This window comes from Paraconexibacter sp. (assembly GCF_059438195.1).
In genome coordinates, this window is the sequence record NZ_JBLKKY010000001.1 from 55,539 (window position 1) to 155,840 (window position 100,302).

Genomic DNA, 100,302 nt, shown 5'->3' on the forward strand with positions numbered 1-100,302 from the left:
GGCTCGCGCTACCCGGCGCGCCGTTCGTCCACCCTCCCGGCGGGTCCTCGCGACGGCCGCCGGGATCGGGCGTTCGCAGAGACGCGCGCCGCGACGAGGTAGGCTCGCTCGACATGTCAGCGCGCGTGGAGTTCGTCCGTCGGCTCTTCGAGATCTTCGAACGCGACGGGGTCGACGCGGTCCTCGCGCTCGTCCCCGAGGACGTCGTGTGGATGCCGTCCTCCGGTGACGGCCGGCGGTTCGCCGGCGCCGAGGTCGCCGAGCATCTCCGAGGGCGCGCGAGCGACGGGGTCGCGCAGAACCAGCGGCTCCTCGACGTCGAGGAGCACGGCGAGGACGTCGTCGTCCAGGGCTCCCTGCACGTGAGCACCGCGAGCGGGCACGTCGACGAGCAGCTCTACTGGGTGTACCGCTTCGAGGGCGACCGGCTCCGCGAGGCCCTCGCCTTCCCGACGCGGCGAGCGGCGATGCGGGCGGTCGCCGAGCGAGACCCGGCCTGAGGGAGGCGACCGGCGAGGCCCGCCGTCGCGGGCTCGAGGTGTGAGCCCGGGCCCGGCGGGTACACGCGACGGGATGCGCGACACCGCCCCGATGCCGGAGGAGCGCGGGGACGGAGAGCGCCTCCAGGCCGCGCGCGAGGTGCGGCGAGCCGACGGGAACGGACCGCCGGCGCCGGACCCGATCTACGACGCCTCGCCGGTGGGCCTCGCCCTGCTCGACGCGGACCTCCGCTTCGCCAGGGTCAACCGCGCGTTCGCCGGGCTCTCCGGCGCGCCATCAGCCGCGCACGTCGGTCGGCGCATCACGGAGGTCCTCGATCTCGAGGCGTCGGTCCTCGAGTCTCTCGAGCGGTGCCTCGTGTCGGGCACCGAGGTCCGCGACGTCGAGCTGAGCCTCCGGCACGCCGGCGGCGGCGGCCGGGACCTCGCCCTCTCGGCGGCCGCGACGGGCGCGAACGGACACGCCGGCATCGCGGTCGCGGTCCACGACGTCACCGGGCGCAAGTGGATGGAGCGGTACCGCAGCCGCCAGCTCCGCGACGCGCGCGTGCTCGCCGCTCTCGGCGAGCTCCTCGACGGTCGCCTCGAGGTCGACGCGATCGCCCGGGGGGCGACGAGGATCGTCGTCGAGCACCTCGCCGACTGGTGCGGCATCTCGATGCCGTCCGCCGACGGCGGTCTGCGGACGCCTGCGAGCGCGGCGCGCGAGCCGGAGCTCGCGAGGAGGGTCGCCCATCTCGAGAGGCGCTTCATCGGACCGGACGACCCTCGCGGAGCCTCGCACGAGGTCCTCCAGACCGGCGAGCCCGTCCTCATCGAGGAGGTCACCGAGGCGATGCTCGACGAGGCTGCCGCGACGCCGGAGGAACGCGACCTCGTCCGCGAGCTCGACCTCGCCTCGGGGCTCGTCGTGCCGCTCGTCGCGCGCGGCGAGATCCTCGGCGTCCTGCGGATGGCGACGATCGCGGGCTCGCGGCCTCTCGACGATCACGACCGCGACGTCGCCCGTGACATCGGGCGCCGCGTCGCGGCCGCGATCGACGCCGCGAGGCTCTACGAGGAGGCGACGGAGGAGCGCCGCCGCGCCGAGCGGGCGCTCGAGCGCGAGAGCGCCGCCCGGCGCGATCTCGTGCGGTCCCACGCCCGGACGCGGCTCCTCGCCGACGTCAGCGGTCTCCTCGAATCGTCGTTCGACGTCCGCCCCGTCCTGGACGAGGTCGGCGCGATGCTCTCGGAGCGCTTCGTGGCGGACGCGCGCATCGAGCTCGCCGCAGAGCGGTCCTCCGCGACCGCGCTCGCGACCGGCGAGGGCGAGTCCCGCTACCGGCTCGCGGTCGCCGGGCGCACGCTCGGCTCGCTCGTCGTCGACTGGGGAGGCCGCTCCCCCGACGCCGACGACGCCGCCCTCGTCCGCGAGATCGCTCGACGCGTCGCCTTCAACGTCGACGCGTCGCTGCGCCACTCGGAGCGGGCCGCTGCCGCGAGGACGCTCCAGGCGAGCCTCCTGCCCGAGGGCCTCCCGTGGGTCCCGGGCCTGCTCCTCGCCGTCCGGTACACGCCCGCGGTCGGCGGGGCAGAGGTCGGCGGCGACTTCTACGACGTGTTCGCGCTCGACGACGGAACCTGGATGATCGCCGTCGGCGACGTCTGCGGGAAGGGCGTCGAGGCCGCCTCGCTCACGTCGCAGCTCCGCTACACGCTCCGGGCGCTCGCGCCCCGGCACGCGGAGCCGTCCGCGCTCCTCGGCGAGCTCAACGCGTCCCTCGACGAGCGCTGGCAGCACCGGTTCGCCTCGCTCGTCCTCTTCCACGTCGATCCCTCGCGCGCTGCCGACGGCGAGGCGACCGTCGACGTCGCCAGCGCGGGCCATCCGGCCCCGTTCCTCCTGCGGCCCGACGGCGTGGAGATCGTGTCCGGCCACGGGCCGGTCGTGGGCCTCGCCGACGACGCCGCGTTCCCGGCGGAGCGGGTGACGCTCACGGCGGGGACGGTCGCCGTCGCGTACACCGACGGCATCAGCGAGGCGCGACACGACGACATCCGCGACCCCGCAGAGCTCGGTCGTGAGGTCGCCGGATCGCGCGAGCGCGGGCCGTCGGGCGTCGCGCGCGACGTCGAGGCGCGGGCGCGCGCCCGCGCCGGCGGGCCCCTCCGCGACGACGCGGTCGTCCTCACCATCGCACTCGACGTCGACTGACGGGAGGCCCGTGGGTCGTCCGGCGTCGCGACGGGTAGGGAGCAGGGCCCATGGCCACGACAGAGACCGTCATCGACGTCCCTCCCGCGCGCGTGTTCGCGACCCTGCGGCGGGCGGAGGCCTACGGCGACTGGGTCGTCGGCTCGCGGAGCATCCGCGACGTCGACGAGCACTTCCCCGGCGTCGGCAGCCGCTTCCACCACACGGTCGGGTGGGGCCCGCTCCACCTCGCCGATCACACCGAGGTCCTCGCGGTCGAGGAGCCGACGCTGCTCGTCCTGCGCGCGAAGACGCGGCCGCTCGGCAGCGCGCGCGTCGCCCTCGAGCTTCGCGATCTCGAGGACGGCAGGACGCGCGTCGTCATGCACGAGGGTCCGGGGGACGCCCTCAGCCGGCTGGCCTTCAACCCGATCGCCGACCGGCTGCTGCACCGTCGCAACGTCGAGGGGCTGCGGCGGCTCAAGCGCATCTGCGAGGACGGCGACGTCCGCCCGTGAGGAGGCGCGGCGCGGTGCGGCGACCGCGGCCGCCGCACCGCGAGCACGGAGGGTCAGCCGAGGTCGCCGACGACGATCCCCATGAGGATCATGAAGATCGCGACCCCGGCGAGGACCGTCAGGCCGAGGGCAGTGAGACGCCGGGCGCCGTGCGTGTCGGGTGCCGTCCCCGCCCGCGTCCGCGGTGGGTCGGCGGCGAGCATGCGGACCTCCAGCGCGAGCCACCCGGCGGCGACGACCGCGAAGAGGGCCGGCACGACCCACGCCGGCCCGGAGAGGACGAAGGCCGCCACGATCGTCACCGCCACGAGGCCGGCGACGACGAGCCAGGACATCGCGTCGAGGATCGACCGCTCACCGGAGGGGCCGTGCGTCGCCTCGGTCGGGGTGAGGGCCGTGCGCTGCTGCGCCGTCGCGTGCGCGCGGTCCGAGCGGGGACCGTCGGTGCGGTTGCGCCCGCCCGCGACGACCGCGGGCGTCGGGTGGTCCCCGAGCGTCCCGGCGACCTCGTCGACGAGATCGGAGAGGAGGCGGTCCGGGTCGCCGATGCCCTCCTGCTGGAGTCGGGCCGCGGTGTGGGGGTCGACGTGCTCGACCTCGGTCGTGAACTGGATCGCGCCGCCGGCGATCGCGAGCGTGCCGAAGGCGTGGACGACCGAGGCGGCGACGAGCGCCCACCACTCTCCGGTGGTGATCGCGATGACGCCTCCGACGGCGAGCAGGGCGAAGAACGCGATCCCGACGACCGCGCGGTTGTCGGCGAGCGCGGCGACCATCGGCGAGTGGCCGGCACCGGCGTCGGTCGCACGGGCCGAGCGCTCGCCGGGCACGGCCCGCACGTCGTCCCGGCCGGTCGCGTCGCGGAGCTCGTCGGTGAGCAGGTCGCCGGCGTGCTCCGAGATGTCGCCGCCGCGGACGCGCACCTCGTCGCGCTCGGCTGTGGTTCCTCTGTCGCGTCGCATCTGAACCCTCCTCGTTCAGACGTGGGCGGGCCGGACGTCCGCTGCCCGGGGAGCGGGCCGGGAAACGACCATGGACGACGTCGGCGCGCCCGCTCGCGGAGGGCCGGAACGACGACGGCCCGCGCATTCGCGCGGGCCGTCGGCGGGGGGAGAGAGGTCGGCGGCCGCTGCGTCCGGTGGTCGCCGGTGTCGCCGATCCTGGGGGGAGGAGCGCCCGAGCCGCAGACGCTCACGGCACCGGTCCCCCGCAGGCGCGGCGTTCAAACGCACGTTCAGGAAGATGTGGCGCCGTCCCGCTCGGCGGGCTCGGTGAACCGGCTCGCCGCGCCGTTCGCGCAGACGCCGCTCACGCCGCGGCGAGGAGCTCGCGGACCTCGTCGTCGGAGACCTGGCCGAAGTCGTCGTACCAGAGCCCGACGGCTCGGAACGGCTCGGGGGTGTGCGCGCAGACGACTCCGTCCGCCTCGGCCTCGAGCTCGGCGCAGGTCTGGGGCGGGGCGACCGGGACCGCGACGACGATCGCCTCCGCGCCCCGGTCGGCGAGCGCGCGGATCGCAGCCCGCATCGAGGCGCCGGTCGCGAGGCCGTCGTCGACGACGATGACCGTGCGCCCGGCGATCCGCGCGGGCGGTCGACCGCCGCGGTAGGCGCGCTCGCGGCGCTCGAGCTCCTCGCGCTCGGCCGCGGCCACCGACTCGACGGACTCCGTGGAGAGCCCGAGATCGCGCACGACGTCGTCGTTCATGACGCGCACGCCGCCGGAGGCGATCGCGCCCATCGCGAGCTCGGCGTGCCCGGGGACCCCGAGCTTGCGTACGAGGAACACGTCGAAGGGGAGATCGAGGAGCTTCGCGGTCTCCGCGGCGACCGGGACGCCGCCGCGCGCGAGCCCGAGGATCGTCACGTCGTCGCGCCGCCCGTACTCGGCGAGGCGCTCGGCGAGCGCGCGGCCTGCGTGCGTCCGGTCGGCGAACCGGCTCATCGCCTCGGTCTACCCGGACGTCCTGGCCCGACACGTCCACCTCCCGAGGCGTCAGTCGGGCCAGATCTCGCCGACGATGATCTCCACCGAGTTGCCGGCGGGGTCCCGCAGGTAGACCGAGCGTCCGCCGCGCGGCCAGGTGAGCTCGCGCTCGACCTCGACGCCGTGTTCCGCGCTGCGGCCGAGGATCGCGGCGAGCACGGCCTCGTCGGCGGAGAACGCGACGTGACCCGGCCCGCGCGCCCCGTGGCTCGGGACGTCGCGGCCGCCGACGATCGACTCGTCCGGCGCGAAGAGGAGGAGCACGCTGCGCGGATCGACGCGCAGAGCGGCGAGCACGCGGTTCGGTCCGACGATGAGACGGAGGCCGATGACGTCGCGGTAGAACGCGGCCGTCCGCTCGAGGTCGTCGGCGTAGAGGACCGTCTCGTGGATCCCGGTGGGGGCGGCGTCGCGTGGGGTCATCGCGCTGCTCCGGCGACCGGGAGGAAGCGCAGGCGCCGGCGGTGGGCGGCGAGCACGGCTCCGAGCCGCTCGGCCGTCGCGACGTCGTCGCCCCACGCGCGGGCGGCGAGCGCGGCGGGCCCCTCGACGTCGACGGGTCGGCCGGCCTCCGTCAGGGAGAGGACGCCGAGGCCGACGTGCCACCGCTCGTCCCCCTGGACGCGCGCGACGCCCTCACGCATGCCGGGAAGCGTCCCCGCGGTCTCGCACTCGGCGAGGAGGGCGTCCTGCCCGACGGCGAAGACGATCCCCTCGAGGACGAGGTGGTAGAGCCCGACGGCGTCGGCGAGCGCGCAGTCGCCGCCCGCGAGGGCCGTCGCCCGGCGGGGGAGCTCCTCCTCGAAGAGCGCCACGATGGGCTCGCCCGCGAGCGCGCGCGCCTCGTCATCGGGGTCGATGCCGACGACCTCCGTCGCCAGTCGCGCGAAGAACCGCGCGTGGCGCTCCTCGTCGCCCTGCTGCACCGCGAAGCAGTCGCGGGCCTCGCCCGGCGGCGCGGCGGCGACGAACGGCGCCAGCTCCGAGGCGACGGCGGCCTCGGCGACGCAGAACCCCGCGACGAGCCCGCGGATCCGCTCGGCGCGAGGCGCCGACAGGCGGGCGAGCCCCTCGGCGTCCGCGGTGAGGTCGATCGCGTCGGCGTCCCACTGGAGGCGCCGCGCGGCGGCGAGCAGGTGGCCGTAGCCGGCGAGCATCCGTCCGATGCTAGAGGGACGGCGCCGCGCCCCGGGTCCCGCTCGGGGACGGAGCGCCGACCGGGCCCGTCGGCGGCGCCCCCCATCCACGGAAGGCCGCCTTCCGAGCGGCCGTCTCGTTCCAGGGGTGGTTCTCAGCCCGGTGTCAGCACGTCGCCGAGCTGCGTCCGCGAGCGGATGCCGAGCTTCCCGTAGGCGTTCGAGAGGTGCAGCTCGACGGTCTTGCGGGTCACCCACAGCGCCTCGGCGATCTCGCGGTTGCTGAGCCCCTCGGCGGCGAGGTCCGCGACGCGGCGCTCGCTCGGCGTGAGGGACTCCGGGCCGCTCAGCGCGCTGCGGCGCGGTCGCGCGCCGGACGCCGCGAGCTCGTCGCGGACCCGACGCGCGAGGAGCCGCGCCTCGCAGCGCTCCGCGAGATCGAGCGCCTCGCGGAGGGGATCGCGCGCGTCGGCGCGCCGGCCGTCGCGCCGCAGCCGCGCCCCGAGATCGTGGAGCGCCCACCCGCGCTCGAGGCGCATGGGCGGCGAGAGGTCGACGCCGGCGACGGCCTCCGCGGCCTCGTCGACGCGGTCCTGCTCGACGAGCAGCTCGACGAGGAGGGCGCGGAGGCTGACGATGGAGAGCGGGAGCCCGGCCTCGCTCGCGACGGCGAGACCGGTGCGGGCGTGCGCCTCGCCCGTCGCGAGCGAGCCGAACATGAGGTGCCAGTAGCCGCGCGCGTGGTCGAGGTAGAAGGCGCCGAACCGCGAGCCGACACGACGGGCCTCCGCCTCTCCGCGATCGAGGAGGCCGAGCGCGCGCTCCGCCTCCTCGGCGTGGCGCATCGTGAGGACGAGGAGGTTGACCGTCCCGCTCTCGGGCAGCGGGTCCGCGCCCGGTGGGATCCCGACCGCGTCCTCGTGGCGGTGGGGGGCTGACCGCGCGCGGGACCGGGTACTCCACGCGTGTGTTCGCGATCGCCTCGCTCCTCGCCGTCGTCGCCGTCTCGCTCGTCGTCACGCGCGTCGCGACGGTCGTCCTCGTCGCGTCGGGGATGTCGCGCGAGAGCGCGCGCTTCCAGGCGCGGTCGGCGTTCACGGGCGCGGGGTTCACGACGGACGAGTCGGAGTCCGTCGTCAACCATCCCGTCCGCCGGCGCGTCGTCATGCTCCTCATGCTCCTCGGCAACGCGGGCATCGTCGCGGCGGCGAGCGGCCTCATCCTCGGCTTCCGGGGCGGGGCGAGCGGACCCGAGCTGCTCCGCGTGCTGCTCCTCGTCGGCGGGCTCATCGCGCTCGTGCGCCTGTCGCGCAGCCGCTGGGTCGACGAGCGGCTCACCGCCGGCATCGCCTGGGTGCTCGAGCGCTACACCGACCTCCCGGAGAAGGACTCGGGAGAGCTCCTCGAGCTTCCCGAGAACCGCGTCGTCGCCGAGCTCGCCGTGCGGGAGGGCGATGCGATCGCCGGTCGGCGTCTCGGGGAGCTCGGCCTGCGTGAGCGGGGAGCGACGGTCCTCGGCGTCTCCCTTCCGGACGGCAGCTACTGGGCCGACGTCGACGCCGCGACGACGGTCGCACCGGGCGCGACGCTCGTCGTCCACGCCGAGCGGTCGGTCGTCGAGGAGCTCGACCGCGGACGCGCCGTCGTCCACGCCGACGGGTGAGGCCCGTGCGCACCGGGTAGTCCGAAGGCATGCGCGACACTCCCTCACCGCTGCTGTTCCCGTTCCGAATGTGGGGCGTCATGCTCGCCGCGGCCGGGACGAGCACGCTCCTCTACTTCCTGCTTCCGGACGGCCCCGTGACGACGGCGCTCCTCTTCGTCGTCATGATCACCCTCGTCTTCGGCGGCGTCGGCTTCGCGCTGCACCAGCGCGGCATCCGCGAGCCCCCGCCCCGGCGCGAGGTGACGCCTCCGTCCGCGCGCTGACCCCCTCGCGGCCACGAGCCGCAGCATCGTGACGCCTGACGACACGTTCCTGCGCCTCGCAGGGCAGAGGGCCGGTTGACGGCCACCTCACCGGCCCTGCATACTAGTGTCCGAATGAGGCTCGATCTCACGGAGCGCTCCGGTCCCGCACGTGAGCTCGCCTACGCGAAGCTGCGTGAGGCGATCCTCAGCGCCCGCCTCGAGCCGGGTCGCAAGCTCTCCGAGAACGAGCTGGCCGGCGAGCTCGGCGTGAGCCGCACGCCCGTCCGCGAGGCGCTCGCCGCCCTGCGGGAGGAGCGCCTCGTCGCGATCGTCCCCCAGCTCGGGACCTACGTCACGCAGATCAGCGACGAGGGCATCGCCGACGCCCAGTTCGTCCGCGAGGCGCTCGAGTGCGCCGCCGTGCGGCTCGCGAGCGAGCGGATCGACGACGTCGGCGTCCGCGCGCTCGAGTCGATCCTCGACGCGCAGGCCCGCGCCGTCGAAGCCGCCGACCCCGAGACCTTCGACCGGCTCGACGAGGAGCTCCACCGGACGATCTGCGAGCTGAGCGGGCGCGCGATCGCGTGGGACCTCAGCCGCCGGGCGAACGGCCATCTCGACCGCGTCCGCCGGCTCAGCCTCCCCGAGCCGGGCTTCCTCGGGGAGATGGTGAGCGAGCACCGCGAGATCGTCGAGGCGCTCGCGGCCCACGACGCCGAGCGCGCCGAGCGCGCGATGCGTCACCACCTGAGCATGGTGCTGTCGAGCATCCCGGCTCTCCGCGCCGAGCACCCCGAGTACTTCGCCTCGGGAGGGCCCGGGACCCAGTCCACGACGTCCACCACACCGATCCCCGAGGCCGACGAATGAGCACGCAGGACACGCACGAGGACATCGATCCCGTCGAGACCCGCGAGTGGCTCGAGGCCCTCGACGCGGTGATGGAGGTCGACGGCCGCGACCGCGCGCGACAGCTCCTCACCGCCGTCCTCTCCCGCGCGCGCGTGAACGGCGTGCAGACCGGCGCCGAGCTCTCGACGCCCTACGTCAACACGATCCCCGCCGACACCGAGCCCGACATGCCAGGGGACCCCGCGCTCGAGCGGGTCGTCCGCTCGCTCGTGCGCTGGAACGCGACGGCGATGGTCCTCCAGGCCAACGCGAAGGCCTCCGGCATCGGCGGGCACATCTCGAGCTACCAGTCCGCCGCCACGCTCTACGAGGTCGGGTTCAACCACTTCTGGCGCGCGCCGACCGAGGAGAACCGCGGCGACCTCGTCTACATCCAGGGCCACTCGTCGCCCGGCATCTACGCGCGAGCCTTCCTCGAGGGGCGGCTCTCCGAGGACGACCTCGCGGGATTCCGGCGGGAGGCGGAGCCGGGGGTCCCCGGCGTGTCCTCCTACCCGCACCCGTGGCTCATGCCCGACTTCTGGCAGTTCCCGACCGTCTCGATGGGCCTCGGCCCGATCATGGCGATCTACCAGGCGCGGTTCATGAAGTACCTCGCCGGCCGGCGCATCTCGGAGACGGCCGGCCGGAAGGTGTGGGCGTTCATGGGCGACGGCGAGATGGACGAGCCCGAGTCGATGGGCGCGATCTCGCTCGCAGGGCGCGAGCACCTCGACAACCTCGTCTTCGTCGTCAACTGCAACCTGCAGCGCCTCGACGGGCCGGTCCGCGGCAACGGCAAGATCATCCAGGAGCTCGAGATGGAGTTCCGCGGGGCGGGCTGGAACGTCATCAAGGTCATCTGGGGCTCGCGCTGGGACCCCCTCCTCGCCGCCGACGAGGACGGCCTCCTCGTCCGCCGCATGGAGGAGGCGGTCGACGGCGACTACCAGGCCTACAAGGCGCGGGACGGCGCGTTCGTCCGCGAGCACTTCTTCGGCACCTATCCCGAGCTCGCCGAGCGGGTGAAGGGCATGTCCGACGCCGAGATCTGGGCGCTCGACCGCGGCGGGCACGATCCGAAGAAGGTCCACGCCGCCTACGCCGCCGCGATGGCCCACACCGGTCAGCCGACGGTCATCCTCGCGAAGACCGTGAAGGGCTACGGGATGGGGACGGCCGGCGAGGGCCAGAACATCACCCATCAGCAGAAGAAGATGGATGAGAACGCGCGCTTCGCCTTCCGCGAGCGCTTCGACCTCGACCTCAGCGACGACGAGGTGCGCGAGGCGGCTCTCCACAAGCCGGACGGGGAGTCGCCGGAGATGCGGTACCTGCGCGAGCGGCGCGAGGAGCTCGGCGGGTCGCTGCCGCAGCGGGTGGCCGAGGCGCCGGCGCTCCCCATCCCCGACCTCGACGCCTTCCAGGTCCAGCTCGACGGCTCCGGCGACCGCGAGATCTCGACGACGATGGCGTTCGTGCGGATCCTCGCGACGATCATCCGCCACAAGGGCCTCGGCCCCCACGTCGTCCCCATCGTCCCCGACGAGTCGCGGACCTTCGGGATGGAGGGGATGTTCCGCCAGCTCGGGATCTTCAGCCAGGTGGGCCAGCTCTACCAGCCCGAGGACCGCGACCAGCTCATGTTCTACCGCGAGGACAAGAGCGGGCAGATCCTCCAGGAGGGGATCAACGAGGCGGGCGCGTTCAGCTCGTGGATCGCCGCGGCGACGTCCTACGCGAACCACGGGGCGACGATGGTGCCCTTCTACGTCTTCTACTCGATGTTCGGCTTCCAGCGGATCGGCGACCTCGCGTGGGCGGCGGGGGACAGCCGGTCGCGCGGCTTCCTCATCGGCGGCACCGCGGGGCGCACGACGCTCAACGGCGAGGGGCTCCAGCACGAGGACGGGCACAGCCACCTCCAGGCGGCGCTCATCCCCAACTGCGTGTCCTACGACCCCGCCTACGCCTACGAGCTCGCGGTCATCGTCCAGGACGGCCTGCGGCGCATGGTCGCCGAGCAGGAGGACGTCTTCTACTACCTCACCGTGATGAACGAGAACTACGTGCATCCCCCGATGCCCGAGGGCTCCGCGGAGGGGATCCTCAAGGGGATGCACCGCATCGCGGAGGCGCCCGAGGGCGACGGGCCGGTCGTCCGCCTGCTCGGGTCGGGGACGATCCTCGGCGAGGTCCTCGCCGCCGCCGACCTGCTCCGCGACGAGCACGGGGTGCGCGCGGAGGTGTGGAGCGTCACGTCGTTCACCGAGCTGCGGCGGGAGGGCATGGCCGCCGATCGCTGGAACCGGCTGCATCCGGGCGACGAGAGACGCACCTCGTACGTCGGCGAGCAGCTGCCCGGAGGGGGCGGGCCGGTCGTCGCGGCCAGCGACTACATGCGCGCCCTCCCGGACGGCATCCGCCCGTGGATCGAGGACCGCTACGTCGTCCTCGGCACGGACGGCTACGGCCGCAGCGACACCCGCGAGACGCTGCGGCGCTTCTTCGAGGTCGACCGCCAGCACGTCGCCGTCGCGGCGCTGGACGCGCTCGCGCGAGACGGCGCCGTCGAGCCCTCCGCGGTCGCGGGGGCCATCGAGTCCTACGGCATCGACCCTGACGTGGAGGCCCCGTGGCGGAGGTAGTCGTCCCGGACATCGGTGACTTCACCGACGTCCCGATCATCGAGATCCTCGTGAGCGTCGGCGACGAGGTCGCCCCCGAGGATCCGCTCGTCGTCCTCGAGAGCGACAAGGCGACGATGGAGGTCCCGGCCCCGCAGGCCGGGACCGTCGAGGAGATCCTCGTGAAGGTCGGGGACCTGGTGAGCGAGGGCGATCCGCTCCTCCGCCTCGCTCCCGCCGAGTCCGGCGGCGGTGAGGAGTCCGGCGGTGGTGAGGAGCCCGGCGGGGACGAGGCGTCCGGCGAGCCGCAGGTCGAGGAGACCGCGGACGCGGAGGAGCCCGCGGCGGCACCGGCCCAGGAGCCCGCGGCGGAGGCGGCCCAGGAGCCCGCGGCGCCGGCACGGGCGGACGGGGGTCCCGTCCACGCGAGTCCCGTCGTCCGGCGCCTCGCCCGCGAGCGCGGCGTCGACCTCTCGACGGTGAGCGGGTCGGGCCGCAAGGGCCGCATCACGCGCGAGGACGTGGAGGCCGCCGCCTCCGGCGGCGCCGCGGCCGCGGCGGCTCCGGAGAAGCCCCGGGGCGCCGGCCCGCGCGAGGCCGAGGGCGACGAGCGCGTGCCGCTCACGCGGATCCAGCAGATCAGCGCGCGCAACCTCACGGCGGCCTGGCAGGAGGTGCCTCAGGTCACCCACCACGAGGACGCCGACGTCACCGAGCTCGAGGCGTTCCGCAAGCAGCTCAACGCCGAGCAGGAGGACGTGAAGATCACGATGGTCTCGCTGCTCCTCAAGGCGACGGCGGCCTCGCTGCGGGCGTTCCCGCGCTTCGCGAGCCAGCTCGACGGCGACGAGGTCATCGTCAAGCGCGACCTCCACCTCGGCTTCGCCGCGGACACGCCGAACGGCCTCGTCGTGCCGGTCGTGCGGGACGTCGACCGCAAGGGGCTCTTCGAGATCGCGGCGGACCTCACGGAGCTCAGCGGCAAGGCCCGCGCCGGCAAGCTCTCGCCGCAGGAGATGAGCGGCGCCGTCTTCACGATCAGCTCGCTCGGCGGCATCGGCGGCACGGGCTTCTCACCGATCATCTACCCGCCGCAGGTCGCCCTCCTCGGGGTCGTCCGCCAGCAGATGCGGCCGGTGTGGGACGGCGAGCAGTTCGTCCCCCGGCTCATGCTCCCGCTCTCGCTCACCTACGACCACCGGGTCATCGACGGCGCGGCGGCGGCGCGCTTCTGCGTCCACCTCGCCGGCGTCCTCGGCGACCTGCGGAGGGTCCTGCTGTGAGCGCGACGACACGGGTGGCCGTCCCCGACATCGGCGACTTCGACGACGTCCCGGTCATCGAGATCCTCGTGAGCGTCGGCGACGAGGTCGCGCCCGAGGACCCGCTCGTCGTGCTCGAGAGCGAGAAGGCGACCGTCGAGATCCCCGCGCCCCAGGCCGGTGTCGTGCGCGAGATCCTCGTCGCGGTGGGGGACTCCGTCTCCGAGGGCACCGAGATCGTCGTGCTCGAGACGACGGAGGACGGTGACGGCTCAGAGCCCGATTCCCACGGCTCCGACGCGTCATCACCTGAACCTCAGGTCGAGGTCGAGGGTGACGATAAGCCGAGCGGAGACGCGCCAGAACGACCTGACGCCGACCTCTCCGCGGACGTGCTCGTCCTCGGCTCCGGCCCCGGCGGCTACACCGCGGCCTTCCGGGCCGCGGACCTCGGGCGGGACGTCGTCCTCGTCGAGCGTCACAGCGCCCTCGGCGGCGTCTGCCTCAACGTCGGGTGCATCCCCTCGAAGGCGCTCCTCCACGCGGCGGCGACGATCACCGAGGCGCGCCACGCCGCGACGAACGGGATCGCGTTCGGGGAGCCCGAGATCGACCTCGAGCGGCTGCGCGGGTGGAAGGACGACGTCGTCGGCCGTCTCACCGGCGGCGTGCAGGGCATGGCCGACCGCCGGGGGGTGCGCGTCGAGCGCGGGGAGGGCCGCTTCACCGGCCCGCGGACGCTCGAGGTGACCGCCCCCGACGGCGGGACGCGGACGATCGCCTTCGACCACGCGATCGTCGCGGCGGGGTCGGACCCGATCGAGCTGCCCGGCATCCCGTACGACGACCCGCGGGTCATGGACTCCACCGGGGCGCTCGAGCTCCCCGAGATCCCCGGCCGGCTCCTCGTCGTGGGCGGCGGCATCATCGGCCTCGAGATGGCGACCGTGTACTCGGCGCTCGGCTCGGAGATCACGATCGTCGAGATCGCCGATCAGCTCATCCCCGGCGCCGACACCGACCTCGTGAAGCCTCTCGCGAAGGCGCTGCAGGAGCGCGGCGCCGACGTGCGGCTGAAGACGAAGGTCGAGTCGGTCGAGGCACGCGACGACGGTCTCCACGCGACCTTCTCCGGCGACGGGGAGGGCGAGAGGGACTTCGACCGCGTCCTCGTCGCCGTCGGTCGGCGAGCCAACGGCGACCGGCTCGGCCTCGACGCGGCCGGCGTCCGCGTCGACGATCGCGGCGTCGTCGAGGTCGACGAGAAGCTGCGGACCTCGGTCCCGCACATCCACGCGATCGGCGACGTCATCGGCGGGCCGATGCTCGCGCACAAGGCCTCGCACGAGGCGAAGGTCGCCGCAGAGGTCGTCTCCGGAGAGGACGTCGCGTTCGACGCCCGAGCGATCCCGTCGGTCGCCTACACCGATCCGGAGGTCGCCTGGGTCGGCCTCACCGAGACCGAGGCGAAGGAGCAGGGCGTCGAGTACGAGAAGGCGGCGTTCCCGTGGTCGGCGAGCGGTCGCGCGCTCTCGATGGACGCCGGCACGGGACTCACGAAGCTCCTCGTGGACCCGGCCAGCCGCCGTGTCCTGGGCGGCGGCGCGGTCGGGCCGAGCGCGGGAGAGCTGATGGCCGAGATCGGCCTCGCGATCGAGATGGGCGCCGAGGCGGGCGACGTCGCGCTCACCGTCCACGCCCATCCGACGCTGGTCGAGACGGTCGGCCTCGCCGCGGAGGTCGCCGAGGGCGTCGCGACCGACCTGCCTCCGAAGCGCCGTCGCTGAGGACGAGCGGCCCCTCCCGCCGGCGGGTCGGCGCCGCCCGGGCCGCACCGGCGCGGCGGCGATCGATCGCTAGGGTCCGCGCCATGTTCACGACGAGGTTCACGGAGACGTTCGGCATCGAGCACCCGATCGTCCAGGGAGGCATGCAGTGGGTCGGCCGCGCGGAGCTCATCGCCGCGGTCGCGAACGCCGGCGCGCTCGGGTGCCTCACCGCGCTCACCCAGCCGACCCCCGAGGACCTGTCGAAGGAGATCGACCGGGTCAAGCAGCTCACCGACAAGCCGTTCGGCGTCAACCTCACGATCCTCCCCGCGATCAAGCCGCCGCCGTACATGGAGTACGCGCAGGCGATCGTCGAGTCCGGCGTGAAGATCGTCGAGACCGCCGGCAACAACCCGACCGAGTTCCTCGAGGTCTTCAAGCCGGCCGGCATCAAGGTCATCCACAAGGCGACGACCGTCCGGCACGCGCTCAAGGCGGAGTCGATCGGCGTCGACGCCGTCTCCGTCGACGGCTTCGACTGCGCGGGTCACCCCGGCGAGGACGACGTGCCGAACCTCGTGCTCATCCCGGCCGCGGCCGACAAGCTGCAGATCCCGATCATCGCCTCGGGCGGGATCGCGGACGCCCGCGGCGTCGTCGCCGCGCTCGCGCTCGGCGCCGACGCGGTGAACATGGGCACGCGCTTCATGTGCACGGTCGAGTCGCCGATCCACGAGAACATCAAGCAGCACATCGTCCAGGCCGACGAGCGTCAGACCGAGCACATCTTCCGCCCGTTCCGCAACACCGCCCGGGTCGCGAGGAACAAGGTCTCGCAGGAGGTCCGGGAGATCGAGAAGGCGGGCGGCGGCTTCGAGGACATCAAGGACCTCGTGTCCGGCCAGCGGGGCCGCAAGGTCTACGAGGACGGCGACCCGGACGCCGGCATCTGGACGGCCGGGCTCTGCCAGGGGCTCATCCACGACGTCCCGACCTGCCAGGAGCTCGTCGAGCGCATGGTCACGGAGGCCGAGGCGATCATCACCGACCGCCTCCAGGGCGTCCTCCGCGGCGAGGCCGCCGCGGTCTGAGGGCTCAGAACAGGATCCCGATCAGCACGATCAGGAGGACGAACCCGACGAGCGCCGCGATCGTCGCCCCGAGGCGGATCGCGACGAGGTCGGACTCGGAGAGCCGGCTGCGGAGGGGAGGGGCGGGCATGCGCTCGAGGTCGTCGCCGGGGAGGACCGTGCGCGGCTTGGACCGCATGCCGATCGCCTCCTCGTCCTCGTCGTCCCACTCCGCGTGACGCTCGCGCGGCGGCGGTCGCCGCTGCACCTCCTCCTGCGCGGCGTGGAGCTGGTGCCGGAGCTTGTCGGCGGCCTCCACCGCGGTGTCGCGCTCCTCGCGCAGCGCGTCGAGCTCGCCCTCGAGCCGGCGGATCCGCCGGCGCAGCTGGGCGCTGCTCGCCTCCTCGGGGACCGCGGAGATCGCCGTGCTCTTCGTGCTTTCGGCGCTCTTCTTCGCGGTGGGCGTCCGCTTCGGCCCGCCGTCCGCCGGCGGCGTCGTGCCGGCGCCGCTCTTCGCCGCGCCCTTCTTCGCCGCGGGCTTCTTCTTCGGCGCGGTCGAGCTCGCCGCCTCGCTCTCCTCGTCCGCGGGCTCGCGCACCGGGACCGGGTCGTCGTCGCCGAGGATCGGGACCACGATGCCCGCGCCGACGGAGATGCGGGCGCCTCGCAGGCCCTCGGGGTCGTCCTCCCACAGGAACTTCACCGTCCACCGCTGAGCGCCCCGCGGCGTCCACGGACGGTGGGCGGCGACCGCCCGCGTGCGATCGCCGTCGCCGGTGAGGAGCTCCGGGCGCGTGAACCGGACCTCCCGCACGTCCGCCCACCGCCCGCTCACGACGAGGATGTCCCCCTTCAGCTCGAGCCGGTCGAGGGTGAAGGTCGCACCCGTCCGGGGGTCGGTGCTCTCGGACACGATCGCCATGATGACGGTCTACCCGGAATCGGAGCGTCGTCAAGCGTCCAGGCGCCCGCCGACGCGCCCGGCGGACGCATGTCGAGGGGTCGGCGCAGGGTCAGGCGGGCGCGCCGCGGCGCATCGGCATCCGGTTGATGCCGTTGATGAAGTTGCCGACGAGGAGGTTGGGCTCGGCCACCTCGAGGTCGGGATAGCGGCCGAGCAGCTCGCCGAACAGCGTCTTGAGCTGGAGCCGCGCGAGCGCCGCGCCCATGCAGTAGTGCGGGCCGCCGCCGCCGAAGCCGAGGTGACGGTTCGGGTCCCGCGTGATGTCGAAGCGGAACGGATCGTCGATCGCGCGCTCGTCGCGGTTGCCGGACGGGTAGAAGAGCACGAGCTTCTCGCCGGCCGACAGCTTCTCCCCGCGCACGACGACGTCCTCGGTCACCGTGCGGCGCATCGTCATGACCGGGCTGGCCCAGCGGATGAACTCCTCCACCGCGGCGTCGATCCGGCCCTCGAAGCCCTCGAGGAGCAGAGCGCGCTGGTCGCGCTGCTCGGTGAGGGCGAGCATCGCGTGGGACGTCGTGTGCCGCGTCGTGTCGTTGCCCGCGACGCAGAGGAGCACGAAGAACGCCGCGATCTCGTGGTCGGTGAGCCGCTCGCCCTCCACCTCGGCGTGGACGATCGCGCTGAGGAGGTCGTCGCCGGGCGTCTCACGCCGCTCGGCGATGTAGCGGCCGCACGCCTCGTGGATCTTGAAGAGGGCGGTCGCGATGACCTCGAGCGGCTCGCGGCCCTGGAGGTAGTCCGGGTCGTTCCACGACACCATGGCGTCGGCCTCGTGCACGATCGTCTCGCGCTCCTCCTCCGGCACGCCGAGCATGCGCATGATCGTCATGAGCGGAAGGCGCTTCGCCACGATCTCGACGAAGTCGCCCTCCTCGTGCCCCTCGAGGTCGTCGGCGATGGTGCGCGCGTCGGCGCGCACGCCGTCCTCGAGGTGGCGCACCTGGCGCGGCGTGAAGCCCGCCGAGACGAGCCCGCGGATGCGCCGGTGCCGCTCGCCGTCCATCGCGATGAACGACTGCGCGGCGTCGAGGAACTCCTGGGGGACGTCCTCGAGCATGATGCCCTTGCCCGAGCAGAAGCGCTCGGGGTCGCGCGAGATCGCCTTGATGTCGTCGTAGCGGGTGATCGCCCAGAACCCGCCCGTGCCGAGCTCGCCGACGTCGATCGCCTGGGACTCCGGCTGGTCGTGCCACGAGACCGGCGCCTCGTCGCGGAGCCGGCGGAAGTCGGCCTCGCGCGCGTCGCGCGGCTGCGTCCAGAAGGCGAGCTTCGAGAGGTCGGGGATCGTGCGTGACGACATGCGGAGGTCCTCCTGCGGTCCGGGACAGACTGTCGGACACTATGTCCGGCTCGCGATGGCGTGTCAAGGCGGCGGTCGCAGGCGCAGGCGCAGCCCCGGGTCCGGTCCGCGCGCCGGCGGCGTCCCGGGCGCCGTGGCGTCAGTCGGGGGCGTAGATCGCGGCCCAGATCGCGCGGGCGGCCGTCCGCGCGAGCTGCGCGTCCCCTGCGCCGTCGTCCTCGGCGACGTGGGCGGCGACCGTGCGCTCGACGCCCCACGCGATCCAGCGGGCGGTCGTCGCGGGGTCGACGCTCGCCGGCGCCCGGCCGGTGCCGACCTCGTCGGCGATCCGCGTCGCGAGGCGGGTCGCGAACCGGCCGATGCGCTCGCGCCAGAACGCCGCGACGGTCCCGTCGTAGGCGGCGAGCTCGTCGAGCGCGGCGAGGATCGGCGCGTGGGCCCGGCGCTGGGCGATGATCGCCGCGATCGTCTCCGTCAGCGCCTCGCGCTCGTGCTCGCCCGAGACCCAGTCCTCGGCGATCGCGAAGAGGTCGTGCGTCGCCACGTCGGTCGCGCGCATGAGGAGGTCGGTCTTGTCCGCGAAATGCACGTAGAACGTGCTGCGAGCGATCCCGGCCTCGTCCGCGATCCGCTGGACGCCGAGGCCGGTGAAGCTCTCACCCTCGCGGAGCAGTCTCTCGACGGCCGCGATGACGTTCTCCTCGACTGCCTGACGCCGCTCGCGTCCGCCGCCCGACTGGCGCGTCACCGATGGCACGGCCGCCATCGTAGTCCCCGCTCCCGCCGGTCGTGCGTCCGCTACCGGCGCCGTCCGCCCGGCGATGGAGTAGCTTTCCGTCCCGCCAGTCCCACCCCCTGGCATGCGGTGAGTCAGGTCACCGCGTGGTCCCGTGCTGGGTGGGTCCCGGATGGCAGTCGTCGTCAGGCGCATCTCATCGGCAAGGGAAGAGAGAGCACTCACGTGATCGGGAGGGTCGTCGCGCTCGCAGCGCTCGTCGTGGCCGTCGTCGCGGCGGGCGCCCTCCTGCTCTCCGGCGGCGACGACTACGAGTTGACGATGCGGTTCGAGAACGCGAGCCAGCTCGTGAACGGCAACCAGGTGAAGGTCGGGGGCCTCGCGGTCGGCACCGTCGACGCGATCGAGCTCGGCGACGACAACGTCGCCGAGGTGAAGGTGACGATCACCGACGACGACCTCACCCCGCTGCACGAGGGCACGACCGCCGAGATCCGCGTCCCCTCGCTCTCGAGCGTCGCGGCGCGCTTCATCCAGCTCCACCCGGGGCCGAACTCGAACGACACGCTCCCCGAGGGCGCGACGATCGAGGCGGAGAACACGCAGGCGGTCGTCGAGATCGACAGCGTCCTCTCCGCCCTCGACGCGCAGACGCGGGAGGCCACCCAGGACCTCCTGCGCAACCAGCGCGCGATCTTCGAGGGCCGGTCCGCCGCGGCGAACAAGGGGCTCGTCGCCCTCAACCCGGCGCTCTCGCAGCTCGGCCTCCTCGTCCGCGACATCGGCCGTGACTCGACCGCCCTGCGCGGCTTCCTCGTCCAGACCTCCTCCGTCGTGAGCGCGGTCGCGAGCCGCAGCTCCGACCTCGACGCCGCGCTCGGCGGCGCCGCGGCGACGGCCCGCGAGATCTCCGACGAGCGCGCGGCGCTCACCGGCATCCTCGCCCGTGCGCCGGAGACGCTCTCCGACGCGACGCGCACGCTCCGCGATCTCGACGGCACGTTCACGACGCTCGTCCCGACGGCGCGTGAGCTGCGACCGGTCGCACCGAAGGCGGCGACGCTCGTCGAGGACCTCCAGCCCCTCCTGCGCCGGTCCGGTCCCGCGATCGACGCGGTCCAGGGCATCCTGCCGGACCTCGGCGGGCTCCTCGGCCAGACGCCCGGCCTGCGCGACAGCGCCCTGCCGGCGTTCTCCGCTGCCGCGCAGGCGATCGCGGACAGCGACCACATCGTCCGCGGCACCCGTCCCTACGTGCCGGACATCTTCCACGGCATCATCACCGGCTTCGGCGGCACGCAGGCGAACTCCTACGACGCGAACGGGCACTACGCGCGCATCGGGCCGATCGCGTCCGAGCTCTCGCTCACCGGCCTCCTCGCGCCGCTCGGCGACGCCGTCGCGCTGCCGTTCCAGGGCGGAAACAACCTCCGCTGCCCCGGCGGCGGCTACCGCCAGGTCGAGAGCTCGAAGAACAACACGCCGGCCGAGAACGTCCCCTGCCGGCCGGAGGACGCGCCATGAGGCGCCTCGTCGCCGCCCTCGCAGGGATGGCCGCCGTCCTCGGCCTCGGCTTCGCGCTCGCCGGCGCGGGCGACGGGGACGGCGACGGCTACCGCGTCGACGCCATCTTCAAGAACGCGGCCTTCCTCATCCCCGGCCAGGACGTGAAGATCGCCGGGGCGAAGGTCGGGAGCGTCGAGGACGTCACGCTCACCGGCGACAAGCAGGCGCGCATCGAGATGCTCGTCGACGAGCGCTTCGGGCCCTTCGGCTCCGACGCGACGTGCACGATCCAGCCGCAGTCGCTCATCGGCGAGAAGTTCGTGCAGTGCGACCCCGGCCGTCCCGGTGACGAGCCCCTCGTCGCGACGGGCGACTCGGTGCCGACGATCCCTGTCGAGAACACCGTCACGCCGGTCGACCTCGATCTCGTCCTCGCGACGTTCCGCGACCCGGTGCCGACCCAGGCCGCGCTCCTCCTGAGCGCGCTCGGCGGCGGCCTCACGGGCCGCGCCGACGACCTCGCCGAGACGATCCGCCGCTCCGACCCCGCGTTCGACGAGGTGAACCGCCTCCTCGGCCTCGTCAACGAGGACCGAGACACGATCCGCGCGCTGATCGCCGAGTCCGACGAGATCGTCGGTGATCTCGACACGCGTCGCGAGGACGTCGCCGACTTCATCTCGGCCGCCCGCGCGGCGAGCGCGCCGACCGCGCGCCGTCAGGCCGAGCTGCGCGCGACGATCCGCGAGCTGCCGGGCTTCCTGTCCGCTGCGCGCCCCGCCCTGCGCGAGCTGCGCGAGCTCGGCGAGGACGGCGCGCCGATCGTCGACGAGCTCGGCGACGCCGCGCCCGCCGGGACGCGGCTCGTGCGCGAGCTCAGCCCGTTCGCGGAGGCGGCCGAGCCCGCTCTCGAGGCGCTCGGCGAGGCAGCCGCCGACGGCCGCTCCGCGGTCGGGCCCGCCGCCCCGCAGGTCCGCCGCCTGCGCCGCTTCGCCGAGGCCGCGCAGCCGACCGGCGTGCTGCTCCGCGACTTCCTCGTCAGCGTGAAGGACCAGGGCGCGTTCGAGGGCCTCCTCCGCTTCCTGTACTGGGGCACGGCCGCGCTCTCGCGCTTCGACAGCGTGTCGCACATCCTGCCCGCCTACGCGATGGTCCACGACACCTGCAACCTCTACGCGACCGTCACGGTCGAGTCGTGCTCCACGCACTACGCCGCGAGCAAGGGGACGACAGCAGGCCGCCGGGCGCCGGAGAAGGAGGAGGCTCCCGCCGAGAAGACCCCCGCGCGCACGGCTCCGACGCCCGCGCCGGCGCCGTCCGGCCCGCAGGGGAACGCGCCCGGTGAGACGGCGCCGACCCCGGTCGTGCCGGACCTCGGCGACGTCGTGGGCAACCTGCCGAAGGCGCTCGGCGACACCGTCGAGGGCCTCCTCGCCCCGAACCGCGGCGGCACGCCCCCCAAGGCCCTCGAGCAGCTCCAGAAGGGCGTCGGCGGCCTGCTCGGCAGCGGCCGGCAGGGTCGCGGCGCCGCGGACACGTCCCTCCTCGACTTCCTTCTCGGGGGCTGACCGTGAACAACCGCCGCAGCCGCCAGAGCCTCGCCGCGAACCCCGTCCTCATCGGGGCGGTGACGACCCTCATCGTCGTCGTCGCGGTGTTCCTCGCGTACAACGCCAACAACGGCCTGCCCTTCGTCCCCGTCTACGAGATCGACGTCGTCGTCCCCGACGCCGCCGAGCTCGTCCCGGGCAACGACGTCCGCATCGGCGGCTCGCGCGTCGGCGTCATCACCGACATCGACGCCGACCTCGACGCCGCCGCGGGCGGCGGCGCGGCCGCGCGCATCTCGGTCTCCCTGGAGACCGCCTCGCAGCCGCTGCCCGCCGACACGCGCGCCACCGTGCGCCAGAGGTCGAACCTCGGCCTCAAGTACCTCGAGCTCATCCCGGGCGCCGCCGCGCAGGACATCCCCGAGGGCGGGGAGATCCCGCTCGCGCAGGCGAACGACATCGTGTCGTTCGACGAGGCGATCAGCGTCTTCGACGAGGACACCCGCGGCGACCTCCAGGACGTCGTGCAGGACTTCGGCTCGGGCCTCGCCGGCCGCGGGCCGGACATCAACCGGCTCCTCGACGACCTGCCGCCGGTGATGAGCGACCTCCGCAGCGTCGCCGCGAACCTCAGCGCGCCGTCGACGAACCTCCAGGGGTTCCTGCGCGGGGCGCGGTCCGCGACGGCGGCGATCAGTCCGGTGAGCGCCCAGCTCGGGAGCCTCTTCGAGGCCGGCGCGCGGACCTTCGAGGCGCTCGGCGCCGAGTCCGCCGCCATCGAGCGCACGCTCGAGGTCGCGCCGGAGAGCCAGCGCGCCGCGGCCGTCGCCTTCCGCGAGGCCCGCCCGCTCTTCTCCGAGACCGCGGCGCTCCTGCGCGACGCGCGTCCGGCCGTCGACGTCCTCGAGCCGACGGCGAACCGCCTCACCGCGGGTCTGCGCGCGGCGACGCCGATCCTCGAGCGCACGCCTCGCCTCGGCGAGGACCTCGGCGGGACGCTCGCCGAGCTCGAGGACCTCTCGCGCCGCCCGTCGCTCACGCCGGCGCTGCAGAACCTCACGACGACGGTCACCTCGCTCGAGAGCGCGCTGCGGGTCATCACGCCGTTCCAGACGCAGTGCAACTACCTCGGCCTCTGGGGTCGCAACGTGCCGCAGGTCATCAGCGAGGGCGACACGATGGGCACGTGGTTCCGGTTCATCCCGGTCGTCGGGAACGGCAACGAGATCCTCCAGAGCCCGGTCGCCGACGCGAACCTGCACGCGAACCCCGTCGCCGACACGGGCGCGGGCGGCGAGTGCGAGCCCGGCAACGAGACCTTCGTCCCCGGCCAGCAGATCGGGCCGGCTCCTGGTGAGCAGCCGCTCGCGACCGAGAAGACGTCGCCGCCGCCGTACGTCGGAGGGACCCGCTGATGCGCCGCGGCGGCAAGAGGAGCATCGACCCGTTCAAGGCCGGGGTCATCGCGATCATCGCGACCGTCCTGTTCACCTACGGCGGGTTCACGAAGTTCCAGAACCCCTTCGCGGGTCACTTCGAGGTCGAGGCGGTCTTCCCGTCCGCCGCGACGGCGCTGAAGGCGGGCGACCCCGTCCGCATCGCGGGCGTCGAGGTCGGCGAGGTCGCCGAGATGACGAAGGGGCCGGGGGGCACCGCGATCGCGACGCTCCACCTCGACGACGAGGGGCGTCCGCTCCACCGCGACGCCGAGATGAAGATCCGGCCTCGCCTCTTCCTCGAGGGGAACTTCTTCGTCGACGTCGAGCCGGGGACGCCCGCGGCCGGCGCGATCGACGACGGCGGGACGATCCCGCTCGCCCAGAACTCGGTCGCCGTCCAGCTCGACGAGGTGCTCGGGTCGCTCGAGAAGACGAACCGCCGCGACCTCCAGGAGACGGTCGAGAACCTCGCGACGGCCTTCGACGAGGGCGGCGCGGAAGCGGTCAACGAGGGCTTCAAGCACTGGGACGGCGCCTTCTCGTCGACCGCGATCGTCGCCGAGGCCGCCCGCGGCGAGCGTCCTGGCGACCTCACGCGCTTCATCCGCAACCAGGCCGTCATCTCGGGCGCGCTCGCCTCGCGCGAGCGCGAGCTCGCCGACCTCGTGACGAGCTTCTCCCGCACGGTGACGACGCTCGCCGCGAACCGCGACGACCTCGGGCGCTCCCTCCGCGCGCTCGACTCGACGCTCGCGACCGCTCGCCCCGCCCTCGCCGACATCCGCACGGCACTCCCGCCCCTCGAGGACTTCGCCTCCGCGCTGCGCCCGGCGCTCCGCGTCGCGCCCGGCGCGATCGACGACGCGCTCCCGTTCGTGCGGACGACGGCCGAGCTGCTCGACTCCGACGAGCTGCCCGCCCTCGTCAACGACCTGCGCCCGGCGGTCACCGGCCTGCGCGCGCTCGACCCCCGCCTGCGGGCGGTCTTCGGCATCACGCGCCGGATCTCGACGTGCGTGAGCCGCAACGTCGTGCCGACCGTCAACAAGAAGCTCGAGGACGGCGCGCTCTCCGTCGACCGCACGGTGTGGCAGGAGATCGCCGCGTTCCCGGTCGGCCTCACGTCCGCGGGCGGCAACTTCGACGCGAACGGCAGCCTCATCCGCTACCACGCGGGCGGCGGCGAGAACCTCGTCTCGACGGCCCTCCCGGGGGTCGGCGACCTCGTCTCCCTCACGCAGGAGCCCATCCTCGGCGCGCGCCCGCGCTACACGCCGAACAAGGTCCCGCCGTTCGCCCCCGAGGTGCCGTGCGAGACCCAGGACCTCCCGGACCTCCGCGCCGACGCCGCGCCGGCACCGGCCCAGCAGCGCTCGGTGAAGCTCTCCGACGCGCGTCGCGGCGAGCTCGTGAGCAAGGCGACGCAGCGGCTGAAGGGGCTCGACTCCCTGAAGGAGCTGCGGTCCGCCTTCCGCGCGGCGCGCGCGCGTGACCGGAAGGGGGCGACCAAGTGAGCCTCAAGACGCAGATCCGTCGCAACTTCACGACGCTGCTCGCGATCGTCGGCCTGCTCGCGATCGCCGCGGTGGTCGGGGGCTACATCCTCGTCAACCAGCGCCTCACCTTCCCGTGGGAGGACATCTACACGGTGAAGGTCGAGCTGCCGACCGCCCAGGCGATCACGCCGGGGCAGGGGCAGACGGTCACGGTCGCGGGCGTGAGGGTCGGTCTCATCTCCGACGTCTCGCTCGTCGACGGCCGTGCGGTCGCGTCGCTCGACATCGAGCGCGACCTGCTCGACGGCGTCCGCGCCGACGCGAAGGTCCTCGTCCGCCCGCGCACGGGGCTGCAGGACATGACGATCGACATGGACCCGGGCACTCCCGAGGCTCCGCTCCTCGACGAGGACGACGTGCTGCCGGTCTCGCGCGCGACGCCGAGCGTCAACGTCGACGAGGTGCTCGCCGGGCTCGACGCCGACGTCCGCGGCTACGTGCAGGGGCTCATCCAGGGCCTCGGCGACGGCCTCGACGGCGAGAACGCCGTCAACCTCCGCGAGCTGCTGAAGACGACGCGCCCGGTTCTCGCGCGCACGGAGGAGCTCCAGACCGCGATCGCCGGCCGGCGCCGCGAGCTGCGCCGGCTCGTCTCGAACCTCGCCTCGCTCTCCGAGCGCGTCGCGGGCCAGTCCGGCGACCTCCAGGCGCTCGTCTCGCAGGGGAACGCGACGTTCTCCGCGATCGCCGCCGAGGACGACGCGCTGAGCCGCGCTCTCGACGAGCTGCCCGGGACGCTCGAGGAGGCCGACGGCGCCCTGGCGGCCGCCCGCCCGCTCGCCCGCGAGCTCGTCCCGACGCTCGACGAGCTGGAGCCGACCGCCCGCGAGCTGCGCCCGGCGCTGGAGAACCTCGCATCGCTCTCCCGCACCGGCGTGCCCGCCGTCCGCGAGCTGCGCGGCCTGTCCAAGGAGGCGGGTGGCACCGCCCGTCAGGCGGCGGCCGCCGTCGAGCAGCTCCTCCCGCTCACCCGCGACCTCGTCCCGTCGCTCACCGTCCTGCGCGGCGCGACGAACGAGCTCGCGTACAACCCGCCTGGGACGGAGGAGGGCTACCTTTTCTGGCTCGCCTGGTTCGCCCACAACGGCAGCTCGATGCTCTCGACGCAGGACGCGAACGGGTCGGTGTGGCGCGGCCAGCTCATCGTGTCGTGCTCGAACGTCCAGGTCGGCGCGCTGCTCATCCCGCTGCTCGCCCCCCTCGCCGAAGCCGGAGTCTGCCCGGAGTGATCGCGTGAACCCGTCCGAGATGACACGTTCCCGGCTCGCCGTCATGGTCGGCTTCGCGCTGTCCTGCTTCGGGCTGCTCCTCTTCCTCTGGGTGAGCTTCGGCGGCCCGACGCCGCTGAAGCCGAAGGGCTACCGCGTCGACGTCCTCTTCCCCGAGGCGACGCAGCTCGCCGAGCAGGCCGACGTCCGCGTCTCGGGCGTGCCGATCGGCAAGGTCGTCGCGAAGGAGCGCGAGGGCCTCCGCACCCGGGCGACCCTCGAGCTCGAGCCGCGGTACAGCCCGATCCCGTCCGACGCGGAGGCGATCCTCCGCCAGAAGACGCTCCTCGGCGAGATCTACGTCGAGATGACGCCCGGGTCCCCGTCCGCGCCGCCGCTCGAGGAGGGGGCCACCCTCGCCGCCGACCAGGTCGAGCAGACCGTCGAGCTCGACGAGGTGCTCAAGGCCTTCGACGAGGAGTCGCGCGAGGACTTCAGCGCGTGGGTCGACGGCTTCGCGGCGACGGTCGACGGCCGGGCGCAGGACATCAACGACTCGATCGGCAACCTCACCCCGCTCGTCGCCGACGGCGGCGACGTCCTCGAGGTCTTCGACGCGCAGAGCCGCGCGGTGAGCCGCCTCGTCCGCGACGCCGGGACGGTCTTCTCGACGATCGGCCGCCGCGACGCCGCGACCCGCGAGCTCGTCGTCGCCGGCGACGAGGTGCTGCGCACGACCGCTGCACGCCGCGACGACCTCCGCGCGACGGTGCGTGCCCTGCCGGGCTTCCTCGAGGCCCTCGGCGACACCGCCTCGTCGACGCGGGCGCTCACCCGCGAGCTCCTCCCGGCGGTGCGGGACCTCCGTCCGGTCGCCCGCGACCTGCGGCCGACGCTCGTGCGCGGCGGCCGGCTCGGGGACGACCTCCGCGACCTGTCGGGCGACCTCGACCCGGTCCTCACGGCCGCGATCGAGGGCCTCCCCGCGACGACCGAGATCCTCGAGGCGGCGGGACCGCTCGTGGACCGGCTCTCGCCGCTGGCCCGGGACCTCGAGCCGATCGCGCAGTTCCTCGACGCGTACAAGGTCGACTTCACGCAGTCGTGGGCGAAGGCCGGGGCGGCGACGAACGTCACCGCTCCGAGCGCCTCCGGGCGGCCGGTCAACTACCTCCGGCTCACCGCCCCGGTCTGGAACGAGACGCTCGCCGCGTTCCCGCAGCGCGCCCCGACGAACCGCGCCAACCCGTACCCCGCGCCCCTCGCGTCCGCGAGGTTCGACGCGAACGGCGGCTTCCCCGCGTTCGACTGCTCGCACACGTCCAACCCGCAGACGATCCCCGCGATCGGGGCGCCGCCTCCGTGCCTCGAGCAGGAGCCCTTCCGCGCGGGTGGCGGGCTCAGCCGCTTCCCGCGGCTGGAGCGGTCGCCCGTCGAGGAGGGCTGAGAGGCCCCTCATCTCGTGAGGGGCCTCCGAGCGCCTGCGGGCGTCAGGCCCGCCGGTACAGCCGCGCCGTGAGCGGCGCGAACACCGCGGCGATGACGACCGCCTCGCCGAGGACGAGGGCGATGTCGGCGCCGTCCGCGGCGCCGTCCATCAGCCCGCGCATCGCCGTCACGAGATGCGAGATCGGGTTGACGTCGACGAACGCCTCGAGCCCCGCCGGGAGCGTCGACGGCTCGACGAAGATGTTGCTGAGGAAGAGCAGCGGGAAGACGCCCATGAAGCCTGCGTTCATCACCGCGTTCGGCGTCCGCATGACGAGTCCGATCGTCGTGAAGATCCACGAGAGCGCGAACGCGAAGGCGACGATGAGCAGGAGGGCGCCCGCGATGCCGGCGATGCCGCCCTCGGCCTCGTAGCCGAGGAGGAAGCCGACCGCGATCGAGATCGTCCCTGCGAGCAGGTAGCGCGCGGCGTCGCCGAGGACGGCGCCGACGAGCGGCGCCGGGGCCCACACGGGAAGCGACCGGATGCGGTCGACGACCCCCTTCGTCATGTCGGTGTTGAGGGTGACGCCCGAGTAGACGGCGGTGAAGAGGACCGACTGGGCGAGGATGCCCGGGAGGATGAACTGGAGGTACTCGTCGGTCGACCCGGCGACGGCCCCGCCGAAGAGGTACGTGAACATCACGAGGAAGAGCACCGGCGTCACGGTGACGTCGATGAGCTGCTCGGGGACGTGCTTGATCTTCAGGACGGCCCGCCATCCGAACGTGAGCGCGTTGGAGACCGCGCCGGGGCGCGGAGGACGCTCGCCGGAGACGAGCGCCGCGTGGACGGCTTCCTGGGTGACGCGGGCGGGAGCGTCACCGCTCGTGGGCGCCGTGCTCACGCGACCACCTCCTCGGCGTCTGCGACGTGCTCGCCGGTGAGGGCGAGGAAGACCTCGTCGAGGCTCGGCTGGCCGAGCGTGAAGCCGCTGACCTCCACGCCGGCGCGACCGAGCTCGGCGAGCGCCTCGGCCCCGCGTCCCGCGTCGGTGACCGGCACGGAGAGGGCGTGGGGATCGCTCTCGTGGTGGACCTCGGCGCCGGCGGCGCGCGCGAGCACCTCGCGAGCGGACTCGCGCTCGGCCGGGTCGGCCACGCGGACGAGCAGGGTGCTCCCGCCGACGGACGACTTCAGCTCGCCCGGCGTCCCCTCGGCGATGACGCGCCCGTGGTCGATGACGGCGATGCGGTCCGCGAGCTGGTCGGCCTCGTCGAGGTACTGGGTGCACAGCAGGACGGTGGTCCCCTGCCCGAGGAGCGCCCGGACGATGTCCCAGACGTCGCCGCGCGAGCGGGGGTCGAGCCCCGTCGTCGGCTCGTCGAGGAAGAGGAGATCGGGGCGCACGACGAGGCTCGCGGCGATGTCGAGCCGGCGCCGCATCCCGCCCGAGTAGTGCTTCGCCTGCTGGCCGGCGGCGTCGGCGAGGCCGAACGCGGCGAGGAGCTCGTCCGCGCGGGCGGTGGCCGCTCGCGGCCGGAAGCCGAGCAGCCGCCCGAGGAGCTGGAGGTTCTCGCGGCCGGTGAGGTCCTCGTCGACCGACGCGAGCTGGCCGGTGAGGCTGATGAGGCCGCGGACGGATGCGGCCTCGGCGACGATGTCGTGGCCGAGGACGCGCGCGTGCCCGCCGTCGGGGCGCATGAGCGTCGCGAGCATCCGGATCGTCGTCGTCTTGCCGGCGCCGTTGGGGCCGAGGACGCCGTAGACGGCGCCGCGGGGGACGGCGCGGTCGACGCCGTCGACCGCGCAGGTGTCACCGAAGGACTTCCGCAGGCCGACGGCCTCGATCGCGAGTGAGGTCATGAGGTGGGGCGGGGGGAGGGGGAGAGATCGATCACGATCCCAGAGACGCCCCGCCGCTCCCAGATTCATTGATACCTCTGGCAGATCACAGGGCCCGCATCTGATATTGGAGAAGCGTGCGTTCTCGTCCTACTCTCTACGAGCAACCTTCTTTCAGCGGCCGCCCTCATATCCCGGCGTCCGCCCGGTTGCAACCTCTCCTCCCTCGTCGTACGTCAGGGCCGTCCATCCGGGCGGCCCTTCGACGTTGCGGGGTGGTGACGCCGTGATCGACCCCGCCCCGTCCCGCATCGAGCTGCGCCATCTGCGCTCCTACGTCGCCGTCGCCGAGGAGCGCCACTTCCGTCGCGCCGCCGAGCGGCTCCACATCTCGCAGCCCCCGCTGAGCGCGCAGATCAAGACGCTCGAGGAGGCGCTCGGCGTCCGGCTCCTCGAGCGGGACCGGCGCAACGTCGTCGTCACCGCCGCGGGCGAGGCCTTCCTCGCGGGCGCGCGGCGCGTGCTCGAGCAGGTCGACCTCGCCGCCGACGCCGCCCGGCGCGCGGAGCGCGGCGAGATCGGGCGCCTCACCGTCGGCTTCGTCGGCTCGTCCCTCTACGGTCGCCTGCCGGAGCTCCTGCGCGCCTTCCGCACCACCCATCCCGACGTCGGGCTCGGGCTGCGCGAGCTGAGCACCGCCGCGCAGATCGAGGCGCTCGAGGCAGGAGCGATCGACGTCGGGTTCCTGCGCCCGCCGGTCGTCCCGGACGGGATCACGATCCTCCCGCTCCTCGAGGAGGACCTCGTCGCGCTCCTGCCGGAGGACCACGCGCTCGTCGACGCCGGCTTCGTGAGCCTCGGCTCCCTGCGCGACGAGCCCTTCGTCCTCCTCTCGCACGCCGCGGCCCCTGGCCTGCACGACGCGATCGTCGAGGGGATGAAGCAGGTGAGCGCGACGCCCCTCATCGTCCAGGAGGCCGAGGAGATGCAGACGGTCGTCGGTCTCGTCGCGGCCGGTCTCGGGGTGTCGGTCGTCCCGGAGTCCGTGCGCGCGCTCGACCGCCACGACGTCGTCTACCGGGACCTGTCCGGACCCGCGCCGCGCGTCGAGCTCGCGCTCGCCCACCGCGAGGGCGACGACTCGCCGACCCTCGCGGCCTTCCTCTCCGTCGTCCGCGACCTCGTCGCCGCGTCGTGACGGTGGAGGAGATCGAGACCCCGCAGGGCCTCGCGCGCGCGCACGTCGACGCGGTGCCCGGTGCGCGGGCGGCGGTCGTCCTCGGCCACGGCGCGGGCGGCTCGGTCCAGGCGCCGGACCTCCAGGCGGTCCGTGAGGCGCTCGTCGCCGACGGCGTCGCGGTCGCGCTCGTCGAGCAGCCCTACCGGGTCGCCGGGCGCCGGTCCGCCCCGCCGGCGGCGAGGCTCGACGAGGCGTGGGTCGCGGTCGTCGAGGCCCTCCGCGCCGGCCCGCTCGCCGGCCTCGCGCTCATCACCGGCGGACGCTCCTCCGGAGCGCGGGTCGCGTGTCGCACCGCGGCGCAGACCGGTGCGCTCGGGGTCCTCTGCCTCGCGTTCCCGCTGCAGCCGCCGGCGCGGCGCTCGGGGACGGTCCCGCCGTCTCGCGCCCCCGAGCTCGATGCCGTCCCGGTGCCGGTCCTCGTCGTCCAGGGCGCCCGGGACCGCTTCGGGATGCCGGCCTCCGCGCCCGGTGGTCCGCGGGGCGCGCCGGCCCGCACGGTCGTCGAGGTGCGCGGCGACCACGCCCTGCGGTCCGACCGAGCGGCCGTCGTCGCCGCCGTCCGCGAGTGGCTGGCGGCCGTGCTGGCGTAGCCTCGGGGTCATGCACGATCCGCTCGCGCCCGTGCGCGTCGACAAGTGGCTCTGGGCGGCGCGCCTCGTGAAGACGAGGGCGATCGGCGCGGAGGCCGCGCGCGGCGGTCACGTCGAGATCAACGGGACGAACGTCAAGCCGGGCCGGGAGGTGCGGCCCGGAGACGTCGTCGAGCTGACGGCCGGCCCGCAGCGGATCGAGGTCGTCGTCCGCGCGACCGCGGTGCGGCGCGGCCCGGCGAAGGAGGCCGAGCTCCTCTACGACGAGACCGAGCGCAGCCGCGAGGAGCGCGCGCGCCGGCGCGAGGAGCGCCGCCTGCAGGCGCCGCCGCCGGGCGCCGACCGGCCCGGCGGTCGCCCCACGAAGCGCGACCGCCGACGCCTCGACCGCGCGCGTCGCGGCTGACGGCCCTGCGCGGCGGGCCGGCCGGTCAGTCGCCCGTGCGGGCGACGACGTCGTGCATCTCGGGGATCCGCACGATCTTCACGCGCGGGCGGCCGTGCGGCTCGCCGGCGGTCGTCTCGTGGAGGTCGATCGACCGCCACCCCGACCACGTGACGACGGTCGAGACCTTCTCGCGGACCCAGGACTCGATCTCGTCGCCCGACATGGGGACCGCCGGCTCGTTGAGGGAGTCCGCCTCGACGTCCTCGACGACGCGGGCGACCGTGTCGTTCGCGTCCTTCTTGTTCGTCCCGATGACGCCGGACGGCCCGCGCTTGATCCAGCCGACCGCGTATTCGCCGGGGACGGGCGCGCCGTCGTCGCCGATGACGCGACCGCCCTCGTTGCGGATGAGTCCGCGATCCTCGTCGAAGGGGATCTCCGGGAGCGGCACGCCGCGGTAGCCGATCGACCGCAGCACGAGGCCGCAGGAGATCTCCTCCTCCTCGCCGGTCGGCACGGCGCTGAGGCGCCCGCCCCCGCGGTCCTCGATGCGGTTGACCGCGACGCGGACGCCCTCGACCTCCTCGTCGCCGAGGATCTGGACCGGCGAGCGCAGGAACTTGAGGATGATCCGGTGCGACTTGCCCGTCGGCTCGCGCTGCGCGTACTCGCGGAGGATCTCGACGTTCTTGCGCGCGGTGATGTCCGCGTCGTCGGAGGCGAGCCACGCCTCGCTGGCGGGGTCGAGCTCGAGGTCGGCCGGGTCCACGATGACGTCGGCGCGCTTGAGCTCCCCGAGCTCGAGGAGCTCCGGGTTCGTGAACGCCGCCTGGGCGGGGCCGCGCCGGCCGAGGAGGACGACCTCCTTCACGTTCGCGTCGGCGAAGGCATCGATCGCGTGGTCGGCGGTGTCCGTCGGGCGCAGCTCGTCCTCGTCGAGCATGAGCATCCGCGCGACGTCGATCGCGACGTTCCCGTTGCCGATGACGACGGCGCGCTCGCAGGAGAGATCGAACTCGCGCTCGGCGTGATGCGGGTGGGCGTTGTACCAGGCGACGAACTCGGTGGCGGGGTGCGAGCCGGGCAGGTCCTCGCCCTCGATCCCGAGCCGGTTGTCGGTGTTCGTGCCGACCGCGTACACGACGGCGTGGTAGCGCTCGAGGAGCTCGGTGCGCGTGATGTCCGCGCCGAGCTCGACGCCGCCGAAGAAGCGGAACGCGTCGTGGGAGGCCATCTTCTCGAACGCCCGCGTCACCGTCTTGATCTTCGGATGGTCCGGGGCGACGCCGGCGCGGACGAGGCCGAACGGGGTCGGGAGGATGTCGTACAGGTCGACCTCGAAGCCCTGCTTGAGCAGGAAGCCGACGGTGTAGAAGCCGGAGGGACCGGCTCCGACGACGGCGGCACGGCGAGTGGTGGTCGCGGACACGAATGCTCCTGTACGAGGGACGTCGGCACGGGCCGGCGGCGGGGGCCCCGCCAGTCCCCACACCGTACGCGAGATCGCCGCCGCGGCGTTCGCCCATGAGGGGGAATCGACCCACCGTGTCGGGGGAGCGCCGGCGCGCCGACGGGGAGGATTCGCCGCGGCGATCACCGGGCAGAGGAAGCGGTATCCCAGCGCTCCACGTCGACACCTCGCGCCTGCCCGCCCTCGCCGAGGCGATCTCCGCCCACCTCCGCGAGGAGGGCGTGACCTTCGGCGGCGGCGACGACGAGTTCGTCATCGACCCGCTCCCGCGGATCGTCGACGCGGACGAGTGGGAGCCTCTCGCCGCCGGGCTCGCCCAGCGCGTGCGCGCTCTCGACGCGTTCGTCGCCGACGCGCACCGCGACCGCCGGTGCGTGCGGGACGGCGTCCTTCCGGCCCGCGTCCTCGACACGGCCGACAACTCCGACCGAGCGGCCGGCGAGCTCGGCCCCCGCCGCGACGGCGTGCCCTGGATCGGCGTCGCCGGGCTCGACGTCGTCCGCGACGACGGCGGAGCGTTCCAGGTCCTCGAGGACAACTGCCGGGCGCCGAGCGGCCTCGCCTACGCGCTCGTCGCCCGCGACGCGCTGCGCCGCGCGCACGGGGCCGAGGCGCTCGAGAGGGTCCGCGGGCTCGACGCGGCTCCCGCCATGCTGGCGCGCGCGCTCGCGGCGGTCCGCCCCGACCCGGAGGGGGAGGCGCGGGCGGTCGTCCTCACCGACGGGCCGCACAACGCCGCCCACGACGAGCACCGCCGGCTCGCCGCCGCGCTCGGCGCCGATCTCCTCACGCCCCAGGACGTCGAGATCCGGGAGGACCGGCTCGTCGACGCGGGTGGGAGGACCGTCGACGTCGTCTACCGCCGCACGGACGACGACCTCTCCGACACGCCCGTCGGCCGGCTGCTCGCACCCGCGCTCCGCGCCGGGACGCTCGGCATGGTGAACGCCTTCGGCACCGGCATCGCCGACGACAAGCTCGTGCACGCCTACGTCGAGGACCTCGTCCGCTACTACACCGGCGAGGAGCCCGTCCTGCGCTCGGTCCGCAGCTACGACCTCGAGGTGGACGACACCCGCGAGGAGGCGCTCGACCGCCTCGGCGAGCTCGTCGTCAAGCCGCGCGGGGGGCAGGGAGGGGTCGGCGTCCGCATCGGCCCGGAGCTCGACGCCGCCGAGGTCGACGACCTGCGGCGGGAGATCGAGTCCTCACCCGAGCGCTACGTCGCCCAGGAGCTCGTGCACCTCTCGCAGGAGCCGACGGTCGTCGACGGCGAGGTCCGCCCGCGCCACGTCGACCTCCGGCCGTTCGTCCTCGTCGGATCCGGCGGCCCCGAGGTCGTCCCGGGCGGGCTCACGCGCGTCGCCTTGAAGGAGGGCTCGATGATGGTCAACTCGTCCCAGGACGGCGGAGCCAAGGACACGTGGGTGCTGGCATGACGATCGCTCCGATCATCGGCCTGCCGACCTCCGAGCTGCGCCGGTCGCGGGACGAGGTCCCCGACCCGAAGGCCTCGGCGCCGCCCTATCCGGAGGTCGCGCTCGCGATCCCGTACCTGCGCTCCGTCGAGGAGGCGGGCGGCATCCCGGTCATCCTGCCGCCGGCGGACCCGGCGTGCGCCGAGACGGTCGTCGGGCGCCTCGACGGGCTGTGCCTGCCAGGCGGCCCCGACGTCGACCCGGCGTCCTACGACGCCGAGCCCCACCCGCAGCTCGGCGAGACCTCGCCGGAGGCCGACCGCTGGGAGATCGCGCTCGTGCGCGCGGCGCTCGCCGCGCAGCTCCCGACCTTCGCGATCTGCCGCGGCATGCAGATCCTCAACGTCGCGCTCGGAGGCACGCTGCGCCAGCACCTCCCCGACGACGCGGCCGCGGTGGAGCACCGGCAGGACCATCCGGGGACCGAGGTCGCCCATCTGGTCGAGGTCGTCGACGGCACGCTCGCCGCCGCTCTCCTCGGCGGCACCGACTGCCAGGTCAACACGTTCCACCATCAGGCGGTCGACCGGCTCGGCAAGGGCCTCGTCGTCACGGCGTGGGCGGACGACGGCGTCGTCGAGGCCGTGGAGACGATCGACGACGCGCCCGTGCTCGGCGTCCAGTGGCACGCCGAGACGCTCACCCACTCGCCCGCGCACGCCCGGATGTTCGCGTGGCTCGTCGACGGCGCGGCGGACCGCGCGACGGTCCGCGCGACGGTGTTCACATGAGCAGGGAGGTCCCGGAGTGGGCGCGCTGGCCCGAGGACGCGCCCGAGCGCGCCTGGTGCGTCGGGATCGAGGAGGAGGTGATGCTCGTCGATGCGCGGGGCATGCTCGCCCCGCGGGCGGACGAGCTCCTCGCCAGGCTCCCGGAGTCCCTGCGCGAGAACGCATCGACGGAGACGAACGCCGCGTCGATCGAGCTGCAGACCTCGCCGCACGACTCGGTCGCCGGGGCGGCGGGCGAGCTCGCGCAGCACCGGTCCCGCCTCCTCGACGCGCTGGGCGGCGACGACGTCCGCATCGCGGCCGCGGGCACCCACCCGCTCGCGACGCCGTGGGACGCCGAGGTGAGCGACGACGCGCGCTACGCCGAGATCCACGAGGCGATGCGCGAGCTCGCGCGTCGCGAGCCGACGTTCGCTCTGCACGTCCACGTCGGGATGCCGGACCCCCACACGGCGATCAGGGTCGCCGACGGCCTCCGGGCGCAGGTCCCGCTCCTCCTCGCGCTCTCGGCGAGCTCGCCCTTCTGGCAGGGACGCGACTCGGGGCTCGCGTCCGCGCGCACGCCGATCTTCGGGGCCTTCCCACGCGTCGGCCTCCCGCGCCACTTCGGCGAGTACGCGACGTACGTGTCGGTCGTCGAGTCGCTGCTCGGCTGCGACGCGTTTCCCGACCCGTCCTTCCTCTGGTGGGACGTGCGGCTGCAGCCGCGCTACGGCACCGTCGAGGTCCGCGTCATGGACGCCCAGTCGCGCGTCGAGGACGTCGCGACGCTCACGGCGCTCGTCGCCTCGCTCGCCCATCACGAGGCGACCGCGACGCTGCGCTCGCGCGCCCCCGACGTCGTCGAGGTCCTCGAGGAGAACCGGTTCCTCGCGCTCCGCGACGGCGTGGAGGCCTCGCTCCTGGAGCCCGAGAACGCCTGTCAGAGGCCGGTCTCCGACGTGCTCGACGAGACGCTCGCCGACCTCGCGCCCCATGCGGACGCGCTCGGCTGCCGCGCCGAGCTCGGCCGCGTTCCCGCTCTCGCGGCGCAGACGGGCGCGACCCGGCAGCGTGCGGTCGCCGCGGAGGCCCGCCGCGAGGACTGTGACGGCCTCGACGAGCTCCTCGCGGTCGTCGACGCCCTCGTCGCGGACTTCGCCCCCGACGCCCTGAGCGCGGACGCGCCGGCCGCACGCGCGGCCTGAGCAGCGGTCAGACCCGGGAGGTCATCGCGGCATGCCGGCCGCGATGCCGTCGAGGACGGCGGCGAGGCCTTCCTCGAACTCCTCCTGCGGATCGAGCGTCGGACCCGGCAGCTCGAGCCGGCCGACGGCGATGGAGAGCACCGTGCCGATGACGAAGTTGAGGAGGGTGCGGGTCGCGATCAGCGCCTGGCGCTCGTCGAGGCCCGCGGCGACGAGGCGCTCGATGAGGCCGCCGACGGCGTGCGCGATGCGTGGGGTCTGCGTCGTGCCCGGGCGGGCGATGAGAGGCGCGAACACCTTCGGGTGGACGTGGCCGATCCGGTACACCGCGCGGGTCACCTCGGCGGCGTACGCGCGCCAGTCGTCGGTCTGCGGAGGCTCGATGTTCTCCGCGATGAGCTCGCTGAGCCCGTCGATGAGGTCGTCGCGGTCGCGCACGTGCCGGTAGAGCGACATCGGCCCCGTGCCGAGCTCGTCGGCGAGACGCCGCATCGTGAGGGCGTCGAAGCCATCGCGATCGACGAGCACGAGGGCGGATCGGATGATGCGGTCGCGGCTGAGCGGCCGCCGCGCCGCCGCGCCGACCGCCGCGCCCGAGGGGTCGGCCATCCGTGCATCCTACCGTCCGCCTTGACAGCGGGTACAGCGTACGCAAAGCTCTGCGTACGCTGTACCCGTCGGCCGGTGCACAGCGACGAGGACGACCCACGAGGAGGACCGCATGAGCACCATCGCCGAACGCCCCGTCGACACCATCGACCTGGGAGATCTCGCGCTCTGGGAGGACGGGCCGCCGCACGAGGTGTTCGAGCGGCTGCGCCGGGAGGCGCCCGTCCACTGGAGCCCGATGGCGACGTGGGAGGGCGAGCCGGGCTTCTGGTCCATCACGCGCGCCGAGGACATCCACGCCGTCAGCCGTGACTGGGAGACGTTCTCCTCGGAGCGAGGCGGCATCCTCGCGGCCGACCACAGCGTCCCCGTCGAGGCGCAGAACGCCATCTTCATCGGCCAGGACCCGCCCCGCCACGATCGCATCAAGGCGCTGTTCCAGCGCGGCTTCACGCCGAAGCGGATCGCCGCCCACGAGGAGGAGATCCGGGCGATCACCTGCAGGGTCCTCGACCGCGTCGCCGGCCAGGGGACGATCGACCTCGTCGCCGACGTCGCACAGCCGATCGTCGGCCGCGTCATCGGCACGTTCCTCGGCACGCCCGAGGAGGAGGACCTGATCTGGGCGGAGATCGCGAACCGCGCCCTCGCCATGGGGGACGAGGTGCTGCAGCCCGACGGCGCGGAGACCGTGGACGAGGTCCTCGCCGAGGTCGTGCAGCGCGTCCTGGTGAAGGCGGCGGAGCGGCGCGAGAACCCCACCGACGACCTCACGAGCGTCCTCGTCCACGCGGAGGTCGACGGCGAGAAGCTCGAGGACCACGAGATCGCGTTCGGCTTCGCCCTGCTCGTCGCGGCCGGCAACGACAGCACGAAGGCGACGTACTCCAACGGCATGTGGGCGCTGCTGCGCGATCCGGAGCAGCGGCGCAAGCTCGTCGACGACCCTTCGCGCATCCCCGCCGCCGTCGAGGAGTTCCTGCGGATGTTCCCCGCCTTCGCGCACTTCCGTCGCACCGCGACGCGAGACGTCGAGCTGCACGGCCGGACGATCCGCGAGGGCGACAAGGTCGTCCTCTGGTATCCGTCGTCCAACCGCGACGAGAGCGTCTACGAGTGCCCGCACCGGCTCGACGTCGAGCGCAACCCCGAGCACCAGGCCTTCGGCGCCGGCGGCCGGCACTTCTGCCTCGGCACCGCCCTCGCACGCCTCGAGCTGAAGATCCTCTTCGAGGAGACGCTCGCGCGCTTCCCCGACATGGAGCTCGCCGGGGAGGTCGACGTCGTGCAGTCGCTGTTCCTCAACCAGCCGCGCGCGCTCCCCGTCCGCCTGCGGCCCGCCGCCTGACGGGGCGCGCCGCTGCCCGGGCCCGCCGTCAGGCCGCGGCCGGCTCGGAGCAGCGGATGACGCCGGCGTCGTGGAGGCGGCCGATCTCCGCGCCGCTGAGCCCGAGGCGCTCGCCGAGGATCTCCTCGGTGTGCTCGCCGAGCTGCGGTGCGCGGCGGACCGGGACGCGCGGGACGGCGCTGAAGTCCAGCGGCGAGGAAGGCGCGAGGTACCGGCCGACCCCCGGATGGTCGACCTCGGACCACATCGGGTTGTCGAGCGAGCACCGGGGGTCCTCCTCGACGAGCTGCGTGAACGTCTGGTACGGCCCCCACGAGACGCTCGTCCCCGAGAACGCCTCGCGAATCTGCTCGAGGGTGCGGGAGGCGAACCACGGGCGGAAGACCGCCGCGAGGAGGTCCCGCGCCTCGTAGCGGCCCGCCTCGGTGTCGAGGTCGACGCCCGTCGCCGTCTCGACGGCGGCGACGCGCTCGTGGAGCTGCGTCGCGTCGAGGAGGGCGCGCCACTGCCGGGCGGTGAGCGCGACGACCATGACCCGGCGGCCCTCCTGCGTCTCGAAGTCGTGGCCGAAGGCGCCGTAGAGGTAGTTGCCGTCCTTGCGCTGATCGGTCGCGCCGAGCTGCGCCTCGGCGACGCGGCCGAGGTGGCCGACGACCGCGAACGCGACGTCGGAGAGCGCGAGGCGGACGACCTGGCCCTCGCCCGTGCGCGACCGGTGGCGGTCGGCGGCGAGCATGCCGGTCGCGGCGAGCCCGCCCATGACGAGGTCCCACGCGGGGAGGACGCTGTTGAGGGGCTCGGCGAGGTTGCGCGGACCGGTCGCCCACGGGAAGCCCGTCGCCGGGTTCACGGTGTAGTCGACCTCGCTCGACCCGTCCGGGTTGCCGGTGAGGGCGACCATGACGAGATCCTCGCGCGCCTCGCGGAGCGCGTCGTAGGAGAGCCAGCCGCGCGCCGGGAAGTTCGTGAGGAAGTTGCCCGCCCGCGCGACGAGCGCCGTGACGAGCTCGCGGCCGCGGTCGTCCCGGAGGTCGATCGCGACCGACCGCTTGCCCTTGTTCAGGCCCGCCCAGAACAGGCTCTGCCCGTCGGCGGCCAGCGGCCAGCGCTGGTGGTCGAGCCCGCCCTCGGGCGCGTCGAAGCGGATGACGTCCGCGCCGAGCTGCGCGAGCGTCATGCCGCCGAGCGGGGCGGCGACGAAGGCGGAGCCCTCGATGACCTCGAGGCCGGCGAGGATCCCGGGGGAGGACGGGGCGGATCCGGTCATGGGACGAGGGCGACGAGGCGCCAGTCGAGGACGGGTCGGGTGCCGGCGACGGGGTCGTCGACCGCGCAGCGGACGCGGAGCCCGATGCGATGGCCGTCGGCGTCCTCGACCTCGACGGTCGTCGCGAGCCGATCGCCCTCGAACGTCGGGCCGAGGTGATCGCAGGAGCGCCAGGCGAGGATCGTCGCGAGCGAGGGGACGACGCGCGTGACGTGCGCGGCCGCGATGCCGATGACGTGCCCGCCGTAGACGAGCCGGCGGCCGCCCGTGCCCCGGGCGGCGTCGGTGTGCGTGAGGGCGACGTTCAGCGTGAGCCGGGCGAGCTCGGGGGCGGCCGTCACGGTCTCGCGGGCCTCGAGCGCGATGCGCGTCCCGGGGGCGAGATCCTCCGCGTACGGGCCCGGGAGGAGGTCGCGCAGCGGCGCGAGGTCCCACTGCGGCGTCACCGCGTCGAGCGCCTCGGCGGGGAGGTCGGCGGGAATCGAGGAGAGGTCGTCGCCGGTCTCGTCCGGGCGCTCCTCGCGGGCGGGGAGGAGCGGGCAGCGGTGGTAGTCGAGCACCGGCGCGCCGTGCTCGTCGGTCGTGCGCACCCGGAGGACGACGAGGCCCCGGGGGCCGGCCTTGCTCGCCTTCGCGCGGCGCTTCGCGACGACCGTCGTCTCCGTCCGCAGCGTCGTCCCGACGGGGACGGGACGCGCGGCGAGGCCGCGGTAGAAGAGGTTGCCGAGCACGCGGGCGCTCGGCGCGGTCGACTGGCCGATCGCGACGTCGCAGACGACCATGGGGTGCGCGAGCGGCGCGTCGGCGCCCGTGACCGCGCGGGCGAGCGGCGCGTCGAGCGCGAGGGCGAGCCGGTCGCCGCAGATCGCCCGGTGCAGCGCGGCGAGCCCGGGGTCGAGCGTGACGCCGGGGGCGGTGAAGACGTCGCCGACGGAGAGGTCCTCGTAGCGCGGGCCCGCCTCGAGCGGCGTGGACGCGTCATCGGGTGCACCGTCGCCGGCCGGGAGGTCCTCGGCCCGCTCGGCGTCGGCCTCCGCCGCGGCGATGACCCGCAGGGCCCCTGGCCGGTGCGCCTCGTCGACCATGCCTCCGCCGACCCGGACGGCGGCGTCGCCTCGGCCCGCGGCGGCGTCGAGCGCCTCGACGACCTCGCGGGCGTGGGCGACCTCCTCCTCGGTCGCCGAGAACGCGCGCATGACGCTCGGCACCTGCTCGGGGTGGATCGCCCACTTGCCGTCGAAGCCGAGGCCCCGCGCGTGCGCGGCGGCGCGGGCGAGCCCGGAGAGGTCCCCGAGCCGGACGTGGGGGCCGTCGATCGCCTGGAGGCCGTGCTCGCGGGCGGCGTGGAGGACCGCCTCCTGGACGGCGAGCCACGCGGTCGGGTCGTCCTGCGCGCCGCGGCGGCCGAGCTCGGTGCCGAGGTCGACGTAGCCGATGATGAGGGCGGAGAGGCGACCGCCGCAGGCCGCGATCGCGCGGGCGTTCGCGATCGCCTCCGGCGTCTCGAGGAGCGCCTGGACCCCGATGCCCGAGGGCGCCCCGGCGTTCTCGAGCGCCCGCTCGACGGCGTCGACGTCCGCGGGCGAGGCGACCTTCGGCACGACGACGCTCAGCCGCGCGCCCGAACGGAGGCGGGCGACCGCCTGGACGTCGTCGGCGAACCACGGCGTGTCGGTCGCGTTGACGCGCACGGCGACCGCGCGACCGTCCCACCCCGGGTCGCCGAGGCTCTCGGCGACGACCGACCGCGCTTCGTCCTTGGCCCCGGCGGCGACCGCGTCCTCGAGGTCGAGCACGACCTCGTCGGCGCCGGTCGCCCGCGCCTTCGCGTGGAGCTCGAGACGGTGCCCCGGGACGGCGAGACAGGCGCGGCGGGCGACGAGCGAGTGACTGCCCTGTGCTGACGGCGTGGTCGCGTGCGTGCTCACCTCTCCCAATCTAGTGAGGCCGATCCCCCGTCGGTCCGGGATGCCTGGCACGAACCCGCCGGTCGGGGGAACGTCCAGACGTCCAGCGCCTCGGGACGCGCACTCACCGCCGCGGTCCGCGATGATGGGTTCGTGAACCGCGGCTCCACGCCTCCGACCGTCGACGCGCTCCATCACATGGTCGCGCTGCTCGGCGACGCTGAGCAGGCGAGCCCGGGAGCGCCGTTCTACGACCGCCTCGCGGAGGCCGCGTGCCGGCTCGCCGGGATGAAGCGCGCGCTCATCTTCCTCTTCGACGACCACGAGCGCCGCGTGCGCGCGGTCGGCTCGCACCAGATCGACCCGGCCGCCTTCGAGGACCGCCGGGTCACCGTCCGCACGGCGTCGATCGCCGAGAGGGCGCTGCGCGAGGACCGCGTCGTCGAGACCGGCGACCACGTCGAGCGCGACATCCCGGCGGAGTTCGCCGAGGCGTTCGGCGTGGGCCACCTCGCGTGCGTCCCGATGTCGGCGGGCGGTCGCTGGTTCGGCGTGCTCTTCGTCGACCGCGAGCAGCCCGGGCCGCTGGAGGACCCCGAGAGCGAGGCGCTCTGGACCCTCGGCAAGCTCGCCGCGCTCGCCGCCGCCGCGCGGGTCGCGACGCGCGAGCAGGAGAGGGCGCGCGTCCTCGGCGAGCGGATCGACCTCGCGCGGGAGGTCCACGACCACGCGATCCAGCGCCTCTTCGGCGTCTCGCTCGCGCTCGCAGGAGAGGGGACGCTGCCCGACGAGGATCGCGCGCGGTGCGCCGAGGAGCTCGAGCTCGCCCTCGCCGAGCTGCGCGACGCGGTCCAGCGCCCCCTCGCGCGCGTCGGCCGCGAGGACGCGCCGGGGTTCGAGGACGAGCTCGGCCGGGTCGCCGGCGCCTCGTGGGGTCCGAACGTCGTCATCGACCGCGAGGGAGATGTCCCCGCCGCGCTCGACGGGATCGCGGCGAGCGTCCTGCGGGAGGCCGTCCGCAACGCGCGCAAGCACGCGAATCCCGAGACCCTGTGGGTGCGCGCCGGCGTCGACGGGGACACCTTCCGGCTCGAGGTCGTCAACGACGGCGTGCCGCCCGGGGGGGACGCCGCGCTGCGTCGCGGAACGGGCCTCGGGCTGCGCCTCGCGGCCTTCGAGGCGCTCAGCGCCGGCGGTCTCCTCGAGTTCGGTCCGGGCGACGAGGGAACATGGCACGTCCGTCTCGCGGCGCCGCTGCCCGACGGCGAGGACACATGACCGAGACCCAGACCTCTCCCGAGCACGACGTCGAGGGACCGCGCCTGCGGATCCTCATCGTCGACGACCACGACGTCGTCCACTGGGGGCTCAAGCTCATGCTCAGCCGCCAGCCGTGGGTGAAGGCCTGCCTGCATGCCCGCGGCGGCGCCGACGCCGTCGAGGTCGCGCGCCGGCGGACGCCCCACGTCGCGCTCGTCGACCTCTTCGTCGCCGACGAGTCGGGCCCGGAGATCTGCAGCAAGATCCTCGAGGTCTCGCCGGGCACGCGCGTCGCCTTCATCTCCGGCGCCGGGCGCATCTCGGCGGCCGCCGCCCGCGCGGCCGGGGCTCGCGGCTTCATCCCGAAGGACTGGCCGGCGGAGCGCGTCGCACGCGCGGTCCGGCTCCTCGGCGCCGGCCGCGTCGTCTTCCCGGAGGCGCCCGACCCGACGCCGACGACGCTCACGCCCCGTGAGCGCGACGTCCTCGAGCTCATCGCGACGGGCGCGACGAACCCCGAGATCGGCACGCGCCTCGGCCTCTCCGCGCACACGGTCAAGGAGTACGCGAGCGCCGTCTACCGCAAGCTCGAGGTGCGCAACCGCGCCGAGGCCGTGCAAAAGGCGCAGCGGCTCGGGCTCGTCGAGTAGGCCGCCGCTCTCTCCCCTCCGATCGTCGGGACCTCCGAGGCGACGCCCCCCGGCGGAGGGGACACGACCGGTCGCCCCCCTTCACACAGCCCCCGCGCGTCAGCGACGGTGGCGGTCGTGCAGCTCCCCGACGCCACCACCGTCCTGCTCGTCCCCGGGCAGGGCTCCCAGACCGACGGGATGGGTGACGAGGCGCGCCGCCTCGCCCCCCACCTCGTCGAGACCACGATCGCCGCCGTCGGCGAGGACCCGTTCCCGCGGGTCGGCGAGAGCACCGCGTTCGCCCAGCCGGCGATCCTCTGCTCCGCGCTCGCCCGCGCCCGCTCGCTCGCTGACGCCGAGACCGGCCGCCCGGTCGTCGCCCTCGGTCACTCGCTCGGCGAGCTCGGAGCGCTCGTCCTCACCGGCGCGCTCGACGCCCACGACGCCCTGCGCCTCGCCGCCGAGCGCGGCCGCCTCATGGCGAAGGCGGGCGAGTCCGACCGCGTCACCGGGATGCTCGCCGTCCTCAAGGGGTCGCTCGAGGACGCCCAGGCGCTCGCCGACGAGCACGGCCTCACCCTCGCGAACGACAACGCGCCCGGCCAGGTCGTCCTCGCCGGCGAGGACGACGCGCTCACCGCGGCGCGCAAGGCCGCGCGCCCGAAGGGGCTCCGCGCGATCCGCCTCGACGTCGCCGGCGCCTTCCACTCCCCGGTGATGGCCCCCGCGCAGGAGGCCTTCGCCGCCGCGCTCGCCGACACGGCCTTCACCGCGCCCGCCGAGGGCGCGATCGCCTTCTCGCCGACGACGCTCGCACCGGTCGACGACCCCGCCGACGTCCTCGCCCGCGCCCTCACCTCGCCGGTCCGCTTCCGCGAGGCGGTCCTCGCGCTCGACGCCGCCGGCGCAGCGCGCTGGCTCGAGACCGGCCCGGGGGACGTGCTCGCCGGCTGCGTGCGGCGGATCCTCGACGAGCCCGACGTCGCCGTCCACGATCCGGAGGGCGCCCGTGTCGCTTGACGCCGTCGAGCCGACCGCCGCGCCGGACGGCGCCGCCGCCCCGGGCGCGCCGCGCCTGCCGTTCGTCGCGACGATCGGCGCCGCCGTCTCCGCGCTGCCCGAGACGGTGAGGACGACCGAGGAGGTCGCCGCGCGCCTCGACGTCGAGGCGGACTGGCTCGTGAGCCGCACCGGCGTGCGCTCCCGCCGCGTCCTCGCGGAGGGGGAGACGATGCTCGACCTCTGCGAGCAGGCGAGCAGCGAGTCGCTCGGCCTCGCGGGGCTCTCCGCCGCCGACGTCGACCTCGTCCTCGTCACGACGATCACCGCCGACCAGCGGTGTCCCGCGCTCGCGCCCCTCCTCGCCGAGCGCCTCGGCGCGACGCGCGCCGCGGCGATCGACGTCGGCGCCGCCTGCACCGGGTACCTCAGCGGCCTCTCGCTCGCTGCGGCGCAGATCGAGACGGGACGGGCGCGCACCGTCCTCCTCGTGGGCTCCGACGCGATCTGGACGCGCTTCGTCGACCAGGACGACCGGCCGACCGCCGGCCTCTTCGGCGACGGCGCCGCGGCGACGGTCCTGCGCGCGACCCCGGCCCCGCTCCGCGAGGACGGCAGCCCCGCCCGGCCGGGGGCGGACGCGGGCGTCGGCCCCGTCCTCCTCGCCGCCGACGGCGCGGGCGCTCCGCACATCTACGCGGGTCTGGAGACGCCGCTCCACATGGACGGCCACGAGACGTTCAAGACGGCGATCACGCGGATCAGCGAGATGTCGCTCGACGCGTGCGCCGCGGCGGGCGTCTCGCTCGACGAGATCGACCTCCTCGTCCCGCACCAGGCGAACGCGCGCATCACCGCCGCGGTCGGCCGCCGGCTCGGCATCGATCCCGAGCGCGTCGTCGACTGCATCGCCCACATCGGCAACACGTCGGGCGCGTCGATCCCGATCGCCCTCGCCGAGGCGGCCCGCGACGGCCGCCTCCGCGACGGCTCCCTCGTCCTCCTCTCCGCCTTCGGCGCGGGGTTCACCTACGGCGGCGCGGTCCTGCGCTGGGGGCTCCACGACTCATGAGCACGACGACCGAGCACACGACCACCCTCGCCGGCGGGGTCCCCGAGGCGACGCTCGCCCCGGCCCTCGTCACCGGCGGCTCACGCGGCATCGGCGCCGCGATCGCCCGCGCTCTCGCCGCGGCCGGCCACCCGGTCGCGATCGGGTCCCGCAGCGGCGGCGCGCACGCAGACGCCGTCGTCGACGAGATCGTCTCGGCGGGCGGGCGCGCCGTCTCGATCGCCGCCGACATCACCGACCCCGACGCCGACGAGCGCCTCCTCGAGGGCGCCGCCGAGGGCCTCGGGGACAAGGTGGGCGTCCTCGTCAACAACGCCGGCGTCCGCGTCGACGGGCTCACCGCCCAGCTCGACGACGAGGGGTGGGCGACGACGCTCGACACGAACCTCACCGCCGCCTTCCGCCTCACGCGTCGCGCCCTCGGGCCGATGCTGCGCGCCCGCAGCGGCCGCGTCGTGAACATCGCCTCGATCGCGGGCCTCAAGGCGAACCCGGGGCAGCCCGCGTACGCCGCCGCGAAGGCCGGTCTCATGGCCTTCACGTCGACCGCGGCCGTCGAGGTCGCGCGCCGCGGCGTGACGATCAACGCCGTCGCGCCGGGCTTCATCGCGACCGACATGACCGCCGACCTCCCCGACGACCTCGCGACGCACATCCCGGCCCGCCGGCTCGGGACGCCGGACGAGGTCGCCGCCTGCGTCGCCTTCCTCGTCTCGCCGGGCGCCGCCTACGTCACCGGCACCACCCTCGTCGTCGACGGCGGCCTCTCCGCCTGATCACGACCTCCACCCACGTCCACCGACCCACCACCACCGAGGAGAACCGCATGTCGTCCACCACCGTCACCCCCGAGGCCGTCGAGAAGGTCGTCCTCGAGTCGCTCCAGAACTTCGGCGTCGAGGAGGACCAGCTCAGCCCCGACGCGTCCTTCACCGATCTCGACATCGACTCGCTCGACCTCGCCGAGATGGCCCAGGTCCTCGACGACGAGTTCGGCGTCGAGCTCCGCGGCGACGACGTGAAGGGCATCGAGAACGTCCGGGACCTCGTCCAGCGCGTCGTCGCGAAGGCGGGATGACCGACCGCATCGTCATCACGGGGCTCGGCGCCGTCACCCCGCTCGGGGTCGGCGTCGCCGCCCTCCACAGCGGCTGGGTCGACGGCCGCAGCGGGATCGTCGACGGGTACGGCGACTGCCGGGACTTCGACGTCAAGGCGATCCTCTCGGTGAAGGAGGCCCGTCGCGCCGACCGCTGCACGCAGATCGCCCTCGCGGCCTCCGACGAGGCGGTCGACCAGGCCGGCTTCGCCGACGACCTGCCCTACGAGGCCGAGCGCGTCGCGTGCGTCATCGGGACCGGCGTCGGCGGGATCGGCACGATCGAGCACGGCCAGGACACGCTGCGCGAGAAGGGCGCGAACCGCGTCCCGCCGCTCTCGGTGCCGATGATGATGCCGAACGCCCCCGCAGGCCAGGTCGCGATGCGCCACGGCCTGCGCGGCGAGTCGTTCGGCGTCGTGAGCGCCTGCGCCGCCGGCAGCCACGCGATCGGCACCGCGCTGCGGATGCTGCGCTCCGGGGCGGCGGACGCCGTCGTCACCGGCGGCGCCGAGTCCGCGATGACGCCGCTCACGAAGGCCGCCTTCGGCGCGCTCGAGGCGACCTCGCCGACGGGCGTGTCGCGGCCGTTCGACGCGCGCCGCGACGGGTTCGTCCTCGGCGAGGGCGCGGGAGTGCTCGTGCTCGAGCGCGAGGAGTCCGCGAAGGCCCGCGGCGCGACGATCCTCGGCGAGATCGCGGGCTACGGGGCCTCCTCCGACGCCCACCACATCACCGCGCCCCACCCCGAGGGCGAGGGGGCGGCTCGCGCGATCACCGCCGCCCTGCGCGACGCGGCGATCTCCGCGGTCGACGTCGACTACGTCAACGCCCACGGCACCTCGACGCCGCTCAACGACCGCGCCGAGACGGTGGCGATCGAGGCGGCGCTCGGCGAGCGCGCGGCGGACCTCCCCGTCTCGTCGCTCAAGTCGGCGATCGGCCACCTCCTCGGAGCCGCCGGCGCCGTCGAGGCGGTCGCGACCGCGATGGCGCTGAAGGAGCGCGTCGTGCCTCCGACCGTCGGCTGGGAGGTGCGTGACGAGGGCATGGACCTCGACTACGTGCCCGAGAGCCGTCCGCTCGAGCCCAGGAACGGGTCACCTGTCGCCTTGTCGAACTCGTTCGGCTTCGGCGGCCACAACGCAGTCGTCTGCCTGAGAGGACCCGCATGACACCACCGCCCCCCGCGACCGCGACCGCACCGGCGCCCCCGAGCGTCGAGGTCCGCGAGCCCATCGCCCCCGCCACACCGCGGGAGCGCCTGGAGTCGCTCTGCGACCCGGGGACGCTGCGCGTCCTGCGCAGCGAGGTGCGCTCGACCGCGACCGACCGCGCCGGCGACGGCGACGGCGTCGCCATCGGAGCGGGGGACGTCGACGGGCGTCCGGTCCTCTGCTACGCGGAGGACCCCAAGGCGCTCGGCGGCTCGCTCGGGGCCGCCCACGCCCAGAGCATCTGCCGCGTGCTCGACCTCGCCGACCGCGCGCGCGTCCCGGTCATCGGCCTCGTGTCGAGCGCGGGGGCGCGCCTGCAGGAGGGTCTCGCGGCGCTCGCCGGCTACGGCGAGATCTTCCACCGGATCGTGAAGCTCTCCGGCGTCGTGCCGCAGATCAGCGTCGTCTGCGGACCGTCCGCGGGCGGCGGCGCGTACTCGCCGGCGCTGACGGACATCGTCGTCATGACGCGCGAGAGCGCGATGTTCCTCACCGGCCCCGGCGTCGTCCGCGAGGTGACGGGCGAGGACGTCGACGCCCAGGAGCTCGGCGGACCGCGCGTCCAGTCGCGCAACGGCGTCTGCCATCTCGTCGGAGAGGACGAGGCCGAGGCGCTGCGGCTCGCACGCCGGGCGCTCTCCTACCTCCCGTCCTGCCAGGGCGGCCAGCTCCCGCGCCGGCCCTACGCCTGGGATCCGACCGACCCGTCGCGGCACGTCCCCACGAACCCGCGCAAGGTGTACGACGTGCGCGACGTCGTGCGCGACATCGTGGACACGGGCTCGACGCTCGAGCTCGCGCCGATGTGGGCCCGCAACATCGTCACCTCGTTCGCGCGCATCGAAGGCCAGTCGGTCGGCGTGCTCGCGAACCAGCCGCGCTGGATGGGCGGGGTCATCGACGACCAGGCGGCGCAGAAGGCCGCGCGCTTCGTCCGGACGTGCCACCTGTTCGGGGTCCCGCTGCTCGTGCTCGTCGACACGCCGGGCTTCCTCCCCGGCACCGGGCAGGAGCGCAGCGGCGTCATCCGCCACGGCGCGAAGCTCGTGCACGCGTTCGCCGAGGCGAGCGTCCCGAAGGTGACGGTCGTGCTGCGCAAGAGCTACGGCGGAGCGCACATCGCGATGAACTCCTCCGCGCTCGGCGCGGACATCCAGTTCGCGTGGCCCGAGGCGCAGCTCGGCGTCATGGGGGCGCCGCAGGCCGTCCAGTTCGTGCACCGCCGCGAGATCGCGGCGTCCGCCGACGCCGAGTCGCTGCGCATGGAGCTCGCCGCCGCCTACGAGGCGGAGCACCTCGGCTCGCAGGTCGCCGCCCACGGCGGCTGGGTGGACGAGCGGGTCGACCCGCGCGACACCCGCGACCGCGTCGCGTGGTCCCTGCGCCTGCTGGCCGGGAAGCCGCGCCCGACGCCGACCGCCCACAACGTCCCGCTCTGAGGAGGATCCGATGACCGAGCACCCCTGGCTCGACGACCTCGAGCCCGGCCATGCGCTCCCGGCGCGGGGCCGGACGATCACGGAGTCCGACGTCGTCGGCTTCGCGACGCTCACCGCGGACCACCACCCCCAGCACACCGACGCCGAGTGGGCGGCGGAGAGCCCGTTCGGCGAGCGCATCGCCCACGGGATGCTCGTCGCGAGCTACGCCGTGGGGCTCCTCGACCTCCCGCACGACCGCGTCGTCGCGTTGCGGCGGGTGAAGGACCTCGTCTTCAAGCGGCCCGTGCGGCTCGGCGACACGATCCGCGCCGGCGCCGAGGTGACCGAGGCGAAGCCCGTCGACGAGGCGACGGGTCTCGTCGCGGTGCGGATCAAGGTGACCGGCCCGCGCGAGCGGCTCGTCGCGCGCATGACCGTCGAGGTGCTCTGGCGGCGCGACCCGCGGATCGCCGAGGCGACCGCCCGCGAGGCGCGCGAGGCCGCGCTCGCCGCCCCGTCCTCCGACTGCGTGCCGATCCCCCTGTGAGCGGCTCGCTCGCCGGGCGCCGGTACCTCGTCACCGGCGTCCTCAACAAGGACTCCATCGCGTTCCACGTCGCCCGCCGCCTTCAGGAGGAGGGCGCCGAGGTCGTCCTCACCGGCTTCGGCCGGACGAAGCGCATGACCGAGCGCGCGGCCGGGCGGCTGCCCGAGCCGGCCGACGTCCTCGACCTCGACGTGACGAGCGCCGAGGACCTCGCGGCGATCGGCGACGAGGTGACGCGGCGCTGGGGCTCCCTCGACGGCGTCCTGCACGCGATCGCGTTCGCGCCCGGCGACGCGATCGGCGGCCACTTCCTCGACGCGCCGGTCGAGAGCACGCTCACCGCCTTCCACATCAGCGCGGTCTCCCTGCGCGACCTGGCGGTCGCGCTCCGCGAGCCGCTCGCGAAGGCGGACGGCGGCGGTGCCGTCGTCGGCCTCGACTTCGACGCGACCGTCGCGTGGCCGCACTACGACTGGATGGGCGTCGCGAAGGCGGGCCTCGAGTCGGTGACCCGCTATCTCGCCCGCGACCTCGGCCCCGAGGGCATCCGGGTGAACCTCGTCGCGGCCGGCCCGCTCGAGACGCTCGCCGCCGGCGGCATCGACGGCTTCGACAAGCTCAAGGCGACGTGGGAGACCGCGGCCCCGCTCGGCTGGGACACGCGCGACGCCGCGCCGGTCGCCGACGCCGCGCTCTTCCTCCTCTCCGACGCGAGCCGCGCGATCAGCGGCCACGTGCTGCACGTCGACGGCGGCGCCCACGCCGTCCGCACCGCCTGAGCCGCCGCACCGACATGCCGAACCGGATTCCTGCGGCGCTATAGCGCCGCAGGAATCCGGTTCGGCGGTGTGGGGCTCCGCCGGGGGCACGAATATCTCCCTGCCGGGGGTGGCGCGGCTCCCCGTCGGGCGCAGAGGGTCGGCGGATGGAACTGGTGAGGGAGTTCAACCTCCGCGGGGCCCTCGAGCCCCCGGTGAACGTCGGTGCGCGTCCCCAGGGCGGCGTCCGGCAGGTGTTCATGATCAAGAGCGGCGAGATCGAGGGGGAGCGGCTGCGGGGCACGATCACGCCCGGCGGCGGTGAGTGGGCGCTCCTCGGCGAGGACGGCTTCATCCGCGTCGACGTGCGGCTGCAGATCGTCACGCACGACGACGCGCACATCTACGCGCAGTACGTCGGGCTCCTCGAGCTCAACGAGGGGGTGCAGAACGCGCTCGCGACCGGCGGGCAGACGGAGTACGGGGATCAGTACTTCTTCACGAATCCCCGCCTCGAGACGGGCGACGACCGCTACGCCTGGGTGAACACGACGTTCTTCGTCGGCCGCGGGCGGATCCGCCCGGACCTCTCGGTCGAGTACGAGGTCATGCGCCCGGCGAGCGCCTGAGCGACGCGTTCTCCGCGCGCGCGAGCTGCTCCTCGAGCGCGCGGATGTGCGCCGCCTGCCACTCGGCGTGCTCGACGAGCCGCTGGTGCTCGGCGAGGCACGCGTCCTTGACGGCGAGGTCGCGCCGGAGGGCCGCGTGCTCGCGACGCAGCCGCTCCGTCTCGGTCTCCGGCTCGGGCCTCGTCGTCGGGCGGGGCGGCAGCGGCGGCGGGTCGGAGGCCCGGATCTCCGCCGCCCGCCGCTCCGTCGCCTGCCGCGCGCGCCCGAAGAACCCGGGGTCGCTCCCCGGCTCGGCCTGCGCGCGGAGGTCGGCCTGCCAGCGGGCGACGAACCGGGCGTGGTTGAGCTCCCCGGCGACGCGCTTGCGAAGCGACGTCGCGGTCCCGCCTCGAGCGTGGCGGACGTGCGCCGACGGCGCGCAGACGACGAGTCGGCCCACGGAGCGGACGGCCATCGCGAGGCTCACGTCGACGAACTGCGCGGGGTGCATCTCCTCGTCGAGGCCGCCGATCGCATGCCAGACGTCGCCGCGCACGACGATGCACGCGGCGGAGCAGTAGTCGACGGGCCGCACGCCGACGAGGTCGCTCGCGACGGGAGGCGCGCCATCGGGCCACGGAAGGCACGTGCGCCCGGACGAGTCGATGACGAGCCCCGCCGACTGCACGGTCGCGCCGTCCAGATCGAGGAGGAGGGGGCCCGCGACGCCGACTCGCTCGTCGTCGGCGAGCGCGTCGAGGAGCCTGCGCAGCGCGCCGCGCTCGACGACGGCGTCGTCGTGGAGGACGCAGATCGCCGCGCCGCCGGCCTCGCGGGCGCCGAGGTTCACCGCGCCCGCGAACCCGAGCGCGATCGCGCTCTCGACGACCCGCACGCCGCTGACGTCCGCGTCGAGCCGCTGCCGCACGTCCGCCTCGGCGGCGTCGAGCACGACGACCACCTCCAGCGCGACGTCGGCGGAGCGCGATGCGAGCGCCTTCAGGCACCGCACGAGCCGCTCGCCGTCGCGCGCGCACGGGACGACGACCGAGACCTCCGGGTCACCGGGTTCGGAGAACGTGACCGCGGGCATTACGATCGCCGCCGATGCTGGAAGGACATCGCGACATCCAAACCGTCGACGCGGACGGACGTCCCGTCGCCCCGCTGCCCGAGGGGGTCGTCCTCCGCGACTACGTCACCCACGCCGACGAGCGCGGCACGGTGTGCGAGCTGTGGGACGAGCGCTGGGGAGTCCACCCCGACCCGGTCGTCTTCGTCTACACGTTCACGATCCGCCCGGGGAAGGCGAAGGGCTGGGGCGTCCATCGCGAGCACGAGGACCGCTACGCGTTCCTCTCCGGAGAGTCGGAGATCGTCCTCTACGACGGCCGCGAGGGCTCGCCGACGGCCGGGCTCGAGGCGCGCCTGACCCTCACCGAGCGACACCGCCGGATGCTCGTCATCCCGCGCGGCGTGTGGCACGCCGAGCGGAACATCGGCTCGACGGACGTCCTCGTCGTCAACTTCCCCTCGATCGTCTACGACCACGAGAGCCCCGACAAGGAGCGCCTCCCGCTCGACACCGACGAGATCCCGGTCGATCTCGGCCCCGGCTGGACCGGCTGGTAGCGGCCGGGCCGTCACGCGTCGGGCAGCCCGGGGAGCGGCCCGCCCCAGCGCAGGAGCTCGAGCGCGAGGCCGACCTCGAGCCCGTGACCGGCGAGGGGGAGGGGCAGGAGCGCGTCGGCGCGGGCGATGCGCTTGAGGACCGTGTTGCGGTGCGCGTGGAGGGCGGCGGCGGCCCGGCTCGCGCTCGCGTCGTGGCGCAGGTACACGCGGACCGTCTCCCGCAGCTCGGGGTCCGCGCCGAGGAGGTCGCCGAGCGTCTCGGCGACGAACGCGCCGGCGCGCGCCTCGTCCTGGAGGGCGAGCGAGACCACCTGGACGTGGGGGTAGGCGAGGATCCGCGGCCCGTCGTCGGCGCCGGCGAGGAGCCGCTGGGCGGCGAGCGCCTCCACGTGGCTCTCGCGGAAGCCGGCGAGCCCGCGGCGGGCGCCGCCGAGCGCGACGCGGACCCCCGCCGGGACGCACTCGTGCGCCCGGGCCGCGAGCTCGGTGGCCGACGGGGCTCCGGAGATCCAGCACCACACCGCCGAGCGCCCGGCCGGCACCGAGAACGGTCGTCCGGCCCCCGCGGCGCGCGCCAGCGCGCGACCGACGTCCTCGAGCTCGCCCTGGCCCGCCTCGCCGGCCGACCACACCACCGCCGCGACGTGGTCCCGGGCGAGCTCGTGGCCGAGCCGGACGCTCGCCCGCTCCTCGGAGATCGGGGCCCCGTCGAGGATGAGGCTCACGGTCTCGCGGCGGCGGGCGAGCGCGCCGCCGAGGAGCTCGTCGCGCTCCTGCTCGATGCGCGCGGCGATCGCGGCGAGAACGCGGTCGACGTATCCGAACAGCGAGCGCGCGCCGAGGTCGAGGACGGCGACGAGCTCGTCCCCGTCGAGGCCCTCGTCCCGCGCCAGGCGCAGCCACCGGCTCCAGACGACGTTCTGGCCGGTCCGGTACGCCGTGAGCAGCTCGTCCCGCGCCATCCCGCGGCGCACGACGTCGCGGGCGAGCTCGAGCGCCTCGGGAGGGACGTCACCCCCGACCGGCGCGTCGGGCCTCGCGGCGGTCGAGCGGACCCAGCGCGTGATGTTCGCCTCCGTGCTCGCGCGCGTCTGCGCCCGGAGGACGGGGTCGGACTCGAGTCCCGGGGTCCCGGCGAGGATCGCCGCGATCGCGTCCTCGATCGTGTCCTCGAGGACCGCCGCCATGCGCTCGGCGACCGCACGAAGCGCCGCGGCGACCTCGGGCGACGGCGGTTCCCACGCGATCGTCGACGGCATGGGGCGAGCCTACGCCACCGCGTAGGCATCTGCACCCGCACCACCGCGATGACGGTGCAGACGCACCTCGTGTTCACGCGCGGGCCGTGAGACCGTCGTTCCTGTCCGAGTGCCGCGCGCCGCGCGGACGACGAGGGAGGAGATCCACATGGGCCTCATGACAGGCAACCTGCCGCCGGTCGATCCGGCGACGTTCCCGGAGATGCCGTACCGAGAGAAGATCAAGGTCCTCTCGCGGCACTGGGTCGAGAACGGCTTCGGAGCGCCCAAGATCACGGCGCTCATCTACATCGCCCGGCTGCTCGTCTTCTACGCGTTCGGCGGGCTCCTCGTCGCGACGCTCACCTCCGGGCTCGATCCGCTCGACTTCTCCGGGTGGTGGGCCGAGCCGATCGTCTGGCAGAAGCTCGTCCTGTGGACGGTGCTCCTCGAGGCCCTCGGCCTCGCCGGCTCGTGGGGCCCGCTCGCCGGCCACTTCAAGCCCTTCACCGGCGGCTTCCGCGCCTACGCGAACCCGGGGACGATCCGGATGGCGCCCTGGCCGGGCAAGGTCCCGTTCACGGGCGGCGACACCCGGACCCTCGCCGACGTCGCCCTGTACGTCGCGCTCATCGCGAGCCTCGGCGTCTGCCTCGCCCTCCCGGGCACCGGCGACAACGGCGTCACGGAGGCGATCGGCGCGAACGAGGGCCTCGTCCCCGCGGCGGCGATCATCCCGGCCATCGCCCTCCTCGTCACGCTCGGCCTGCGCGACAAGATCCTCTTCCTCGCGGCCCGCAGCGAGCAGTACCTCCCGGCGCTCGTCTTCTTCGCCGCCTTCCCGTTCGTCGACATGATCGTCGCGGCGAAGCTCCTCATCGTCATCGTCTGGTTCGGAGCCTCGTTCTCGAAGATCGGCCGCCACTTCACGAACGTCATCCCGCCGATGGTGTCGAACACGCCGTGGATCACCTCGAAGCGGATCAAGAAGGTCCACTACCGCGGCTTCCCGGAGGACATCCGGCCGTCCGAGCGCGCCTCCCGGCTCGCCCACGTCGGCGGCACGATCGTCGAGATGGGCGCCCCGCTCGTCCTCCTCTTCTCGCAGACCTGGGAGCTCACGGTCGCGGCCGCGGTCCTCATGATCTGCTTCCACGTCTTCATCACCTCGACGTTCCCGCTCGCCGTCCCGCTCGAGTGGAACGTCCTCTTCATGTTCCTCACCGGGTTCCTCTTCCTCGGCTACCCGAACCACGAGGGGTACGCTCTCGCCGACATGGACCCGGTCCTCCTCGGCGTCACCGCGGGCGCGCTCCTCGTCTTCCCGGTGCTCGGCAACCTCCGCCCGGACCTCGTCTCGTTCCTCCCGTCCATGCGGCAGTACTCGGGCAACTGGGCGTCGGCGCAGTGGGCGCTCACGCACGAGGCGGAGCGCAAGCTCGACGAGCGCATCAAGAAGCCGGCGCTGATGCAGCGCCAGCAGCTCCTCGACCTCTACGACGAGGAGACCGCGGAGGTCGTCATCACGCAGCCGGTCGGCTGGCGCTCGATGCACAGCCAGGGCCGCGGCCTCAGCTCCGTCCTCCTCTCGACGTGCGGCGAGGCGATGGACCGCTACGCCGTCCGCGAGGCCGAGTTCGCGTGCAACGCCATCCTCGGCTTCAACTTCGGCGACGGGCACATGCACGACGAGCGTCTCCTCGCGGCGATCCAGAAGCGCTGCGACTTCGCGCCCGGGGAGTTCATGGTCGCCTGGGTCGAGTCCGAGGCCTTCGGCAGCGGCATCCAGCGCTACTTCGTCTACGACCTCGCCGAGGGCGTCGTCGAGCGCGGCACGTGGAAGGTGGAGGACGCCGTCGCCGAGCAGCCGTGGCTGCCGAACGGGCCGATCCCGCTCGACGTCACGTGGCGCAAGCCCGGCTACGAGTACCGCAGCCCGTTCACCGAGGACCGCGCACCGGCGGTCGCCGCGCCGGAGGGTGACGCGGAGGGGGCGGCGGTCCCCGCATGAGCACCGCGGTCGTCGTCGGGAGCGGTCCGAACGGCCTCGCGGCCGCGGTGACGCTCGCCGCGGCCGGCCTCGAGGTGACGGTCCTCGAGGCCGCCGACCGTCCCGGCGGCGGCACGCGCTCGAGCGAGCTCACGCTGCCGGGCCTCGTCCACGACGAGTGCTCGGCGGCGCACCCGCTCGCGCTCGACACGCCGTTCAGCCGCCGCTTCGACCTCGCGGCGCACGGCCTCACGTGGCGGTGGCCCGAGGTGCAGTACTCGCACCCGCTCGACGGCGGGGGCGGCGCCGCCGCCTGGCGCTCGGTGCAGCGGACCGCGGACGCGCTCCCCGGCCGTGACGGCCGCACCTGGCGCGCCGTCTTCGGCGGTCTCGCCGAGCGCTTCGACGACATCGCGGAGGACTTCTGGCAGCCCGTCCTCCACGTCCCCCGTCACCCGCTGCAGCTCGCGCGGTTCGGCGCGCTGACGGGCCCGCCGGTCGCCGCCCTGGCTCGCGCCCTGCGCTCGGGCGAGGCCCGAGCGCTCTTCGCCGGAGCCGCGGCCCACGCGCTGCGGCCCTTCGGGTCGCCGATGTCCTCGGCGATCGGGGTGACGCTCGGGACCGCGGCCCACCGCTACGGCTGGCCGGTCGCCGAGGGCGGGTCCGCGGCGATCTCGGCCGCGATGATCGGACTCCTCGGGGAGCACGGCGGCCGCGTCGAGACCGGGGTGCGGGTGACGTCCCTCGACGAGCTCGGGTCACCCGACGTCGTCATGCTCGACCTCGCGCCGGGCGCCGCGGCCGACGTCTGCGGCGACCGCCTCCCGGGCCGCATCGCCCGCGCCTATCGCCGCTACGAGCACGGGCCCGGCGTCTTCAAGCTCGAGCTCGCGGTCGAGGGCGGCGTCCCGTGGTCGCACGCCGAGTCCCGGCTCGCCGGGACCGTCCACGTCGGCGGCTCCTACGACGAGATCGCGGCGGCGGAACGCGCGACGTGCGCCGGGCGGATGCCCGAGCGGCCGTTCGTCCTCGTGTGCCAGCAGTCGATCGCCGATCCCTCGCGCGCCGACGGCGACCTCCACCCGGTCTACACCTACGCGCACGTCCCGTCCGGCTACACGGGTGACGCGACCGCGGCGATCGAGGCGCAGATCGAGCGCTTCGCACCCGGGTTCCGGGAGCGGATCCGCGCCCGTCACGTCCGCAGCGCGACCGACATGGAGGCGCACAACGTCAACTACGTCGGCGGCGACGTCGTCACGGGCGCGAACGACATGCGCCAGCTCGTCTTCCGGCCGCGCGCGTCGCTCGACCCGTACGCGACGGGCATCGGCGGCGTCTTCCTGTGCTCGGCGGCGACGCCGCCCGGCGCCGGCGCGCACGGCATGTGCGGCTTCAACGCGGCCGGCTCCGCGCTGCGGCGGCTCGGCGTCCCGCTGCCGGCCGAGCGCGAGGCGGCCCCGCCGCCGCTCGCCCTCGCCGGCTGGTAGCTGACGACCCGACGCGCTCGGACGACCTGCTCGTCCGCAGCGGGGTCCTCACGCAGCCGCTGCGCGGCGGTCCTCGCTGCCTCGCAGCAGGACGCGTGCCGTCTGCTCGGGGTCGTCGAGCATCGGGACGTGCCCGCAGCCGTCGAGGACGATCTGATGGGCGCGCGGCAGGACGCCCGGGCGCGGGGGGACGACCATGCGGTCGTGCTCGCCCCAGGCGAGGAGGACGGGGACGCGGACGCGCTCGCCGCCCTGGAACCAGTTCGCGCGCATCGCCTTGTTCGTCGCGACGAACGACGGCGCGGCCGCGTAGGCGCGCGCGACGGCGGCCGCGTCGCGCGGCGCGACCCGCTCGGGGTGGGCGACGATGCCGGTGAGCGCGATGCGCCGGGCGGCCCGGGTGCGCAGGAGGGCGGGGAGGACCGGGCGCAGCGTCTTCGCGACCCGGTGCATGACGAACGGCTTCGGCGCGAGCGGCCCGTGCCACAGGCCGGCGGTGCAGAGCCCGGTCACCGAGGCGACCGCGTCGCGCTTCGCCAGCTCGAGGGCGATCCAGCCGCCGAGCGAGTTTCCCGCGACGTGCGGCCGCTCGACGCCGATGCTCCGCAGGAAGTCCGCGATCGCGGCGGCGATCGCCGATGGCGTGGGCTCGACGCCGTCGGGCAGCGGGTCCGAGTCCCCGAAGCCCGGGAGGTCGACGGCGATGACGTCGCGGTGTCCCGCGAGCCGCTCGACGACGGGACGCCACACGTGACGCTCCCCACCGAGCCCGTGGACGAGCAGGAGCGGCGCGCCGCCGCCCGTGCGGTCGTGGGCGAGCCTCACGCGACCGCCGCGTCGCGCTCGGCGTCGTGGTCGCGCACCGGCAGGCGCGTCACCGCCGGGTCGGCGACGGGCTCCGCGAGCGAGGTCTCGGCGCGGAAGCGCGGCTTGGCGAGGAGGACCTGGACGTCCTGGATGCGCCGCTCGGCGAAGCCGCCCTCGCAGTAGGCGAGGTAGAGCGACCAGATCCGCCGGAACCGCTCGTCGTACCCCGCGGCCTCGAGGACGTCCGCAGCGGCGCGGAAGCGCTGGTGCCACTCGGCGAGCGTGCGGACGTAGTGCGGCGTGATGTCCTCGAGCTGGACGCTCCGCATGTCCGTGTACGAGGCGACGCAGCGCTGGATCTCCTTCTGCGACGGGAGGCAGCCGCCGGGGAAGATGAGCCGGTTGATGAAGCTCTTCGACGCCTTCTCGACGTCGTAGGCGCGATCGTCGATGGTGATCGCCTGCAGCAGCATGACGCCGTCGTCGTGCAGCAGCGAGGAGCACGTGCGGAAGAACGTCGGGAAGTCCCGCCAGCCGACCGCCTCGATCATCTCGACGCTGACGAGCTTGTCGTAGCGGCCCGTGAGCGCGCGGTAGTCCTTGAGGAGGACCTCGATGCGGTCGTCGAGACCCGCGGCGCGGACGCGCTCGACCGCGAGGGCGTGCTGCTCGCGCGAGATCGTCGTCGTCGTGACGCGGCAGCCGCTGCGGCGCGCGGCGTGGATCGCGAGGCCGCCCCAGCCCGTCCCGATCTCGAGGAGGTGGTCGTCCTCGGAGAGCGCGAGCTTGTCGCAGATGCGGTCGAGCTTGTGGATCTGCGCCTCGTGGAGCGAGCTCTGCGCCGTCGGGAAGATCGCCGAGGAGTACATCATCGTCTCGTCGAGCATGAGCCCGTAGAGGTCGTTGCCGAGGTCGTAGTGCGCCGCGATCTGCCGCTTCGAGCGCTCGATCGTGTTGCGGCGGATCGACGCCGCGACGCCCTGGACCGGCGCGAGGACCGGGCGCAGCCGCCGGCGATAGGCGTCGCCGCGGTGGATGTTGCGCGCGGCGATCCGCACGACGGCGACGAGGTCGTCGGCTTCCCACCAGCCGTCGCGGTAGCTCTCGGCGAGGCCGATCGAGCCGCGCAGGAGCGCGCCGTAGGCGCGGAGGTCGCGGATCGTCACCGTCGCTCGGAGCGGCTCCGTCCCGTCGCGGCCGCCCGGGTCGCCGATGACGAACCGGCCGAGCGGGTCGACGACGGTGATCTCACCGTCGCGGACCCACGTGCCGAGCAGACGCTGCAGGACGGTGCGGGTGAGGCTCATGTCGTCGCTCCTCGGGCACCGCGTGCCCGGTCGGGGTGGGGGAAGGAGGGGGCGCCCTTCAGCTTGAGACGGAGGCCGTTGGCGTAGATGAGCCCGAGCGTCCGCAAGGCGGTGAAGGGGAAGCGCAGGAGGAGCGCGGAGAGCGCGCGGCCGGAGAGCGGGCGCCGGCGGAGGTTGAGCGTCGCGTCGAAGAGCGGGCCGTCGTCGTCGGCGCTCTCGATGTGGATGCTGAGCGTGTCGTCCGGCGTCGTGAGGCGCCAGCGGTAGCGGTGCTCCATGCCCATGAACGGCGACACGTGGAAGGCCTTGTCGAGGGAGGCGTCGACGACCCTCGCCGGTCCGTCGACCTCGACGACGTAGGCGTGGCTCTCGCCCCACGGCGTGTTCGTCACGTCGGCGACGACGGCGCGCAGCGTCTCGCCGTCCTCGTCGAAGAGGAAGTAGAAGCTCACCGGGTTGAAGGCGCGGCCGAACGTCCGCGGCGACGTGAGGAGCCGGACGGGGCCCGCCGGGGCAGGCGCACCCGTCTGCTCGGCGACGAGCGCGCGGACGGCGTCCGGCAGCGGCGTCGCGGGGTCCCCGAGGAAGTCCTCGCGGCGGAAGCGCCCGAGAGCGGGGCGGCGGGCCGACCACAGCGGGCTCACGTCGAGTGCGTCCGGGAGCTCGTCCAGGTCGAGGTAGAGCATCCCGACCGGGTAGCGGAACGCGTGCTCGATCGGGCGCATCCGGCGGTGGCGGACGGTGCCGCGGTAGATCGCGGATCGCGCGCTCATGCCGCGGCAGGTACCCGGATGCCGATGTCCTCGATCGCCGCGAGCGCGCTCACGACGCCGTCCTCGTGGAACCCGTACCGCCAGTAGGCGCCGCAGTAGCGCGTCCGTCGGACCCCGTTGATCTCCCGGTGGCGGGCCTGGGCGGCGACGCCCTCCGGGGTGAAGACCGGGTGGGCGTACTCGATGACCTCGATGATCCGGTCCTCGCGGATGCGGTCGGTGAGGTTGAGCGTGACGCAGAAGTCGTGCGGCGCCTCGAGGCCCTGGAGGTGGTTCATCGAGTACGTCACGGTCGTGCGGTCGCGCGGCTCCCGGAGGACGTGGTAGTTCCACGCCTGCCGAGCGGCGCGGCGGCGGGGGAGGAGCCGCTCGTCGGTGTGGAGGACGGCCTCGTTGCGCTGGTAGGGGATCGCTCCGAGGATCTCGCGCTCGGCGTCGCTCGGGTCGGCGAGCATCGCGAGGGCCTCGTCGCTGTGGCACGCGAGGACGACCTCGTCGAACCGCTCCGGCTCGCCGCCGCGCGGCGTCACCTCGACGTGGGTGTCGAAGCGCTCGACGCGCTCGATCGGGGTCCCGAGCCGGATGCGGTCGCGCATCGGCGCGGTGAGCGCCTCGACGTAGGCGCGGGAGCCGCCCTCGATCGTCATCCACGTGGGGCGGTCGCGGAACGAGAGCATCCCGTGGTTCTGGAAGAACCGCGCCATGAACCGGATCGGGAACGCGTCGAGCGCGGCGGGATCCGCGGACCACACGGCGCTCGCCTGGGGGACCATGAGGCGGTCGCGGAAGAGGTCCGAGTAGCCGCCCTCGCGCAGGAACGCGAGGAGCGAGAGGTCGCCGCGCGGGTCGGCCGGGTCCGCGACGATCTCGCCGAGCTCGCGGTTGAAGCGCAGCAGGTCGCGGATCATGCGCAGGAACGACGGGCGCGTCGCGTTGCGCGGCTGGCAGAAGAGGCCGCGCGGCGTGCCGGCGTACTCGAAGTCCTCGCCCTCGGCGCTCACCGAGAAGCCCATGTGCGTCCGGCGCCGGGCGACGCCGAGCGCGTCCATCATCGCGAGGAAGCTCGGGTACGTCTTGTCGTTGCAGACGATGAAGCCGGTGTCGACGTTCCACGTCCCGGCGTCCGTCTCCACGGTGACGGTGTTCGTGTGGCCGCCGAGGCGCGAGCCCGCCTCGAACAGCGTGATGTCGTGGTGCGGGTGGAGGTGGTGGGCCGCGGTGAGCCCGCTGATCCCGCTGCCGATGATCGCGACGTCCATGGTCGCTTGAGTGTTCGGACGCCAGGCGCCCGTGGATCAGCCGGCCCGTCCGGCCCGCGCCGTCGACCGGCGTGTGGAGATCGAGCGACGCGGGGCGTCGCCCGATCTCCGCACGCCGCCTCATGCCGAGACGTGTGGCGTCGTGGCGACACGGAGCGTCGCCAGAACGCCACACGCAGCGGGGGCCGCTCGGGAGGAGCGGCGCGCCTCGCTCAGACCATCGAGCGCCCGATGATCTCCTTCATGATCTCGTTCGTGCCGGCGTAGATCCGCGACACGCGAGCGTCGGCGTAGAGGCGCGCGATCGGGTACTCGAGCATGTAGCCGTAGCCGCCGTGGAGCTGGACGCACTTGTCGATGACGCGCCCCTGCACCTCGGTGCAGTGGAGCTTCGCCGCGGCGGCGCGCTCGGGCGTGAGACGGCCCTCGACGAGCTCCATCGTGCACTGGTCGACGAACGCCTGCGCGGCGTCCACCTCCGTCCGGCACTCCGCGAGCTGGAAGCGGGTGTTCTGGAACTTCGCGATGGGCTGGCCGAACGCCTCGCGCTCCTTCACGTACTCGACCGTGAAGCGGACCGCGGCCTCGGCGGACGCGACGCCCGCGACCGCGACCGAGAGCCGCTCCTGCGCGAGGTTGTGCATCATCTGCGTGAAGCCGTGGCCCTCGGCGACGAGGAGGTTCTCGACCGGCACGCGCGCGTCGTTGAAGAAGAGCTCGGCGGTGTCCTGCGAGTGCATGCCGACCTTCTCGAGGTTGCGGCCGCGCTCGAAGCCCGGGGTGTCGCCCTCGATGATGAGCATGCTCACGCCCTTGTGCTTCTCGGACGGGTCGGTCTTCACCGCCGTCACCGCGAGGTCGGCGTTGATGCCGTTCGTGATGAACGTCTTCGAGCCGTTGACGACGTAGTGGTCGCCGTCGCGGATCGCCTTCGTCTTGATGTTCGCGAGGTCCGAGCCCGTGCCGGGCTCGGTCATGACGATCGCGGTGATGAGCTCGCCCGAGGCGATGCCGGGGAGCCAGCGCTGCTTCTGCTCCTCGTTGCAGTACTCGAGGAAGTAGGGGAGGCAGACGTCGTTGTGGAGGGTGAGACCGACGCCGAAGCCGGTGAGCCCGGCGTGGAAGCACTCCTCGGCGAGCACGACGTTGAAGCGGAAGTCGTCGACGCCCGCGCCGCCGTACTCCTCGGGGATCTGCGTGCCGATGAAGCCGTTGGCGCCTGCGGCGGCGAAGACCTCACGGGGGACGATCTCGTCCTTCTCCCACTGGTCGAAGTGGGGTGCGACCTCCTTCGAGATCCAGCGGCGGACGCTCTCGCGGAAGTCCTCGTGCTCGTCGTCGAAGATCGCGCGGCGGGTGGGGGCGGGCTGGACGGTGCTCATGTCCCGCACGGTAGAGCACGGGGACGCGAGCGGGCGTGGGGAATCCCCACGCCCGCGGGCGTCTCTCTCCCTTGTCCTACAAGCCGAGCCCGCGGCCGACGATCTCGCGCATGATCTCGTTGGCGCCGCCGTAGATGCGGGTGACGCGGGCGTCCGCGTACATCCGGGCGATGGGGTACTCGGTCATGTAGCCGTAGCCGCCGAACAGCTGGAGGCAGCGGTCGGTCACCGAGCCCTGCAGCTCGGTGCAGTGGAGCTTCGCCTCGGCGGCGCGCTCGACGGTGAGCGTGCCGCGGTTGAGCTCGAGGATGCACTGGTCGACGAACGCCTGGGCGACGTCGATCTCCGTGCGGACGTCGGCGAGGACGAAGCGCGAGTTCTGGAAGCTGCCGATCGGCTGGCCGAACGCCTCGCGCTCCTTCACGTACTCGAGCGTCGCGCGGAAGGCCGCCTCGGCCGACGCGACGCCCGCGACGGCGATCGACAGGCGCTCCTGCGCGAGGTTCGCGACGAGGTAGCCGAAGCCCTTGCCCTCGTCGGCGAGCCGGTTGGCGACGGGGACCTGGGCGTCCTCGAAGAAGAGCTCGGCGGTGTCCTGCGAGTGCATGCCGATCTTCTCGAGGTTGCGGCCGCGGGAGAACCCGGGGGTGTCGCGCTCGACGACGACGAGGCTGATGCCCTTGTGCCGCTGCGCCGGGTCGGTCTTCACCGCGGTGATGACGAGGTCGGCGTTGATGCCGTTGGTGATGAAGGTCTTCGAGCCGTTGACGACGTAGTGGTCGCCGTCGCGGACCGCCTTCGTGGACATGTTCCCGAGGTCCGACCCGATCCCCGGCTCGCTCATGGCGACCGCCGTGATGAGCTCGCCCGAGACGATGCCGGGGAGCCAGCGCTCCTTCTGCTCCTCGTTGCAGTACTCGAGGAAGTACGGGAGGCAGATGTCGTTGTGGAGCGCGACGCCGAGGCCGTAGCCGCCGAGGCCGGCGTAGCAGCACTCCTCGTTCACGACGACGTTGAAGCGGAAGTCGTCGGCGACGCCGGCGCCGCCGGCCTCCTCGGGGGCCTGCATCGCGAGGAAGCCGTTGGAGCCGAGCTTCGTGAAGGCCTCGCGGTCGACGATCCCCTCCTGCTCCCAGCGCTCGACGTGGGGGGTCGCCTCGTTGCGGAGGAACCGCCGGACGCTCTCGCGGAAGTCCTCGTGCTCGTCGTCGAAGATCGCGCGGCGGCCGCTCGCGATCGGTTCCTGGATCGTCGCCATGGGGCGACGGTAGAGCACCTCGCGCGCGCGGTAGCGCCTGCTGCCGAGCGGCACCATCCGCTCGGAGGGGGCCGATCCCCCGGGCGGCAGAGGAGTTCACCCGGCCGTCAGATCTTCGCTCGATACTCGGGTCATGTCCTCGGCGGAGCCGACGCCGCTTCGACATCGACCCCGGACCCAAGCCGTCGTAGCGGCGACGCGCCTCATCGCGCGATCGGCGCCGACGACCGCGCGGCCGAGTAGATTGCTCGGCGCGGGACGACTCCCCCCGAACCGGGGGTGTCCGCAAGGGGATTCTTCCGGTGAACCACGAGGACGACGACGAAGGGGGAGGGCTCGGCACGGCCGGGCGCGCGGCCGTGGCCGCGGCGCTCGCGCTCGTCGTCGTCCTCGTCGCGGTCATCGTCACCGGCGAGGACCGCTACGAGGTGAACGTCCGGTTCGCCGCCGCGACCCAGATGGTCGAGGGCAACCTCGTCCAGAGCGGCGGCCGCGCGGTCGGCAGCGTCGAGGCGATCGAGCTCACCGACGAGGGCGAGGCCGAGCTCACGCTCGCGCTCGACGACGACGTCGCGCCCCTGCGCGCCGGGACGAAGGCGACGCTGCGCACGGCGTCCCTCTCGGGGATCGTCAACCGCTACGTCGATCTCCGCATCCCCGCCGAGAACCCCGCGGCGCCGGCTGACACGATCCCCGACGGCGGCGTCATCCCGTCGAGCGAGACGACGTCGGCGGTCGACCTCGACCAGCTCTTCGCCCTCTTCGACGAAGACGCGCGCAAGGGCCTGCAGGACGTCGTCCGCGGCAGCGCCCGTCAGTACGCGGGGCGCGGCGAGGAAGCCCGCGCGGGCTGGCGCTATCTCAACCCGTCGCTCGTCGCCTCGCGCCGCCTCTTCGACGAGCTCGGCCGTGACCAGCCGCTCCTCGAGCGCTTCCTCCTCGCCAGCTCCCGGCTCGTCACCGACGTCGCGGACCGCGACGACGACCTCAGCGCGCTCATCGACGGCCTCGCGGACACCACGGGCGCGATCGCCGCCGAGGAGGACTCGCTGTCGCGCGCGATCGGGGAGCTGCCGCCGTTCATGCGCCGTGCGAACACGACGTTCGCGAACCTCCGCTCGACGCTCGACGTCCTCGACCCGCTCATCGACGAGTCGCGGCCCGTCACCCCGAAGCTGCGCGCGGTCCTCGCGGAGCTGCGCCCGTTCGCCCGCGACGCCCGTCCGGTCGTGCGCGACCTCTCGCAGACGGTCCGCCGCAAGGGCGAGGGCAACGACCTCATCGAGCTCGGCGAGGCCACGATCCCGTTCCGCGACCAGGTCGTCGGCACGGCGGTGCGCAACGGGAAGGAGCGCCCCGGCACCTTCCCGACCGGCGCGCGCTCGCTCGCCGGCTCGCGCCCCCACCTCGCGTTCCTGCGCCCGTACAGCGTCGACCTCACGGGCTGGTTCGACGACTTCAGCCACTCCGGCATCTACGACGCGAACGGCTCCGCGAGCCGCAACGCGCTCACGGTGAACGCGTTCGCGCTCGCCAACGGCATCCTGCAGCCGATCCCGCAGGCGCTGCGCGAGGGCCTCTTCAAGCAGACCGCCGCGCTCGGGCAGCGCAACCGCTGCCCCGGCTCGATCGAGCGGCCCGCCGAGGACGGCTCGAACCCGTTCGTCCCGCCGGGGATCGAGTGCGACCCGACCCAGATCCCACCGGGCCGATGATGCGCGCGCTGACAGCCGTCCTCGCCGTCACCGTCCTCGCCGGAGGGTGGGCGCTCAGCACGGGTGCCTCCGATGACGCCGACGGCCGCACCTACTGGGTCGTCTTCGACAACGCCTTCGGGCTCATCGAAGGCGCCGACGTCAAGGTCGCGGGCGTGCGGGCCGGCCAGATCCGCTCGATGGAGCTCGACCGGTCCGACATGCGCGCGCGGGTCGAGATCGAGATCACGGAGGACGGGTTCGGCTCGCTGCGCAGCGACGCCACCTGCGAGACCCGGCCGCAGTCGCTCATCGGCGAGTACTTCGTCGACTGCCGCGCGGGGGAGGAGCGGACCGAGCTCGAGCCCGGGGCGACGATCCCCGTCGAGCGCACCGCCTCGACGGTCCCGGTCGACCTCGTCAACAACATCCTGCGCCGCCCGTACCGCGAGCGGCTCTCGATCCTCCTCTCCGAGCTCGGCGCCGGCCTCGCCGCGCGCGGCGACGACCTCGACGAGACGATCCGCCGGGCCGTCCCGGCGCTGCGCGAGACCGACCGCGTCCTCGCGATCCTCGCCGAGCAGCGGCGCACGATCCGCGACCTCAACCGCGACGCGGACACGGTGCTCACCGCGCTCGCCGAGGACCGTGAGGAGGTCGCGCGGTTCCTCCGCGAGGCGCGGGACACGGCCGCCGTCGCCGCGTCCCGCGAGCAGGACCTCCGCGCCCAGTTCCGCCGCCTCCCGACCTTCCTCGCCGAGCTGCGCCCGACGATGAGGCTCCTCGGCCAGGCCGCGGACCGGCAGCGCCCCGCACTCACCGCACTGCGCAGCGAGGCGGGCCGGCTCACGCGCTTCCTCGACGTCCTCGGCGACTTCTCCGAGGCCTCGCGGCCGGCGTTCCGCACGCTCGCCGAGGCGGCCGACAAGGGCCGGCCGGCGGTCGAGTCCGCCCGCCCGCAGATCCGGCGCCTCGGTCGTGCCGTCGACGACCTGCCCGAGCTGTCGCAGAACCTCACGCTCACGCTCGAGGACCTCGACGACCCGTCCCGCGCGGTCGAGGACGATCCTCGCAACCCGCGCGGCACCGGCGGCTACACCGGCCTCGAGGCGCTCCTGCGCTACATCTACTTCCAGGGGCAGGCGACGAACATCTACGACGGGGACGGGCACATGCTCAAGGTCTCCGCCTTCCTCGACGCCGACTGCTCCTTCTACTGGGACGACGAGCGCGCGAAGACGGACCCCGACTTCGAGCGCTGCTCGGCGTGGCTCGGCCCGAACCTCCCCGGCATCACGACGCCCGACCCCACCGAGACCCCGACCGCCGCGACGCGCGACGCGAAGGACGAATCTGCCTCTCCCGAGGCCGAGGCGACGCCCGAGGCGACCGCGCCGGCCACGCCGCCCGCCGGCGGGGCGCCCGCGACGCCCGCCCCGTCGAAGGGCGGCTTCCTCGAGGACGTCCTCGACGGCCTCGTCCCCGAGGGCCTGCTCCCGGAGTCCCTGCAGCCCGGCCTCGACGCCCTCGGCGGCGCGCTCGGCGGCGGCCGCGGCGACGCTCCGTCCGGCGACGGCTCCGGCCCCCTCCTCGACTACCTGCTGGGGGGCTGACCGGTGAACCGACGCCATCGCGCGAGCATCGTCGCCAACCCGGTCCTCGTCGGAGCGGTGACGACCCTCATCATCACGGTCGCGGTCTTCCTCGCCTACAACGCGAACCAGGGGCTGCCGTTCGTCCCGACGACGCAGCTCACCGTCCAGGTCGAGAACGGGGCGAACCTCCTGCCGGGCAACGAGGTCCGCGAGGGCGGCTTCCGCATCGGGATCGTGAGCGAGATGCGCCCGATCCGGCTGCCCGACGGCAGCAGCGGCGCGGAGATCACGCTCAAGCTCGACCGCGACGCCGGCGACGTCCCGGCCGACTCCAGGATCGACCTCCGGCCGCGCTCGGTGCTGGGCCTCAAGTACGTCGAGCTCACGCGGGGGACGTCGGCCGAGACCCTTCCCGACGGCGGGACGCTGCCGCCCGACCAGGCGCGTTTCCCCGTCGAGCTCGACGAGCTCTACTCCACCTTCGACGCGCCGACGCGTCGGGCGTCGCGGACGAACCTCGAGGGCTTCGGCGACGCGTTCGCCCGCCGCGGCACCGGGATCAACGAGGCGATCGCGGGCCTGCCCCCGCTTCTCGAGGACCTCGAGCCGGTCGCGCGCCTCCTCGCCGACGACGACACGAACCTCCGCCGCTTCTTCCGCGAGCTCGGCGACGCCGCGCGCGTCGTCGCGCCGGTCGCCGACCGCTACGCCCGGTCCTTCGGGGCGGGGGCCGACGTCTTCGAGGCGTGGTCGCGCGACGAGGAGGCGCTGCGATCGACGATCGAGAAGTCGGTCCCGACGCTCGAGGACGGCATCACGTCGCTGCGTGCGCAGCGTCCGTTCCTCCGCGACTTCGCAGCGTTCAGCGGCTCGCTCGAGGACGTCGCGACCCGGCTGCCGCGCAACCTCCCGCGGATCATCCCGGCGCTCGAGACCGGGACGCGCGTCCAGCGGCGCGTCCCCCAGCTCAACCGCGACCTCGGGAACGTCCTCACCGATCTGCGCGAGCTCACCGTCGACCCGGTGACGACGGTGTCGCTGCGCGGCCTCGACCGCACCGTGGGGATCCTCAACCCGACGCTGCGGTTCGTCGGCCCCTACATCACGGTCTGCAACGCCTTCAACTACGCGTGGACGCACGTCTCCGAGCACCTCACCGAGCCCGACCCGACCGGCACGTCGCAGCGCACGCTCCTCAACCAGCCGCCGCGCAACGCGGACCCGACCTCGCCGAGCATCGGCTCGATCGGCGCGCCGAGGCCGTCGAACGGCGAGCCGGTCCTCAGCGGGTCGCCCGTCAACCTCCACACGAACGCGTACGGCGCGGCGGTCACCGACGACGGCCAGGCCGACTGCGAGGCCGGCCAGCGCGGCTACCCGCAGCGCGTCGCGAAGCTCGCCGATCCGTCGCTGAACATCGCCGTCGACCCGCACACCCCCGGCGTGCAGGGGCCGACGTCCAAGGGGCGCCCGCGCGTCCTGCCGGGCCAGACCTTCACGCGGGCCCCGCAGCTGGGGCCGAAGCTCCCGGAGGGGCTCGACCCATGAGGCGCCGCAGCCGTCGCTCCGCGAGCGCGTTCACCGTCGGAGCGTTCACGCTCCTCGTCCTCGTCGTGGGCACCTACCTCGGCTTCACGAAGTCGAACCCGTTCGCGAACCCGTTCGAGCTGAAGGCGGCGTTCCGCGACGCGGGCAACGTGAAGCCGAAGTCGCCCGTGCGGATCGCCGGCGTGACCGTCGGCGAGGTGACCGGGGTCGAGCGGCTGCCGGGCGAGACGAACGGCGCGCTCGTGACGATGAAGATCGACGAGGCGGGCCTGCCGATCCACTCCGACGCCGAGGTGAAGGTGCGCCCCCGCATCTTCCTCGAGGGCAACTTCTTCGTCGACGTGCAGCCGGGGTCGCCGAGCGCGCCCGAGCTGGGCGACGGCGACACGATCCCCGTCAACCAGACCGCGGCGCCGGTGCAGCTCGGCCAGGTGCTCGAGGCGCTGCAGACCGACACCCGCGAGGACCTCCAGGTCGTCCTCGAGGAGTACGGGTCCGCGCTGCGCGGCTCCGGGGCCGAGGGCTTCAACCGCTCGATCCCGTTCTGGGAGCCCGCCTACCGCGACGGCGCGATCGTCTCCGAGGCGACGCTCGGCATCGAGGACCGCGACCTCTCGCGCTACGTCGCGGGAGCCGGTGTCGTCGCCGCGGCGCTCGACAGCGACCGCGAGGCCCTGAAGAGCCTCATCACGAGCTTCGCGACGACCGCCGGGGCCTTCCAGGCCGAGCAGGCGAACCTCCGCACCGCCGTCGGCGTCCTCGACGACACGCTCGCCGTCGGCCGCCGCGCGCTCGGCGAGCTCGACGGGGCGCTGCCGCCGCTGGAGCGGCTCGCGAACGACCTGCGGCCCGCCGTGCGCTCGGCCGGGCCGTCACTCGACGCGACGCTCCCGTTCGCCCGCGAGGCGCGCGGGCTCTTCCGCGCCGCCGAGCTCGGCGGGCTCGCGAAGGACCTCCGGGCCGTCGTGCCGGATCTCGTCGAGCTCAACGTCGGCGGGCTGCCGCTCCAGGAGGAGGCGCGACTGCTCTCGAGCTGCCAGCTCGCGGTCATCCAGCCGACGTCCAACTCGACGATCGAGGACCCGAACTTCCCGGCGAGCGGCCCGGTCTTCAAGGAGGGCGTGAAGTGGCTGCCGGGGATCGCCGGCGAGAGCCGCTCGTTCGACGGCAACAGCCAGTACATCAAGACGACCGCGAAGGGCGGGGCGAACTTCGCGTACTCGCTCGGCGCCGGCCGGTTCCTCCTCACGAGCGCGCCGCTCTCCGGCGTCAACCCTCCGGCCGACCCGACCGAGCCGCCCTTCCGTCCCGACGTCCCCTGCGAGACGCAGGAGGCGCCGGATCTCCGCTCGATCCCCGGCGACCCGCCGGCGGCGATCCGCGTGAAGACCGGCGACGAGCGCTACACCGAGCGTCTGCGCAAGGCGCAGGGGTCCGCGATCGGGTGGCTCCGCGACCAGCTGAAGCTCGAGGGGCTCGAGGACGTCCTGCGGGTGAGCACGAAGCCGCTCACCGCCGAGAAGGCCCGCGCCATCGGCGCGCAGGCGCGGGCGCAGCGCGCGGCGCAGGCCGCCCGGATCCGCAAGGCGGTGGGCGAGTGATCCGCGCCATCAAGAAGCGGCGCGGCGACCTCGTCGCCGTCCTCGCGCTCTTCGTCGTCGCGACGATCGTCGGGAACTACATCCTCGACAAGCAGCGCCTGCGGTTCCCGCTCATCGAAGACACGCCGTTCGAGGTGAAGGCCGAGTTCTCCACCGCTCAGGCGGTGACACCGGGCCAGGGCCAGACCGTCCGGGTCGCGGGGATCCGCGTCGGCGACATCTCCGACGTCGACCTCGTCGACGGCCGCGCCGTCGTGACGATGCAGCTCGACCGCGAGTACGACGATCTCGTCCGCGCCGACGCGAGCGCGCTGCTGCGTCCCAAGACGGGCCTCAAGGACATGTTCATCGAGCTCGATCCGGGCTCGCCGTCGGCGCCGGTCGTCGACGAGGGGCACACGCTGCCGATCGGGTCGACGCTGCCCGACGTCAACCCTGACGAGATCCTCGCGTCGCTCGACGGCGACACCCGCGACTACCTGCGCCTCCTGCTCGACGGGGCGGGGAAGGGCCTCGACGGCAACGCGGACGACCTCCGCGAGGTGCTGCGGCGGTTCGAGCCGACGCACCGCGACATCGCGCGCGTCTCCTCCGAGGTGAAGAAGCGCCGCGTCGAGCTGAGCCGCCTCGTCAACTCGCTCCAGCGGCTCAACACGAAGCTCGCCGAGAACCCGGACGACCTCACCGAGCTCGTCTCGACGAGCGAGCGCGTCTTCCGCGCCCTCGCCGCCGAGCGCGACGGCGTGGAGGGGACGGTCCGTGAGCTGCCCGGCGCGCTCACCGAGACCCGCGACTCGCTCGAGCGGGTCGAGGCGATGGCCCGGGTGCTGCGTCCGGCCGCCGACGAGCTGCGCCCGGTCGCCGGCGCCCTGCGGCGCGCGAACGACCGCGTCCGGCCGTTCGCGCTCGAGGCCGCCCCGCAGCTCGCCGAGGACGTGCGGCCGTTCGTGCGCGAGGCGCGCCCGCTGCTGCGCGAGCTCCTTCCCGCGGCCGACGACGTCGTCGAGAGCGAGCCCCAGCTGAAGCGCTCGCTCGCGGTCCTCAACCGGTTCTTCAACATGCTCGGCCACAACCCGAACGGCCGGGAGGAGCCGTCGAAGGCCGGCCGCGACGAGGGCTACGCGTTCGCGCTCGCCTGGCTCGGGCACCAGTCGGTCAACCTCTTCTCGGCGGCCGACGCGCACGGCCCGCTGCGCAACATCACCCTCGCCGGGACCTGCAACGTCCTGGAGGCGTCGGTCGCGAGCCTCCCGGAGACCGAGTTCCTGCTCGGCCTCACCGGAGTCCTCACCGACCCGGCGATCTGCGGCGACAGCGGGCAGGCCGCCCGACGCAAGAAGGTCCGCGCGGAGCTCCGCGCGTCGGAGCGCAAGGCCGCGAAGGCGCGCGAGGCCTCGGGTGCGGAGTCCGCGACGGAGGGGAGCCGCTAGATGGTCAAGCAGGCCCCCACGCCCGGCCGGCTCCTCACGATGGTGCTCTTCGCGCTGTCCTGCTTCGGCCTCCTCCTCTTCCTCTGGGTGAGCTTCGGCGGGCCGACGCCCCTGAAGCCGAAGGGCTACCGGTTCGAGGTCGCGTTCCCCGAGGCGACGCAGCTCGCCGTCGAGGCGGACGTCCGGATCGCCGGCGTCGCGGTCGGCAAGGTCCGCGAGAAGCGCCGCTCCGCCGACGGCAACGCGACCGTCGCGACGATCGAGCTCGACCCGAAGTACGCCCCGATCGCTTCGGACGCGAAGGCGATCCTGCGGCAGAAGACGCTCCTCGGCGAGACCTACGTCGCGATGACGTCGGGCTCGCCGGACGCGGCGCCGGTCCCCGAGGACGGGACGCTCGACGCGCGCAACGTCGCCGAGACGGTCGAGCTCGACGAGATCCTCGACACGCTCGACCCGTTCACCCGGGACGCGTTCCGCACCTGGCAGCAGTCCCTCGCGGAGGGCGTGAAGGGGCGCGGCGAGGATCTCAACGGCGCGTTCGGCAACCTGCCCGGCTTCATCGAGTCCGGCGGCGACCTCCTCGACGTCCTCGACGAGCAGAGCGCGGCCGTGCGCGGTCTCGTCCGCAACACCGGGGTCGTGTTCGAGTCGCTCACCCGGCGCGAGGACCAGCTGCGGCGCGTCGTCGAGAACACCGACACGGTCTTCTCCTCGATCCGGCGCGAGCGCGAGGCGTTCGCCGAGACCTTCCGCATCTTCCCGACGTTCCTCGACGAGTCGCGCGCGACCTTCCGCCGCCTCGACGGGTTCTCGCGCAGCGCGCAGCCGGTCGTCGCCGACCTGCGCGTCGCGATGGACGACCTCGCGCCGACCCTCGACGCGGTCGGCGACCTCGGCCCCGACCTGCGGTCGCTCTTCACGAACCTCGACCCGCTCATCGACATCTCGCGCGAGTCGCTGCCGGCCACCGGCGAGGTCCTCGACGGCCTCCAGCCGTTCCTCGCCGAGCTCGGCCCCTGGCTCCAGGAGCTCAACCCGATCCTCGGGTGGGTCGCCGAGCACCAGTACACGCTCGTCGACATGTTCGGCAACCTCGGCGTCGCGACCGGGGCGAAGACCCGCAGCCAGGTCCCCGGAGCGCCGGGCCACTACCTCCGCCAGTTCGGGCCGACCGGCGTCGAGACCATCTCGATCCACACGAACCGCCTCCGGAGCAACCGCGGCAACGCCTACCTCAACCCGCTCGGCGTCGTCGGTTCCGAGATCGGCGAGAAGGGTGTCCTGCCCTCCTTCGACTGCAAGCACGTCGGCGGCGAGCGCCCGGCCGGCGGGACCCCAGCCGCACCGGCCTGCCACGTCCAGGACCCGTACCCCTGGGGCGGCGCGGTGACGCGCTTCCCTCAGGTGAAGTCCGAGTCCTACGCCCCCTAGCCAGGCGCCCCGCTCCCCCGCACTTTGCATATCGACGGCCATCGTTGGCCGTCCATATGCAAAGAGGCGTTCTGGCGCGCGCCGTCAGCGCATGAACTGCTGGTGGAAGTTGCCGCTCACACCGGGAACGCGCCGTGATGCCGGCCGGCGGGGCGGCGGGTCCAGCCCTCGGCCGCGTCGAGCCGGCTCGCGAGCTCCTCGCGCACCTCGGACAGCTCGACGACCGCCTCGACGAGCAGCTCCGAGGCGAGCCCGAGCGAGTCGAGCTCCTCGTCGAGCTTCGCCCGGCGCTCGGAGATGAACGCCTCGCGCTCCTCCGGGTCGGAGATCTCGGCGATCGTGTTCGCCCACACGGCGTTCACCGCCGCCTCTCCGGCCATGGCGCCGATCTGCGCGCCGGCGACCGCGATCGTCGCCCGCGGCTCGAAGCCGGGGCAGCTCATCGCGTAGTACCCGGCGGCGAAGGCCTTGCGCAGGACGACGCAGAAGCGCGGGACCTCGGCGGAGGACATCGCGCTGATCATCTTGGCGCCGTGGCGGATGATCCCCGCCCGCTCGACCGCCGAGCCGATCATGAACCCGGGGATGTCGGCGAGGAAGACGAGCGGGACGTTGAACGCGTCGCAGAGCGTGATGAACCGCGCCGCCTTGTCGGCCGAGTCGACGTCGACCACGCCGCCGCGGACCTTCGGCTGGTTCGCGACGACGCCGACCGAGCGGCCCTCGATGCGCGCGAACCCGCAGACGATCTCCTTCGCCCAGCGCGCCTTGATCTCCACGAACGTGTCGGCGTCCGCGACGCGCCGGATGACCTCGCGGACGTCGTAGCCGCTGCGGACGTTCTCCGGCAGGACGCCGTCCCAGTCCTCGGACGCCGGGGCCGCGGAGGCGAGCCTCTCCGGGCGCTCGTCGTAGTGGGAGGGGAGGCAGTCGAAGACCGCGCGCGCCCCGGCGATCGCGGACGGCTCGTCGTCGAAGAGCTCGTCGCCGCAGCCGGAGACCGTGCAGTGCATCCGCGCGCCGCCCATCTCCTCGAGCGTCACCTTCTCGCCGATCGAGACCTCGGCGATGCGCGGCGACGCGAGGAACATCGAGGCGTTCCCCTCGACCATCCCGACCCAGTCGCAGAACGCGGGCATGTAGGCGCCGCCGGCGGCCGAGGGCCCGAAGAGGAGGCAGATCTGGGGAACGCGGCCGGAGAGCCGCACCTGCAGGTGGAAGATCCTCGCCCCGCCGCGATGGCCGGGGTGGAACCCGACCGCCTCGGTGAGCCGTCCGCCCGCCGAGTCGACGAGGTAGAAGACCGGCAGCCGGTCGCGGTCGGCGAGCTCGAGGATCCGGATCTGCTTCTCGACGGTCCGCCGTCCCCAGGAGCCGGCCTTCACCGCGGGGTCGTGGGCGATGATCGCCACCCGGCGGCCGCCGACCGTGCCCGTGCCCGTGATGACGCCCTCGGCGGGCAGCTGCTCGGCGCACATCGAGGCGAGCAGGCCGTCCTCGCGGAACGAGCCGGGATCGAGGAGGAGCGCGAGGCGGTCCCTCACCGCGAGCTTCGAGCCCTTGGGCTCACGGGGCTCGAGGGCCTTGTCGCGCAGGTCGGCGAGCCTCTCGCTCGCGGCGGCGCTCACAGTCCCATCCTCTTCGCGAGGATCTCGAGCTGGACCTCGTCGGTCCCGCCGCCGATCCGCAGGATGCGCGCGTCGCGGTAGTGCATCGCGACGCGGGTCTCCTCGATGAACCCGTAGCCGCCGAAGATCTGGACGGCGTCGTCGGCGACGTCGTTCGCCATGCGCGCCGCGAAGAGCTTCGCCTGCGCCACGCCGGTCGCGGCCTCGGGATGCCCGGCGTCGCAGCGCGCCGCCGCCTGGTAGGAGAGCGCGCGGGCGGCGGCGATCGCGGTCGACATCTCACCGAGCTTGTGGCTGATCGCCTGGTAGCGACCGATCGACTGGCCGAACGCCTTGCGCTCCCGGGCGTGCTCGATCGCGTCGTCGAGGCACGCCTGGGCGAGTCCGAGCGACATCCCGGCGAGGATGAGACGCTCGACCTGGAAGGCCTCCATGATCTGCTGGAAGCCGCGGCCCTCGGCGCCGAGCAGCCGGTCGTCGGCGACGGCGACGTCGTCGAGGACGACCTCGCGCGTGTCCGAGGCGTGCCAGCCCATCTTGCGCAGCGGCTCGCCGAGCGTGACCCCCGGAGCGTCGGCGTCGACGATGAAGGTCGTGATGCCGGAGTGGCGTGACTCGGGGTCCGTGCGAGCGCCGACGACGAGCACGTCGGCGAAGCCCGCGTTCGTGATGAACATCTTCGTCCCGGTGAGCCGCCACCCGCCGTCGGCCCTCATCGCCTTCGTCGTCATGCCGGCGACGTCCGAGCCGGCGCCTGGCTCGGTCACCGCGATCGCGACGATCTTCTCGCCGCGGATCATCGGCGCGAGGAACCTCGCCTGCTGGTCGGGCGTGCCGAAGCGGGCGACGTGCGGCGCCGCCATGTACGCGTGCACCAGCGGCGTGACGGCGAGACCTCCCGAGGTCTTGCCGAGCGCCTCGGACAGGAGCGTCAGCGCGAGCGCGCCGCCCCCGGCGCCGCCGTGCTCCTCGGGATGCGCGATCCCGAGCAGGTCCGCCTCCGCGAGCTTCGCCCACAGCGCGCGGGGGAAGCCCTCCTCTTCCGCCTTCTCCACCAAGGGCAGCACCTCGCGCTCGGCGAACGCCTCGCAGACGTCGCGGAAGGCGCGGTGATCGTCGTCCAACTCGAACATCGTCGTCATTTCCTTATTTCGACCGACCGGTCGGACGAACCATATACATAGAATGCCGACGATGCCCACCGAGACCGACGACAGGCACCTCGCGCGCAGGCAGGAGGTCCTCGCCACCGCAGCGGCCCTCTACGCCGAGCGCGGCTATCGGGCGACGTCGATGAACGACCTCGCCCGGAGCGTCGGCCTCTCCAAGCCGGCGCTCTACCACTACGTCTCGAACAAGGAGCAGGTCCTCTCCGAGCTCTACTCCGAAGTGCTCCTCGACAACACGGCCGCCGTCCGGGAGATCGAGGCGGCGGGCGGCGCGGCGATCGACGCCCTCCGCGCGGTGATCGTCCAGCGCGTGGCGTACACGTGCGAGAACCAGGCGCTGCTCACCGTGTTCTTCCAGGAGGAGAACCACCTGCCGGCCCCCGAGCTCACGCGCGTGCTCGACGCCCGCCGGGCGTACGACGACGCCGTCCTCGCGATCGTCGAGAGGGCGGTCGACGAGGGCGCGCTCGACCTCACCGTCCCCGCGCGGCTCTACGTCAACACGGTCCTGGGAGCGGCGAACTGGGCCTACCGCTGGTACGACCCCCAGGGGCGCCTCGCGCCGCACGAGCTCGGCGAGCACGTCGCGGCGGCGCTCCTCGACACGCGCCCCGGCTGACGAGACTCACGACAGGAGTGAGTCTCGTCAGCGAAGGGGGCGCGAGGGGAGGGTCAGGACCCGACCGTCACCGAGCCGTTGCCGGCCGGCGCGCCGCTGGCGGCGGCGACGAAGTCGAGGAGCTCCTTGTTGAAGCGCTCACGCTCCTCGAGGAACGGCGCGTGCCCGGACTCGCCGAACTCGACGAGGCGCCCGGCGGGGAGGAGGTCCGCGCAGACGTCCGCGATCGCCGGATCGACGACCGCGTCGTGCGCGCCCTTGCAGATGAGCGCAGGGACCTTGATCGTCGGGAGGAGCTCCCGGTGGTCGATCGTCCCGAGGTCGGCGAGGCCGCCGTCGGCGCGGGGGCTCGTCTCCATGAACATCTGCCACATCCACTCGATGGTCGCGGCGCCCTGGGGCTGGTGGCAGACCCCCTCGGTGAGCCCGTGCAGGAACTCCGGCCGCGTGTCGCGCAGCGCGGTGAGGGTCTGCTCCATCACCTCGGCGGTCCCGCCGTGGGGGAAGCCGTCGGCCTGCGTGTAGCGCGGGGTCGGCGGGCCGACGAGCACGAGGCCGCCGATCCGGTCGCCGAGCGTCCCGGCCGCCTCGGCGACGACCGCCGCACCGAAGGACCAGCCGAGCAGGACCGGGCGGCGGACGCCGGTGTGCTCGACGAGCCGCGCGACGTCGGCCGCGTTCGCCTTCGTCGTCACGTCGTCGAAGTCCTTGTCGGACCGCCCGCAGCAGCGGTGGTCCATGACGACGACCTCGTGCCCCGCCTCGAGCAGGATCGGGAGCGTGAGGTCCCAGATGCGGCCGGTCATGCCCCAGCCGTGGACGAGGACCACGGGCGGGCCGCCGCCCCGGTGGTGCTCGTAGTAGATGCTGCGTCCGGCGTCGACGTCGAGTCGTGCCATGTCGTGCCTCCTCCTGGTGGGTGGTCGTCTACGCGGTGTGCGGCGCGGGCAGCGCCGTCGCGGGGAACGGGGCGCGCTCGCTGAAGCGCGGCATGACCTCGCGGGCGAAGATGTCCATCGAGTCCATGACCTTGCGGTGCTCGAGCCCGCCGATCCGGAACCAGCAGCTGATGCGGTTGATCCCGGCGTCGTCGCGGACCTCCTCGATCCGCCGGACCGCGGTCTCGGCGTCCCCGAGGACGACGACGCCCATCTCCTGCAGCTGCTCGATCGGGAAGCCGCCGGCCTGCTCGTAGGCGGCCGCCATCTCGGCGTAGGCCTCGTAGGTGCGCGGGACCTTCGCCCCGTGGGGCACGAGGTCCATCACCTTGTCGAAGTACCAGCCGAACGCGTCGCGCGTGCGGTCCTTCGCGAGCTGCTCGGTCTCGGCGAGGTGCACCTGCCAGTTCATCGGGAACTCGATGGACCGCGGGTCGCGCCCGTGCTCGACGAGCCGCCGCTTGGCGTCCACGACGAACGCCTTCAGCTCGGGCAGCGCCATGAGCGTCGGGGTGACGAGCAGGTTGTAGCCCTTGTCGGCGACGAGCCCGAAGGTCTCCGGGCTGATCGCCGCGACGTAGATCGGCGGGTGCGGCTTCTGCAGCGGCCGCGGGTGCAGCCGGGCGTGCGGGATCTGGTAGTAGGTCCCGTCGTAGGAGAACTCGTCCTCGGTCCACAGCCCGGTGATGACCTCCAGCGACTCCTGGAAGACGTCCCGGCTCACCGCCTGGCGATCGGCGAGGCCGAGCATCTCGAACTCGTGCGGCTGATAGCCGCGGCCGACGCCGTAGTCGAGGCGCCCGCCCGACAGGACGTCGAGCATCGCGTAGTCCTCCGCCATCCGCACCGGGTTGTTGAACGGCAGGATGTTCACCGCGATCCCGATGCGGATGAACTTCGTCCGCTGCGCGACGGCCGCGCCCATGACCGCCGCGCTGGGCATGCTCCCGTAGGACGAGCCGTGGTGCTCGGCGAGCCACACGGTGTCGAACCCGAGGTGCTCGGCGTACTCGATCTGCTCGAGCATCTCGTCGTATGCCCGCTTGAAGTCGTCGTCGGGCGACTCGCAGACGAAGAAGACGCCGAACTTCATGAGGTCGCGGCGGGAGCGCGCAGCTCCTCGACGACCTTCGGGGCGACCTCGCGCATGAAGTACTCCATCCGGGCCGACCCGCTCTCCACGGGCTCGCCGGGGAGCTGGGCCCAGAAGTACACGTCCTTGATCTGCGGGCGCTCGCGCAGGAGCGTGACGAGCTCGCGGACCGCCGTCGGGCCGTCCCAGAGCTGGAAGGCTCCGCCGGCGACGAGGGCGTCGGCATCGGGGAAGCGCGGGGTCTCGTCCGGCGGGCCGAACGCGCCCCAGCCGATGTACTCGTTGATCTGGTAGAGAGCGTGCTCGCCGATGCGGGCCCACGTGGCCTCGGGGTCCTCGTCGATGATGACCCACTGCCCGGCGTGGATGGCCGCCTGCGCAGGGTCCTTGCCCAGCCGCTCGAGGGCCTCGAGGTACTCCGGCTGGTGCGCGTTCTGGGTGCTGAGGAACCCGTCGCCCAGGCGCGCGGCCCGCTCGATGGCGGCGCCCTGCATGGCGCCGATGAGCAGCTTCGGGCGGTGCTCGGGGACGGGGGCCACGGTGACGTCGGGGTAGCGGAACCGCTTGCCCTCCATCTCGAGGCTCTCCCCGCTCCAGGCGCGGCGCAGGATCTCGCAGCCCTCCTCCATGAGGCTCGGGCGGTGCGAGACCTTCCGGCCGAAGGTGTCGAACTCGATCTGGCGGTAGCCGATGCCGACGCCGAGGTCGAACCGCCCGCCGCTGAGGATCGACAGCGTCGCCGCGTCCTCGGCGAGCCGGATCGGGTCGTGCAGGGGGAGCAGCATGAGGCTCGTGCTCATGCGCATCTCGGTCGTCCGCTCGGCGATCGCGGCGGCGATGACGAGCGGCGACGGCGTGTACCCGTCGTCGACGAAATGGTGCTCGGTCAGCCAGACCGAGCGGTACCCGAGCTCCTCGGCCCAGGCGATCTGATCCAGCGACTCTCTGTAGAACGACTCGAACGGGCGCGCCCACTGCGCGGGGTTGCGGAAGTCGTACCAGAGCCCGAACCGCACGGGGCTCTCAGCGAGCGATCCCACGGCCATCACCTCTCCTCTCTCGGACGGCAGCTGCACGACGACCGTACCCCGGCTCCTCGGCCGTGCGCGACCGGTTGCGCACGGTGAGGTCGTGGAGAACTCCAAACGGCCTCCGGGACGGTCGCCGGTGCACCCGTACAGTCGCCGGGACCACATCGAGGAGGACGGAACCGATGAAGCTCGTGGGACGCAACGCGCTGGTGACCGGTGGAGGACGCGGCATCGGGAAGGCGATCACCGCCGACCTGCTGCGCCGCGGCGCGACGGTGACCGTGCTGGAGATCGAGCCCGCGCACGCGACCGCCGCGCAGGACGAGCTGGCCGAGCCGTCGGACGGCGGCGCCCGGCTCGCCTTCTCCGTCGGCTCGGTGGCGATCGCGGACGACGTCGAGGCGGCGTTCGCGCTCGCGCACGACCGGTTCGGCCCCGTGGACATGCTCGTCAACAACGCCGGCACCGCGGCGATGGCGCCCGTCGTCGACATGACCGAGGAGGACTGGGATCTCATCGTCGACTCGTGCATGAAGGGCACCTTCCTGTGCACCCGGGCCTACGCGCGGCAGGCGATCGACGCCGGCGTGGAGGGGGCGATCGTCAACATCTCGTCGCTCAACGCGATCGACGCGACGGACGGCCTCGGGCACTACTGCGCCGCGAAGGCCGGGGTGTCGCAGTTCACCAAGGTCTGCGCCGGCGAGCTCGGGCGCCACGGCATCCGCGTCAACGCGATCGCGCCCGGAACGACGCGCACCCCGCTGAGCGAGGGCTTCACGATCGGGCGCATGGGCGAGGAGTTCCTCGCCCGCGTCGTCATCGGCAAGGAGCCCCGCCACGGCGAGCCGCAGGACATCGCCGACGCCGCCGCGTTCCTCTTGAGCGACCTGTCGGGTCGCATCACCGGCGTGACGATCCCCGTCGACGGAGGCACGCACGTGCGGGGCCTCTTCTCGTACTGGGACGTCGCCGTCCAAGAGGGACTGGTCTAGGCGCGGCGCGTCAACTTCCGTACCGTTCGGTACAACCGCCCCCGAGAGAGGAGAGCAGCATGAGATTCGGCGTCTTCACCATGCCGGAGCATTTCCCGTGGGACCAGCAGACGCTGTCGTTCCAGCGGGACATCGACGAGATGGTCCTGGCCGAGAAGCTCGGCTTCGACGAGTACTGGATCGGCGAGCACCACTCCGGCTGGTACGAGAACGTGCCCGTCCCCGAGTACATGATCGCCAAGGCCTCGGCGCTGACCCATCGCATCAAGCTCGCGACCGGCGTCATCAACCTGCCCTACCACGACCCCTTCCAGGTCGCCGAGCGGATGGCCTTCCTCGACCACCTCACCCACGGGCGCCTCATCTACGGCTTCGGCGCCGGGGGCCTGCCCACCGACTGGGCGCTGCACAACATGGACGGCGAGGTGATGCGCCCGAGGATGCGCGAGTCGCTCGAGATCATTCAGCGCCTCACCGACGCCCGCGAGCCGATCAGCTACGCGGGGCAGTTCTGGCAGGGGCAGGACCGCGAGATCCAGGTCCGCCCGTACAAGGGCCGCCGCCCCGAGTTCGCGCTGGCCGGTCTCACCGGGTCGAGCAGCTTCGAGCTCGCCGGCACGCACGGGTGGGGCGCGCTCAGCGTGCACTTCACGCCCCCGAAGTTCGACAACAACCCGAGCTTCGTGGACCTCGAGGGCCACGCCGCGGCGCTCGAGGCGAGCGCTCGGGCCGCCGGGCGCGACCCGGTCGAGGCCCGGCGCTCCTGGCGACTCGTCCGCGAGTGCTTCGTCGCCGAGGACCGCGAGGACGCCGTCCGGCAGATCCGCGCAGGCGTCAAGAAGTCCTACGACTACCTCATCTCGCTCGGGCTCGGCCCGCTCATGAAGCTCGACGAGGCGATGGACGACAGCGAGCTGACGCTCGACTGGATGATCGACCACGGCTGGTGGCTCGTCGGCTCCCCCGACGACGTCGTCGCGCGCGTCAAGGAGCTCTACGAGCGCCTCGGCGGCTTCGGGACGCTCGTGCTCAACTCCCGCGACTGGGGCACGACCGACACGATGGGCCGTTCGCTGGAGATGTTCGCGCGCTACTGCATGCCCGCGCTCGAGGGCCTCGAGGTCGGCCGGCCCACGAGGCCGTCGATGGTCGAGCGCCAGGAGGTGTGGGAGGCCCGCATCGCCGCCGCGGCGCAGGAGGCCGCCGAGCAGGAGGCCGCCGAGCAGGCGGCCGCCGCGCCGGTGGCCGAGCCGGCCGCCGCCGACTGACCCGCTGCCGCGCGGCCTCGCGTCCGCGCACCGCTCCCCCTCACACGGCCGCCCGGGACTCCCGGGCGGCCGTCGTTCGTCCACTGGCCGGATCGACGACCCCCGTGGCTCTGTGGGTCTCCACAACGCAGCGCGAGGGGTGGACCGCGCGGTCCACCGGGCGATCCTAATGTCGCCTCACTGTGTCGTTCGCCGAGAGCCCGAGGGCGCTCGGCAGGAGAGGAGGATGTGTGGTGAGGCTGCATCGGAGGTCAGGGCGGCGGAGGTCGCTCCCAATGGTCACGGCGACCGTCTTCGTCGCCGCAGCGTTCGGCGTCGCAGCGTGCGGCGACGATGACGAGGACGAGGGCGGCGGCGGCGGCGGTCAGGCCGCGCAGCAGTCCAACGAGCCGCTGGTCATCGCGAACCTCGAGGGTCCTGCCGCCGACGGCGGCCCGGACTTCACGACGGGCATGAAGGTGGCCCAGAAGCAGATCAACGACGCCGGCGGCGTGAACGGTCGGATGATCGAGATCAAGACGTTCAAGAAGGGCCTGACGCCTCAGGAGGCCGTGCAGGCCTACCGCGAGGCGGCCAGCGACGACAGCGTCATGGTCGCGTGGCTCGGCGGCGGCGGCGGCAACTCCGTGAAGCCGCAGTCCGATCGAGTCGGGCTCCCGTTCTTCAGCGCCAACGGAAGGACGGACTTCTACGAGCCGCCCGCCCCGTACGCGTTCTCGCTCAGCCTCGGCGGTGAGTACGCGACCTCGGCGCTGAACTACACGATCAAGCAGAACCCGGACGTCAAGCGCATCGGCGTCCTGCACTTCGAGACGGACTTCTCGAACGGCCTGACTCCCGCCCTGAAGGAGCGGTGCGAGGAGCTCGGGTGCGAGATCGTGGCAGAGGAGACGGGCGCCATCGACGCGTCGGTCGACGGGCTCATCCCGCAGCTGACGAACCTCAGGAACGCCAACGCGGACGCCTACTACATCGAGTGCCTGAACCCGAACGCCCACCGCGCGGCGGTGCAGCTCGGCATGGACAACAAGCCGCGCATGTGCGAGCAGTGGCAGGCCGTGCCGGCGATCGCGACCGCGGCCGGTGAGGCGGCGACAGACGTCGTCTTCGGCGGCCACAAGTGCGTCGGCTTCGAAGAGGTCGACGAGGGCGACCCGACGCGGGCGTGGTGCTCGGAGTACGTGGACGCCTGGAAGAAGATGTTCCCCGACCAGTTCGAGACGTTCTCGAACTACTCCGTGTACGGCCACGACGCCGTGACGATCTTCGCCGACGCCGCGAAGCGGCTGATGGACGACGACGCGGAGGTCACACGCGACAGCCTGCGCGAGCAGCTCGAGCAGTACGACGAGGAGAAGGGCCTGCGGACGAGCCACGGCATCGTCACCAGCGGTCCTGACGACCACCTGCTGACGGGCACCTGGAAGGAGGGTTACGTGAACTACGTGTCCGCCTTCGAGGGTGACGAGCTCCAGTACAAGCTCGCCCCGAACGCGGACCCGACCGGCGCCGAGCCGTAGGCCGGCGACCCTAGCCGCACCCGGCGCCGGGGACCGCGGTCCCCGGCGCCGGGCCGGCGCACCACCCACCCCGACGCCCGGACGACTGGAGAGGGAATGAGCACCGAGACGAACGCAGGGGCAGACCTGCGGACCCTGGCCGACCGCCAGGAGATCACCGACCTTCTGAGCCGCTACGCGCTCGCGCTGGACAGCCACGACTGGGACGCGCTGCGCACCGACGTCTTCTGCGCCGACGCCGTCGCCGACTTCCTCGAGCTCGGCGGGGTCAACGAGGGCATCGACGCGATCGTCGGGCTCATCAGCAGCGTCCTGACCGGCCTCGACTCGAGCCAGCACCTCATCGGCAGCCCGCTCGTCGAGCTCGACGGCGACACGGCCACCTCGCGCTGCTACCTGCAGGCGCAGCACGTCTTCAAGGGCGCCCCCGGCGGCGACCACTACCTCGTCGGCGGCACCTACGTCGACCGCCACGTCCGCACGCGCGACGGCTGGCGCATCAAGCACCGCACGCTCCACGCGTCGTGGATGGACGGCAACCCCGAGGTCTTCACGGCCGCGGCGGAGCGGATGAAGGCCTAGGGCACCACAGCGGACCCCTCACAGCGAGCGATCATGGAAGACCTCACCCAGTACGTGTTCTCCGGCCTCTCGGTCGGCTGCATCTACGCCATCGTGGCGCTGGCGCTCGTCATCGTCGCCAACGTCACCGGCGTCTTCAACTTCGCCACCGGCGAGTACGTGATGGTCGGCGGGATGGTCACGGCCGTCACCGCCGCCGACGGCTGGCCGCTGGCGCTGACGGTCGTGGCGGCGATGGTCGCCGTCGCGGGCGTCGCGCTCGCGCAGGAGCGACTCACGGTCGCGCCCGTGCGCGGCAAGGTCGGCGTGCTGGGCCTCGTCATCGCGAGCCTCGGCGTCGGCGTCGCGCTGCGCGGCGCGGCGCTGCTCCTCTGGGACGAGGACCCGCGGCGCTCGCCCCCCTTCGAGGAGGGCATCTTCGAGATCCTCGGCGCGAGCCTCCGCGAGCAGGTGAAGTGGATCTACCTCGCGACCGCCATCGCTCTGCTGATCGTCACCGTGCTGTTCAAGCGCACGGACGTCGGCCGCGCGATGCGCGCGAGCGCGATCAACCCGATCGCCGCGCGGCTCACGGGCATCCGCATCGGCACCACGTCCATGGCGGCGTTCGTCCTCGCCGGCGCGCTCTGCGGGCTCGTCGCCTCCGTCTCGGTCTCGCTCACCCTCGTGCGCTGGGACAGCGGCGTGACGATCGGGCTCATCGGGTTCATCGCCGCGGCGCTCGCCGGCTTCGACAACCCGGTCAAGGCGGTCGCCTTCGGCCTCGGACTCGGCGTCCTCGAAGCGGTGTCCGCCGGCTACATCTCGTCCGACTACCGCCAGGCGATCGTCTACGGCACGCTCATCGTCTACCTCGTCGCACGTGACTTCTACGGCGACGAGGGCGTCATCTCGCGGGCGATCAAGACGCGGCGGGCCGCCGACGCCGGGTCGCGGGACGATCCGGAGCTGCGCGAGCGGATCCGCGAGCGCGTCCACGCCCTCGAGCAGCGGGTGCGTGCGCAGACGCTCGGTCACACCGAGGTGCCGCGCGGCGCCCGGCTGCGGCAGCTCATCGGCCGCAAGCCATCGCTGGTGATGCTCCTGCCGGTCGTGCTGCTCGGCCTCGCGGCGTTCTACCCGACGACGACCGACGACATCGGCCAGCTCGACACGGCGGTCTTCATCCTCCTGTCGGCGATGGCGGCGACCGGCCTGGGGCTCGTCATGGGCCTCACGAACCAGTTCAGCCTCGGCCAGGCGGCGTTCCTGCTGCTGAGCGGCTACATGTCGGCGATCCTCACCGCCGACCACGGCTGGAACCCGATCGCCGCGCTCGTCGTCGCCGTGGCGGCGACGGTCGCGATGGGCTACCTCGTCGGGTACCTCACGCTCCGGCTCGAGGGGCTCAACCTCGCCCTCGCGACGCTCGCGATCCTCGTCATCGGGCTCGTCTTCGTCGCCAAGCAGGACGACCTCACGGGCGGCAACCAGGGCGTCCAGGGCGTGTCGCCGCTCGAGATCTTCGGGACGACGATCCAGGATCCCAAGGAGTACTTCCTCGTCTGCCTCGGCGTGCTCGCCGTGATGCTGCTCATCGCGCGCAACGTGTGGACGTCGCGCATGGGTCGCTCGCTGCGGGCGGTCGGCCTCGACCAGGAGGCGGCGGAGAGCATCGGGCTGCAGGCCGACCGCCTGAAGCTCAAGGTGTTCGTGCTCGGCGCCGGCATGGCCGGCGTGTCCGGCGTGCTGTGGGCCTACTACCTGCAGTTCGCCTCGCCGGACACCTGGAGCGTGAAGCTCACGATCGACCTCGTCACCTACGTCATCGTCGGCGGGGTCATCTCGCCCTTCGGCGCGGCGGTCGGCGCCGTCGTGGTCGGCGGGATGCAGTACTGGGTGCGCGAGAACGTCGGCGGCGGCCTCGGAGCCGACTCGTCGACCTGGGAGATCCTCATCACCGGCGTCCTCCTCGTGCTCTTCGTCCTCGTCTTCCGCGACGGCCTCGTCGCGATCCCGCGCATGATCGCCGGACGGGTGTCCGCGCTGCGCGAGACCCTGGGTGCCCGAGGTCGCCCGTCCCCCGAGGCGGCGGCGGCCGAGGCGGAGCCCGGGTCCCTCGCGGTGCCCGCACACGACGGATCCGTCGCGCTCGACGCCCCACCCGGCGCCGAGGCCGGTGGGGGATCCGCGGAGCCCGCGGAGGACGCGGCGCTCGCGGGCTCGCAGAACGGCGCGTGGTCGATGGACGTCCCCGAGCCGCTGCGCGACGAGACGCCGTTCGTCGTCGTCGACGGGCTCACGAAGCAGTTCGGCAACCTCATCGCCGTCAACGGCGTGTCGTTCACCCTGCGTCCCGGCTACGTCACGGCGATGATCGGCCCCAACGGCGCCGGCAAGTCGACCGTCATCAACATGGTGTCGGGCACGCTGCTGCCCACCGAGGGGGCGATGGGCGTGCTCGGCCGGCCGGTCGTCGGCTCGCGGCCGCAGGACATCGCCCGCCTCGGGCTCGCGCGGACCTTCCAGACCCCGCGCCTGTTCGACGGCATGACCGTCCTCGAGACCGTGATGCTCGCCCGTGACCGCTTCGGCAGCCGCGCGTGGCTCACCGGAGCGGCGCTGCGGACCCCGCGGGCGCTGCGTGACGAGGTCGAGTCGCGCGAGCAGGCTCTCGCGTGGCTGGACTTCGTCGGCCTCGCCGCCGACGCCGACACCCTCGCGGTGTCGCTGACGACCGGCAAGCAGCGCATGGCCGAGCTCGCGCGCGCTCTCGCGACCGAGCCGAGCGTGCTGCTGCTCGACGAGCCGGCGGCCGGCCTGGACGGCGGCGAGACGCGCGTGCTGGCCCGGACGATCCGGGCCATCGCGGACGCCGGCATCGCGGTGCTGCTGGTCGAGCACGACATGGGCATGGTGATGTCGATCGCCGACCAGATCGTCGTGCTGGAGGAGGGCAAGAAGATCTGCGAGGGCGCGCCCGAGGAGGTCTGCAACGACAAGGCAGTCATCGACGCCTACCTGGGAGTGGTGCACGCATGAGCACGGAAACAGCAGAGGTGCGGGCGGCGACCGAGCCCGCCCTGCGCATCGACGGCATCACGAGCGGCTACGGCGGCGTCACGGTGCTCCGCGACGTCTCGCTGGACGTCCGGCCCGGAGAGATCGTCGCGATCCTCGGAGCCAACGGAGCGGGCAAGACGACGCTGCTGAAGACCGTCGTCGGGCTGCTGCACCCGAGCGCCGGGAGCATCGAGGCGAGCGGCGAGGACATCACCGGGAGCTCGCCCGAGGCGATCACCCGGCGACAGGTCGTCCTCGTCCCCGAGGGACGTCAGCTCTTCGACACGATGACCGTGCGCGAGAACCTCATCCTCGGCGGCTACACGCAGCCCAAGGCCAACCGCGAGGAGGATCTCGCCCGGGTCTTCGAGCTGTTCCCGATCCTCAGCGAGCGGCTCGGGCAGAGGGCGTCGAGCCTCAGCGGCGGCCAGCGCCAGATGGTGGCGCTCGGCCGCGCGCTCATGGCACGACCGACGCTCCTCCTGCTCGACGAGCCGTCGCTCGGCCTCGCGCCGCTCGTCATCAAGGAGACCTTCGAGACGCTCGAGCACCTCCGCGACAGCGGGGTGACGATCCTCATCGTCGAGCAGAACGCGATGATGACCCTCGAGCTCGCCGACCGCGGATACGTCATCGAGCGCGGACGAGTGGCGATGCAGGGTCGCGCGGACGAGCTCGCCGCCGACCCGCGCGTCCGCGAGGCGTACCTCGGCATCGAGGCCGGCTCGGCGGCACGCAAGGCTGCTGCCGACAGCGGGCACGACGGGAGCCGGCGCGGCGCCGGCCCCTCGTCCCCGGGTGGCGGTCGGCCCGCCGGCGGGGGCACGGTGTCGCACGCCGAGACGCCGACGCGCTGAGCCGGATGGGCCCCCGCGGACCCACGGCCGCCCGGCCGTCCGGCCGCGGCGGGCGGCGGGCCGCACCGGTCGGCGCGGTGCTCGGCGTCCTGCTCGTGGCGGCCCTGTCGTTCTCGATCGCGCAGACGGCCGTCATCGCGGGCGTCCCCGAGATCGCGCGGGAGCTCGACGCCTCGACCTCCGCTGCGGCGTGGGCGGTGACCGGCTACCTGCTGTCGGCGTCGGTGGCCACGCCGCTGGCGGGGAAGCTCGGCGACCTCTACGGCAAGGGACGCGTCCTCGGCTGGGTCCTCCTCGTGTTCAGCGCCGGCTGCGCGATCAGCGCGCTCGCCCAGAGCATCGAGGTCCTCGTCGCGGGGCGCCTCCTGCAGGGCGTCGCGGGCGGGGCCTTCCCGCTCGCGTTCGGGATCGCGAGCGACGAGCTCCCACCGGAGCGGCGGTCGTGGGGCATCGGCCTCGTCGCCGCCATGTTCGGCGCGGGCGCCTCCGCCGGGTTCCCGCTCGCCGGCCTGCTCACGGAGGCCGGCGGCCTCCCGTGGGTCTTCTGGGCGCTCCTGCTGCTCGCCCTCCCGGGCGCCGTGGCGGCGTGGACGGTCGTGCCGCCCTCGCCGGCCCGTGACCGGGGCGGCATCGACCTGCTGGGGGCGACGGTGCTCGCGACGGGACTGGGCGCGGTCCTGCTCGGCGTCTCCCAGGCGGGCACGTGGGGCCTCGACTCCGCCGGGACGCTGGCGTGCCTGGTGGTCGGCGGTCTGCTGCTCGTCGCGTTCCTCCCGATCGAGCGGCGCACCTCCCACCCGCTCGTCGACGTCGATCTGCTCGCCCGGCGCCCGGTGCTGGCGACGAACGTGAGCGCGCTGCTCGCCGGGCTGTCGATGTTCAGCGGCTTCGTCCTCGTGCCGCAGCTCGCCCAGGCTCCCACCGCGACCGGGTACGGCCTCGGCCTCACGCTCCTCGAGGCGGGGCTCCTCATGGTCCCCGGAGCCGCGGGGATGCTCCTCGCGGGACCGTTCTCCGGAGTGCTCGGGGAGCGCGTGGGCTTCCGCGCCGTGCTCGCCACGGGGATGGCGCTCGCCGTCGCGGCGTTCGGCGTGCTCGCGGTCGCGCACGGGAGCATCCTCCTCGTCCTCGCCGGAGTGAGCCTGCTCGGGCTCGGCATCGCCTGCGCCTTCACCGCCGTGTCGGTGCTCGTCGTCGCCGCCGTCCCGCAGGGCGACATCGGCATCGCCACCGGCATCACGACGATCATGCGGACGGTCGGCGGCTCGCTGGGAGCGGCGGTCGCGACGGCGATCCTCGCCGCCGACCGCATCGCCGGCTCCGCGCGTCCCGCCGAAGGCGCCTACGTCGCGGCCTTCGCCGTCTCGGGGGCGGTCGCGCTCGCCGGCCTGGCGGCGGCCGCGTGGGTGCCGGGACCCGGGACCACGACCGCGGCCGCGGCCGCGTGACACCGGAAAGGAGAAGTCATCGACATGACGCACTTGCGCCAGAAGCAGACCGATCGGTACAGTCGGTGTGTCGCTGTGGAACGCCCCAAAGGCATGGCCGCCGGTGATGCGTCCACGGAAGGCGACAAAGGGCCGGCGTTCCCGGTGGAGGAGCCATGAGCGCCGGTCGGGTCACCCGCAAGGAAGGTGCTCATGATGCTCCGCACGAGGGTCCGGCAGGCGTTCCAGGGGCGGGCGGGAGCATGACGATGTCGCTGCGGACGACGGCGGCGGGCACGGACGTGGCCCAGAGGCGGCGCCCCCCCGGCTACCCGGAGGTCGTGGCGGCCTTCGGCGAGGTGGCTGCGGCCATCAACGAGCAGACCGACCTCGACCGGCTGCTGCACCTCGTCGCGGAGCGCATCTGCACGCTCCTGCGCATCCGGCGTTGCAGCGTCTACCTGCGCGACACCGCGACCGGCATGTTCCGCGGTCAGGTGGCGCACGCCGACCACGACATCGACGTCGCGATCAAGCGGCTGACGGTCGGGATCGAGGCCGACGGCTTCACCGCGGAGATCCTCCGCACCAAGGAGCCGGTGCTCATCGTCAACGCGCAGTCGGACCCGCGCCCGGTCCGCGCGGCGATGCTCGAGTGGGACGTGCGCTCGATGCTCGGCGTCCCGATGGTGCTCTCCGAGGACGTCATCGGGCTCCTGTTCCTCGACAACGAGGACGTGCCGCACGACTACACCGACGACGAGCAGGAGCTCGCGCAGACGTTCGCGAACCTCGCGGCGATCGCGATCTCGCAGGCGCAGCTCACCCGCGACCTGCGCGCCACGCTCAGCACGGCCGCCCAGCAGAACGCGATGCTGCGGCGGGCCGCGGCGCTGGAGGACCGGCTCACGAACCTCGTCCTCGAGGGCGCGAACCTCGCGGAGATCGCGGCGTCGGTGACGGAGATGACGGGCAAGCCGTGCTCGATCCACGACGCCGAGTACCGGCGGCTCGCCCACGCGGCGCCGTCGGGCGACGCCGTCCTGCCGCGCGCCTTCGACGCGGCCGCGCTCCGCGACCCGGCGGTCCGCGACGTGCTCTCGCAGCTCACCGTGCGGCGGCCGAGCGTCATCCCGCCGGTGCCCGCCGTCGGTCTGCATCAGCGCTGCCTCGTCGCGCTCGTCCGCGTCGGTGACGAGGACTGGGGATACCTGGTGCTCACCGAGCACCGCTCGCGCTTCGGCGCGCAGGACGCCATCGTCGCGCGCCGCACGGCGACGGTCATCGCGCTCGCCCTCAGCGGCAAGAAGCGCGCGGCCGAGGCCGAGTCGCACGCGATCGAGGCGCTCGCCCGCGACCTGCTCCACGCCTCGGACGACGAGGCGTCGCTCACGCGCCGCGCCGACTACCACGGCATGGCGCTGAGCGAGCCCCACCTCGTGGTCCTCCTGTCGCTCCGCGAGCAGTCGACCCATGGGGCGCTGTCGAGCGGGCGGGTGGCCGAGGCCTTCGCCCACGTCGCCCCTGGTCTCCGCGCCTGCGTCGCGGGTGTCGAGCGGGGCGCGGCGGTCATCCTCGAGCGCGCGCAGGACGTCCCCACGAGCGAAGCCATCCAGCAGTCCAAGCGACTCGTGCGCGAGGTCGTCGAGCACTTGGCGGCCGACGGGTCGGTCACGGCGGCGATCTCGACGACGTGCCGGGGCGCCGCGGACATCCCGGGGGCCTACGAGCAGGCGCGGCAGATCAGCCGCGGGATCTCGACGTTCGGCGCCGAGGGCCAGGTGCACGTCCTCGCGGCCGACGACCTGGGGGCCGGCCGGCTGCTGCTGGCGACCGCCGACCGTCGTGAGGCCGACCGCTTCGTGCGCGACACGCTCGGCGCGCTGCTCGACGCCGACGACGCCGGCACGCACGATCTCTTCGTGACGCTGCAGTCGTTCTTCGAGTGCTCGCGCAGCGCGCGTCGGTCGGCCGAGCACCTCGGCGTCCACGAGAACACGGTCCGCTACCGGCTCGCGCGCATCGAGGAGATCATCGGCCTCGACATCGCCGCCGACGGCGACGTCCAGCTCGCCGTCCAGCTCGCGCTGCTCATCCTCCGGCTCGAGGACCGCCTCGGCACCCCGGCCCCGGGGGCCGTTGTGACTTCGGCCAACCCCGGCGACTGAGGCCGCGGCCCATTCGACACCCCGTCCCTAGGGTCGTTGTCGGTCCTGAAAGCCGATACGACAAGGAGAGCAGTTGATGGGACGGTTCGACGGCAAGGTGGCGATCATCAGCGGCGGCGTGCAGGGCATCGGCCAGGCGTGCTGCCGGCGGCTCGCCTCGGAGGGCGCCAAGGTGGTCATCGCCGACCTCCAGGACGACCCGACGACGCTCGACGGCATCAAGGGTGACGGCGGCGAAGGGCATCAGATCCAGATGGACGTGCGCAAGCGCGAGGACTGGAACCGCACGGTGAAGGAGGCGATCGACACCTACGGCAAGGTCGACTTCCTCGGCAACGTCGCCGGCGTCGTGAACATGAAGTCCGAGGACTCCGTCGTCGGACTCACCGACGAGGGCTGGGACTTCGTCATCGACACCGACCTGCGCGGCGTCTGGCTCGGCATGCAGGCCGTCATCCCGCACATGCAGGAGCAGGGCGGTGGCCGGATCGTGAACATCTCCAGCCTTGCGGCCCTCAAGGGCCTCGAGAACCTCGCGTCGTACTCGGCGGCGAAGGCCGGCGTCATCGGGCTCACCCAGCAGGCGGCGCTCAACTACGCCCCCGACAACATCCTCGTCAACGCGATCTGCCCGGGCACGATCGACACGCCGATCCTCGCCGACATCACGCCCGAGATGAAGAAGCAGAACGAGAACTCGCACATGATCAAGCGGCTCGGGCGCCCGGAGGAGATCGCCGGGAAGATGGCCTACTTCTTCTCCGAGGACGGGAGCTTCTCGACCGGCCTCCACGAGTGCGTCGACGGCGGCTGGTCCGTCAACGGCCGCAACTACTGACGGAGGAGGCGCGGGGACGGCGGCCCCGGCCGCCGTCCCGGGCCGCCGGCCCGGGCCGCGGCGGATCAGATGCTGCCGCCGGCCTCGGCGATCATCTCGTCGACCACCTCGATCGCGTGGTCGGCGTGCTCGCGCAGCGCGCGCTTGGCCACCGCCGCGTCGCCCGCCGCGAGGCCGTCGACGACCTCGACGAGGTACGCGGGGGAGAGGTGCCGCCCCCGCAGGAGCCGGCCCCAGATCGCGTCGATGCGCAGGCGCCGGTACACGTCGATGAGGGTCTGGTTGCCGGCGAGCGCGATGAACGTCGCGTGGAACTTGCGGCCCGACGAGCGCAGCAGCTGGTAGTCCGGCGGGTCCTGGGCGACGGCTTCGCAGGCCATCTGCGCGTGACGGCGCAGGTCGGCGAGGGTCCCCTCGTCCACATGGCCGGCGAGCTGGTCGGCGACGGCCATCTCGATCATGCACCGGGCCTCGATCGCGTCGCGCGCCATCCTCGCGTCGAGTGGCCGCACGATGAACCCGCGGTCCGGGTCGCGCTCGACGAGCCCGTCGCCCATGAGCTTCGTGAGGGCGTACTGGATGCGGTGTCGGTCCACCTCGAACTCGTCGGCGAGGTCCTCGACCGAGAGCGTCTCGCCCGGGCCGAGCGTGCGGCTCATGACGAGGCGGCGCAGCTGCTGGTAGGCGGCCTCCTGGGCCGCGTCCTCGAAGCGGCCGAAGCGCCCGCGGAAGTACGTGAGCGGGCTGCCCTCCGTCGCACTCGCGTGCTCGACGTGCGACAGGAAGACGGTGTGCGTGCCGCCCGTCGCCGTCTCCGCCACGCGGCACTCCAGGTGCCCGAGCGCGCGTGCGAGGCGGGGCAGGCCGGACGGCCCGCGCTGCACCTCGACGTCCGCGAACTTGTCGGGGTCCTTCGTCGCGAAGTGCTTGGCGAGCCCGGCCTGGTCCTCGCCGAGGATGTTGACGACGAAGCGGCCGGTCTCGGAGATCGCCTGGCCGGTCTCGCTCGTGCGGTTCATGCAGATGAGGAGCATCGGCGGATCCATCGACAGCGAGGACACCGCGCTCGCCGTCGTTCCGAGGTCGCGGTCGCCCAGCCGGGTGCTGATGATCGTCACCCCGCTGGCGAAGCGCCCGATGACGTCCCTGAAGACCGCCTGGTCGACGGGCGACGCGCCCGTTCCCGCGCTCTCGGCGGCCGCTGTGTCCCTCGCTGCCATCTCATGATGATCCTGCCCGGATGCCGTGTGCTCCACCCGGCTGCGGAGGGGCGCGGTTGGAGAGGCCCACAGACGGCGGGCCCGCCTCTCGCGCTGCGCCGCCTGCGTGGCGCGAGGGTCGGGCGAGCCATGACCCCCGTCCGCTTCGAGCGTCACGGCGCCTGCGCCGTGCTGACCATCGACCGCCCCGAGGCGCGGAACGCGATCGACCCAGCGGTCGCGCGCGGCATCGAGGCGGCGATCGACGACCTGGAGGCCGACGGCGACCTCCGCGCGGGCGTCCTCACCGGCGTCGCGCCCGTGTTCTGCGCCGGGGCGGACCTGCGGGCGGTCGGCGAGGGCCGCGGCGCCGAGCTCTCGACGGAGCGCGGCGGCTTCGGCGGGCTCGTCCGGCGGCAGCGCACGAAGCCGCTCGTCGCGGCGGTCGACGGCCCGGCGCTCGCGGGCGGCATGGAGCTCGTCCTCGCCTGCGACATCGCGGTGGCGTCGACCCGCGCCTCCTTCGGGCTGCCCGAGGTCCGCCGCGGGCTCGTCGCCGCCGCGGGCGGCCTCGTCCACCTCGGCCGCCTGCTGCCCAAGGCCGTGGCGCTGGAGGTCGTGCTCACCGGCGCGCCGCTCGACGCGGAGGCCGCCCACCGCCACGGCCTCGTCACGCGACTGTGCGAGCCGGGCGAGGCGCTCGGCACGGCGCTCGAGGTCGCCGGGTCGATCGCGGCGAACGCCCCGGTCGCGGTGCGCCTCTCCCGGGAGGTGCTGCTCGCCGCCGCCGACATCGACGAGGACGAGGCCTGGGCTCGCAGCGACGCCGCGAACGCCGAGGTGCTGGCGACCGAGGACGTGCAGGAGGGCGTGCGGGCGTTCCTCGAGAAGCGCCCGCCGGCGTGGCGAGGCCGCTGAGCGCCGCGGTCCTGCGGCGTCAGGCGACCGCGGCGGCCAAGGGCCCGTCGGCGAACCCCTCGGCGAGCAGGCGGAACGCGGCGTCGAGCGCGGCGAGGAGGTCGACGTCCTCGTGGTCGATCCAGTGGCGGTAGGTCGCCATCGCGGTGCCGAGCGCGGCATCCGCGACGACCTGCGGCACGTGGGCGTGGGCGCCGGTGCCGAGGCGCTCGGCGACGAACGCCGCCACGGCCTCCCGCCACTCGCCGTGGCGCAGCATCGCGTGCCCCTGGAGCGCCGGGACCGTCGTGATGAGCGACAGCCGGACGCGCAGCTCCGGCATCTCGTCCTCGCCGTAGTCGTTGAACGCGACGACCGCCTCGCGCAGGACGTCCATCACCGGGCGCGCGGGGTCGGCGGCCGCCAGGCGCGCTCGCAGGCCGTCGAGATGCTCGCGGAACTCCCCCCAGACGAGGTCGTTCTTCGACGCGTAGTAGCGGAACAGCGTCCGCCGGCTCACGCCGACGGCGGCCGCGACGTCGTCGAGCGTCGTCGACTCGAAGCCCCGCTCGGCGAAGAGCGCGAGAGCGACGCGCTGGATCTCGTGCCGCGAGGTCCTGCGCGGCCGGCCGGGGCGGACGTTGGGGGATTCGCTCAAAGCGTCGTCTCTCGTTCTGGCACCGGGTGTCGGAAGGCGGTACCCCTTCCTCACCGCCCACCGCGAGACCGGAGGACAGCATGCCCCACCCGACCAGCTCCGTGCCCGTCGACGAGGATCTCGCCGTCTGCGCGACCGCGCCGACGCCCGAGCCCGACCTCGTCCCGATCGCCGGCGTGACGCCCGCCGACGAGCTCGTGGTCGACGACCTCCTCGTCGAGGACGTCTCGATCGACGGCATGTGCGGCGTCTACTAGAGGGCCGCGCTCGCATGACCCCTGCGACCTCCGTCGACCTCGAGGCTCCCTGGACGCTGCACCCGCAGGTCGCGCTGCGCCCGGAGCCCTTCGGCGCGCTCGCCTACCACTTCGGGACCCGCCGCCTGAGCTTCCTGAAGTCGCGACTGCTGCTCGACGTCGTCCGCGCCCTCTCCGAGCATCCCTCGGCCCGCGACGCCTGCCGGTCGGCCGGTGTCCCCGACGCCGAGCTCGGGCGCTACGAGCACGCGCTCGCCACCCTCGCGGACACAGGGATGATCGCGCGACGGGAGCCGGCATGAGCGCCGCGGCCGCCCCGGTCGGGCGTCTCGTCGACCATTTCGAGACCGGTCTCGAGGCGCCGATCTGCCTCACGTGGGAGCTGACCTACGCCTGCAACCTCGCCTGCGTGCACTGCCTGTCGAGCTCCGGCCGCCGGGACCCGCGCGAGCTGACCACCGAGGAGTGCCTCGCGGTCGTCGACGAGCTCGAGCGGATGCAGGTGTTCTACGTCAACATCGGGGGCGGCGAGCCGACCGTGCGCCGGGACTTCTGGGAGCTCGTCGACTACGCGGTCGCCCACCGCGTCGGCGTGAAGTTCTCGACGAACGGCAGCCGCATCACGCCGGACGCCGCGCGGCGCCTGGCGGCGGCGGACTACGTGGACGTCCAGGTGTCCGTCGACGGCGCGACCGCGGAGGTCAACGACCGCGTGCGCGGCTCCGGCTCCCACGCGATGGCCGTCGCGGCGCTCGAGCGGCTGGCCGAGGCGGGCTTCCGGCAGCCGAAGCTCTCCGTCGTCCTCACGCGGGAGAACGCCGGCCAGCTCGACGGGCTCAAGGCGCTCGCCGACCGCTACGGGGCCCAGCTGCGACTCACCCGCCTGCGGCCCTCGGGCCGGGGCGCCGACGTCTGGGACGCGCTGCACCCGACGGCAGCCCAGCAGCGCGAGGTCCACGCGTGGCTCCTCGACCACGGCGAGGAGGTGCTCACGGGGGACTCGTTCTTCCACCTCGCCGCCTACGGGGAGTCGCTGCCCGGCCTCGGCATGTGCGGCGCGGGTCGCGTCGTGTGCCTCATCGACCCGGTCGGAGACGTCTACGCCTGTCCCTTCGCGATCCACGAGGAGTTCCGCGCCGGCAACGTGCGCGAGCCGGGCGGCTTCACGCGCGTGTGGCGCTCGTCGGAGCTCTTCGACGAGCTGCGCGGGCCGCAGGCGGCCGGCGCCTGCGCGAGCTGCGGGTTCTACGACAGCTGCCGCGGCGGCTGCATGGCGGCGAAGTTCTTCACCGGCCTCCCGCTGGACGGCCCGGACCCCGAGTGCGCGCTCGGCCACGGCGAGGAGCTGCTCGCCGTGCGCCAGTCGACGCCCCCGCGCCCGTCGGTGGACCGGTCCCGCAGGCGGCCGCCGGATCGCGCCTGCGACGAGGATCCGCTGGCGGACTACTGGAGGACACATGGCGAGCACGAGTGAGTGGTTCGAGTCCGTCGCCGAAGCGCAGCGGCGCGCGCAGGCGCGGCTGCCGCGGTCCGTCTACCTCGCGCTCCTCGCGGGCGCCGAGCGGGGGCTGACGCTCAGCGACAACGTCGCCGCGTTCACCGAGGTCGGCCTCCTGCCGCGCATCGCGACGGGGCTGCCGGCGCAGCGCGGCCTCGCCACGACCGTGCTCGGGCACGAGCTCGCGCTGCCGGTGATCATCTCGCCGACGGGCGTCCAGGCCGTCCACCCGGACGGCGAGGTGCCGGTCGCGCGCGCGGCGGACGCCGCGGGGACGGCGATGGGGCTGAGCTCGTTCGCGAGCCGACCCGTCGAGGAGGTCGTGGAGGCCAACCCGCGGACGCTCTTCCAGATGTACTGGATGGGCAGCCGCGAGCGGATGGCCGCGGTGATGGAGCGCGCGCGGCAGGCGGGTGCGCAGGGGCTCATCGTGACGCTCGACTGGACGTTCGCGCACCGGCGCGACTGGGGGAGTCCGGCGATCCCGCAGCGGATCGACCGTCACGCGATGGTGCAGTTCGGGCCGGAGGTCGCGCGCCGGCCGCGCTGGCTCCTCGCCTTCGCCCGCCGCGGCGCCCTTCCGGACCTCACCGTGCCGAACGTCGTGCCGCGCGGCGAGCCGGCACCCGGGTTCTTCGACGCCTACGGCGAGTGGATGGGGACGCCGCTGCCGTCGTGGGACGACGTCGCCTGGATGCGCGAGACGTGGGGCGGCCGGTTCGTCGTCAAGGGCGTCATGCATCCCGACGACGCGCGGCGGGCGGCCGAGATCGGCGCCGACGCGATCTCCGTCTCCAACCACGGCGGCAACAACGTCGACGGCTCGCCGGCGGCGCTCCGCGCGCTGCCGGGCATCGCCGAGGAGGTGGGCGACCGGGTCGAGGTGCTCTTCGACGGCGGCATCCGCCGCGGCAGCGACGTCGTGAAGGCGCTCGCCCTCGGCGCCCGGGCGGTCCTCATCGGGCGCGCGTCGCTGTGGGGTCTCGCCGCGGGCGGGGAGTCCGGCGTCGCCAACGTCCTCGAGATCCTGCGCAGCGGGATCGACGAGACCCTCGTCGGCCTCGGGCGCGCATCGATCGCGGACCTCCGCAGGGAGGACGTGCTCGTGCCCCCCGGCTTCGCGCTCGGCGGGCGGGAGCGGCCGTGGCCCGGCGCGATGGCGACCCCGCCCGCCGCGGCCGGGCGGCCGGGGCCGTGACGGACGCCACCGCGGCCTCGCAGCTCGCCGACCTCGTGTGGCCGGCGGTCGAGGCCGCGGACGACGCCGTCCTCGCCGTCCCGGTGGGGGCGGTCGAGCAGCACGGCCCCCACCTGCCGCTCTCCACGGACACCGATCTCGCGGTCGCGCTCGTCGAGGGCCTCGCCCGCCGCAGGCGCGGCGTCGTCGTCGCGCCGCCCGTGGTCTACGGCGCGAGCGGTGAGCACCAGGGGTTCCCGGGCACGATCTCCGTCGGCACCGCGGCGCTCGAGCTGCTGCTCGTCGAGCTGGGGCGGTCCGCGGCCGAGACCTTCCCCCGCCTGCTGCTGGTGAGCGCCCACGGCGGCAACCACGAGGCCGTGACCGGGGCGGCCCGACGGCTGGAGGAGGAGGGGCGCCGGGTGCTCACGTGGTCGCCGCGGTGGTCCGGCGACGCGCACGCCGGACGGAGCGAGACCTCGCTGATGCTCGCGCTCGACCCGGCGCGCGTGCGCCTCGACGAGGCCGCGGCGGGGGAGACCGCGCCGCTGGGACGCGTCCTCGGACGCCTGCGCACGGCCGGCGTCCGCGCGGTGAGCCCCAACGGCGTCCTCGGCGACCCGGCCGGCGCCTCGGCCGCCGAGGGCCGCGCGCTGCTCGCGCGGGAGACCGAGCGGCTGGCCGCCGCGCTCGACGAGTGGGGGGCGGCGTGACGCGGGTGGCGCTCGTCACCGGCGCCGCCCGCGGGATCGGCGCGGCGACCGTGCGCGGGCTCGCGGCAGCCGGGTTCGCCGTCGTCGCCGTCGACCGCGCCGCCGACGACCCGCGGCTGCCGTACGCGCTCGGCACGGCGGCCGAGCTGGAGGATCTGCGCGGGGACCTCGTGACGACCGCGGTGGTCGACGTCACCGACCGGGCCGCGCTCGGCGACGTCGTCGCGGAGGCCGAGCGGCGTCACGGCGGCCTCGACGTCGTCGTCGCCGGGGCCGGGGTGGTGGCGGGGGGGAGGCCCTTGTGGGAGATGACCGACGACGAGCTCGACGCGGTGCTCGACGTCGATCTCCACGGCGTCGTGGCGACCGCGCGCGCTGCGATCCCGGCGCTCCTGCGCCGCCCCGCGCCGCGCCAGGGACGCTTCCTCGCCGTCGCCTCGGTCGCCGCGAGCCGCGGCCTGCCGATGCTCGCGGGCTACTGCGCGGCGAAGGCCGGCGTGGTGGGACTCGTGCGGGCGCTGGCGGCCGAGCTGCGCGGCACCGGCGTGACTGCCAACGCGGTGAGCCCGGGCTCGACGCGCACGGCGATCCTCGAGGAGAGCGCACGCCTCTACGGCCTGACGGGCGCCGAGGCCTTCGCGGCCCAGCAGCCGCTGGAGCGCCTGCTCGAGCCCGAGGAGGTCGCCGCGATGCTCGTCTTCCTCGCCGGTCCCGGCGGCAGCGGCGTCACGGGCGCCGAGCTGCGGGTGGACGGGGGCCTGGCGGTGTGACCCCGCTGCCCCCCGGCCTGCCGCTCGTCCTCGACCCGCGCGCGTGGTCGGGGCCGGACGGCGTCCTCACCGGCGGCACGCCGCGCCGGGTGCTGACGCTCTCCGAGGCCGGGCGGCACGCGCTCGCGGCGCTGCGCCGCGGCGAGGATCCGGGGGAGGCCGGCCGCGTCCTCGGCCGCCGGCTCGTCGACGCGGGCCTCGCCCACCCGCGGCCGCTCCCGCAGGACGGTCCCCCCGAGGCGACGCTCGTCGTCCCCGTCCGCGACCGCCCGGAGCAGCTCGCACGGTGCCTCGCCGCCGCCGGGGCGG

87 protein-coding genes and 4 pseudogenes are annotated in these 100,302 nt (G+C 73.7%); 61 read left to right on the forward strand and 30 right to left on the reverse strand.

From position 1 onward, the window contains the following. The first annotated feature begins 113 nt into the window (after nt 1–113). From ACME2J_RS00280 to ACME2J_RS00290, 3 genes are all read left to right on the forward strand, one after another. Nucleotides 114–500 carry a nuclear transport factor 2 family protein gene (locus tag ACME2J_RS00280; RefSeq protein ID WP_495542851.1) on the forward strand — a complete coding sequence of 129 codons (387 nt, stop codon included), beginning with the start codon at nt 114–116 and terminating at the stop codon, nt 498–500. 73 nt (nt 501–573) lie between these two features. Next, nucleotides 574–2,697 (forward strand): SpoIIE family protein phosphatase, encoded by a 2,124-nt coding sequence (locus ACME2J_RS00285; RefSeq protein ID WP_495542852.1) that lies wholly within the window; start codon nt 574–576, stop codon nt 2,695–2,697. A gap of 50 nt (nt 2,698–2,747) precedes the next feature. Continuing rightward, nucleotides 2,748–3,194: an SRPBCC family protein gene (locus ACME2J_RS00290; protein WP_495542853.1), complete on the forward strand. Its 447-nt coding sequence runs from the start codon at nt 2,748–2,750 to the stop codon at nt 3,192–3,194. A gap of 53 nt (nt 3,195–3,247) precedes the next feature. Here the strand turns inward: ACME2J_RS00290 and ACME2J_RS00295 are convergent, their stop codons facing one another. The 5 genes from ACME2J_RS00295 to ACME2J_RS00315 all read right to left on the reverse strand — a co-directional run bounded on the left by ACME2J_RS00295 (nt 3,248) and on the right by ACME2J_RS00315 (nt 7,161). After that, nucleotides 3,248–4,156, reverse strand: a complete 909-nt coding sequence (locus ACME2J_RS00295) for a hypothetical protein (RefSeq protein WP_495542854.1) — start codon at nt 4,154–4,156, stop codon at nt 3,248–3,250. Nucleotides 4,157–4,502: 346 nt separating this feature from the next. After that, on the reverse strand, nt 4,503–5,138 hold the full coding sequence (locus tag ACME2J_RS00300) for a phosphoribosyltransferase (RefSeq protein ID WP_495542855.1): 636 nt from the start codon (nt 5,136–5,138) through the stop codon (nt 4,503–4,505). Nucleotides 5,139–5,189: 51 nt separating this feature from the next. Beyond that, nucleotides 5,190–5,603, reverse strand: a complete 414-nt coding sequence (locus ACME2J_RS00305) for a VOC family protein (RefSeq protein WP_495542856.1) — start codon at nt 5,601–5,603, stop codon at nt 5,190–5,192. Continuing rightward, on the reverse strand, nt 5,600–6,337 hold the full coding sequence (locus tag ACME2J_RS00310) for a ferritin family protein (RefSeq protein WP_495542857.1): 738 nt from the start codon (nt 6,335–6,337) through the stop codon (nt 5,600–5,602). The genes ACME2J_RS00305 and ACME2J_RS00310 overlap by 4 nt, the downstream gene beginning before the upstream one ends. Nucleotides 6,338–6,471: 134 nt before the next feature. Continuing rightward, nucleotides 6,472–7,161 carry a helix-turn-helix transcriptional regulator gene (locus tag ACME2J_RS00315; RefSeq protein ID WP_495542858.1) on the reverse strand — a complete coding sequence of 230 codons (690 nt, stop codon included), beginning with the start codon at nt 7,159–7,161 and terminating at the stop codon, nt 6,472–6,474. A 122-nt stretch (nt 7,162–7,283) separates the two neighbouring features. Here ACME2J_RS00315 and ACME2J_RS00320 point away from each other — a divergent pair, with 122 nt between their 5' ends. The 7 genes from ACME2J_RS00320 to ACME2J_RS00350 all read left to right on the forward strand — a co-directional run bounded on the left by ACME2J_RS00320 (nt 7,284) and on the right by ACME2J_RS00350 (nt 15,867). After that, nucleotides 7,284–7,979 (forward strand): TrkA C-terminal domain-containing protein, encoded by a 696-nt coding sequence (locus ACME2J_RS00320; RefSeq protein ID WP_495542859.1) that lies wholly within the window; start codon nt 7,284–7,286, stop codon nt 7,977–7,979. A 29-nt stretch (nt 7,980–8,008) separates the two neighbouring features. Then, a complete protein-coding gene (locus tag ACME2J_RS00325) occupies nt 8,009–8,245 on the forward strand; it encodes a hypothetical protein (RefSeq protein WP_495542860.1) in 237 nt (78 codons plus the stop codon). Between the two features lie 114 nt (nt 8,246–8,359). Beyond that, nucleotides 8,360–9,097 carry a GntR family transcriptional regulator gene (locus ACME2J_RS00330; RefSeq protein WP_495542861.1) on the forward strand — a complete coding sequence of 246 codons (738 nt, stop codon included), beginning with the start codon at nt 8,360–8,362 and terminating at the stop codon, nt 9,095–9,097. Beyond that, a complete protein-coding gene (gene aceE, locus ACME2J_RS00335) occupies nt 9,094–11,766 on the forward strand; it encodes a pyruvate dehydrogenase (acetyl-transferring), homodimeric type (RefSeq protein ID WP_495542862.1) in 2,673 nt (890 codons plus the stop codon). The genes ACME2J_RS00330 and aceE overlap by 4 nt, the downstream gene beginning before the upstream one ends. Continuing rightward, nucleotides 11,754–13,028, forward strand: a complete 1,275-nt coding sequence (locus tag ACME2J_RS00340; RefSeq protein ID WP_495542863.1) for a 2-oxo acid dehydrogenase subunit E2 — start codon at nt 11,754–11,756, stop codon at nt 13,026–13,028. Before aceE ends, ACME2J_RS00340 begins: the two co-directional genes overlap by 13 nt. After that, the gene (gene lpdA / locus ACME2J_RS00345; RefSeq protein ID WP_495542864.1) at nt 13,025–14,794 is read left to right on the forward strand and encodes a dihydrolipoyl dehydrogenase; all 1,770 of its coding nucleotides are present in this window, start codon (nt 13,025–13,027) and stop codon (nt 14,792–14,794) included. Before ACME2J_RS00340 ends, lpdA begins: the two co-directional genes overlap by 4 nt. A gap of 83 nt (nt 14,795–14,877) precedes the next feature. Continuing rightward, a complete protein-coding gene (locus tag ACME2J_RS00350; protein WP_495542865.1) occupies nt 14,878–15,867 on the forward strand; it encodes an NAD(P)H-dependent flavin oxidoreductase in 990 nt (329 codons plus the stop codon). Nucleotides 15,868–15,871: 4 nt separating this feature from the next. Here ACME2J_RS00350 and ACME2J_RS00355 read toward each other — a convergent pair whose 3' ends face one another. The 3 genes from ACME2J_RS00355 to ACME2J_RS00365 all read right to left on the reverse strand — a co-directional run bounded on the left by ACME2J_RS00355 (nt 15,872) and on the right by ACME2J_RS00365 (nt 18,870). Beyond that, the gene (locus tag ACME2J_RS00355) at nt 15,872–16,759 is read right to left on the reverse strand and encodes a mediator of RNA polymerase II transcription subunit 21 (protein ID WP_495542866.1); all 888 of its coding nucleotides are present in this window, start codon (nt 16,757–16,759) and stop codon (nt 15,872–15,874) included. A gap of 100 nt (nt 16,760–16,859) precedes the next feature. After that, on the reverse strand, nt 16,860–18,113 hold the full coding sequence (locus ACME2J_RS00360; RefSeq protein ID WP_495542867.1) for a cytochrome P450: 1,254 nt from the start codon (nt 18,111–18,113) through the stop codon (nt 16,860–16,862). Nucleotides 18,114–18,252: 139 nt separating this feature from the next. Continuing rightward, nucleotides 18,253–18,870: a TetR/AcrR family transcriptional regulator gene (locus ACME2J_RS00365; protein WP_495542868.1), complete on the reverse strand. Its 618-nt coding sequence runs from the start codon at nt 18,868–18,870 to the stop codon at nt 18,253–18,255. A 204-nt stretch (nt 18,871–19,074) separates the two neighbouring features. Here ACME2J_RS00365 and ACME2J_RS00370 point away from each other — a divergent pair, with 204 nt between their 5' ends. The 6 genes from ACME2J_RS00370 to ACME2J_RS00395 are packed head-to-tail and all read left to right on the forward strand — an operon-like array spanning nt 19,075 to nt 27,555. After that, on the forward strand, nt 19,075–20,373 hold the full coding sequence (locus ACME2J_RS00370; RefSeq protein ID WP_495542869.1) for an MlaD family protein: 1,299 nt from the start codon (nt 19,075–19,077) through the stop codon (nt 20,371–20,373). After that, nucleotides 20,370–21,923 (forward strand): MlaD family protein, encoded by a 1,554-nt coding sequence (locus tag ACME2J_RS00375; RefSeq protein WP_495542870.1) that lies wholly within the window; start codon nt 20,370–20,372, stop codon nt 21,921–21,923. Before ACME2J_RS00370 ends, ACME2J_RS00375 begins: the two co-directional genes overlap by 4 nt. 2 nt (nt 21,924–21,925) lie before the next feature. After that, on the forward strand, nt 21,926–23,320 hold the full coding sequence (locus ACME2J_RS00380; protein WP_495542871.1) for an MlaD family protein: 1,395 nt from the start codon (nt 21,926–21,928) through the stop codon (nt 23,318–23,320). Next, a complete protein-coding gene (locus ACME2J_RS00385) occupies nt 23,320–24,858 on the forward strand; it encodes an MlaD family protein (RefSeq protein ID WP_495542872.1) in 1,539 nt (512 codons plus the stop codon). The genes ACME2J_RS00380 and ACME2J_RS00385 overlap by 1 nt, the downstream gene beginning before the upstream one ends. Further along, a complete protein-coding gene (locus ACME2J_RS00390) occupies nt 24,855–26,129 on the forward strand; it encodes an MlaD family protein (protein WP_495542873.1) in 1,275 nt (424 codons plus the stop codon). Before ACME2J_RS00385 ends, ACME2J_RS00390 begins: the two co-directional genes overlap by 4 nt. Before the next feature lie 19 nt (nt 26,130–26,148). Next, a complete protein-coding gene (locus ACME2J_RS00395) occupies nt 26,149–27,555 on the forward strand; it encodes an MlaD family protein (protein ID WP_495542874.1) in 1,407 nt (468 codons plus the stop codon). 43 nt (nt 27,556–27,598) lie between these two features. On the opposite strand, the gene ACME2J_RS00400 is transcribed toward ACME2J_RS00395, so the two are convergent. Together ACME2J_RS00400 and ACME2J_RS00405 are read right to left on the reverse strand one after the other, a co-directional pair. Further along, the gene (locus tag ACME2J_RS00400; protein WP_495542875.1) at nt 27,599–28,444 is read right to left on the reverse strand and encodes an ABC transporter permease; all 846 of its coding nucleotides are present in this window, start codon (nt 28,442–28,444) and stop codon (nt 27,599–27,601) included. After that, nucleotides 28,441–29,403 carry an ATP-binding cassette domain-containing protein gene (locus tag ACME2J_RS00405; protein ID WP_495542876.1) on the reverse strand — a complete coding sequence of 321 codons (963 nt, stop codon included), beginning with the start codon at nt 29,401–29,403 and terminating at the stop codon, nt 28,441–28,443. The genes ACME2J_RS00400 and ACME2J_RS00405 overlap by 4 nt, the downstream gene beginning before the upstream one ends. 265 nt (nt 29,404–29,668) lie before the next feature. Between ACME2J_RS00405 and ACME2J_RS00410 the strand changes: the two genes are divergently transcribed. Genes ACME2J_RS00410 through ACME2J_RS00420 form a run of 3 tightly spaced genes read left to right on the forward strand, consistent with a single transcriptional unit; the run spans nt 29,669 to nt 31,618 of the window. After that, on the forward strand, nt 29,669–30,580 hold the full coding sequence (locus ACME2J_RS00410) for a LysR family transcriptional regulator (RefSeq protein WP_495542877.1): 912 nt from the start codon (nt 29,669–29,671) through the stop codon (nt 30,578–30,580). After that, complete coding sequence (locus tag ACME2J_RS00415) at nt 30,577–31,212, forward strand: alpha/beta hydrolase family protein (protein WP_495542878.1); 636 nt, start codon at nt 30,577–30,579, stop codon at nt 31,210–31,212. The genes ACME2J_RS00410 and ACME2J_RS00415 overlap by 4 nt, the downstream gene beginning before the upstream one ends. A gap of 10 nt (nt 31,213–31,222) precedes the next feature. Next, nucleotides 31,223–31,618, forward strand: coding sequence for an RNA-binding S4 domain-containing protein (locus tag ACME2J_RS00420; RefSeq protein WP_495542879.1), 396 nt, complete (start codon nt 31,223–31,225; stop codon nt 31,616–31,618). Between the two features lie 25 nt (nt 31,619–31,643). Here ACME2J_RS00420 and ACME2J_RS00425 read toward each other — a convergent pair whose 3' ends face one another. After that, nucleotides 31,644–33,029: an NAD(P)-binding protein gene (locus tag ACME2J_RS00425; RefSeq protein WP_495542880.1), complete on the reverse strand. Its 1,386-nt coding sequence runs from the start codon at nt 33,027–33,029 to the stop codon at nt 31,644–31,646. A 263-nt stretch (nt 33,030–33,292) separates the two neighbouring features. Between ACME2J_RS00425 and ACME2J_RS00430 the strand changes: the two genes are divergently transcribed. From ACME2J_RS00430 to ACME2J_RS00440, 3 genes are read left to right on the forward strand one after another with little or no spacing between them, the layout of a single operon-like run. After that, nucleotides 33,293–34,510, forward strand: a complete 1,218-nt coding sequence (locus tag ACME2J_RS00430; protein ID WP_495542881.1) for a circularly permuted type 2 ATP-grasp protein — start codon at nt 33,293–33,295, stop codon at nt 34,508–34,510. Beyond that, on the forward strand, nt 34,507–35,280 hold the full coding sequence (locus tag ACME2J_RS00435) for a gamma-glutamyl-gamma-aminobutyrate hydrolase family protein (protein ID WP_495542882.1): 774 nt from the start codon (nt 34,507–34,509) through the stop codon (nt 35,278–35,280). The genes ACME2J_RS00430 and ACME2J_RS00435 overlap by 4 nt, the downstream gene beginning before the upstream one ends. After that, nucleotides 35,277–36,467, forward strand: a complete 1,191-nt coding sequence (locus ACME2J_RS00440; RefSeq protein WP_495542883.1) for a carboxylate-amine ligase — start codon at nt 35,277–35,279, stop codon at nt 36,465–36,467. The genes ACME2J_RS00435 and ACME2J_RS00440 overlap by 4 nt, the downstream gene beginning before the upstream one ends. Nucleotides 36,468–36,488: 21 nt before the next feature. Here the strand turns inward: ACME2J_RS00440 and ACME2J_RS00445 are convergent, their stop codons facing one another. Further along, nucleotides 36,489–37,076 carry a TetR/AcrR family transcriptional regulator gene (locus tag ACME2J_RS00445; RefSeq protein ID WP_495542884.1) on the reverse strand — a complete coding sequence of 196 codons (588 nt, stop codon included), beginning with the start codon at nt 37,074–37,076 and terminating at the stop codon, nt 36,489–36,491. A gap of 112 nt (nt 37,077–37,188) precedes the next feature. Between ACME2J_RS00445 and ACME2J_RS00450 the strand changes: the two genes are divergently transcribed. Then, entirely contained in the window at nt 37,189–38,424 is a 1,236-nt protein-coding gene (locus ACME2J_RS00450; RefSeq protein ID WP_495542885.1) for a cytochrome P450, read from the forward strand. Nucleotides 38,425–38,452: 28 nt separating this feature from the next. Here the strand turns inward: ACME2J_RS00450 and ACME2J_RS00455 are convergent, their stop codons facing one another. The 3 genes and pseudogenes from ACME2J_RS00455 to ACME2J_RS00465 all read right to left on the reverse strand — a co-directional run. Continuing rightward, nucleotides 38,453–39,691, reverse strand: coding sequence for a CoA transferase (locus ACME2J_RS00455; RefSeq protein WP_495542886.1), 1,239 nt, complete (start codon nt 39,689–39,691; stop codon nt 38,453–38,455). Continuing rightward, nucleotides 39,688–40,653 (reverse strand): annotated as a pseudogene (locus tag ACME2J_RS00460) (hotdog family protein); the annotation flags it as partial. The gene ACME2J_RS00455 and the pseudogene ACME2J_RS00460, both read right to left, overlap by 4 nt. Before the next feature lie 264 nt (nt 40,654–40,917). Next, nucleotides 40,918–41,793 (reverse strand): annotated as a pseudogene (locus ACME2J_RS00465) (HpcH/HpaI aldolase/citrate lyase family protein); the annotation flags it as partial. On the opposite strand from ACME2J_RS00465, the gene ACME2J_RS00470 reads away from it, so the two are divergent. From ACME2J_RS00470 to ACME2J_RS00520, 11 genes are all read left to right on the forward strand, one after another. Then, nucleotides 41,752–42,876: a GAF domain-containing sensor histidine kinase gene (locus tag ACME2J_RS00470; protein WP_495542887.1), complete on the forward strand. Its 1,125-nt coding sequence runs from the start codon at nt 41,752–41,754 to the stop codon at nt 42,874–42,876. The pseudogene ACME2J_RS00465 and the gene ACME2J_RS00470 overlap by 42 nt on opposite strands. Then, nucleotides 42,873–43,508, forward strand: coding sequence for a response regulator transcription factor (locus tag ACME2J_RS00475; RefSeq protein ID WP_495542888.1), 636 nt, complete (start codon nt 42,873–42,875; stop codon nt 43,506–43,508). Before ACME2J_RS00470 ends, ACME2J_RS00475 begins: the two co-directional genes overlap by 4 nt. Before the next feature lie 117 nt (nt 43,509–43,625). Then, entirely contained in the window at nt 43,626–44,510 is an 885-nt protein-coding gene (locus ACME2J_RS00480; protein WP_495542889.1) for an ACP S-malonyltransferase, read from the forward strand. Beyond that, on the forward strand, nt 44,500–45,561 hold the full coding sequence (locus tag ACME2J_RS00485; protein ID WP_495542890.1) for a beta-ketoacyl-ACP synthase 3: 1,062 nt from the start codon (nt 44,500–44,502) through the stop codon (nt 45,559–45,561). The genes ACME2J_RS00480 and ACME2J_RS00485 overlap by 11 nt, the downstream gene beginning before the upstream one ends. Then, nucleotides 45,558–46,337 (forward strand): 3-oxoacyl-ACP reductase family protein, encoded by a 780-nt coding sequence (locus ACME2J_RS00490; RefSeq protein ID WP_495542891.1) that lies wholly within the window; start codon nt 45,558–45,560, stop codon nt 46,335–46,337. Before ACME2J_RS00485 ends, ACME2J_RS00490 begins: the two co-directional genes overlap by 4 nt. Nucleotides 46,338–46,387: 50 nt before the next feature. Beyond that, the gene (locus tag ACME2J_RS00495) at nt 46,388–46,639 is read left to right on the forward strand and encodes an acyl carrier protein (protein WP_495542892.1); all 252 of its coding nucleotides are present in this window, start codon (nt 46,388–46,390) and stop codon (nt 46,637–46,639) included. Further along, nucleotides 46,636–47,835: a beta-ketoacyl-[acyl-carrier-protein] synthase family protein gene (locus ACME2J_RS00500; protein ID WP_495542893.1), complete on the forward strand. Its 1,200-nt coding sequence runs from the start codon at nt 46,636–46,638 to the stop codon at nt 47,833–47,835. The genes ACME2J_RS00495 and ACME2J_RS00500 overlap by 4 nt, the downstream gene beginning before the upstream one ends. Beyond that, the gene (locus tag ACME2J_RS00505) at nt 47,832–49,316 is read left to right on the forward strand and encodes an acyl-CoA carboxylase subunit beta (RefSeq protein WP_495542894.1); all 1,485 of its coding nucleotides are present in this window, start codon (nt 47,832–47,834) and stop codon (nt 49,314–49,316) included. Before ACME2J_RS00500 ends, ACME2J_RS00505 begins: the two co-directional genes overlap by 4 nt. A 10-nt stretch (nt 49,317–49,326) precedes the next feature. Continuing rightward, nucleotides 49,327–49,845 (forward strand): MaoC family dehydratase, encoded by a 519-nt coding sequence (locus ACME2J_RS00510; protein ID WP_495542895.1) that lies wholly within the window; start codon nt 49,327–49,329, stop codon nt 49,843–49,845. Next, nucleotides 49,842–50,624 (forward strand): enoyl-ACP reductase FabI, encoded by a 783-nt coding sequence (gene fabI / locus ACME2J_RS00515; protein ID WP_495542896.1) that lies wholly within the window; start codon nt 49,842–49,844, stop codon nt 50,622–50,624. Before ACME2J_RS00510 ends, fabI begins: the two co-directional genes overlap by 4 nt. Nucleotides 50,625–50,770: 146 nt before the next feature. Then, nucleotides 50,771–51,232, forward strand: coding sequence for a DUF3237 domain-containing protein (locus tag ACME2J_RS00520; RefSeq protein WP_495542897.1), 462 nt, complete (start codon nt 50,771–50,773; stop codon nt 51,230–51,232). Here the strand turns inward: ACME2J_RS00520 and ACME2J_RS00525 are convergent. Beyond that, a complete protein-coding gene (locus ACME2J_RS00525) occupies nt 51,210–52,304 on the reverse strand; it encodes a glycosyltransferase family 2 protein (RefSeq protein WP_495542898.1) in 1,095 nt (364 codons plus the stop codon). The genes ACME2J_RS00520 and ACME2J_RS00525 overlap by 23 nt on opposite strands. 14 nt (nt 52,305–52,318) lie before the next feature. Between ACME2J_RS00525 and ACME2J_RS00530 the strand changes: the two genes are divergently transcribed. Further along, nucleotides 52,319–52,843 (forward strand): cupin domain-containing protein, encoded by a 525-nt coding sequence (locus ACME2J_RS00530; RefSeq protein ID WP_495542899.1) that lies wholly within the window; start codon nt 52,319–52,321, stop codon nt 52,841–52,843. 11 nt (nt 52,844–52,854) lie between these two features. Here the strand turns inward: ACME2J_RS00530 and ACME2J_RS00535 are convergent, their stop codons facing one another. Further along, nucleotides 52,855–54,102: an RsbRD N-terminal domain-containing protein gene (locus ACME2J_RS00535; RefSeq protein ID WP_495542900.1), complete on the reverse strand. Its 1,248-nt coding sequence runs from the start codon at nt 54,100–54,102 to the stop codon at nt 52,855–52,857. A gap of 148 nt (nt 54,103–54,250) precedes the next feature. Here ACME2J_RS00535 and ACME2J_RS00540 point away from each other — a divergent pair, with 148 nt between their 5' ends. Together ACME2J_RS00540 and ACME2J_RS00545 are read left to right on the forward strand one after the other, a co-directional pair. After that, nucleotides 54,251–56,092, forward strand: coding sequence for a DUF3556 domain-containing protein (locus ACME2J_RS00540; protein ID WP_495542901.1), 1,842 nt, complete (start codon nt 54,251–54,253; stop codon nt 56,090–56,092). Beyond that, nucleotides 56,089–57,561, forward strand: a complete 1,473-nt coding sequence (locus ACME2J_RS00545) for a phytoene desaturase family protein (protein WP_495542902.1) — start codon at nt 56,089–56,091, stop codon at nt 57,559–57,561. Before ACME2J_RS00540 ends, ACME2J_RS00545 begins: the two co-directional genes overlap by 4 nt. A gap of 48 nt (nt 57,562–57,609) precedes the next feature. Here the strand turns inward: ACME2J_RS00545 and ACME2J_RS00550 are convergent, their stop codons facing one another. The 6 genes from ACME2J_RS00550 to ACME2J_RS00575 form a co-directional block, all read right to left on the reverse strand. Continuing rightward, complete coding sequence (locus ACME2J_RS00550; RefSeq protein ID WP_495542903.1) at nt 57,610–58,386, reverse strand: alpha/beta fold hydrolase; 777 nt, start codon at nt 58,384–58,386, stop codon at nt 57,610–57,612. Continuing rightward, entirely contained in the window at nt 58,383–59,675 is a 1,293-nt protein-coding gene (locus tag ACME2J_RS00555; RefSeq protein ID WP_495542904.1) for a class I SAM-dependent methyltransferase, read from the reverse strand. The genes ACME2J_RS00550 and ACME2J_RS00555 overlap by 4 nt, the downstream gene beginning before the upstream one ends. Then, on the reverse strand, nt 59,672–60,448 hold the full coding sequence (locus tag ACME2J_RS00560; protein ID WP_495542905.1) for a DUF1365 domain-containing protein: 777 nt from the start codon (nt 60,446–60,448) through the stop codon (nt 59,672–59,674). Before ACME2J_RS00560 ends, ACME2J_RS00555 begins: the two co-directional genes overlap by 4 nt. Then, nucleotides 60,445–61,707 carry an NAD(P)/FAD-dependent oxidoreductase gene (locus ACME2J_RS00565; RefSeq protein ID WP_495542906.1) on the reverse strand — a complete coding sequence of 421 codons (1,263 nt, stop codon included), beginning with the start codon at nt 61,705–61,707 and terminating at the stop codon, nt 60,445–60,447. The genes ACME2J_RS00560 and ACME2J_RS00565 overlap by 4 nt, the downstream gene beginning before the upstream one ends. Nucleotides 61,708–61,919: 212 nt before the next feature. Further along, entirely contained in the window at nt 61,920–63,089 is a 1,170-nt protein-coding gene (locus ACME2J_RS00570) for an acyl-CoA dehydrogenase family protein (RefSeq protein WP_495542907.1), read from the reverse strand. A gap of 76 nt (nt 63,090–63,165) precedes the next feature. Next, nucleotides 63,166–64,347 carry an acyl-CoA dehydrogenase family protein gene (locus ACME2J_RS00575; RefSeq protein WP_495542908.1) on the reverse strand — a complete coding sequence of 394 codons (1,182 nt, stop codon included), beginning with the start codon at nt 64,345–64,347 and terminating at the stop codon, nt 63,166–63,168. 302 nt (nt 64,348–64,649) lie between these two features. Between ACME2J_RS00575 and ACME2J_RS00580 the strand changes: the two genes are divergently transcribed. The 6 genes from ACME2J_RS00580 to ACME2J_RS00605 are packed head-to-tail and all read left to right on the forward strand — an operon-like array spanning nt 64,650 to nt 73,649. Then, a complete protein-coding gene (locus ACME2J_RS00580) occupies nt 64,650–66,062 on the forward strand; it encodes an MlaD family protein (protein WP_495542909.1) in 1,413 nt (470 codons plus the stop codon). Beyond that, entirely contained in the window at nt 66,062–67,654 is a 1,593-nt protein-coding gene (locus tag ACME2J_RS00585; RefSeq protein ID WP_495542910.1) for an MlaD family protein, read from the forward strand. The genes ACME2J_RS00580 and ACME2J_RS00585 overlap by 1 nt, the downstream gene beginning before the upstream one ends. A 3-nt stretch (nt 67,655–67,657) precedes the next feature. After that, the gene (locus ACME2J_RS00590) at nt 67,658–69,184 is read left to right on the forward strand and encodes an MlaD family protein (RefSeq protein ID WP_495542911.1); all 1,527 of its coding nucleotides are present in this window, start codon (nt 67,658–67,660) and stop codon (nt 69,182–69,184) included. Then, complete coding sequence (locus ACME2J_RS00595) at nt 69,181–70,785, forward strand: MlaD family protein (protein WP_495542912.1); 1,605 nt, start codon at nt 69,181–69,183, stop codon at nt 70,783–70,785. The genes ACME2J_RS00590 and ACME2J_RS00595 overlap by 4 nt, the downstream gene beginning before the upstream one ends. Continuing rightward, entirely contained in the window at nt 70,782–72,215 is a 1,434-nt protein-coding gene (locus ACME2J_RS00600; protein WP_495542913.1) for an MlaD family protein, read from the forward strand. Before ACME2J_RS00595 ends, ACME2J_RS00600 begins: the two co-directional genes overlap by 4 nt. After that, a complete protein-coding gene (locus tag ACME2J_RS00605; protein ID WP_495542914.1) occupies nt 72,216–73,649 on the forward strand; it encodes an MlaD family protein in 1,434 nt (477 codons plus the stop codon). Between the two features lie 116 nt (nt 73,650–73,765). Here the strand turns inward: ACME2J_RS00605 and ACME2J_RS00610 are convergent, their stop codons facing one another. Together ACME2J_RS00610 and ACME2J_RS00615 are read right to left on the reverse strand one after the other, a co-directional pair. Continuing rightward, entirely contained in the window at nt 73,766–75,277 is a 1,512-nt protein-coding gene (locus ACME2J_RS00610) for an acyl-CoA carboxylase subunit beta (protein WP_495542915.1), read from the reverse strand. Beyond that, on the reverse strand, nt 75,274–76,410 hold the full coding sequence (locus ACME2J_RS00615) for an acyl-CoA dehydrogenase family protein (RefSeq protein WP_495542916.1): 1,137 nt from the start codon (nt 76,408–76,410) through the stop codon (nt 75,274–75,276). Before ACME2J_RS00615 ends, ACME2J_RS00610 begins: the two co-directional genes overlap by 4 nt. 61 nt (nt 76,411–76,471) lie before the next feature. On the opposite strand from ACME2J_RS00615, the gene ACME2J_RS00620 reads away from it, so the two are divergent. Then, complete coding sequence (locus ACME2J_RS00620) at nt 76,472–77,065, forward strand: TetR/AcrR family transcriptional regulator (protein ID WP_495542917.1); 594 nt, start codon at nt 76,472–76,474, stop codon at nt 77,063–77,065. Between the two features lie 53 nt (nt 77,066–77,118). Here ACME2J_RS00620 and ACME2J_RS00625 read toward each other — a convergent pair whose 3' ends face one another. The 3 genes from ACME2J_RS00625 to ACME2J_RS00635 are packed head-to-tail and all read right to left on the reverse strand — an operon-like array spanning nt 77,119 to nt 80,136. Continuing rightward, nucleotides 77,119–77,964 (reverse strand): alpha/beta fold hydrolase, encoded by an 846-nt coding sequence (locus ACME2J_RS00625; protein WP_495542918.1) that lies wholly within the window; start codon nt 77,962–77,964, stop codon nt 77,119–77,121. A 28-nt stretch (nt 77,965–77,992) separates the two neighbouring features. Next, nucleotides 77,993–79,096, reverse strand: a complete 1,104-nt coding sequence (locus tag ACME2J_RS00630; protein ID WP_495542919.1) for an LLM class flavin-dependent oxidoreductase — start codon at nt 79,094–79,096, stop codon at nt 77,993–77,995. After that, nucleotides 79,093–80,136 (reverse strand): LLM class flavin-dependent oxidoreductase, encoded by a 1,044-nt coding sequence (locus ACME2J_RS00635; protein WP_495542920.1) that lies wholly within the window; start codon nt 80,134–80,136, stop codon nt 79,093–79,095. The genes ACME2J_RS00630 and ACME2J_RS00635 overlap by 4 nt, the downstream gene beginning before the upstream one ends. A 173-nt stretch (nt 80,137–80,309) precedes the next feature. Between ACME2J_RS00635 and ACME2J_RS00640 the strand changes: the two genes are divergently transcribed. From ACME2J_RS00640 to ACME2J_RS00680, 9 genes and pseudogenes are all read left to right on the forward strand, one after another. Then, nucleotides 80,310–81,122 carry an SDR family NAD(P)-dependent oxidoreductase gene (locus ACME2J_RS00640; protein ID WP_495542921.1) on the forward strand — a complete coding sequence of 271 codons (813 nt, stop codon included), beginning with the start codon at nt 80,310–80,312 and terminating at the stop codon, nt 81,120–81,122. Nucleotides 81,123–81,181: 59 nt separating this feature from the next. Next, nucleotides 81,182–82,390, forward strand: a complete 1,209-nt coding sequence (locus tag ACME2J_RS00645) for an LLM class flavin-dependent oxidoreductase (RefSeq protein WP_495542922.1) — start codon at nt 81,182–81,184, stop codon at nt 82,388–82,390. A gap of 275 nt (nt 82,391–82,665) precedes the next feature. After that, nucleotides 82,666–83,910: an ABC transporter substrate-binding protein gene (locus tag ACME2J_RS00650; RefSeq protein WP_495542923.1), complete on the forward strand. Its 1,245-nt coding sequence runs from the start codon at nt 82,666–82,668 to the stop codon at nt 83,908–83,910. A gap of 96 nt (nt 83,911–84,006) precedes the next feature. After that, nucleotides 84,007–84,492: a nuclear transport factor 2 family protein gene (locus ACME2J_RS00655; RefSeq protein ID WP_495542924.1), complete on the forward strand. Its 486-nt coding sequence runs from the start codon at nt 84,007–84,009 to the stop codon at nt 84,490–84,492. Between the two features lie 33 nt (nt 84,493–84,525). Next, complete coding sequence (locus tag ACME2J_RS00660) at nt 84,526–87,513, forward strand: ABC transporter permease subunit (protein WP_495542925.1); 2,988 nt, start codon at nt 84,526–84,528, stop codon at nt 87,511–87,513. Next, nucleotides 87,510–88,247: pseudogene (locus tag ACME2J_RS00665) on the forward strand (ABC transporter ATP-binding protein); the annotation flags it as partial. The gene ACME2J_RS00660 and the pseudogene ACME2J_RS00665, both read left to right, overlap by 4 nt. Before the next feature lie 149 nt (nt 88,248–88,396). Continuing rightward, entirely contained in the window at nt 88,397–89,839 is a 1,443-nt protein-coding gene (locus tag ACME2J_RS00670) for an MFS transporter (protein ID WP_495542926.1), read from the forward strand. A 248-nt stretch (nt 89,840–90,087) separates the two neighbouring features. Then, a complete protein-coding gene (locus ACME2J_RS00675) occupies nt 90,088–91,986 on the forward strand; it encodes a helix-turn-helix domain-containing protein (protein WP_495542927.1) in 1,899 nt (632 codons plus the stop codon). A gap of 76 nt (nt 91,987–92,062) precedes the next feature. Then, on the forward strand, nt 92,063–92,824 hold the full coding sequence (locus tag ACME2J_RS00680) for an SDR family NAD(P)-dependent oxidoreductase (RefSeq protein WP_495542928.1): 762 nt from the start codon (nt 92,063–92,065) through the stop codon (nt 92,822–92,824). 65 nt (nt 92,825–92,889) lie between these two features. Here the strand turns inward: ACME2J_RS00680 and ACME2J_RS00685 are convergent, their stop codons facing one another. Continuing rightward, nucleotides 92,890–94,044 carry a flavin reductase gene (locus tag ACME2J_RS00685; protein WP_495542929.1) on the reverse strand — a complete coding sequence of 385 codons (1,155 nt, stop codon included), beginning with the start codon at nt 94,042–94,044 and terminating at the stop codon, nt 92,890–92,892. Nucleotides 94,045–94,173: 129 nt separating this feature from the next. On the opposite strand from ACME2J_RS00685, the gene ACME2J_RS00690 reads away from it, so the two are divergent. After that, nucleotides 94,174–94,941 (forward strand): crotonase/enoyl-CoA hydratase family protein, encoded by a 768-nt coding sequence (locus tag ACME2J_RS00690; RefSeq protein WP_495542930.1) that lies wholly within the window; start codon nt 94,174–94,176, stop codon nt 94,939–94,941. Nucleotides 94,942–94,960: 19 nt separating this feature from the next. Here ACME2J_RS00690 and mftR read toward each other — a convergent pair whose 3' ends face one another. Next, nucleotides 94,961–95,578: a mycofactocin system transcriptional regulator MftR gene (gene mftR / locus ACME2J_RS00695; RefSeq protein WP_495542931.1), complete on the reverse strand. Its 618-nt coding sequence runs from the start codon at nt 95,576–95,578 to the stop codon at nt 94,961–94,963. A gap of 80 nt (nt 95,579–95,658) precedes the next feature. Here mftR and mftA point away from each other — a divergent pair, with 80 nt between their 5' ends. The 7 genes and pseudogenes from mftA to ACME2J_RS00730 all read left to right on the forward strand — a co-directional run. Then, nucleotides 95,659–95,835, forward strand: coding sequence for a mycofactocin precursor MftA (gene mftA / locus ACME2J_RS00700; RefSeq protein ID WP_495542932.1), 177 nt, complete (start codon nt 95,659–95,661; stop codon nt 95,833–95,835). Between the two features lie 14 nt (nt 95,836–95,849). Continuing rightward, on the forward strand, nt 95,850–96,137 hold the full coding sequence (gene mftB / locus ACME2J_RS00705) for a mycofactocin biosynthesis chaperone MftB (protein ID WP_495542933.1): 288 nt from the start codon (nt 95,850–95,852) through the stop codon (nt 96,135–96,137). After that, nucleotides 96,134–97,309, forward strand: coding sequence for a mycofactocin radical SAM maturase (mftC, locus tag ACME2J_RS00710; protein ID WP_495542934.1), 1,176 nt, complete (start codon nt 96,134–96,136; stop codon nt 97,307–97,309). The genes mftB and mftC overlap by 4 nt, the downstream gene beginning before the upstream one ends. Next, nucleotides 97,293–98,531 (forward strand): pre-mycofactocin synthase MftD, encoded by a 1,239-nt coding sequence (gene mftD / locus ACME2J_RS00715; protein WP_495542935.1) that lies wholly within the window; start codon nt 97,293–97,295, stop codon nt 98,529–98,531. The genes mftC and mftD overlap by 17 nt, the downstream gene beginning before the upstream one ends. Continuing rightward, complete coding sequence (mftE, locus tag ACME2J_RS00720; RefSeq protein WP_495542936.1) at nt 98,528–99,223, forward strand: mycofactocin biosynthesis peptidyl-dipeptidase MftE; 696 nt, start codon at nt 98,528–98,530, stop codon at nt 99,221–99,223. Before mftD ends, mftE begins: the two co-directional genes overlap by 4 nt. Next, a complete protein-coding gene (locus tag ACME2J_RS00725; RefSeq protein WP_495542937.1) occupies nt 99,220–99,993 on the forward strand; it encodes a mycofactocin-coupled SDR family oxidoreductase in 774 nt (257 codons plus the stop codon). Before mftE ends, ACME2J_RS00725 begins: the two co-directional genes overlap by 4 nt. After that, nucleotides 99,990–100,302: pseudogene (locus ACME2J_RS00730) on the forward strand (mycofactocin biosynthesis glycosyltransferase MftF); the annotation flags it as partial. The gene ACME2J_RS00725 and the pseudogene ACME2J_RS00730, both read left to right, overlap by 4 nt.

Coding starts and splice junctions, on each gene's coding strand:
- ACME2J_RS00620 (WP_495542917.1), top strand. CDS start 76,472: ATGCCCACCGAGACCGACGACAGGCACCTCGCGCGCAGGCAGGAGGTC.
- ACME2J_RS00385 (WP_495542872.1), top strand. CDS start 23,320: ATGCGCCGCGGCGGCAAGAGGAGCATCGACCCGTTCAAGGCCGGGGTC.
- mftD (WP_495542935.1), top strand. CDS start 97,293: ATGGCGAGCACGAGTGAGTGGTTCGAGTCCGTCGCCGAAGCGCAGCGG.
- ACME2J_RS00330 (WP_495542861.1), top strand. CDS start 8,360: ATGAGGCTCGATCTCACGGAGCGCTCCGGTCCCGCACGTGAGCTCGCC.
- ACME2J_RS00435 (WP_495542882.1), top strand. CDS start 34,507: ATGACGATCGCTCCGATCATCGGCCTGCCGACCTCCGAGCTGCGCCGG.
- ACME2J_RS00680 (WP_495542928.1), top strand. CDS start 92,063: ATGGGACGGTTCGACGGCAAGGTGGCGATCATCAGCGGCGGCGTGCAG.
- ACME2J_RS00475 (WP_495542888.1), top strand. CDS start 42,873: ATGACCGAGACCCAGACCTCTCCCGAGCACGACGTCGAGGGACCGCGC.
- ACME2J_RS00295 (WP_495542854.1), bottom strand. CDS start 4,156: ATGCGACGCGACAGAGGAACCACAGCCGAGCGCGACGAGGTGCGCGTC.
- ACME2J_RS00280 (WP_495542851.1), top strand. CDS start 114: ATGTCAGCGCGCGTGGAGTTCGTCCGTCGGCTCTTCGAGATCTTCGAA.
- ACME2J_RS00555 (WP_495542904.1), bottom strand. CDS start 59,675: ATGAGCCTCACCCGCACCGTCCTGCAGCGTCTGCTCGGCACGTGGGTC.
- ACME2J_RS00325 (WP_495542860.1), top strand. CDS start 8,009: ATGCGCGACACTCCCTCACCGCTGCTGTTCCCGTTCCGAATGTGGGGC.
- ACME2J_RS00670 (WP_495542926.1), top strand. CDS start 88,397: ATGGGCCCCCGCGGACCCACGGCCGCCCGGCCGTCCGGCCGCGGCGGG.
- ACME2J_RS00570 (WP_495542907.1), bottom strand. CDS start 63,089: ATGAGCACCGTCCAGCCCGCCCCCACCCGCCGCGCGATCTTCGACGAC.
- ACME2J_RS00525 (WP_495542898.1), bottom strand. CDS start 52,304: ATGCCCGCGGTCACGTTCTCCGAACCCGGTGACCCGGAGGTCTCGGTC.
- ACME2J_RS00455 (WP_495542886.1), bottom strand. CDS start 39,691: ATGACCGGATCCGCCCCGTCCTCCCCCGGGATCCTCGCCGGCCTCGAG.
- ACME2J_RS00360 (WP_495542867.1), bottom strand. CDS start 18,113: ATGTCGTCACGCACGATCCCCGACCTCTCGAAGCTCGCCTTCTGGACG.
- ACME2J_RS00575 (WP_495542908.1), bottom strand. CDS start 64,347: ATGGCGACGATCCAGGAACCGATCGCGAGCGGCCGCCGCGCGATCTTC.
- ACME2J_RS00540 (WP_495542901.1), top strand. CDS start 54,251: ATGGGCCTCATGACAGGCAACCTGCCGCCGGTCGATCCGGCGACGTTC.
- ACME2J_RS00685 (WP_495542929.1), bottom strand. CDS start 94,044: ATGGCAGCGAGGGACACAGCGGCCGCCGAGAGCGCGGGAACGGGCGCG.
- ACME2J_RS00440 (WP_495542883.1), top strand. CDS start 35,277: ATGAGCAGGGAGGTCCCGGAGTGGGCGCGCTGGCCCGAGGACGCGCCC.
- ACME2J_RS00290 (WP_495542853.1), top strand. CDS start 2,748: ATGGCCACGACAGAGACCGTCATCGACGTCCCTCCCGCGCGCGTGTTC.
- ACME2J_RS00520 (WP_495542897.1), top strand. CDS start 50,771: ATGGAACTGGTGAGGGAGTTCAACCTCCGCGGGGCCCTCGAGCCCCCG.
- ACME2J_RS00310 (WP_495542857.1), bottom strand. CDS start 6,337: ATGCTCGCCGGCTACGGCCACCTGCTCGCCGCCGCGCGGCGCCTCCAG.
- ACME2J_RS00450 (WP_495542885.1), top strand. CDS start 37,189: ATGAGCACCATCGCCGAACGCCCCGTCGACACCATCGACCTGGGAGAT.
- ACME2J_RS00395 (WP_495542874.1), top strand. CDS start 26,149: ATGACACGTTCCCGGCTCGCCGTCATGGTCGGCTTCGCGCTGTCCTGC.
- ACME2J_RS00675 (WP_495542927.1), top strand. CDS start 90,088: ATGTCGCTGCGGACGACGGCGGCGGGCACGGACGTGGCCCAGAGGCGG.
- mftC (WP_495542934.1), top strand. CDS start 96,134: ATGAGCGCCGCGGCCGCCCCGGTCGGGCGTCTCGTCGACCATTTCGAG.
- ACME2J_RS00350 (WP_495542865.1), top strand. CDS start 14,878: ATGTTCACGACGAGGTTCACGGAGACGTTCGGCATCGAGCACCCGATC.
- ACME2J_RS00530 (WP_495542899.1), top strand. CDS start 52,319: ATGCTGGAAGGACATCGCGACATCCAAACCGTCGACGCGGACGGACGT.
- ACME2J_RS00640 (WP_495542921.1), top strand. CDS start 80,310: ATGAAGCTCGTGGGACGCAACGCGCTGGTGACCGGTGGAGGACGCGGC.
- ACME2J_RS00605 (WP_495542914.1), top strand. CDS start 72,216: ATGGTCAAGCAGGCCCCCACGCCCGGCCGGCTCCTCACGATGGTGCTC.
- ACME2J_RS00420 (WP_495542879.1), top strand. CDS start 31,223: ATGCACGATCCGCTCGCGCCCGTGCGCGTCGACAAGTGGCTCTGGGCG.
- ACME2J_RS00655 (WP_495542924.1), top strand. CDS start 84,007: ATGAGCACCGAGACGAACGCAGGGGCAGACCTGCGGACCCTGGCCGAC.
- ACME2J_RS00615 (WP_495542916.1), bottom strand. CDS start 76,410: ATGTTCGAGTTGGACGACGATCACCGCGCCTTCCGCGACGTCTGCGAG.
- ACME2J_RS00535 (WP_495542900.1), bottom strand. CDS start 54,102: ATGCCGTCGACGATCGCGTGGGAACCGCCGTCGCCCGAGGTCGCCGCG.
- ACME2J_RS00505 (WP_495542894.1), top strand. CDS start 47,832: ATGACACCACCGCCCCCCGCGACCGCGACCGCACCGGCGCCCCCGAGC.
- ACME2J_RS00560 (WP_495542905.1), bottom strand. CDS start 60,448: ATGAGCGCGCGATCCGCGATCTACCGCGGCACCGTCCGCCACCGCCGG.
- ACME2J_RS00285 (WP_495542852.1), top strand. CDS start 574: ATGCGCGACACCGCCCCGATGCCGGAGGAGCGCGGGGACGGAGAGCGC.
- ACME2J_RS00545 (WP_495542902.1), top strand. CDS start 56,089: ATGAGCACCGCGGTCGTCGTCGGGAGCGGTCCGAACGGCCTCGCGGCC.
- ACME2J_RS00625 (WP_495542918.1), bottom strand. CDS start 77,964: ATGGCACGACTCGACGTCGACGCCGGACGCAGCATCTACTACGAGCAC.
- ACME2J_RS00495 (WP_495542892.1), top strand. CDS start 46,388: ATGTCGTCCACCACCGTCACCCCCGAGGCCGTCGAGAAGGTCGTCCTC.
- ACME2J_RS00630 (WP_495542919.1), bottom strand. CDS start 79,096: ATGAAGTTCGGCGTCTTCTTCGTCTGCGAGTCGCCCGACGACGACTTC.
- ACME2J_RS00500 (WP_495542893.1), top strand. CDS start 46,636: ATGACCGACCGCATCGTCATCACGGGGCTCGGCGCCGTCACCCCGCTC.
- ACME2J_RS00445 (WP_495542884.1), bottom strand. CDS start 37,076: ATGGCCGACCCCTCGGGCGCGGCGGTCGGCGCGGCGGCGCGGCGGCCG.
- ACME2J_RS00645 (WP_495542922.1), top strand. CDS start 81,182: ATGAGATTCGGCGTCTTCACCATGCCGGAGCATTTCCCGTGGGACCAG.
- ACME2J_RS00650 (WP_495542923.1), top strand. CDS start 82,666: ATGGTCACGGCGACCGTCTTCGTCGCCGCAGCGTTCGGCGTCGCAGCG.
- ACME2J_RS00690 (WP_495542930.1), top strand. CDS start 94,174: ATGACCCCCGTCCGCTTCGAGCGTCACGGCGCCTGCGCCGTGCTGACC.
- ACME2J_RS00510 (WP_495542895.1), top strand. CDS start 49,327: ATGACCGAGCACCCCTGGCTCGACGACCTCGAGCCCGGCCATGCGCTC.
- ACME2J_RS00660 (WP_495542925.1), top strand. CDS start 84,526: ATGGAAGACCTCACCCAGTACGTGTTCTCCGGCCTCTCGGTCGGCTGC.
- ACME2J_RS00585 (WP_495542910.1), top strand. CDS start 66,062: ATGCGCGCGCTGACAGCCGTCCTCGCCGTCACCGTCCTCGCCGGAGGG.
- mftA (WP_495542932.1), top strand. CDS start 95,659: ATGCCCCACCCGACCAGCTCCGTGCCCGTCGACGAGGATCTCGCCGTC.
- ACME2J_RS00405 (WP_495542876.1), bottom strand. CDS start 29,403: ATGACCTCACTCGCGATCGAGGCCGTCGGCCTGCGGAAGTCCTTCGGT.
- ACME2J_RS00305 (WP_495542856.1), bottom strand. CDS start 5,603: ATGACCCCACGCGACGCCGCCCCCACCGGGATCCACGAGACGGTCCTC.
- mftB (WP_495542933.1), top strand. CDS start 95,850: ATGACCCCTGCGACCTCCGTCGACCTCGAGGCTCCCTGGACGCTGCAC.
- ACME2J_RS00375 (WP_495542870.1), top strand. CDS start 20,370: ATGAGGCGCCTCGTCGCCGCCCTCGCAGGGATGGCCGCCGTCCTCGGC.
- ACME2J_RS00490 (WP_495542891.1), top strand. CDS start 45,558: ATGAGCACGACGACCGAGCACACGACCACCCTCGCCGGCGGGGTCCCC.
- ACME2J_RS00595 (WP_495542912.1), top strand. CDS start 69,181: ATGAGGCGCCGCAGCCGTCGCTCCGCGAGCGCGTTCACCGTCGGAGCG.
- ACME2J_RS00300 (WP_495542855.1), bottom strand. CDS start 5,138: ATGAGCCGGTTCGCCGACCGGACGCACGCAGGCCGCGCGCTCGCCGAG.
- aceE (WP_495542862.1), top strand. CDS start 9,094: ATGAGCACGCAGGACACGCACGAGGACATCGATCCCGTCGAGACCCGC.
- ACME2J_RS00565 (WP_495542906.1), bottom strand. CDS start 61,707: ATGGACGTCGCGATCATCGGCAGCGGGATCAGCGGGCTCACCGCGGCC.
- ACME2J_RS00315 (WP_495542858.1), bottom strand. CDS start 7,161: ATGCGCCACGCCGAGGAGGCGGAGCGCGCGCTCGGCCTCCTCGATCGC.